72 protein-coding genes are annotated in these 81,765 nt (G+C 72.0%); 41 read left to right on the top strand and 31 right to left on the bottom strand.

Going from position 1 to position 81,765, the window contains the following annotated elements:
• The 13 genes from GQR16_RS20105 to GQR16_RS18880 form a co-directional block, all read left to right on the top strand.
• On the top strand, positions 1-1,015 hold a 1,015-nt coding region (locus tag GQR16_RS20105), incomplete at its 5' end, for an FHA domain-containing protein (RefSeq protein WP_157416726.1).
• Positions 1,012-1,845 (top strand): PP2C family protein-serine/threonine phosphatase, encoded by an 834-nt coding sequence (locus tag GQR16_RS18935; RefSeq protein WP_157416725.1) that lies wholly within the window; start codon positions 1,012-1,014, stop codon positions 1,843-1,845. The genes GQR16_RS20105 and GQR16_RS18935, both read left to right, overlap by 4 nt.
• The gene (locus GQR16_RS18930; protein ID WP_157416724.1) at positions 1,842-2,570 is read left to right on the top strand and encodes a hypothetical protein; all 729 of its coding nucleotides are present in this window, start codon (positions 1,842-1,844) and stop codon (positions 2,568-2,570) included. Before GQR16_RS18935 ends, GQR16_RS18930 begins: the two co-directional genes overlap by 4 nt.
• A 224-nt stretch (positions 2,571-2,794) precedes the next feature.
• Positions 2,795-7,537 carry a DUF4082 domain-containing protein gene (locus GQR16_RS18925; protein ID WP_157416723.1) on the top strand — a complete coding sequence of 1,581 codons (4,743 nt, stop codon included), beginning with the start codon at positions 2,795-2,797 and terminating at the stop codon, positions 7,535-7,537.
• A gap of 43 nt (positions 7,538-7,580) precedes the next feature.
• Positions 7,581-8,648: a Gfo/Idh/MocA family protein gene (locus GQR16_RS18920; protein WP_157416722.1), complete on the top strand. Its 1,068-nt coding sequence runs from the start codon at positions 7,581-7,583 to the stop codon at positions 8,646-8,648.
• Positions 8,645-9,637, top strand: coding sequence for an NAD-dependent epimerase/dehydratase family protein (locus GQR16_RS18915; RefSeq protein ID WP_157416721.1), 993 nt, complete (start codon positions 8,645-8,647; stop codon positions 9,635-9,637). The genes GQR16_RS18920 and GQR16_RS18915 overlap by 4 nt, the downstream gene beginning before the upstream one ends.
• Complete coding sequence (locus GQR16_RS18910) at positions 9,634-10,785, top strand: DegT/DnrJ/EryC1/StrS family aminotransferase (protein ID WP_157416720.1); 1,152 nt, start codon at positions 9,634-9,636, stop codon at positions 10,783-10,785. Before GQR16_RS18915 ends, GQR16_RS18910 begins: the two co-directional genes overlap by 4 nt.
• Entirely contained in the window at positions 10,785-11,432 is a 648-nt protein-coding gene (locus GQR16_RS18905) for an acetyltransferase (RefSeq protein ID WP_157416719.1), read from the top strand. Before GQR16_RS18910 ends, GQR16_RS18905 begins: the two co-directional genes overlap by 1 nt.
• 5 nt (positions 11,433-11,437) lie before the next feature.
• Positions 11,438-12,508, top strand: coding sequence for a glycosyltransferase family 2 protein (locus tag GQR16_RS18900; protein WP_170298576.1), 1,071 nt, complete (start codon positions 11,438-11,440; stop codon positions 12,506-12,508).
• On the top strand, positions 12,505-13,998 hold the full coding sequence (locus tag GQR16_RS18895) for an oligosaccharide flippase family protein (RefSeq protein WP_157416717.1): 1,494 nt from the start codon (positions 12,505-12,507) through the stop codon (positions 13,996-13,998). Before GQR16_RS18900 ends, GQR16_RS18895 begins: the two co-directional genes overlap by 4 nt.
• On the top strand, positions 13,995-15,158 hold the full coding sequence (locus GQR16_RS18890) for a DegT/DnrJ/EryC1/StrS family aminotransferase (protein ID WP_157416716.1): 1,164 nt from the start codon (positions 13,995-13,997) through the stop codon (positions 15,156-15,158). Before GQR16_RS18895 ends, GQR16_RS18890 begins: the two co-directional genes overlap by 4 nt.
• Positions 15,155-16,417 (top strand): glycosyltransferase family protein, encoded by a 1,263-nt coding sequence (locus tag GQR16_RS18885; protein WP_157416715.1) that lies wholly within the window; start codon positions 15,155-15,157, stop codon positions 16,415-16,417. The genes GQR16_RS18890 and GQR16_RS18885 overlap by 4 nt, the downstream gene beginning before the upstream one ends.
• Positions 16,417-17,298, top strand: coding sequence for a DUF6492 family protein (locus GQR16_RS18880; protein ID WP_157416714.1), 882 nt, complete (start codon positions 16,417-16,419; stop codon positions 17,296-17,298). Before GQR16_RS18885 ends, GQR16_RS18880 begins: the two co-directional genes overlap by 1 nt.
• Before the next feature lie 75 nt (positions 17,299-17,373).
• Here GQR16_RS18880 and GQR16_RS18875 read toward each other — a convergent pair whose 3' ends face one another.
• The 16 genes from GQR16_RS18875 to GQR16_RS18805 all read right to left on the bottom strand — a co-directional run bounded on the left by GQR16_RS18875 (position 17,374) and on the right by GQR16_RS18805 (position 36,728).
• A complete protein-coding gene (locus tag GQR16_RS18875; RefSeq protein WP_157416713.1) occupies positions 17,374-18,393 on the bottom strand; it encodes a YveK family protein in 1,020 nt (339 codons plus the stop codon).
• Positions 18,394-18,396: 3 nt separating this feature from the next.
• Positions 18,397-19,830 carry an O-antigen ligase family protein gene (locus GQR16_RS18870; protein WP_246200938.1) on the bottom strand — a complete coding sequence of 478 codons (1,434 nt, stop codon included), beginning with the start codon at positions 19,828-19,830 and terminating at the stop codon, positions 18,397-18,399.
• Positions 19,820-21,157 (bottom strand): hypothetical protein, encoded by a 1,338-nt coding sequence (locus GQR16_RS18865; RefSeq protein WP_246200937.1) that lies wholly within the window; start codon positions 21,155-21,157, stop codon positions 19,820-19,822. The genes GQR16_RS18870 and GQR16_RS18865 overlap by 11 nt, the downstream gene beginning before the upstream one ends.
• On the bottom strand, positions 21,154-24,384 hold the full coding sequence (epsE, locus tag GQR16_RS18860; RefSeq protein WP_157416712.1) for an exopolysaccharide biosynthesis GT4 family glycosyltransferase EpsE: 3,231 nt from the start codon (positions 24,382-24,384) through the stop codon (positions 21,154-21,156). The genes GQR16_RS18865 and epsE overlap by 4 nt, the downstream gene beginning before the upstream one ends.
• The gene (locus GQR16_RS18855) at positions 24,381-25,196 is read right to left on the bottom strand and encodes a WecB/TagA/CpsF family glycosyltransferase (protein ID WP_170298575.1); all 816 of its coding nucleotides are present in this window, start codon (positions 25,194-25,196) and stop codon (positions 24,381-24,383) included. Before GQR16_RS18855 ends, epsE begins: the two co-directional genes overlap by 4 nt.
• On the bottom strand, positions 25,193-26,194 hold the full coding sequence (locus GQR16_RS19695; RefSeq protein WP_170298574.1) for a TolB-like translocation protein: 1,002 nt from the start codon (positions 26,192-26,194) through the stop codon (positions 25,193-25,195). Before GQR16_RS19695 ends, GQR16_RS18855 begins: the two co-directional genes overlap by 4 nt.
• Positions 26,185-27,456, bottom strand: a complete 1,272-nt coding sequence (locus GQR16_RS18850; protein ID WP_157416710.1) for an MFS transporter — start codon at positions 27,454-27,456, stop codon at positions 26,185-26,187. The genes GQR16_RS19695 and GQR16_RS18850 overlap by 10 nt, the downstream gene beginning before the upstream one ends.
• 2 nt (positions 27,457-27,458) lie before the next feature.
• Positions 27,459-28,079, bottom strand: coding sequence for a hypothetical protein (locus GQR16_RS18845; RefSeq protein ID WP_157416709.1), 621 nt, complete (start codon positions 28,077-28,079; stop codon positions 27,459-27,461).
• A gap of 13 nt (positions 28,080-28,092) precedes the next feature.
• Complete coding sequence (locus GQR16_RS18840; RefSeq protein ID WP_246200936.1) at positions 28,093-29,451, bottom strand: sugar transferase; 1,359 nt, start codon at positions 29,449-29,451, stop codon at positions 28,093-28,095.
• A gap of 548 nt (positions 29,452-29,999) precedes the next feature.
• On the bottom strand, positions 30,000-30,605 hold the full coding sequence (locus tag GQR16_RS18835) for an acyltransferase (protein ID WP_157416707.1): 606 nt from the start codon (positions 30,603-30,605) through the stop codon (positions 30,000-30,002).
• 84 nt (positions 30,606-30,689) lie between these two features.
• Positions 30,690-31,070, bottom strand: a complete 381-nt coding sequence (locus GQR16_RS18830; RefSeq protein ID WP_157416706.1) for a DUF1304 domain-containing protein — start codon at positions 31,068-31,070, stop codon at positions 30,690-30,692.
• Between the two features lie 109 nt (positions 31,071-31,179).
• Positions 31,180-32,298: a winged helix DNA-binding domain-containing protein gene (locus GQR16_RS18825; RefSeq protein WP_170298573.1), complete on the bottom strand. Its 1,119-nt coding sequence runs from the start codon at positions 32,296-32,298 to the stop codon at positions 31,180-31,182.
• Between the two features lie 2 nt (positions 32,299-32,300).
• Positions 32,301-33,119, bottom strand: a complete 819-nt coding sequence (locus tag GQR16_RS18820; protein ID WP_246200935.1) for an ABC transporter permease — start codon at positions 33,117-33,119, stop codon at positions 32,301-32,303.
• 5 nt (positions 33,120-33,124) lie between these two features.
• Positions 33,125-34,225: an ATP-binding cassette domain-containing protein gene (locus GQR16_RS18815; RefSeq protein WP_170298572.1), complete on the bottom strand. Its 1,101-nt coding sequence runs from the start codon at positions 34,223-34,225 to the stop codon at positions 33,125-33,127.
• A 281-nt stretch (positions 34,226-34,506) separates the two neighbouring features.
• Positions 34,507-35,283, bottom strand: a complete 777-nt coding sequence (locus GQR16_RS18810) for an isocitrate lyase/PEP mutase family protein (RefSeq protein WP_157416703.1) — start codon at positions 35,281-35,283, stop codon at positions 34,507-34,509.
• A gap of 209 nt (positions 35,284-35,492) precedes the next feature.
• Positions 35,493-36,728 carry a cysteine desulfurase-like protein gene (locus tag GQR16_RS18805; protein WP_157416702.1) on the bottom strand — a complete coding sequence of 412 codons (1,236 nt, stop codon included), beginning with the start codon at positions 36,726-36,728 and terminating at the stop codon, positions 35,493-35,495.
• Positions 36,729-36,766: 38 nt separating this feature from the next.
• Here GQR16_RS18805 and GQR16_RS18800 point away from each other — a divergent pair, with 38 nt between their 5' ends.
• From GQR16_RS18800 to GQR16_RS18790, 3 genes are read left to right on the top strand one after another with little or no spacing between them, the layout of a single operon-like run.
• Positions 36,767-37,657 (top strand): LssY C-terminal domain-containing protein, encoded by an 891-nt coding sequence (locus GQR16_RS18800; RefSeq protein WP_157416701.1) that lies wholly within the window; start codon positions 36,767-36,769, stop codon positions 37,655-37,657.
• Positions 37,654-38,205, top strand: coding sequence for a hypothetical protein (locus GQR16_RS18795; RefSeq protein WP_157416700.1), 552 nt, complete (start codon positions 37,654-37,656; stop codon positions 38,203-38,205). Before GQR16_RS18800 ends, GQR16_RS18795 begins: the two co-directional genes overlap by 4 nt.
• A gap of 9 nt (positions 38,206-38,214) precedes the next feature.
• Complete coding sequence (locus GQR16_RS18790; protein WP_157416699.1) at positions 38,215-39,342, top strand: serine hydrolase domain-containing protein; 1,128 nt, start codon at positions 38,215-38,217, stop codon at positions 39,340-39,342.
• Here GQR16_RS18790 and GQR16_RS18785 read toward each other — a convergent pair.
• Positions 39,339-40,325, bottom strand: coding sequence for an SIS domain-containing protein (locus tag GQR16_RS18785; protein ID WP_157416698.1), 987 nt, complete (start codon positions 40,323-40,325; stop codon positions 39,339-39,341). The genes GQR16_RS18790 and GQR16_RS18785 overlap by 4 nt on opposite strands.
• Positions 40,289-41,515, bottom strand: a complete 1,227-nt coding sequence (locus tag GQR16_RS18780) for a hypothetical protein (protein ID WP_157416697.1) — start codon at positions 41,513-41,515, stop codon at positions 40,289-40,291. The genes GQR16_RS18785 and GQR16_RS18780 overlap by 37 nt, the downstream gene beginning before the upstream one ends.
• A 117-nt stretch (positions 41,516-41,632) precedes the next feature.
• On the opposite strand from GQR16_RS18780, the gene GQR16_RS18775 reads away from it, so the two are divergent.
• Genes GQR16_RS18775 through GQR16_RS18760 form a run of 4 tightly spaced genes read left to right on the top strand, consistent with a single transcriptional unit; the run spans position 41,633 to position 45,590 of the window.
• Positions 41,633-42,724 carry a polyamine ABC transporter substrate-binding protein gene (locus GQR16_RS18775; protein WP_157416696.1) on the top strand — a complete coding sequence of 364 codons (1,092 nt, stop codon included), beginning with the start codon at positions 41,633-41,635 and terminating at the stop codon, positions 42,722-42,724.
• Positions 42,725-42,743: 19 nt separating this feature from the next.
• Positions 42,744-43,646: an ABC transporter permease gene (locus GQR16_RS18770; protein WP_211373585.1), complete on the top strand. Its 903-nt coding sequence runs from the start codon at positions 42,744-42,746 to the stop codon at positions 43,644-43,646.
• A complete protein-coding gene (locus GQR16_RS18765; protein ID WP_211373584.1) occupies positions 43,639-44,508 on the top strand; it encodes an ABC transporter permease in 870 nt (289 codons plus the stop codon). Before GQR16_RS18770 ends, GQR16_RS18765 begins: the two co-directional genes overlap by 8 nt.
• On the top strand, positions 44,505-45,590 hold the full coding sequence (locus GQR16_RS18760) for an ABC transporter ATP-binding protein (RefSeq protein ID WP_157416695.1): 1,086 nt from the start codon (positions 44,505-44,507) through the stop codon (positions 45,588-45,590). The genes GQR16_RS18765 and GQR16_RS18760 overlap by 4 nt, the downstream gene beginning before the upstream one ends.
• On the opposite strand, the gene GQR16_RS18755 is transcribed toward GQR16_RS18760, so the two are convergent.
• Positions 45,569-46,180: a TetR/AcrR family transcriptional regulator gene (locus GQR16_RS18755; RefSeq protein ID WP_157416694.1), complete on the bottom strand. Its 612-nt coding sequence runs from the start codon at positions 46,178-46,180 to the stop codon at positions 45,569-45,571. The two genes, GQR16_RS18760 and GQR16_RS18755, sit on opposite strands and share 22 nt — an antisense overlap.
• A 134-nt stretch (positions 46,181-46,314) precedes the next feature.
• On the opposite strand from GQR16_RS18755, the gene GQR16_RS18750 reads away from it, so the two are divergent.
• From GQR16_RS18750 to GQR16_RS18740, 3 genes are all read left to right on the top strand, one after another.
• Positions 46,315-47,685 (top strand): nucleotide disphospho-sugar-binding domain-containing protein, encoded by a 1,371-nt coding sequence (locus GQR16_RS18750; RefSeq protein ID WP_157416693.1) that lies wholly within the window; start codon positions 46,315-46,317, stop codon positions 47,683-47,685.
• Positions 47,682-49,100 (top strand): NAD(P)/FAD-dependent oxidoreductase, encoded by a 1,419-nt coding sequence (locus GQR16_RS18745; protein ID WP_157416692.1) that lies wholly within the window; start codon positions 47,682-47,684, stop codon positions 49,098-49,100. The genes GQR16_RS18750 and GQR16_RS18745 overlap by 4 nt, the downstream gene beginning before the upstream one ends.
• A 107-nt stretch (positions 49,101-49,207) precedes the next feature.
• A complete protein-coding gene (locus GQR16_RS18740) occupies positions 49,208-50,662 on the top strand; it encodes an aminobutyraldehyde dehydrogenase (RefSeq protein ID WP_157416691.1) in 1,455 nt (484 codons plus the stop codon).
• Positions 50,663-50,783: 121 nt separating this feature from the next.
• Here the strand turns inward: GQR16_RS18740 and GQR16_RS18735 are convergent, their stop codons facing one another.
• Positions 50,784-52,142 carry an FAD-dependent monooxygenase gene (locus tag GQR16_RS18735; protein ID WP_157416690.1) on the bottom strand — a complete coding sequence of 453 codons (1,359 nt, stop codon included), beginning with the start codon at positions 52,140-52,142 and terminating at the stop codon, positions 50,784-50,786.
• 129 nt (positions 52,143-52,271) lie between these two features.
• Here GQR16_RS18735 and GQR16_RS18730 point away from each other — a divergent pair, with 129 nt between their 5' ends.
• Both GQR16_RS18730 and GQR16_RS18725 read left to right on the top strand, forming a co-directional pair.
• Positions 52,272-52,850, top strand: a complete 579-nt coding sequence (locus GQR16_RS18730; RefSeq protein ID WP_157416689.1) for a TetR/AcrR family transcriptional regulator — start codon at positions 52,272-52,274, stop codon at positions 52,848-52,850.
• Between the two features lie 91 nt (positions 52,851-52,941).
• The gene (locus GQR16_RS18725; protein WP_157416688.1) at positions 52,942-54,036 is read left to right on the top strand and encodes a serine hydrolase domain-containing protein; all 1,095 of its coding nucleotides are present in this window, start codon (positions 52,942-52,944) and stop codon (positions 54,034-54,036) included.
• Positions 54,037-54,178: 142 nt separating this feature from the next.
• Here the strand turns inward: GQR16_RS18725 and trhO are convergent, their stop codons facing one another.
• The gene (gene trhO, locus GQR16_RS18720) at positions 54,179-55,090 is read right to left on the bottom strand and encodes an oxygen-dependent tRNA uridine(34) hydroxylase TrhO (protein ID WP_157416687.1); all 912 of its coding nucleotides are present in this window, start codon (positions 55,088-55,090) and stop codon (positions 54,179-54,181) included.
• A gap of 113 nt (positions 55,091-55,203) precedes the next feature.
• Between trhO and GQR16_RS18715 the strand changes: the two genes are divergently transcribed.
• The 4 genes from GQR16_RS18715 to GQR16_RS18700 all read left to right on the top strand — a co-directional run bounded on the left by GQR16_RS18715 (position 55,204) and on the right by GQR16_RS18700 (position 60,304).
• Complete coding sequence (locus tag GQR16_RS18715; RefSeq protein ID WP_157416686.1) at positions 55,204-55,782, top strand: helix-turn-helix domain-containing protein; 579 nt, start codon at positions 55,204-55,206, stop codon at positions 55,780-55,782.
• 175 nt (positions 55,783-55,957) lie between these two features.
• Positions 55,958-56,953, top strand: a complete 996-nt coding sequence (gene speB, locus GQR16_RS18710; protein ID WP_157416685.1) for an agmatinase — start codon at positions 55,958-55,960, stop codon at positions 56,951-56,953.
• Positions 56,913-58,646 (top strand): thiamine pyrophosphate-binding protein, encoded by a 1,734-nt coding sequence (locus GQR16_RS18705; RefSeq protein WP_157416684.1) that lies wholly within the window; start codon positions 56,913-56,915, stop codon positions 58,644-58,646. The genes speB and GQR16_RS18705 overlap by 41 nt, the downstream gene beginning before the upstream one ends.
• A 35-nt stretch (positions 58,647-58,681) precedes the next feature.
• Positions 58,682-60,304, top strand: a complete 1,623-nt coding sequence (locus GQR16_RS18700; protein WP_157416683.1) for a sodium:solute symporter family protein — start codon at positions 58,682-58,684, stop codon at positions 60,302-60,304.
• Positions 60,305-60,765: 461 nt separating this feature from the next.
• Here the strand turns inward: GQR16_RS18700 and GQR16_RS18695 are convergent, their stop codons facing one another.
• From GQR16_RS18695 to GQR16_RS18685, 3 genes are all read right to left on the bottom strand, one after another.
• Positions 60,766-60,912: a hypothetical protein gene (locus GQR16_RS18695; protein ID WP_157416682.1), complete on the bottom strand. Its 147-nt coding sequence runs from the start codon at positions 60,910-60,912 to the stop codon at positions 60,766-60,768.
• Positions 60,913-60,959: 47 nt separating this feature from the next.
• The gene (locus GQR16_RS18690; RefSeq protein WP_170298571.1) at positions 60,960-61,391 is read right to left on the bottom strand and encodes an ArsR/SmtB family transcription factor; all 432 of its coding nucleotides are present in this window, start codon (positions 61,389-61,391) and stop codon (positions 60,960-60,962) included.
• 138 nt (positions 61,392-61,529) lie between these two features.
• A complete protein-coding gene (locus tag GQR16_RS18685) occupies positions 61,530-62,168 on the bottom strand; it encodes a LysE family translocator (RefSeq protein ID WP_157416681.1) in 639 nt (212 codons plus the stop codon).
• A gap of 36 nt (positions 62,169-62,204) precedes the next feature.
• On the opposite strand from GQR16_RS18685, the gene GQR16_RS18680 reads away from it, so the two are divergent.
• The 5 genes from GQR16_RS18680 to GQR16_RS18660 all read left to right on the top strand — a co-directional run bounded on the left by GQR16_RS18680 (position 62,205) and on the right by GQR16_RS18660 (position 67,606).
• Positions 62,205-63,308: an enoyl-CoA hydratase/isomerase family protein gene (locus GQR16_RS18680; protein ID WP_425482632.1), complete on the top strand. Its 1,104-nt coding sequence runs from the start codon at positions 62,205-62,207 to the stop codon at positions 63,306-63,308.
• A gap of 106 nt (positions 63,309-63,414) precedes the next feature.
• Positions 63,415-64,065: a GntR family transcriptional regulator gene (locus tag GQR16_RS18675; RefSeq protein ID WP_157416679.1), complete on the top strand. Its 651-nt coding sequence runs from the start codon at positions 63,415-63,417 to the stop codon at positions 64,063-64,065.
• 28 nt (positions 64,066-64,093) lie between these two features.
• A complete protein-coding gene (locus GQR16_RS18670; RefSeq protein WP_157416678.1) occupies positions 64,094-65,632 on the top strand; it encodes an MmgE/PrpD family protein in 1,539 nt (512 codons plus the stop codon).
• A 103-nt stretch (positions 65,633-65,735) separates the two neighbouring features.
• Positions 65,736-66,881, top strand: coding sequence for a bifunctional 2-methylcitrate synthase/citrate synthase (locus GQR16_RS18665; protein WP_157416677.1), 1,146 nt, complete (start codon positions 65,736-65,738; stop codon positions 66,879-66,881).
• A 104-nt stretch (positions 66,882-66,985) separates the two neighbouring features.
• Positions 66,986-67,606, top strand: coding sequence for an acyl-CoA thioesterase (locus GQR16_RS18660; protein WP_157416676.1), 621 nt, complete (start codon positions 66,986-66,988; stop codon positions 67,604-67,606).
• 55 nt (positions 67,607-67,661) lie between these two features.
• Here GQR16_RS18660 and GQR16_RS18655 read toward each other — a convergent pair whose 3' ends face one another.
• A complete protein-coding gene (locus GQR16_RS18655; protein ID WP_157416675.1) occupies positions 67,662-68,756 on the bottom strand; it encodes an AI-2E family transporter in 1,095 nt (364 codons plus the stop codon).
• A 58-nt stretch (positions 68,757-68,814) separates the two neighbouring features.
• Entirely contained in the window at positions 68,815-69,456 is a 642-nt protein-coding gene (locus GQR16_RS18650; protein ID WP_157416674.1) for an SRPBCC domain-containing protein, read from the bottom strand.
• Positions 69,457-69,519: 63 nt separating this feature from the next.
• Here GQR16_RS18650 and GQR16_RS18645 point away from each other — a divergent pair, with 63 nt between their 5' ends.
• The gene (locus tag GQR16_RS18645) at positions 69,520-69,888 is read left to right on the top strand and encodes a hypothetical protein (RefSeq protein WP_157416673.1); all 369 of its coding nucleotides are present in this window, start codon (positions 69,520-69,522) and stop codon (positions 69,886-69,888) included.
• 108 nt (positions 69,889-69,996) lie between these two features.
• Here the strand turns inward: GQR16_RS18645 and GQR16_RS18640 are convergent, their stop codons facing one another.
• Positions 69,997-70,446 carry a winged helix-turn-helix transcriptional regulator gene (locus GQR16_RS18640; protein ID WP_157416672.1) on the bottom strand — a complete coding sequence of 150 codons (450 nt, stop codon included), beginning with the start codon at positions 70,444-70,446 and terminating at the stop codon, positions 69,997-69,999.
• 188 nt (positions 70,447-70,634) lie between these two features.
• On the opposite strand from GQR16_RS18640, the gene GQR16_RS18635 reads away from it, so the two are divergent.
• Complete coding sequence (locus GQR16_RS18635; RefSeq protein ID WP_157416671.1) at positions 70,635-70,994, top strand: DoxX family protein; 360 nt, start codon at positions 70,635-70,637, stop codon at positions 70,992-70,994.
• Positions 70,995-71,010: 16 nt separating this feature from the next.
• Here GQR16_RS18635 and GQR16_RS18630 read toward each other — a convergent pair whose 3' ends face one another.
• Positions 71,011-72,732, bottom strand: a complete 1,722-nt coding sequence (locus tag GQR16_RS18630) for a phytoene desaturase family protein (RefSeq protein WP_157416670.1) — start codon at positions 72,730-72,732, stop codon at positions 71,011-71,013.
• A gap of 187 nt (positions 72,733-72,919) precedes the next feature.
• On the opposite strand from GQR16_RS18630, the gene GQR16_RS18625 reads away from it, so the two are divergent.
• Positions 72,920-75,319 (top strand): adenylyl cyclase, encoded by a 2,400-nt coding sequence (locus GQR16_RS18625; protein ID WP_170298570.1) that lies wholly within the window; start codon positions 72,920-72,922, stop codon positions 75,317-75,319.
• A gap of 124 nt (positions 75,320-75,443) precedes the next feature.
• Positions 75,444-76,676, top strand: a complete 1,233-nt coding sequence (locus GQR16_RS18620; RefSeq protein ID WP_157416669.1) for a WxL protein peptidoglycan domain-containing protein — start codon at positions 75,444-75,446, stop codon at positions 76,674-76,676.
• Positions 76,677-76,754: 78 nt separating this feature from the next.
• Here the strand turns inward: GQR16_RS18620 and GQR16_RS18615 are convergent, their stop codons facing one another.
• Positions 76,755-77,537, bottom strand: coding sequence for an ABC transporter permease (locus tag GQR16_RS18615; RefSeq protein WP_157416668.1), 783 nt, complete (start codon positions 77,535-77,537; stop codon positions 76,755-76,757).
• 28 nt (positions 77,538-77,565) lie between these two features.
• Positions 77,566-78,603, bottom strand: coding sequence for an ATP-binding cassette domain-containing protein (locus GQR16_RS18610; protein WP_211373583.1), 1,038 nt, complete (start codon positions 78,601-78,603; stop codon positions 77,566-77,568).
• Between the two features lie 60 nt (positions 78,604-78,663).
• Between GQR16_RS18610 and GQR16_RS18605 the strand changes: the two genes are divergently transcribed.
• Together GQR16_RS18605 and GQR16_RS18600 are read left to right on the top strand one after the other, a co-directional pair.
• Positions 78,664-79,695: a helix-turn-helix transcriptional regulator gene (locus GQR16_RS18605; RefSeq protein WP_157416667.1), complete on the top strand. Its 1,032-nt coding sequence runs from the start codon at positions 78,664-78,666 to the stop codon at positions 79,693-79,695.
• 37 nt (positions 79,696-79,732) lie between these two features.
• On the top strand, positions 79,733-80,167 hold the full coding sequence (locus GQR16_RS18600; RefSeq protein ID WP_157416666.1) for a VOC family protein: 435 nt from the start codon (positions 79,733-79,735) through the stop codon (positions 80,165-80,167).
• A 24-nt stretch (positions 80,168-80,191) separates the two neighbouring features.
• Here the strand turns inward: GQR16_RS18600 and GQR16_RS18595 are convergent, their stop codons facing one another.
• Entirely contained in the window at positions 80,192-80,584 is a 393-nt protein-coding gene (locus GQR16_RS18595; protein ID WP_157416665.1) for an META domain-containing protein, read from the bottom strand.
• A gap of 90 nt (positions 80,585-80,674) precedes the next feature.
• Between GQR16_RS18595 and GQR16_RS18590 the strand changes: the two genes are divergently transcribed.
• Positions 80,675-81,607: a methyltransferase family protein gene (locus GQR16_RS18590; protein WP_157416664.1), complete on the top strand. Its 933-nt coding sequence runs from the start codon at positions 80,675-80,677 to the stop codon at positions 81,605-81,607.
• Positions 81,608-81,765: the final 158 nt, after the last annotated feature.

Raw genomic sequence — 81,765 nt, 5'->3', positions numbered from 1 at the left:
GGCTGGGTGGCCGGCTCCCGGCGGCCCTGCCGGCCCTGGCGCGCCCGGATCGTCGGATCTCGGCGCGCTCGCCGCCCCGGCGTTCGCCGTCGCCGCGCCGGTGGCACCCGTGGCACCCGCACCGACCCAGGCCGGATGGCCTGCGGGCGACTCCGCCCCGATCCTGCCGCCGTGGGCCGACCTGCACCCGCGCGGCGCGGCTCCGCTGCCGCCCATGCCGGCGGCCGCTCCTGCGGCTCCGGCGTTCCTCCCCGCCCAGCCGCCGGTTGCCGCTGCTGCGGGGCCCGCGCCGGCGCCCCTCGCAACGCCGATCGCCGACCCGATCTCTCGGATTCCCGGTCGCATCGAGCCGATCCAGGCCATGCCGGCGGCATCCGCGGCTCCGCTGGAGGCCGCACCGGCCGCCCCGGTCTCGCCGGCCCTGCCGACGCTGCCGCCGGTCGGGGCGCTCTCCGGTGGCGCGCCGTACGTCACCGCGCCGGCGGAGCCGATCACGGTCGGTGCGCCGGTCGTCGCAGCCCCGCCCGTCGCCGACCCGTTCGCCGTCGCGGCTCCGGCGCCGTTCACCGAGCCGCTCGCGCCCGGAACGGTCGTCACGGGAGACGACGACCTCGACGACGACCTGCTCGATCGCACCGTCGTCGTCGCCCGCAAGCCGGCCGTGACCTGGCACCTGGTGCCCGAGGGCGGCGAGCCCCTTCGACTCGCGGGCCGGGTCGTGCTGCTCGGCCGGAACCCGCGCGCCGCGGATCCCGGTGCGGGCGAACAGCGTCTCGTCGTGCCCGATCCGAGCCGCACGCTCTCGAAGACGCACGCCGTGCTCAGCCTCGACGGCGAGCAGTGGAGCATCACCGACCTGCACTCGACGAACGGCGTGCTCGTGCCCGACGGCTTCGGCGACGACGTGCTGCTCGACCCCGACGTGCCGACGCCCGTGCCCGACCGGTTCGTGCTCGGAACGCTGAGCGTGCGCATCGAACGTGACCCGCCGATCGCCGGGGTGCCCGGCCGATGACCGTGCATCAGGTGCAGCTCGCCGCCGCTGCCGCGACCGACGTGGGGCTCGTGCGTCGCGCGAACGAGGACTCCGCGCTCGCCCAGTGGCCCGTGTACGCCGTCGCCGACGGCATGGGCGGGTACGAGGCGGGCGATCGGGCGAGCGCCGCCGTGATCGACGCGTTCCGCGCGCACGTGGCCGGCAACGAGGTCGCGAGCATCGCCCAGGTGCGTGCCGCGCTCGCGGATGCCACGCTCGCCGTCGCCGCGGTCGCCGACACCACCGAACGCGGCGCGGGCAGCACGATCGCCGGCGTCGCCCTGGTCGACGACGAGGGCGAGCCCGCGTGGCTGGTCTTCAACGTGGGCGACTCGCGCGTCTACCGTCACCACGGCACCGAGCTCGAGCAGCTCACCGTCGACCACTCGCTCGCGCAGGAACTCGTCGACGCGGGAGAGCTCCGCCCCGAGGATCGCGAGCAGTTCGCCCAGCGCAACGTCATCACGCGTGCGATCGGCGGCCCCGACAGCACGGCCGACAGCTGGCTGCTGCCCGTCGTGAACGGCGAACGCCTGCTGATCTGCAGCGACGGGCTGACCGGCGAGGTCAGCGACGAGAGCATCAGGGCGACGCTCACCATGGGCGGCCGTGCGGAGTCCGTCGCCACCGCCCTCGTGCAGCGGGCCCGCCAGGCCGGGGGCCGCGACAACATCACGGTCGTGGTCGTCGACGTGATCTCGGGCGGCGTCGACGAGCTGTCGGATGCCACGACGGGGGTCGTCAGGGGTGCGGATGCCGCGGCATCCGATGACGACCACACCACCATTCCGGTGCGGAGCTGCTCGTGACCGCGGCGAACCCCGGCGAGGTGCTCGACGCCGGCCTCGAGGCCGACGAGACGATCGTCGTGGATCGGCGAGCCCGCATCACGGAGCCGCCCGTCGGAGACGCGCCCGAACCCGGCCGCGAGCCCGTCGACGGGGCGTTCGACGAGACGATCGTGGTGAGCCGGGTGCCGGCTCCCGTTCCGCCGGTTCCCGCCGGCCCTGCAGCCGTGACGCCGTTCGACCTCGACGAGACGATCGTCGTCGAGCGCACCGGGACCGGGCCGGTCGCGACCGGCCCCGCGGTCGACGGCCCCGCAGGGACCGTCCCCGCGGTGGCCGGCCAGGCCGCCGTCGACGACACGATCGTGCTCGAGCGCACGGTCGTGCGAGCGACGCCGCTGCCGACCGACGAGCCCGACGCGGTCATGCACGCGCCGACGCGTCGCGGTCGACGGGTGACGCCCGCCCCCGTGTCGGACGACGTGCTGAGCACGGCCGAGGTCGGTGCGGGTCCGGGGCTCCTCGAGCACTACGCCGCCCGCCCGATCGAGCCTGCCGCACCGCGACTCGCCCCGCTCTCGTATGCCGGCGGGCCGGAGCCGACCCGCGACCCGGCCCAGGCGCTGCCGTCGGTGGCGCGGAGCTCGCGGAGATCCGCGCGCGTCGTGCTCGCGGTCTTCGCCGGCTCGTGCGCGATCGCCGTCGTCGGCCTCGTGGTCGTCGTGGTGCTCGCGTTCGGCGTCTGAGAGCGGCGCGCCGAACGCTGTCAACCGAACTGGGGACAGCGGATGAGACGGCATGGGGGTACAACTGTGTTCACCCCGAGAAACATGAGGCTCGCTCGATGTTGAGTTCGTCCCGTGTTTTCACCCAGACCGTAATGGCCTGAGCACCAACCTGATTGCGCGCCGACGAGCACCTCGTGCCCACCCGGCGTGGCGTCGAGACTCGCTTACCCGAGGGTCTGCTCGTGTCCCACCTTGCCTTGCCCCGCCCTGCCCGCACGCACGCCGGGAGAATCCGACTCCTGGCCGCTGCGACCGGCGCGACCATCGCGCTCGCGCTCGTCGCCGCCGCGTTCGTCGGCGCCGCTGAGCCCGCCGCCGCGGCCTGCGCCAACCCCGTCGCGTGCGAGAACGCGAACCCGGGTGCCAGCCCATCGGAGTGGGACATCGACGGCGCCGGGTCCGACGACATCCAGGGCTTCGCGACCGACATCAGTGTCAACGCCGGCGGCAAGCTCGATCTCAAGGTCAAGACGACGGCTCGCGCCTACACGATCACGATCTACCGCACGGGCTGGTACCAAGGACTCGGCGCGCGCCGCATCGCGACCGTCACGCCGAGCGCGACGCTCCCGCAGACCCAGCCGCAGTGCATCACCGACGTCGCCACCGAACTCGTCGACTGCGGCAACTGGAAGGTCTCGGCGTCCTGGAACGTCCCGTCCACCGCGGTCTCGGGCGTCTACGTCGCGTTGCTGAGCCGCTCCGACACCGGAGGCCGCAGCCACATCACGTTCGTGGTGCGCAACGACGCCAGCCGTTCCGACATCGTCTTCCAGACCTCCGATCCCACCTGGCAGGCCTACAACGGCTACGGCGGATCGAACTTCTACACCGGAGGCGAGAACGGTCGCGCGTACAAGCTCAGCTACAACCGGCCCTTCGCGACGAGGGACGACAACAGCGGCCGCGACTTCTACTTCTCGGGCGAGTACGCCCAGGTGCGCTTCCTCGAGCGCAACGGCTACGACGTGACCTACCTCGCCGGTGTCGACAGCGACCGGAACGGCGCGCTCCTGCGCAACCACAAGGTCTTCCTCTCCGTCGGCCACGACGAGTACTGGTCGGGTGCGCAACGCGCGAACATCGAGGCCGCCCGCGACGCGGGGGTCAACCTGCAGTTCCTCGGCGGCAACGACGGGTACTGGCGCACCCGGTACGCGCCGTCCGCCGACGCGAGCGCCACGCCGTACCGGACCCTCGTCAGCTACAAGGAGACCTGGGCGAACCAGAAGATCGACCCCACGACGCAGTGGACCGGCACCTGGCGCGACCCGCGGTTCGCGCCGACATCCGCGGGTGCCAACCGACCCGAGAACGCGCTCATCGGCACGCTCTACATGGCGAACCACAACGACCTCCCCGTGACGGTCTCGGCGGCGGAGGGCAAGCTCCGCCTCTGGCGCGGCACCTCGCTCGCGAACCTCGCCACGGGAACCAGCGCCGCGCTGGCACCGCACACCATCGGCTACGAGTCCGACGAGGACCTCGACAACGGCTCGCGACCCCCTGGACTCGTCCGACTCTCGACGACGACCGGGCCGACCCCCCAGTACCTGCAGGACTACGGCAACACCGTGCTGCCGGGCACGACCACGCACCACCTCACGCTGTACCGGGCGCCGAGCGGGGCCCTCGTGTTCTCGGCCGGATCGATCCAGTGGGCGTGGGGGCTCGACCAGGAGCACGACGGAGCCGGGGCGCCGGCGGATCAGCGCATGCAGCAGGCGCAGGTCAACCTGCTCGCGGACATGCGCGCGTTCGCGACGACGCTGCAGTCCGGCCTCGTCGCCGCCACGGCGAGCACCGACACGACGGCGGCGACCGCGAGCATCTCCGCGCCGGTCGCCGGCGCCCAGATCGCCAACGGCAGCTCGGTCGTCGTCACCGGCACGGCCGCCGACGTCGGCGGGCGCGTCGCCGGCGTTGAGGTCTCCACCGACGGCGGTGCGTCGTGGCATCCGGCGAACGGCACGACCACCTGGAGCTACACGTTCGTGCAGCACGGCCGCGGCGCAGCCCAGATCCGTGCACGGGCGATCGACGACAGCGCGAACATCCCGTCGACCGCCGCCACCGTCGCGACCTCGGTCGTCGGTCCGTACTCCGTCTTCGGCGCGCAGGCGCCCACCGTCGTGGACTCCGGCGACGCCTCGGCCGTCGAACTCGGCCTGCGGTTCACGCCGACCGACGCCGGCTTCGTCTCGGGCGTGCGCTTCTACAAGGCGGCGGCCAACACGGGGGTGCACGTCGGTTCGCTGTGGTCGCCGCTCGGCGAACGGCTGGCCACCGTCACGTTCACCGGGGAGACCGCGTCGGGCTGGCAGAAGGCCACGTTCTCGCCCTCGGTGCCGGTGACGGCAGGCACCCGGTACACCGTCTCGTACACGGCACCGCGCGGACACTACTCGGTGCAGCCCGACGCGTTCTGGGCCGCGGGCATCACGAGCGAGCCGCTGCTCGTCGACGGCGGCTACGGGGTCCCGGCCGCGGCCGTCTACGGCGCGCCCGGCGAGCATCCGACGAACTCCTTCGAGTCCAGCAACTACTTTGTCGACGCCGTCTACGAATCGTCGGACTCGACGCCGCTCGCGGCCTCCAACCTCTGGCCGCTTCCGGGCTCGACGAGCGTTCCGGCATCGACCACCCTGAGCGCCAAGTTCCTGAAGGCCGTCGTCTCGGGTTCCGTCGGCTTCACCGTGACCGACCAGCTCGGCAACGCGGTCACGGGAGCCACCGCGTACGACGCCGCAGCCCGCGTCGCGACGTTCACCCCGTCGACGCCGCTGAACGGCTTCGTCGCCTACACCGTCGTGCTCAAGGCGACGCCGTCCGGCGCGAGCACCCCGCCCGCCGAGGTCTCCCGCTGGACGTTCACGACCGTGAAGCCCACGCCGGCGGCGGGCATCTGCCCGTGCCGCCTGTTCAACGACTCGACCACGCCGGGCGTGCTCGAGGTCGCCGACTCCGCGGCGGTCACGCTGGGCGTGAAGTTCACGCCCGCCGTCGACGGCACCGTGACCGGCGTCGCGTTCTACAAGGGTGCGGGCAACACCGGTCAGCACGTCGGGAGCCTCTGGTCGACCGCCGGCGACCAGCTCGCCACGGCGACCTTCGCCGGCGAGAGCACGAGCGGATGGCAGACGGTCTCGTTCGCGGCACCCGTGAGCGTGAAGGCCGGAACCCAGTACGTGGCCGCCTATCGCACCCCGGTCGGGCGGTACTCCGCCACGCTCGGCGCGTTCAACGGCAGCGGGGTCGCCTACGGACCGCTCAGCGCCGCCGCGAACGCGGGCGCCTACACCTACGGCTCCGGCTACCCGGGCAGTGCGAGCACCAGCAACTACCTCGTCGACGTGGTGTTCGAGAAGGGCGTCGATCCCATCGCGCTCGTCTCGACCACGCCGGCGGCGGGAGCGCTCGACGTCGACCGGGCGAGCACCGTCTCGGCGAAGCTCTCGATGCCCGTCGCGCCCGGATTCTCCCTGACGGTCGCGAGCGGGGGCAGCCCGGTCGCGGGGACGGCGGCGCTCTCGGACGACCGCACCACGATCACGTTCACCGCGTCGGCGCCGCTGCCGAATGCCGCGACCGTGACCGCGACGCTCACGGGCGTGCGCTCGGACGCCGGCTCGCTGCTCCCGCCGCGCACCTGGTCGTTCACGACCGCCGACTCGGGCGGAACGACCACGAGCTACTCGCTGTTCGGCAGCACGACGCCCGCGTCCACCTCGATCGACGACGGCTCCGGCGTCGAGCTCGGGATGTCCTTCTCCACGACGAGTCCGGGCAGCGTCACGGCCATCCGCTTCTACAAGGGCGCCGGCAACGGCGGAACGCACACCGGATCCCTCTGGTCGGCGAGCGGGGCACGACTCGCGGCGGTCACGTTCGCCGACGAGACGGCCACGGGCTGGCAGACCGCCCTGCTCGACACGCCGGTCGCCCTGCAGCCCGGCACGGAGTACGTCGTCTCGTACTACGCGCCGCAGGGCCACTACGCCGCGACGGGCGGCTTCTTCCAGAACGCGGCGTCCTCCGGGCCCCTGCTCGCGCCGTCGGCCGGCAACGGTCGGTACCGCTACGGCACCGGCGGTGCGGTGCCGACGTTCACCTGGAACCAGACGAACTACTTCGTCGACGTGATCTTCCGGACGGCCGTCGTCGCGCCGGTGACCGTCGTCTCGACCAGCCCCGCCGCGGGGCTCACAGATGTCGCGGTGGGGGAGCGGATATCAGCCCAGTTGTCCGCCTCTCCCACCGTGGCAGCCACCATGACCCTCACCGGTCCGAACGGCGCGGTCGCCGGACACAGCGAATGGGATGCCGCGTCGAACACCGTCTCGTTCGTGCCGGACCAGCCGCTCGCGTGGACGACGTCGTTCACCGCGGCGGTGTCGATCGGCGGGCAGAGTCCCCAGGGCGGCAGCTGGAGCTTCACGACGCGCGCCCAGCCGGTCACGACCACGTCGTTCTTCCCGGCGTCGGCCGTGCCGAACCGGACCGACTTCGACGACGCGACCCTCATCCAGCTCGGCGTGCGCTTCACCTCGACGCAGCCCGGCACCGTGAGCGGCATCCGGTTCTACAAGGTCGCCGGCGACGCGAACACGCACGTCGTGCGGCTCTGGGCCGCGGACGGCACGGCGCTCGCCTCCGCGACCTCGCTCGGGGAGACCGTCAGCGGCTGGCAGACCGTCTACTTCGCCTCGCCCGTGCAGATCGCGGCATCGATCGAGTACCGCGCCACCTATTCCACCCCGCGCGGCCGGTATGCCGCCGACCTCGGCGCGCTGGCCGAGGCGGTCGTCGCCGCACCGCTCTCGACGGTCCCCGTCGGCGGGGTCTACGTGTACGGCGCCGGGTACCCGAGCGCCGTGAGCTCGCACAACTACTGGGCGGACGTCTTGTTCACGCCCGGAGGGTGATCCGGTACGCCGGATCCAGCTTCACGGGCGGAAGGCGGAGAACATGGAACGACTGGGCATCGCCGTCATCGGCGCGGGCTACTGGGGGCCGAACCTGGTGCGCAACCTCCGGGCGAGCGACGACTGGCAGCTGCGGTACGTCTGCGATCTCGACCTCGACCGCGCCGGCCGGGTGGCCGGGCCGGCAGGCGACGTGCGCGTGACGGACTCGCTCGACGAGGTGCTCGCCGACCCGGCCGTCGACGCGGTCGCGATCGCCACGCCGGCGGCGACCCACCACGGACTCGCCCTCGCCGCGCTCGGGAGCGGTCGGCACGTGCTCGTCGAGAAGCCGCTCGCCGACAGCACCGACCACGGCGGCGCGATGATCCGCTCGGCGGCGCAGGCCGGGCTCGTGCTGATGGCCGACCACACCTACTGCTACACGCCGGCGGTGCAGAAGATCCGGGAACTCATCGAGGAGGGTGCTCTCGGGGACCTGCTCTACATCGACTCGGTGCGCATCAACCTCGGGCTCATCCAGCCCGACGTCGACGTCTTCTGGGACCTCGCCCCGCACGACCTCTCGATCATGGACTTCATCCTCCCCGGCGGCCTCAGCGCGGAAGCCGTCGCAGCCCAGGGCTCGGACCCGCTCGGCGCCGGCCGCTCCTGCGTCGGCTACCTGTCGATGCCCCTCGCCCGTGGCGCCATGGCCCACGTGCACGTCAACTGGCTGAGCCCGACCAAGATCCGCAGGATGGTGATCGGCGGAACCCGCCGCACGCTCGTCTGGGACGACCTGAACCCCCAGCAGCGCGTGAGCGTGTACGACCGGGGCGTCGATCTCGCCGCGGCATCCGACGATCCCGCCGACCGCGCCGCGGCGACCGTCTCCTACCGGCTCGGGGACACCTGGTCGCCGGCGCTGTCCGAGCGCGAGGCGCTCGCGTCGATGGTCGCCGAGTTCGCCGCGAGCATCCGCGAGGGAAGACCCGCGCGGACCGACGGGCGGGCCGCGATCCGGGTGCTGCGCGTGCTCGAGGCCGCCACGCGCAGCCTCGCGGAGGGCGGAGGCCTCTCGGCGGTCGAGCGCGACGATCTCCCGAGCGAGATGGCGGTCGCGCGATGACCGCCGTCGCCGGGGCCCGGGTGCTCGTGACGGGCGGGGCGGGCATGATCGGATCCACGATCGTCGATCGGCTGCTCGATGCCGGTGCGGCATCCGTCGACGTGCTCGACAACCTCGTGCGGGGCCGCCTCGAGAACCTCGACCACGCCATGGCCCGCGGGCCGGTCTCGGTCGTGGAGGGCGACATCCGCGATGCCGCCCTCGTCGATCGGCTCACGCGAGGCAAGGACCTCGTGTTCCACGAGGCGGCGATCAGGATCACCCAGTGCGCCGAGGAGCCGCGGCTGGCCCTCGAGGTGCTCGTCGACGGCACGTTCAACGTCGTCGAGGCCGCGGCGAGGCACGGAGTCGGCAAGCTGGTGGTCGCCTCGAGCGCGTCGGTCTACGGCATGGCGGAGGAGTTCCCGACGGGCGAACGGCACCACCACCACAACAACGACACGATCTACGGGGCGGCGAAGTCGTTCGGCGAGGGGCTGGTGCGCAGCTTCCGGGCGATGGAGGGGCTGCGGTACGTCGTGCTGCGCTACTTCAACGTGTACGGCCCGCGCATGGACGTGCACGGGTACTACACCGAGGTGCTCGTGCGGTGGATGGAGCGCATCGCCGACGAGCTCCCTCCGCTCGTGCTCGGCGACGGCGCCCAGACGATGGACTTCGTGAACGTGCACGACGTCGCCAGGGCGAACCTCCTGGCCGCCTCCGCCGATCTCGACGAGGGCGTCTACAACGTCGCGAGCGGGCGGGAGACGAGCCTGCTCGGACTCGCGAACGCCCTGCTCTCGGCCATGGGGTCCGATCTGAGCGTCGAGCACGGACCTGCTCGGGGCGTGAACGGGGTCGTGCGCCGGCTCGCCGACACCGGGGCTGCCCGCCGCGACCTGGGCTTCGAGGCGCAGGTCGACCTCGAGGCGGGGCTCCGAGAACTCGTGGACTGGTGGAGCCCGCTGCGGGCGGACATCGCCGCGTCGAGGGCGGTGCACTCATGAGCGCATCGCAGGCGACCCGGATCGACGTCATGCGTCCGTGGCTCGGCCGTGAGGAGGCCGACGCCGTGGCCGACGTGATCGCGTCGGGCTGGATCGCCCAGGGGCCGAGGGTCGCCGCGTTCGAGGCGGCCTTCGCCGAACGCATGGGCGCGCAGCATGCGGTCGCGACCTCGAGCTGCACGACCGCGCTCGACCTCGCCCTCCTCGTCGCGGGCATCGGCCCGGGCGACGACGTCGTCGTGCCGTCGTTCTCGTTCATCGCGACGGCGAACGCGGTCGTGCACGTGGGCGCGCGGCCCGTCTTCGCCGACGTCGAGGCGGTCACGGGCAACGTCAGCGCGGCGACGATCGCGGCAGCGGCGACGCCTGCCACGCGGGCGGTGATCGCGGTCGACCAGGGCGGGATGCCCGTCGACCTCGAACCGATCCGGTCGTTCTGCGACATCAGGGGCATCGTCGTCGTCGAGGATGCCGCGTGCGGGGCGGGATCCAGGTCGCGCGGCGCGCCCGTCGGCATCGCCGCCGACGTCACCGCCTGGTCGTTCCACCCCCGCAAGCTCCTCACGACCGGGGAGGGCGGCATGATCACGACGGCGCGCGGCGACTGGGCCGCGCGGGCCCGCCGCCTGCGGGAGCACGCGATGAGCATCTCGGCCGCCGAGCGCCATGCGAGCGTCCTCTCGCCGGCCGAGGAGTACCTCGAGGTGGGCTACAACCATCGGATGACCGACGTGCAGGCGGCCATCGGCCTGGTGCAGCTCGGCAGGCTCGACGAGATGGTGGCCCGTCGGCGCGAGCTCGCCCGGCACTACGCCGCCGGGCTCTCCGGGCTCGACGGCATCCGCGCGGTCGAGGACCCGCCGATGGGCGAGAGCAACTTCCAGTCCTACTGGATCGAGGTCTCCGAGCCGTTCCCGCTCGAGCGCGACGAGCTGCTCGCCGCGCTGGCCGACGCGGGGGTCTCCGCCAGGCGCGGCATCATGGCAGCCCACCGCCAACCCGCGTACGCGTTCCGCGACACCGGCGGCGCGCCGCTCGAGACGACCGAGCGGCTGACCGACCGGACGCTCATCCTCCCGCTCCACCACGGGCTCGACCGCGACGACCTCGACCGCGTCGTCGCCGTGATCGCCGAGGCGGCGCGCTGATGCATCCGCTCCTCGTCATCGGCGCGAGCGGCCTCGCCCGCGAAGTGATCGCCGTCGCCCCCGAGGCGGGTCTCGACCCCGTGGGGATCGTCGACGACGACGCGTCGCGGCTGCCGTACCCGGTCGGCGGGGTGCGGGTGGTCGGCACGATCGACGACGTGCTCGCCTTCCCGGACGCGCTCCTGCTCGTCTGCATCGGCTCCGGCGCCGCCCGGGAACGGGTCGTCGCCCGGCTCGCCCGCCGCGGCATCGACCGATTGCGCTACGCGACCCTCGTCGACCCGAGTGCGCGGAACGCCGGTGCCAGTCCGATCGGCGCGGGATCGATCCTCCTCGCCGGAGCCGTCGTCACGACGGACGCCCTGATCGGGGAGCACGTCGTCGTGATGCCGAACGCGACGATCACGCACGACTGCCTCGTCGGCGACTTCGCGACGCTCACGGCCGGGGTCAGCCTGGGCGGCGGGGTCACCGTCGGACGACGCGCGACGGTGGGCATGAACGCCTCGGTGCGCCAGCACGTCTCGATCGGCTCCGACGCCACGATCGGCATGGGCGCGGCGGTGCTGCACGACGTGCCCGCCGGGGAGACCTGGGTCGGCGTGCCCGCCGCGCCCATGAGGTACGCCCGGGTCGGCGGTGCCTGATGCGGGTGCGGTGGCCCCGCTCCGGTGACGCCCGCCCCGGCGTCACCGTCGTGATCCCGTGCTACAACTACGGGCGGTACCTGGATGCCGCGACCGGCGCGGTGCTCGCGCAGCCCGACGTCGAGCCCCGCGTGATCATCGTCGACGACGCCTCCACCGACGGGTCGCTCGACACCGCCCTCCGGATCGCCGAGCGCGACGAACGCGTCACGGTCATCTCGCACACCGTGAACGCCGGGCACATCGCGACGTACAACGACGGGCTCGCCGCGGTGTCGACCGAGTTCGTGTCGCTCGTCTCGGCCGACGACCTCGTCGCGCCCGGCGCCCTCGCCCGCGCGTCGCGGCTCATGCTCGCCGAGCCGAGCGTCGGCATGGTCTACGGCAGGCCGCTCGAGTTCGGGGACGACGGCCCGCCGCCCGTTCCCGAGCGCCGCCGCGCGAACTGGACCGTCTGGCGCGGGCGGGAGTGGATCGCGATCGCCTGCTGGCGCGGGCGGAGCTTCATCCTCTCGCCCGAGGTGGTCATGCGCACCGAGGCGATGCGCGAGGTCGGCCCGTACAACCCCGCCCTCCCGCACTCCGGCGACCTCGAGTACTGGCTGCGCACCGCGGCGCGATGGGATGTCGCACGCGTGAACGGGCCGGTGCAGGCCGAGTACCGCGTGCACGACGCGAACATGCACCTCACGACGTTCGCGGGCATGGCCGAGGACCTGCGACACCGCGCCCTCGCGTTCCGCGGCCTCTCCGAACCCGGCACGTGCGACGAGCTGCCGCGGCATGCGGCCCTCGTCGCCCGCGCGGAGCGCTCGATCGCGCGGGAGGCACTGCTCCTCGCGCAGCGCGAGCTCGATCGCGGCGGCGACGTCGACGCCGCCTCCGAGTTGTTCCGGGTCGCCGGCGAGGTGCGCCGGTCGTCGCTGCGCGGGCGCCGTGGCCGTGCGGTCGTTCGGCGCCTGCGTCGGGCCCACGGCGGTGCCTCGCCCGATGCGGTCCACCGCGGCCTCGAAGCGGCCCGTCGGCAGCTCGACCGCGTGCGGTGGACCGTGTGGCGGCACCTGGGGGTGTCGTGACCGAGACGATGCAGCCCGTGCTCGCACGCCGCGTCCGCCGCGGTGCGATGTGGGGTGCGGTCAACGTCGGCGCCTCCCGGGTGCTCGGCTTCGTCTCGACGATCATCGTCGCGCGGCTCATCGCACCCGAGCACTTCGGTGCGCTCGCCGTGGCGCTCGTCGTGCAGACGATCGCGCTCAACATCGCCGAACTCGGCGCCACGGCGGCCCTCGGCCGTGGCGACCGCGACCCCGACGAGATCGCGCCGACGGTGTTCACCATCTCGATCGCGACGAGCGCGGTGCTGACCGGGGCGATGGTCGTGGGTGCACCGTGGCTCGCGGCCACGCTCGGCGACCCCGCGGCGGCCGACGTGATCCGGGTGCTCGCCCTCACCGTCGCGCTCGCCGGGGCGTGCTCGGTGCCGACGGCGATGGTGTGGCGCGACTTCCTGCAGGGGCGCCGGATCGCCGTCGACCTCGCCGGCATCGTCGTCTCGCTCGTGCTCGTCGTGCCGATGGCCGGGTGGGGGTGGGGCGCACTGGCGCTCGCCTGGTCGCGGGTCGGCGGACAGCTCGTCTCCGCGGTCGGCTACTGGATCATCACCCCTCGCCGATACGCCCCCGGCTGGAACCGGAGAGAAGCCGGAGGGGTCCTGCGTCTCGGTCTCCCGCTGGCGGCCGCGAACCTCGTCGTCTTCGCCACGTTGAACCTCGACTACGTCGTCGTCGGTCGGCTGCTCGATCCGGTCGCGCTCGGCCTCTACCTGATGGCGTTCAACCTCGCGAGCCTGCCGTCGAGCGTCGTGACGGCCGTCGTCCGCACCGTCGCCGTTCCGGCGTTCGGCCGGTTGCACGCGGCGGGCACGCTGCCCGGCGAGGCGGTGCGCGTGGCACGCGGCCTCTCCTTCGCGGCCTTCCCGCTGTCGGCCCTGCTCGTCGGCGTGGCCGGGCCGCTCATCGTGACCCTGTTCGGTGAGCGGTGGGCTCCCGCGGCCGCGGCCATGCTCGGGCTCGGGGTCTTCGGGATGGCGCGCATCCTCACCGAGCTCTTCGCCGACCTCTGCGTCGGCGCCGGTCGCACGCTCGGGCTGTTCTGGGTGCAGGTCGTCTGGCTCGCCGCCCTCGCGCCGGCACTCTGGTTCGGCGTCTCGCAGTGGGGCATCGCCGGTGCCGGGTACGCGCACGCGGCGGTCGCGTGGCTCGTCGTCGTGCCGGTCTACCTCGTGCTCGTGCAACGGGGCGTGGGCGCCTCGGCCGGGCGGATGCTTCGGGCCTGCCTCGGCCCGGCCGTGGGCGCCGTGCTGTGCGCGGCATCGGCGGCGCTCGTCGCGTCGGCGACGGGTGCGACGGATGCGCCAGTGCTCGCGGTGCTCGCAGGTGGGTCGGTCGGCCTCATCGTCTACCTCGTCGCCACGCTGCCGATCGGACTCCGCTACCTCGCGGCGTTCCGCGCGCGGGGCGGGGCCACTGCGCCGGAGGGCGCCCGAACCGAGGAGATCCCGACATGAGCGTGCCGTTCACCGATCTCGCCGCCCAGCAGCACGAGGTCGACGAGGAGGTGATGCCGAGGCTGCGCGCCGCGCTCGCGTCGGGCGCGTTCATCGGCGGGCCGGAGGTCGAGGCGTTCGAACGCGAGTACGCCGCATACGCGGGGTCCGACCACTGCGTGGGCATGGGCAACGGCACCGACGCGCTCGAGGGTGCGTTGCGCGCGATCGGCGTCGGACCCGGAGCTGAGGTGATCCTGCCGGCGAACACCTTCATCGCGACGGCCGAGGCCGTGGTCCGCGCCGGGGCGACGCCCGTGCTCGTGGACGTGGACGAACGCACGCTCCTCATCGATCCTGCCGCCGTCGAGGCCGCCGCAGGTCCGCTGACCCGTGCCGTCATCGCGGTGCACCTCTACGGACAGCTCGCCCCCGTCGAGCTCCTCACGCCGATCGCACGACGATTCGGCGCCGTCGTCGTCGAAGACGCCGCGCAGTCGCACGGCGCCCGTCGCCTCGGCGGCGTCTCCGGCAGCCTCGGGCGGATCGCGGCCACGAGCTTCTACCCGGGCAAGAACCTGGGGGCGGCGGGCGACGGCGGCGCGGTCACGACCGACGACCCGGAGCTGGCCCGACGGGTCCGCATGATCGGCTCGCACGGCAGCGAGCGCAAGTACGAGCACGAGGTGCTGGGCTTCAATTCGCGGCTCGACGCCGTGCAGGCGATCGTGCTCTCCGCCAAGCTCAAGCGGCTCGAGGACTGGAACGCCCGGCGGCGGGCCGTCGCCTCGGTCTACGACGCCCTGCTCCACGACCTCGAGGACGTCGTGCTGCCCGTCACGGCCGAGGGCAACGAGCACGTCTGGCACCTCTACGTCGTGCGCGTGCCCGACCGCGAACGCGTCGCCGCCGACCTGGCGGCCGCCGGAATCTCGACGGGCATCCACTACCCGGTTCCGCTGCACCGTTCGCCGGCGCTCGCCGGCAGCCTGATGAGGGTCTCCGACTGCCCCGTGACGGATGCCGCGGCATCCGAGATCCTCAGCCTGCCGGTCTTCCCGCACATGACCGCGCACCAGATCGTCCTGGTCGTCGAGGCGCTCCGCATGGCGTTCGGGCGACCGCTCGGAGCCGACTCTCTGGACCGGGCGCGCGCGCTCGAGGGGACGGGTCGGCCATGACCGGGCGCGTGAGTCTCGCCGAGCTCGCGACGCGCCTCCGCCGCGACGGCGTGCGCGGCGTCGGGCGACGACTCGCCTTCGAGCTCTATCGCCGTACGGGCGCGGAGCAGCTCGAATCCGCGATCGACGAGGCGGACCTCGCGGATCCGCTCGACGCCCTGAACCTGCCAGGACCGTCGGAGCATGGCCGAGCGGGAGGCCCGATCGAGGTCGGCTGGATCTGCACCGCGCCGGGGCCGGGCTCGGGCGGCCACACGACGCTCTTCCGCATGATCGCGGGAGCCGAGGCGCGCGGCATGGCCTCGACCGTGTACCTGCACGACGCGAGGGGCGGCGACCTCCGCCGTCATGAGCGGGTGATCCGAACGCACTGGCCGTGGCTGAGGGCCGAGATCAGGGATGCGGCCGAGTCGCCCGCCTTCGCCGGCATGGACGCAGTCGTCGCGAGTTCGTGGGAGACGGCGCATGTGCTCGCGACCCGCGGCACGTCGCCGATGGCGCGCCTCTACTTCGTGCAGGACTTCGAGCCGCTCTTCCACCCGCACGGATCCGTCCGTGCGCTCGCCGAGGACACGTACCGGTTCGGATTCCGGACGATCGCCCTCGGCGAGATGGTGCAGGCGGAGCTCGCGGCGATCGGCGTGCCCTCGGTGCTCGCGCCGTTCGGCAGGGACGGCGACGCCTATCGCCTCCTGTCGGGCGGCCCGCCCCGTTCGGGACTCGTCTTCTATGCGAAGCGGGGCAACGACCGTCGCGGGTACCTGCTCGGCAAGCTCGCACTGCATGCCTTCCACGGCATGCATCCCGAGCAGGAGATCCACATCGTCGGCGATCGCGTCTCCGACTGGGACATCCCCCTGACGCAGCACGGCGTGCTCGCACCCGAGCAGCTCAACGGGCTCTACAACCGGGTGCTCGGCGGGCCCGCCCTCTCGTTCACGAACATCACGCTCGTGGTCGACGAGATGCTCGCATCGGGCGCCATCCCCGTCGTGAACGACACCGTGCATTCGCGGGCGGTGCTGCGTCATCCGGATGCGGTGTGGGCGCCGTCGAGCCCGGGCCGGATCGCCCTCGCGCTCGCCGAGCTCGTCGAGCATGGCGACCGTGTCGAGCGGGCGACGCGGGCTGCGGAGTTCAGCGCACGCAACGGGGTGGGATGGGACCTCGCGGAGGACGTCGTCGCATCCGCCATCCGCGATGCGATCGACGGTGCCCGGTCGCCGTCGGCGGAGGCCGGAACGGAACGGCGGGCCTGATGGTCGGCCCTCCGACGCTCACGATCATCACGCCGAGCTACGCCCCGGACCTCGAGCTGTGCCGCGACCTGCGCGCCTCGCTCGTCCGCCACGCCGCGCCCACGACGGCTCATCGCATCATCGTGCCTCGTCGTGACCTGCACCGCTTCGCCCCGTTGGCCGAGCTCGGTGCGACGGTCGTCGACGTGGACTCGGTCATGCCGTCCCAACTGCGGAAGGCGCCGCGGATGAACATGTGGGTCAACGTCGAGTCGCCGTTCCCGCCCATCCGAGGCTGGATCGCGCAGCAGCTCGTCAAGCTCGCGGCCGCGGCGTCGGCCGAGACCGACATCGCACTGCTCGTCGACTCCGACGTCGAGTTCATCCGCGCCGTCGACGGGCTGACCTTCGCTCCATGCGGCCGGCTCCCGCTCTACCGCCTGGCCGACGCCGTCAGCGACGCCCTGCCCCGTCATCGGCTCTGGCACGACACGGCCCGTCGCCTGCTGGGGCTGGCTCCCACGACGGCCTCCCGCCTGCCCGACTACATCTGCTGGCCCTGCGCATGGGACCCGGCCATCGTGCGCGCCATGCTGCGCCGCATCGAGTACGCGACCGGTCGCTCGTGGGCGACGTCCATCGGACGCGAGCTGCACTTCTCCGAGATGATCCTCTACGGCGTCTACGTCGAGGAGATGCTCGGCACGGCGCTCAGCGGCACCGTCGACGGCATGCGGTGCAGGGTGCACCCCGACGAGATCCCGCTCGACGGCGACGGGCTCGATCAGTTCCTCTCCGAGGTCGCCGAGACGGATGTCGCGGTCATGGTCTCGGCGAAGTCGGGCACGGGGCTCGAGCAACGCCGTGCCGCGATGCGGCGCCTCACCGCTCGGCTCGGCTGACCCCGCAGCCCCCGCAGCCCCCGCAGCCCCCGCAGCCCCCGCAGCGCCGTGGGGGCCGTGGCACGGAGGCTGCCGTCAGCGCCGCGCGTGGGGCAGTTCGAGTTCGCGGGCGGCGTCGGTATCGGCGTCGATCCCGTCGTGGCCGTCCGCGGCGGAGTCCGGCTCGTCGGTCGGATCGTTCGGCGCATCCCCGGCGGAGCGCGCCGTCTTGGCGGCCCGCTTCTTCCGGGCGGGACGCTTCCCCCGACCGACTCGCTCCGCTCCGCCTCGTTCCACGGACTCCGCCGTCACGAGGCGCTGCTCGGCCTCGGAGGCCTCGAGTGCCGGCGCATCCGCGGCGTCCGTCGCAGCGGGTTCGCCCGCGGCATCCGGAGGGTCGGGTTCGTCGCCCTCCTCTTCTTCATCTTCTTCGAGCGCTGCGGCTTCTTCGAGCGCTGCGGCCGCCGCGGCCGCTCGTCGTCGAACCCGCACGGCGTCGATCGACCGGCCGAGGGACACCGCGCCGAACACGAGCACGACGCCGCCGACGAGCACGATGACGACCGCGCGGAGCCGGCTCGAGAACTGCTCCGTCGCCTCGTCGGCCTGGGCCACCATGAGCGAGGTGAACAGGAAGCGGTCGTCGGCGCCGTTCACTTTCTGGATCGTCCGGAGTTCGCGTTCGAACATCGCGCCGAGCGCCGCCGACGTGCCGACCGACTGCGTCGGCGTGGCCCCGACGCCCGTGATCTCGACGATGAAGCCGCTGCCGCCCACGCCCGGCGCGACCGAGAAGTCGCGACTCAACCCGACGTCCTCGAGGTACGCGGCAGTGGCCGGCGACTGGAGGCGGGTGATGACCACGTTCGCGACGAGGTTCGGGTCGGTCGAACGGAGGTAGGGATTGTCGCCGTTCAGCTTCGCCAGCGCGGGATCGCGTTCGATGTCCGCCTCGGTCGGGACATCCGGATTGACGAGGGCGTAGCTCGTGGTCGACTCGTAGCTGCGCGGGCCGAGCGCGTAGACGTACGCGGCGACGCCGAGGGTGATCAGCAGCGCCGGCAGGACGAACCAGCGGTACTTCCACAGCGATCGGAGGACTCCGGTGGGATCCATGGCTCAGACTCCTTCGCCATCGGGTGGGATTCGGGTCGGGTGCGTCCCGGTCGTTCGGACCGGGACGAGGTCGGGCCGGTGCTCCGACGATGCCGTCGCCTCGGCCTGCACGAGGCGCCAGACGCCGCCTGCGAGCCCGACGAGGGCGGGGTAGAGCAGGGCGAACACCGGGAACGAGAGCGAGTCGAAGGTCATCGAGCATGCCGCAGCGACGAGCGTTCCGGCGGCGACCGCACCTGCGAGGCCCTTCAGCACGGGAGCTCTCGCGGCCCTCGCCGCGAGGACGCTCGCGACCCCTGGCAGCACGAGGTAGGCGATCGTCGCGACCAGGCCCACGAGCCCGAGCGTGACGATCGCGCCCAGGTACTGGTTGTCGAGGATCTTCAGCGCATCGGGCGGCGAGTAGTTGCCGGGCCCGGCCCCGAGCAACGGGCGCGTGTCGAGCATCTGGGCGACGCGGGGGTAGTTGTTGACCCGGGTCGCGATCGACGGGTCTGAGGTGTCGGCGCCGAGCGCCGCCCCGATCGTGCCCACGAAGCCCGGCACGAAGACGAACATGGCGGCGACGACGAACGGCGAGGCCAGCAGCACCCATCGGCGGATCGACCGGGTCAGGAACGGCAGGAAGACGACGAGGGAGACCAGGAGGGCGAGGATGCCGGATCGCGAGACCGTGGTCGCCACCGCGAAGACGAGGAGTGCGGTCTGCGCCCAGTGGAACCACCGACGCCCGGACGGGTCGTTCAGCGCGCGCCAGATCGACAACGGGATGAGCATCGACGAGACCACGCCGAACTCGATCGAGTGGAAGGTCGTGCCCGCGACGCGCATGAGCGCACCGCGGATCTGGAAGGGCGTGTCCCCGCCGTTGTAGGTGAATCCGGGCATCGCCGCCTGGATCCACTCGACGGGGTTCACCCGGAACGCGAACTGCACGACGCCGACCAGGCAGCAGAAGAACGCGCCGGTGAGGAGCGCCCGCACCACCTGCATCGCGTCGGCGATGCTCCGGATGGACTCCGCGACGACGAGCACGAGCGCGGAGCTCGCCGCGAGGAGCAGCAGCCACCGGTCGGCCGAGGCGCGTGTGACCTCCGTGCTGCCGCCGGTCCATCCGGCGTACAGGGCCGCGTACGACGCGAACGAGGCGAGGAGCAGCAGCGACATCGCGAGTCGGCCGGGATGCCGAACGGGCACCGGGTCGTGCAGGCCCCACAGCCAGGAGGCCAGCCAGAAGAGCAGCAGCAGGAGGCAGAGCAGGATCGGCACGGTTCCCGACGCCCCGATCGGCTCGATGACCATCGAGGCCGGGAAGACGAAGATCGCCATGAGCGTGAACCGGATCAGCAGCGGCACGCCGCCCCGCTCGCGCGCGGCTCCGCCGCTCCGGCCGACGGGGGTCGACGTGATCGCGCGGACGTCCGGGTCAGAGGCCACAGGTGCCCCCTTCCAGCCGGTACACGTGCACCGCGTCCCCGTCGGCGAATCGATCGCTGAACCTGCCATCGACGATCGGGATGCTGCGATCCTCGCCGACGACGAGGGCCGACGTCGCGCTGCGGCATCCGATCGTGAACGAGACGTCGCCGTCGTTCGCACGCGTCGCCCCGGCGAACACGGTGAACCCGTCGTCGACGAGCTTCACGGCGGCCTCGGCACCGCCGTCGATCCGGAGCAGGCCGTCGACGAACGGGGCGTTCAACGCGGGTGCGAGGTCGAGGAGCTGCCGGTTCAGCGCCGTGACCTCCTCCCGCACCGCGTCGCCGCACGCATCCCGCAGCACGTTCTCGGTGCTGCAGAGGTCGCCGAAGCCGTGGTTGAAGTACACGACGCCGCGAGCGCCGTGGATGATGCCGCTCCACACGGCCGCGCGGATCTGCGCACCGGTCACGGAGGGACCATCGCCGAACGGCTGGCCGACCTCGACGAACTGCCACACCGGCTTCGAGCCGGCCGGCGACACGAGCGAACGCACGTGCTCGACGGTCCAGCCGTAGTTCTCGGCGACGCGGCACTCCGCATCCGGCAGGGTCTCCCCGTCGCCCGGCCCCCATCCGCCCTCGGTCGCTCCGCAGATGTTCGGGTCGGTGAACCAGTACGTGTCGGCCGACACGACGTCGGTGAACTCGAGGAAGCGCTGCGCCTCGGCATCCGACTCCCAGAATGCGACGCCCTTGCCGAAGTTCGCGACCGTCATGAGCCCGGCCGGCAGGTCGCCGGTCAGCTTCGCCATGATCGAGTACCCGCAAGCGACGTCGTCGGTGCACACCTGGCCGTCGCCCGGGTACGAACCGGTCCACGTGCCGTCGCCGGGCCCAGCCCACATGTCGACCTCGTCGGCGACGAGCACACCGGCGGCGCCGTCGAGCGGCACGCTCGGAATGGCGTGCATGCCGCTGTCGGCGATGAGCTCGAGCGAGGAGTTCGCGGTGAGCTCGACGTAGGTGTTGAGGCCCATCTCGCGGTCCGCCGTGGCATCCGACATCGAGGTCACGCTCGCGAACCACACGGCGATCGGGAAGAAGCCGTCGTCGTCGGGGAGCCCCCCGTCGAAGCGCCCGTAGTAGTCGGCACCGCCGTCGACCGCGCGCACCGTGGCGGCGGCCGAGGTCGTCGGGGCCGGCGACGCGGAGGTGCGACCGGTCGTCGCGTCAGACGGCGGGGATCGCGTCTCGGCACCCGAGGCGACGGCCACCGCGACGGCCGCGATCACGGCGACGCCGACCGTCGACAGCGCCCCGACGAGGACCGCACGCCGGCTCACGGGCCGCCCCGTCCGTCGGCAGCCGCCTTCCGGTCGCTCATCTCGACGTGCCGGAGCAGCGTGGCCGCACTCGACGCGCTCGTGAAGCTCCGGGTGACGCGGTCGTGCCCGGCAGCCCCGAGTCGCGTCGCCAGGTCGGGCCGGTCGAGCAGCCGGGCGATGTCGGCCGCGATCATCCATGGTGCGTGCGCCGTGGCGAGCAGGCCCGTCACGCCGTCCTCGACGAGCTCGGTCACGCCGCCGCCGCCCGTCACGACGACCGGCACGCCCATGGCCATGGCCTCCATGGTCGCGACGCCGAGGGGTTCGTCGTGGCTCGCGAGCGCGAACACGTCGGCCCGTTCGAGCTCGGCCCGGACACCTGCCTCCGGCACCGACCCCAGCAGTCGCACACGGCCCGACAGCCCGGAGGCCTCGATCAGTCGTTCGAGCCGATTGCGGTGGCCCGAATCGCTGTCGTCGTCACCGGCGATGACCAGTTCGACGTCGCGGCCGCCGGCGACGAGCAGCGCTGCGGCGCGGATGAGGTCGTCGTGGCCCTTGCTCGGATTGAGTCGGCCGCAGCTGAAGATCCGGGCGGTGCTGCCCGGGATCGCGGGCCGGTACGGGGTCGTGCGCGAGAACCGGGCCGGATCGATGCCCATGGGGGCGACGGCGAACTCGGCCGGGAGCGCACCGTCGAGCTCGGCCGTGATCTCGTCGCGGAGACGATTCGTGATGGCGAACCCGAAGGAGGCCCGCGCCCACTTCGCCGCCTGACCGTCGCCGTAGTCGCGGAGGGGCCCGTGGGCGGTGAGGCTGTAGTGCACCCCGGTCAGCAGGTTGGCGAAGAGCGCGACCCACGCCGAGTCCGCGCACGAGTGCACGTGGACGTGGCGCAAACCCTCCCGGCGTGCCAGCCGGGCGAGTTCGGCACCGGTGATGACGAGGCCGAGGAGCCGGGAACGGCTGACCCCGAACTCGGCATGGGCCCTGGCCGACTCCCTGAGCACCGGCCCGAGCCGGGCCTGCACGGCTGTGGAGAGGAGGAGCCACACGGCGCCGACCAGACTGATCGGCGACCCGGGGAACAGGTACCTCGCCTCGGCCGTGGCCCGTTCGGCCCAGTCGTGCGTGCCGCGCGCATGTCGCGGCTTGCGGGTCGAGATGATCCGGGGGCGGCCGCCGAGCCGGCGCAGCGCTTCGATCTCGCGCCAGAAGAAGGTGTGGGTCTGGCCGGGGAACTCGGGCACGAGGTAGCCGAACGAGACGCCGGCGACCGGCTGCTCGTCGGGCGCGGGCGCAGGCTCGGGGGCATGCGGGACCTCCGACCAGCGGTTCGCGTTCAGCACGACGGCCAGTGCGCCTGCGCTCTGCGGCCGACCGACCCTGAGCACCTCGGCGAGCACGGCGATGCTGCGGAAGGCGGCTGCGTAGGTGCGCGACCGGAACTTCCGCGCGTACCGGATGCGGTTCACGGCCGAGAGCGCGTTCAGGGCGGGGGAGCGTCCGGAGCCGCCCTCGGCGTGCGTGACCACGGCGCGGGGTTCGAACCAGACCGTGCCGCCCGCCTCGCGCAGGCGGCGGAAGTAGTCGGTCTCCTCCGAGAACAGGAAGTACCGCTCGTCCCACGGGCCGACGCGCTGCGCGAGTCCGGCGTCGAAGAGCACGGCCGCGCCGGTCGCCCAGTCGATCGGATGCGCCGTGGCGTACGCGCGCGCATCGAAGACCGTCTCCGAGAGCCACCCCGGCCTTCCCCTGAGCCTGCCGCCGAACAGCGAGTCGCCGAGGGTGCCGAGCAGGCTCGGCTCGCGTCGGATCGAGCGGGCCGTCCGGCCGTCCGCCTCCCGGATGCCGGGCACGACGGCACCGGCGCCGCTCGAGTCGAGTCGCGCGAGCAGCGCCTGCACGCAGCCCGGCTCGACGACGGCGTCGGGGTTCAGCACGAGCACGGCGCGTGCATCGCCCACCATCGGCGCGCATCGGTTGATCGCGGCGGCGTAGCCGAGGTTCGCACCGGTGCCGAAGGAGATCGCGTCGGGATGCCGGGACCTGACGTGCTCGAGGGTGCCGTCGCCCGAGGCGTTGTCCGCGACGACGACGCGGATCGCGCGCTCCGCCGCCTCGACCCGCAGCGAGTCGATCAGGGCGTCGATGCAGGAGCGGCTCTCGTAGGTCACGACGACGGCGACCACCTCGGCTGCGTCGTCCATGCCCGCGAACATCGGCGTGACGGGCGCGCGACGCGGCGAGATGTCGTCGCGCACCGGTTCCGCGACCGTCGTCGGCGTCGCGGCCGTCGTCGGCGTCGCGACCCGCATCCGCGCCGCGGCCGGCGTCGCGACCCGCGTCGAGTCGTCGCGTTCCCACACCGTGCTCGCTCGGCGACGCGACGAGGGTCGCCGGGCGGCGATGCTCAGCAGCGCGTAGACCATGGCGTCGGCGGCCGAGCGTGGGCCGCGGACGGAGGCGAGGAGCTGACGCACGGTCGACGGTGTGGTGCTCGTCGTTGTTCTGATGGCGGGCTGGCCGGCGCCCCGAGCTTGCCGGCGCAGCACCGCCATCAGGTTCCGGACGCGTTGCGGAACGCGCACCGGAACGGGGTTCGTCGGCACGATGCGCTTCTCGGAGGCCGAGAAGTGCCGGTCGACGAAGACATCGTCGGCGATCACCATGGGGAACTCGCCGAATCGTGCATGGCCCTCGGGGCCGAGCGCGAACGCGCCAGCACCCCAGAGCCCGCCACGGGTGATGGGCAGCCGATCGCGTGCGCGGTAGTACGCGCGCACCGGCGCCGAGGCCGATCCCATGACGTATCGGTACTCGGGGCGTGCGGCCATCGCCTCGCCGCACGAGACGCTGTCGAGCACCGCGAGGGCCGCATCGGCGGTGATCGCGATGTCCGCATCGAGGTAGAGCCTCGGCCAGTGGGTCGCTGCACCGTCGGCGGCGTTCATCGCCGCCGTCTTCAGCGGCTTCGGCGTCTGCAGCACGGTCACACCGGCGACGGATGCCGCGAGCGCCGCCGTGCGGTCGGAGCATCCGTTGCACGCCACGACGACCTCGACGAGTCGTTGCTCGAGCAGGGGGCGCAGCCCGTCCAGCGTGCGCAGGATCACCGCCTCCTCGTCGTGGGCCGGGATCACGATGGATCCGCGCACGGCGGGCGCCGGCATCGGCGGTGCGGGCGCGGCGGGCGCGGCGGGCGCGGGCGCCGTGCGGGGAGCGGTCGGATCGGCGATGGTCATCCGGCGGCCCTCCTCCCGGATGCGGCGCCGTCGAGCGGGCGGCTCGAGCGCCTGATGGCGAGGTAGGCGGGCGGCCCGTCGACGAGGTACCGGTGGGCGAGCCTGCGGGGTTCGAGCGCCAGGCGCCAGGCCCACTCCATGCCGTGGTCGGCGACCCAGCGGGGTGCCCGCTCCACCGTTCCGGCGAGGAAGTCGACGGCCGCCCCGAAGGCGAGCAGCACGTGGCATCCGGTCCGCCGCCCGTAGCGCTCGATCCAGACCTCCTGGCGCGGCTTGCCGAGGCAGACGAGGAGCACCGCGATCTCGTGCCCCGCGATGTCGTCGGCCAGGGCGTCGCACGCCTCCTCGTCGGCCAGTTCGGGCCGGCTCGGCGCCCAGCATCCGGCGAGGCTGAGTGCCGGATGGGTCACGGCGAGCCGCCGTTCGAGCTGCGAGTGGGTGTCGGCGCTGCCGCCGAGGACGCCGACCCTGGCGTGGTCGAGCTCGGCGCGCTCGAGCAGGGCATCGATGAGGTCGCTGCCGGCCAGGCGGGGCCATTCGACATGCGTGATGCGCCGTGCAGCAGTGGCGAGCGGGGTGCCGTCGATGAGGTTCAGCCATTCGACCGGGGCGCCGGGGCCGTCGTGCAGTGCGCGGTGATCCGGGGCCGTCGAGCCGAAATGGTGCACGTGGTCGAGGTTGACCGAGGCGACCGCGAGCGGGCGTCCGACCTCGACCCCGAATCGCGACGCTATGGTCTCGATCGCGCCCGCTCGGTCGAGGAGGTCGACGGGCACCCCGCCGAGCCGCACCTGCGTCGCCGTCCCGCTCATGGCCGCACCACCGCCGGAGACCAGGCGTGCGAGATGAACAGCTCCGGGCCCGCGGATCCGTCGGCCCGGATGGCGTACACGTCGGTGTCGCCGGGCGAATCGTCGCGTGCCCGCCCGTAGAGGAGGGTCTCGTCGTCCAGCCACTCGGGTTGATCGTCGATCGATGCGGGCTCGGGCAGGACCGTGACCCGGTCGTCCGCAGGCTCGTAGACGGCGATGGCCCAGTCGGGCCGGTCGGCGCTGCCCCGGTTCTGCTTGAACGCGAGGCGCGAGCCGTCCGGCGAGAGCGAGGGGCATTCCACACCGTCCCTCACCGCCCGCAACGTCCGTTCGTCGAGATCGCCGGCGACGAGCCACCGGTGCTCGCCCGACGCCGCCGTGGCGAAGAACCGGCGATCGTCGGCGAAGGTGACGCCCCAGACGTTCACGTCGGCCGCCGTCACCTCCGCCCCGTCGACGATGAGGGTGAAGTCCTCCAGCTCTCCGGAGTCGGTCCCGTCGCGCCGGAAGATCACCGTCGAGGTCGAGAAGTCGGTGCCCGCATAGGCGTGTCCGGCGACGAACGAGGTCGTCGCGAAGAGCTCGCCGTCGGGCGAGAGCCTGGTGCGGCTCGGGATCCCCGCGAGCGGCCTGCTGCTGGTCGGGTGGAGCGTCTCGTCGAGCACGAGGGTCTCGAAGGTCGTGGTCAGCCCGAGATCGGAGTGCAGGCACACGATCCCGTCCACGTTCGCGTCGAGGCGGTCGCAGGGCCGTGCCGAGACCTCGCGCGGGCCGCCGGGATCGTCGAGGTCGACGGCGGCGACCAGCCCGTGCAGCGCACCGCCGCCGGTCTGCCGGAAGAGCACGGTGCCCGGCCGGATCCCGGTCATGGGCGTGGACGCCGTGCCCTCCGGGATCGAGCGCGAGGCCGCGAACGCGACCGCGCCGTAGGCCGCCGCACCGCCGAGGAGGAGGACGGCGGAGATGCCGACGAACAGGCGTCGCCTCGTCAGGTCCATGCCGATGCACCGCCCTCCGACGCGCGAGGTCGCAGCAGGATCGCCGCGACCGGGATCACCACGGCCAGGGCGGATGCCGCCACGACCAGGGCGGCCGAGGAGCCGACCGCGAACCACAGCAGTCCGAACCCCGCCGCCGCGGCGAAGCGCGTCGCGGCGACCACCGTCTGCGCCGCAGCGATGCCGCTCGCCCGCGCCTCCAGGGGCACGAAGGCCGACGCGAGGGCGGCGAGGATCCCGTCGGTCGATGCGTAGAACAGCCCGAGGAGCAGGAGGCATCCCGCGCTCGCGGCCACCGCTCCGACGCCGGCGACCGGGAGCGCCGCGAGCACGTAGGCGCAGAGGAGCGCGATTTGGCCGCCGATGAACACGCGTCGACCGCCGATGCGGTCGCCGAGTCGGCCGATCGGCACGGCGAGCGCGAGATACGCGAGGTTCGTGCCGACGAACAGCAGCGGGAACCACATCGGGGCGAATCCGAGGCGATCGTGGAGGGCGAGGTAGAGGAAGCCGTCGCCGATCGTGACCAGGCCGAGCAGGCCTGCGGCGACGAGCAGTCGGATGAGTCGTGGCGCGGCCAGCAGGCGCCAGCGGAACGGCGACGGAGGGGTGCCGGTCGTCGCCTGCTCGGCTCGCGGCCGGCGGTCGGGCACGAGGGCGCCGAGCACGACGACGCCGAGGACGGCGAAGGCGAGCGAGACGACGAACACGGTGCGGTACCCGTCGGGCACGAGCAGGAGCACGACGAACGCGATGACCGGGCCCGTGGCCGCGCCCACCGTGTCGAGCATCCGGTGCACGCCGAACGAGCGGCCGAGCTCCGCGGGGTCGGAGGATGCGGCGATGAGCGCGTCGCGCGGTGCGGTGCGGATGCCCTTGCCGATCCGGTCGCCGACGACGACGGCCGTGATCGCGCCGAACCCGGTGGCGAAGAGCAGGCCGACACGGGCGATCGCGGAGAGTCCGTACCCGAGGAGTGCGACCGGCTTCGGGCGGTCGCCGCGATCCGCCGCCCACCCGGCGGCGATCCGCACGGCCGAGCTGACGCCCTGGTAGAGGCCGTCGATCACCCCGTACGCGACGATCGAGAGCCCGAGCGCCGTCGTCAGGTACAGGGGGAGCACGGCCGCCGTGGCCTCCGACGAGATGTCGGTCAGCAGGCTCACCACGCCCAGCGCGATGACGGTCGACGACACCCGGCCGGTGCGTGCGCCGGTCGTCGCGCCGTCGTCGGCGCCGCGGTCGGAGAGGGTGATGTACACGGTCAGCCCTCCTTCCCGGCCGTGAAGATGCCGATGACCGAGTAGTCGGTTCCCCCGGTCACGGAGTCCGAGACCGTCACGAGCACCGTGTCGACGCCGTTCGTGAAGGTGATCGCGGTGCTGCCGCCCACCGAAGGGGACTCGACCGGGGCGAAGGCGAGTGCGGTGAACGCGTCGACGTAGCCCGCGAGCACCTCTCGCGGCGTTGCGGGCGACTCCGCCTCGAGCGTCGCCTGCACCCGATCGCCGTCGGCCGTCACCGCGCTCGACACGATCCGGGATCCGTCGGCGAGCGGGATGAGCTCGGGGAATCCGTCGACCCGTCCGCCGAGCTCGGCGACCGGTTCCGCCGGCGGCACCACCGGTGGCGGAGGCGTGGCCTCGGTCTCGACGAGGGGTCCCCGGCCCGGGTCGTCGGCGGCATCGTCCGGAGGCGTCGTGGCTTCGCCCGCGTCATCCGGTCGCTCCGGCGTCGTCGTCGTTCCGAGCGCGCCCGTCGAGCCGGACGTGTCGGACGCGAGCGGGGGTCGGCCCGACGGCGCGACCGTGCCCGCGACGCCGGCCACGCCGACGGCGAGTGCGATCGTCGCGATCACGATGATCAGGATGCGGCGCCCAGTCATGTCATCCGTCCCGTCAATAGGCTCCGACGTGGTGCACGACGACGTGCATCGTGCGCCAGAGGAGCATCACGTCGCCGATGAGCGACCAGTTCTCGATGTAGTGGAGGTCGAGCCGGACGCTCTCCTCCCAGGTGAGATCGCTGCGCCCGCTCACCTGCCAGGGGCCGGTCAGCCCGGGCTTGAGGTAGAGCCGCCGCCGTACGTGGGCCTCGTACCCCTCGACCTCGCTCACGAGCGGCGGGCGCGGGCCGACGAGGCTCATCTCCCCGACGAGCACGTTCCAGAACTGCGGCAGCTCGTCGAGCGAGTACTTGCGCAGCACCCGCCCGACGCGCGTGATGCGCGGGTCGTCGTGCAGCTTGAAGAGCATGCCGTTGCCCTCGTCGCGGTCGAGCAGTGCGGCGAGGTCCTGCTCGGCGGTGGCCGACATCGAACGGAACTTCAGCAGCGTGAAGGTGCGGCCGCCGCGCCCGACGCGTTCCTGCCGGAAGAGCGGGGCGCCGGGGGTGTCGAGCCGCACGGCGATCGCGATGGCGACGAACAGCGGAGCGAGCACGAGGAGGGCGGCCGAGGCGCCGACGATATCGAGCGCTCGTTTCGCGACGTGCTTGCCGCCCTCGAACCGGGGGATGTCCACGTGCATGAGCGGGAGGTCGTCGATCATCTGGAAGTGGATGCGCGGCCCGGCGACCTCGATCAGACGCGTCGCGAGCACGAGATCGATGGAGGTGCCCTCGAGCTCCCAGGCGAGGCGCTTGACGAAGGCCGGCCCGACGGATGCCCCGCCGGCCACGACGATCGTCTGCACCTCGTGGCGTCGGGCGGTGCTCGCCACGGCCGCCGGCGAGGAGAGCACGGGGAGCGCGCGCTCGCCGACGGGAAGGCTCGTCCTCGAGGTGAGGCCGTCGACCGCGACGCCGACGACCGCGTACCCGGAGGGGCACCGGCTCATCTGCGCGATGACCTGCGTCACGTCGTCGACCCCTCCGACGACGATCGCGCGGGAGAGGGCCCGGCCTGCTTGACGCTGCCGGGTCAGCCATCGGCGCCAGCTCCACCGTTCGAGCAGCAGCAGGGGCACGCCGATGATCCACGTGACGAGCAGGTACGAACCGGGGGCATTCGTCCCCAGGCTGAGGAAGGCGACGGCGAGCACGCCGATCGCGACGGTGCTGGCCCCCATGACGCGCTTGTACTCCTCCGCGCCGACGGCGAAGAGCCGTTCGTCTCGGGTGTGGAGCATCGCGAGCGCGGAGATCCAGACTGCGGCGGCGACGGCGTACGGCATCGTCATCGACCAGATCGGCGCCGTGCGTTCGGTCGCGAGCAGGACCGCCTGCAGGGCTCCGACCACGGTGAGCACGATCGTCACGGCGTCGCAGACGATGAGGCGCGTGCGATAGCCCGATGCCCACGGGCGAGGGTGCGCCCCGCCGCCTCCGGCCACGAGATGCAGGTGGGTCCTCGGCCGCCGCGGCGGTGGGGGCACGGATGCGAGCTGGCGGGCGTCAACCACCGTGCTCACCGCCTGGGGGCGCGGCGGTGAGCACGGTGCATCCGGGAGCCGACCGCAGGCAGGAGCCACCGCGGAGCGGGCTGGGGGACGTGCGCGGCCGGGGGATGGGTGGGATCGCGGTCGCGACGCGCAAGAAGAGCGCAGTCACTGGAATCGCCTCGGGTGGGCGCCCTTGCGGGCGGGCGGATGTACGCGATACGGGACCGGTGGGTAGCCGGCCTCGTCAGTAGCCCAGTCGCGACGCCGGAACGTCGCGCCGTCGCACGCTGACACGTGCGACCAACAAACATATGACCCGCGGAGTCACGAAGCCCAGAAGTCGTGCCCGGAACGGGAAGTGCTCCGAAGCTACGCCGGGCCCATCGAGGCCCCCAGTCCCAGTTCGGGGGGATGGGTGCCCGACGTCATTCGGGCGCGAGCACGCCCTCGGTCTCGCGGAACAGGGCCCCGCTCGACGGGCAGCGGAACCGCCCGTCGCCGAGGGGCTCGAGCGGCACGCCGAGCGGCCCGACCCACCCGATCCGTCGCGCCGGCACCCCGGCCACGAGGCCGTAGTCGGGCACGTCGCGCGTGACGACCGCGCCGGCGGCCACGAGCGACCAGCGGCCGATCTCGATGGGCGCGACGCAGACGCTCCGAGCGCCGATGGCCGCGCCGTCATGCACGACCACGCCGACCTTGGTCCAGTCGTCGGCGCCCTTGAGCGAACCGTCGGGGTTCACCGCGCGCGGGTGCGTGTCGTTGGTGAAGACGACCGCCGGTCCGACGAAGACGCCGTCGCCGAGCACGGTCGGCTCGTACACGAGGGCGTGGTTCTGCAGCTTGCACCGCTCGCCGATGCGCACGCCCGGGCCGACATAGGCGCCGCGCCCGATCGTCGTGCCCGCGCCGATCTCGGCGTGCTCGCGAATCTGGGCGAGATGCCACACGCGTACCCCGCGTCCGAGTCGCGCCCGCGCGTCGACATCGGCGCTCGGCTCGATCGATGCGGCGTCCTCGGCCCCGGCCATGTGCCGATCGTAGCGCCGGAGCGCTGCACGGGGCTGCTCGGATCAGGAGAAGGGGCCGCCCCGATCAGGAAGGGGCCGCGCCGGTCAGGAGAACAGGAAGAGCACGAACCCGATGAGGGGCAGCGTGCCCTGCACGAGCGCCGGTCGGAGGTAGCCCCGCCCGGTGGTCGTCAGCACCGCCGCCGCGAGCGCCATGCAGGCCGTCGAGAACAGCACCAGCGCGCGGCCGGCCTCGTCGACGCCCGACCACACGAGGATCAGGCCGAGCGCCGCGCCGATGCCGAGGAACAGGTTGTAGAAGCCCTGGTTGTAGGCCATGGGCTTCGTGATGTCGGCGGCGGCCTGATCGGCGACGCCGAAGGTCTTCCACGTCTTGGGCCGGGTCCACAGCACGCTCTCGAGCAGGAAGATGTAGCCGTGCAGCAGCGCGGCGAGGGCGACGAAGACGCTGGCGATGACGAGCATGTCGCGATCGTACCGAGGGGCGGGGTCGCGGTCGCCGGGGCGCGCCCATCGGCGGCGGAGGCGCGGCGGAGGCCCCTCGGGTCCCGCCCGCGACGAGGTCGGCCGGGGCCTACGCCTCGCGCCCGATGCGCAGCTCCGTGCCGAGGAACACGCCGAGTTCGGCGACGGATGCCGCGAGCGAGCGCTCCTCGTCGGCGTCGAGCCCGCGCCACGGCACGAGGCGCACGGTCGTCGTGGCCGACGCCGTCGGCGGCGCCCACCGCCCGATCATGACGCCGCCGCTCATGAGGGCGTGGAGCGGGAACTCGGCGTGCACGACGGCGTCGCCCTCGGGGTGCAGGAACGCCCGGGGCGACGCGTAGCCCATGATGTACTCGTCGTAGGCCTGCAGCAGGTCGACGCGGGGGTCGGGCACGGCCCGGGCCGCACCGCCGCCCTCGAGCTGCGCCGCGCGCACGTGATGGGCGACCCCGTCGACATCGAGCGTCTCGATCGGGTCGCCCGCGGCATCCGCTCGCTCGATGACGGCGGTGAGCGCCCGCCGCGCATCGGTCAGCGTGAAGCCCGACCACGACGCGAAGTCGCGATCGGTCACGGGGCCGCGGGCGTCGAGGAACCGCTCGGCCAGGTCGGCGAGCGCCTCGTCGCGGGGTCTGGGGGCCGATGGCGGCACGCGCTCGTCGAAGGCCGCGTAGGTGCGCTGCTTCCCGGCGTTCGCCCCGCTGATGACGACGCGCTCGAGCTCCGCCCGCATGAGCACGTACGAGAGGGGCACGCCCGTCGCCGGCAGCGACGCGTCGGCCAGTGCGGTCGCGATGTCGGTGCGCGTGCGGTGCCCGTCGGCGACGCAGGCCGCGACGACGTCGACGGCCCGAACGGCGTCCTCGCCGTCGACGCCCGTCGAGCGGTAGTACGTGCCGTTCGCGCGGTGCACGCGCTCGGCCGAGAGCTCGAGCACCCATCGGGCGTCGTCGGGGTGCAGGAAGTGCCACGTCGGCCGCAGCACGTGCGTGCGGAGGATGCGACCCGCGTCGAGGTCGGCCGCGAGCGCCGCGGCATCCGGCCTCGCCTCGACCGGCACACGTTGCGCGAGGCCCCACTGCGCGGGCACGAACTCCTGCGCCTGCACCGCGCCGAAGCGCCGCACGACCTCGGGTGCCGAGGCGTCGAACGGATGCCGCAGCCCCTGCACGTGCAGACGCAGGTCTCGGAGCGCGGCGAGGTCCACGCCTACGACACGTCCCTCCGCCAGGTCGTCAGGCCGCCGATCAGCGTGGTGACGAGGCCGATGCCGAACAGCACGAGACCGCCCTGCCACCACTCGAGCGTCTGGGCCGAGCCGATCGCGGCCACGCTGTAGAACGAGGCGCCGACGAGCGCGTCGCTCGCCGCGCCAGGCAGGAACTTGCCGATGCTCGCGGTCACGTCGTTGAGCGAGGCCGCGAGTCGCACGATCGGCTCGACGAACTGCGTGAACGCGATCACGATGACGATGGCCGCCACCTGGTTCGTCACGAGCGAGCCGAGGCCGACGCCGATCGTGCCCCAGAGCGCCATCGCGAGCACGCCGCGGCCGATGAGCGCCCACGTGTCGGGCTGGTCGAGCGCGGTGTCGATGCCGAAGGCCGCGAGCGCACCGGCGCCCGCGCCGACCGTCGCCGCGAACGCGAGCACGCCGAGCGCCGCGCCGATGAACAGCTGCGACACGTACTTCGCCCACAGCACGGTCGCGCGATGCGGCTGCACGAGGAACGAGGGCGTCAGCGTCTTGTGCCGGAACTCGGTCGTGACCGCGAGCGCGCCGAAGAGCACCGGGAACACGTAGCCGATCGACGACGCGAAGCTGTACACGAGCACGGCGATGCCGTCGGTCGGCAGCGGCGTCGAGCTCGCGCCGGCCGCCGCTGCGGGGTTGTCGGTCGCCCAGCCGAGGAACGCGCCGAAGCCGCCGGCCGACAGGGCCACGTACCCGACGAGCAGGAGTGTGAGCAGCCACCACATGCGCGTGGTGAAGAACTTCTGGAACTCGGAGCCGAGTGCGCGCAGCATGCCCATCACCCCTTGGCCCCGTCGGCGGCGCCGGGTTCGTCGGGCGTATCCGGTTCGGCGGGCGCGTCGGCGGCCCCGCCGGCCCCGCCGGCCTCCGAGCGAGCGGATGCCGCGTCGGACGGCTCGTCGCCGATCGCGGGCTCGTCGTGGTCGGGCACGTCGGCTGCGGCATCCGCCCCGTCGTCGTCCGACCCGTTCGTGACGCTCGGGGCCGCGACCTCACCGCTCACGAGTGCGAGGAACGACTCCTCGAGGCCCGACTTCAGGCGGTAGAGCGACTTGAGCTCGACGCCGCCGACGAAGGCCGCGTGCCCGACGAGTCCGGGGTCGGGCTCGGCCACGATGAAGCCGTTGCGCCCCTCGGTGAACTCCAGGCCGGCCTGCGTGAGCGCCGCCGAGAGCCGCGGACGATCGGGGGAGTCGGCGATGGTGCGCGGTGCCGACTCGAGCTCGAGGCTCGACAGGGTGCCGGTCTTCGCGAGGCGCCCGCGCGAGATGATGACGACGTCGTCGACGCTCTGCTGCACCTCGCTCAGCAGGTGCGAGCTCACGAGCACCGTTCGGCCGTCCTGCGCGAGCCGCTGCAGGAACATGCGGATCCACTTGATGCCCTCGGGGTCGAGCCCGTTGATCGGCTCGTCGAGCACGAACACCGACGGATCGCCGAGCAGCGTGAACGCGAGCGCGAGGCGCTGGCGCATGCCGAGCGAGTAGCCGCCGACGCGACGGTCGGCGAACTCGGTGAGTCCGACCTGCTCGAGCACGATCGGCACGCGCGAGGACGGGATGCCGGCGGCCGTCGCCGTGACCTTGAGGTGGTTGCGCGCCGTTCGGCCCGGGTGGAAGCTCGCGTCGAGCGCGGCGCCGACGGTCTCGAGCGGGCGCTTGAGCGCGTGATACGGGGTTCCGCCGAACGTGGCCGTGCCGCTCGAGGCCTTCACGAGGCCGAGCAGCACGCGCAACGTGGTCGTCTTGCCGGCGCCGTTCGGGCCGAGGAATCCCGTGACCCGACCGGGCTGCACCGTGAAGCTGAGGTCCTCCACCGCGGTGACGCTGCCGAAGTGCTTGCTGAGCCCCGAGATCTCGATGGGGATGCCGCTGTTCATGCGCTCTCCTCGTAGCCGGGGGCGAGCGGGCCGCACATGACCGCGCCCCCGCACGGCCCGGCGACCACTCGCCTCCCGCTCACCCTAGCGAGCGAGGCCCCCGCGTGGCATCCGTCACGCGGGGGATTCGCGAGATCAGGCGGCACTTCGCCGCCCCGCCGGACCTCGCCGCCCGTCCGCCGGTCGAGGAGCGAAGCGTCACGGGACCCCCGCCCCCGGGAGACCCCGCCGGTCGAGTAGGCGCGCCAGCGCCGTATCGAGACCAGCGGATGCCGCGGGCCTCAGTTCAGCGGCCGGATCCCGTCGGGCAGCACGCCGCCGAGGTAGAGGTCGGTCGCGAGGTCCTGGAGGGCGCCGAGCGCGACGCGCTGGGTGGTCGGACCGTACGAGACGCGCGCGACGCCGAGCTCCTGCAGGCGTTCGGGTGCGGGTACGCCCGGCAGGCCGATGAGCGTGACCTTGAGCTCGCCGATGCCCGACACGAGCTCGCGCACGACGTCCTCGCCGAAGATGCCGGGCACGAACACGCTCGTCGCGCCGGCATCGAGGTAGGCACGGCCGCGCTCGATCGCGTCGGCAACGTTGACCTCGAGCGTGCGCTCGCGGCCTCGGAGGAATGCGTCGGTGCGGGCATTCAGTGCGAACGGCACGCCCTCGGCGTCGGCCGCGGCGACCGACGCGCGCACGGCGGCGACCGACTCGTCGAGCGGCTTCAGCTGGTCCTCGAGGTTCGCACCGACGATGCCCTCGCCGATCGCGCGGCGGATCGTCTCTCCGGCGTCGCCGTAGCCGGCCTCGAGGTCGGCGCTCACGGGCACGTCGACGGCGCGGGCGATGCGGCCGACCATGTCGAGCATGAGCTCGACGGGGATGTGCTCGCCGTCCTCGTAGCCGAACGTCGCGGCGATCGAGTGGCTCGCGGTCGCGAGGGCCTTCGTGCCGGGCAGGGCGGCGACGGCGCGCGCCGAGACGACGTCCCAGACGTTCACCACCTGGAGGAGTTCGGGGTCGGTGTGCAGGCGGCGGAGTTCGGTGGCGCGTTCGGCGATGCTGGTCATGCCTCCAGCGTATGTTCGCCCGCGAGGCGCATCGCCGCTCGACGCCGCATTGGCCGCATGAGGTCCGGAACCCGCCGATTCCGCCGCTGGCGGTCCTCGACTGGCGGGCTCAGCCGGTCGAGGAGCGACGAAGGAGCGTATCGAGACCGGCAGCCGTCGTTCGGGCCAGGTCTCGGTACGGCGCCGGCGCGCCTCCTCGACCGGCGGGCTCAGTCGAGGGTCGCCCGAAGCCCCGCAACGAGCCGGTCGATGTCGGCGTCGTCGGTGTACGGCGCGAGGCCGACCCGCAGGCCGCCGTCGTCGCCGAGTCCGAGTCGGCGCGAGGCCTCGAGCGCGTAGAAGTTGCTGCTCGGTGCGAGCACCTGCCCCGCGGCGAGCTGCTCCGTGACGACGGATGCCTCGTGGCCGGCGAACGTGAGCAGCAGCGTCGGGGTACGGCGGGCCGCCCGAGAGTGCACGGTCACGCCGGGCAGTTCGGCGAGGGCGGCCTCGAGGCGTGCCAGCAGGCGCGACTCGTGCTCGTGGAGGGCGGCGTACGAGGCCTGCAACCGCGCGCGGCGCGAGGCCGCGGCATCCGTCACGGCATCGTCGTCTCTGTCGGGGCCGGACGCGGCGAGCCCTGCCAGCACGTCGACCGCGGCCGTGACCCCGGCGAGCAGTTCGTAGGGCAGCGTGCCGAACTCGAAGCGCTCGGGCACGACATCCGTCGCCGGAAGCAGCTTGTCGGGCGTGATCGTCTCGAGCAGCTCGGGCCGGGAGACGAGCACGCCGCAGTGCGGGCCGAGGAACTTGTACGGCGAGCACGTGAAGAAGTCCGCCCCGAGTGCGTCGAGGTCGGGCAGCTCGTGGGCGCTGAAGTGCACGCCGTCGACCCAGACCAGTGCTCCGACGGCGTGCGCGGCCGAGGCGATGGCCGCGACATCCGGCATCGTGCCGATGAGGTTCGACGCGCCCGTGACCGCGACGAGCCGCGTGCGATCGCCGAGGAGCGAGGTGACGGCCTCGACCGGGAGCTCGCCCGTCGCCGGGTCGAACTCGGCCCAGCGCACGGTCGCGCCCACGCGCTCGGCGGCCTGCACCCACGGGCGCACGTTCGAGTCGTGGTCGAGGCTCGTGACGATCACCTCGTCGCCCGGGCCCCAGCCCTTCGGCAGGTGCCGCGAGAAGTCGTACGTCAGCTGCGTGGCGCTGCGCCCCTGCACGATGCCGCGCGGGTGCGCGTTCGCGAAGTCGGCCATCGCGAGCCGGAACCCGTGCACCGCGGCCTCGGCCCGCTCCTCGGAGACGCCGATCGTGCCCCGGTTCGAGAGCGGCCCGGTGAGCACGGATGCCACGGCCTCGCCGACGGCGCGCGGCGTCTGCGTGCCGCCAGGGCCGTCGAACTGCGCCCACCCGCTCTCGAGCGACGGGAATCCGGATCTGATGCGCGCGACGTCGTAGGCCATGCCGTGAGCATAGGGGCGGGCACGGATAGCATGCACTCATGAGCGGGGAGGGGACCGCGGCTTCCGACGCATCGGTGCAGGCGCCGGCGTCGGCGGGTCCGGCACGGGCGGGCGAGAAGCGCAGGCGGCGCTTCTCGGTGAACGCCGTGCTCGACGAGTTCTTCTTCGTGTACGCCGGGCTCGCGTCGCTGTGGCTGGCCTACGTGCTCTTCAGCGAGTCGTTCACGCTCGGGTGGTGGGGCATCCTCGTGATGGTCGCGTTCTGGGTGCTGCTCGCCTACCTCGTGCTGCCGCGCCTGCACCGCGTGCTCACGACGATCTACGTGCCCGACTACTTCATGGGCCGCACACGCACGAGCGACGGGCTCTTCGGCGACCCGGTCAACCTGGCCGTGCTGGGTGACGAGAAGCGGCTGCTCCAGGCCATGCAGGATGCCGGGTGGACCCGTGCCGACGAGGTGACCGCGGCCTCGAGCTGGCGCATCATCACGTCGACGATCACCCGACGCAGCTACGACGAGGCCCCGGTCAGCCCGCTGTTCCTGTTCGGCCGCAAGCAGGACTTCGCCTTCCAGCAGGAGGTCGAGGGCAACCCGGCGAAACGGCACCACGTGCGGTTCTGGCGAACGCCCGAGGGGTGGCTGCTTCCGGGCGGCGCGCGGGTCGACTGGCTCGCGGCCGGAACGTTCGACCGCGCTGTGGGCTTCTCGATGTTCACGCTGCAGGTCACGCACAAGATCGACGCCGACACCGACGTCGAGCGGGACCACATCGTGCGCACCCTGCGAGACGCCGACACGGCCATCGGGGTCAGCGTGCTCGCCGACTTCTCCACGGGGTACCACTCGCGCAACGGCGGCGGCGACACCATCCGCACCGACGGCGACCTGCCGGTGATCGACGTGAGCGGCGTCGCGGTGACGACGTGAGCGGCCTCGAGGAGCGCAAACGGTCGTCGACCGAACCGTTCGAACGGCTCGTCGGGCGAACGGATGCCGCGCCGCCCATGAAACGCCCGGCCGCGGTGACCATGGGTGCGGTGCTCGTCGTGCTGCGAGTCGTCGGCGGCGCGATCTGGCTGATCGAGCTCGCGGTGAGCTGGCGCAGCCTCCTCGGCGAGGAGTTCGACGGTGTGGAGGTCGATGCCGAGACGGTGAACGTGCTGCTCCTCGTCGTGGTGGTGCCCGGCGCGGTCATCCTCCTCGTCGAGCTGGTGCTCGCCTGGCTCATCTTCCTCGGCGTGAACTGGGCGCGCATCGTCGTGATGCTCTTCGCAACCCTCAGCATCAGCGTGTCGTTCGTCACCTGGTGGGTCGGCGACCAGGAGCTCCACCTCGACTTCACGCTCGTGACGCTCTCGCTCGACATCCTCGTGATGCTCGCGCTGTCGAGCCGCGCGGCGCGCGCCTACGCGCGGCGTCCGAAACCCCGCACGATCAGGGGTGCCACTGGTTCGACCGAGCTCGACGGTTCCTAGTCTGGCGTGATGCCCGTGACATCCGCCCCGTCCCGAACCGTGCTCCGATCGGTGCTCGCCGTCGCCGCGGCGGTCGCGAGCGGATGCCTCGTGCTGACCCTCGCCGCGTGCGCGCCCCCGGCCGCATCAGGGCAGGCCGCCTCGACCGCGGCCCTGCCGGGCGGGTACACGGGCGACGTCGAGCTGGCCGAGCTCCTGCGCCCGAGCTTCGCGTCGGCCGGCACGGCCCCGGCTGTGGCGGCGGCCGTCATCGAGGCCGACGGCACCGTGCGCACCGCGTTCCACGGTGCCGACGACACGTCGGTGTTCGAGATCGGCTCCGTCACGAAGACGTTCACGGGCGAGCTCGTCGCCGAGGCGATCGCACGCGGAGAGGTCGAGCTCGACGACACGCTCGACGAGCATCTCGACCTTGCGGGCACGCCGGTCGGTGCGCTGACGCTCGCCGACCTCGTGACCCACAGTTCGGGCCTGCCGACGTTTCCCGATCACGACGAGGCATGGCTCGACCGCCTGCGCGCCGCCTACGAGGCGGGGGCAGACGGCATCGACGAGACGCTCGACGAGCTCCTCGACGAAGCCCGCTCGGTGCCGGCGTCGTCGATCGCCCCCGAGCGGCAGTACTCGAACCTCGGGGCCGCCCTCGTCGGGCAGGCGCTGGCGGCGGCCGCGGGCACCGACTACCGCACCCTGCTCGAGGACCGGCTGTTCGGACCGCTGGGCATGGACACCGCCAGCCTTCCGCTCGTCGATGCCGAGGTGCCGACCGGGCACCTCGCCGGTGCCGGCGAGGCGGGCGACCCCGCCGAGCCGACGACGCTCGCCGCGTACGCGCCCGCGGGCGGCATCCACGCGACCATCGGCGACCTCGTCGCGTACGCGGAAGCGGTGATCGACGGACCGCTCACCGGCAGCGCCGCCCAGCAGGCGCACGGCGAGGTCGCAGACACCGGCTACTTCTGGGGCCTGCAGCAGGTGGGCGGCCACGCCGTCGTCGAGCACGGCGGCATGACGAACGGCTTCGCGAGCATGCTCTTCGTCGACACCACGGCGGGCACCGCCTCGATCGTGCTCGTGAACCGCAACATGGGGCTCGAGGGAGTCGCCGAGACCTTGATCGCCGTCGCGGGGCGTTAGGGCGTGCCCTCGCCGGAGGTGCGGAGCCAGTGGTCGGCGACGAGCTCGGCGACGAGGAGCTCGGTGAGTGCTGCGACGGAGTCGTCGGTGTCGCCCGGGAACCTCAGCACGAGTTCGGCGCCCGGCAGCTCGCGTCCGATCGAGGCGAAGCGAGAGCCGCGCTGCGCCATCCAGTCGAGCGCCTGCGCATCCCACGTGGAGCCGGCGAACACGAGCGCGCGGTAGTCCTGCGTCTTCGTGAGGTACACGTCGACGTGCGACCAGTCGCCGGTCTCCGACGCGAAGGCGCTGCGGCGCGGCACCTCCCGGATCATCAGTGCGGACTGCTGCGCGCTCGACGCACGCTCGGCCGGGGCGAGAGACCACGTGCCCATGGGCCCGGCGAGCAGGTCGGCGAGCGGCGGCATCCAGTCGTCGGCCATGGCCAGCAGCACGGCGTTCGCGGTCGCCGCGCCGCGCACGGCTGCGGCGTCGAAGCGTTGGGCGGGAGCCGTGCCGAGCAGTTCCTCGAGCACCGCGTCGAGCACGGCGAACGTCGCGCGGAACGTGCGGCTGGCCACCCCCGAGGCCTCGACCCCGGCGAGCAGCGGCACGACGATGTCGGCGAGGCGCCCGAGCTCGGAGTCGGGCCGGTTCGTGACGGCGACGAGCCGCCCGGTGCCGCGGTAGCGCTCGACCGCGCGCAGCACCTCGACGCTGCCCCCGGTCGCCGAGACGGCGACGACGGCGAGGTCGGGTGCGGCGGGCGGCAGAAGTTCGGCGCTCGCGAGCTCGACGACCACGTTCGCGCCGACGCTGCGGTAGCGCCGGGCGACGACGTCGGCGGCGTAGCGGCTCGAGCCCATGCCGAGCACGAGCACGCGCGCGGCGCCGAGCATCGCGAGGCGTTCGAGTCCGGGCAGTCCGTCGTCGAGGGCGTCGGCGAGCCGCTCGAGCGTCGAGGGGATCAGGTCGAGGTCGGCTCGAAAGGCGGCGGTGTCCATGGGCTCTCCGGAGTCTCGTTCGTCGAAGCGTAGCGGTGCGTGATCGCGGCGTCGGGCGCGTAGCGCCACGGCGGCAGGAAGCGGTCGGCGTAGTGCAGCTCGGCGGCGAGCTGCTCGGCCTCGAAGCCGGGCAGCAGCGCGGGGTCGAAGAGGTCGGTGCGCGTCAGCTCGGCGCGGTAGGCCGCGAGCAGGTCGGCGCGTGCGCGGTCGGCCCAGCTCCACGCCCGGTCGTCGGCGCGGCGCAGACGCTTCTGCGCGACCGCGGCGACGAGGTCGAGCGAGACGAGCAGGTGGGCGACGTCGCGAGCCGCGGCATCCGCTCGCTCGCGATCGGCGGCGTCGAGCTGCGGGTCGCCGTCGAAGTCGATGACGGTGTAGCGCCGTCCGTCGGGCGCGTCGGCGTCGGGCGACACGAGCACCTGCCCGAGGTGCAGGTCGCCGTGGATGGGGAACTCGATCCCCGGCGAGGTGGCTTCGAGCGAGCGGATGTCGCGCGCGAGCGCCTCGCGGCGGTTGCGCAGCCGCACCCCGGTCGGCCCGTCGCCCGCGGCCACGGCTCGGGCCAGCGCATCGGCGGCGCGGTCGCGGCGTGCGGATGCGGCATCCGCCCCGCTGGGTGTCGATTCGGCGCCGAGCACGTCGTGGATGCGCGCGACCTTCGTGCCGAGCGTCGCAGGCCAGGTCGGGTCGGCGCTGCCCGCGGGCCCGCCGTCCGCCGCAGACCCGGCCTCTGCCTCGACCGCCGCGACCACGTCGTCGACCGCCCACGTCCAGCCGTCTTCAGCACCGGGCAGGTACTCGGTGACGATCGCGAGCGTCGACTCGCCGAGCTCGGGGTGCCGCCAGCCGACGCGGCCGTGCAGGCGGGCCACGTCGTCGGAGCCGGCCTCGGCGAGCCGTTCGAGCAGGTGGCCGGCGCGATCGGCCGCGGCCCAGCGCCCGACGATCTTCACGACGAACCGGTCGTCGACGATGACCGACGTGTTCGTCTGGTCGACGGCGATGCCTCGCTCGGGCGCATCGACGGCGAGCCCGTCGGTCGCGAGCCCGTCGAGCACGAGCGCGGCGATCGCGCGCGCCACCCCGTCGCCGGCCTGCGGGCGTCGCCCGTCGACGAGCACGCGGCCGTCGCCATCGACGGACAGCACGTGTCCGTCGACGACCGGTCGGGGGCCCTCGAACGAGTTCATTGAATTCGGATTGTAACTATTGTGCAAACTCCTCGCCAGTGTGTCCCGGCATCCATTGCGGTTTCTTCAGTGCCGGTGCAACAATCGCACAACCTTTTCAGCCCCCAAGGAGGACTCATGCCCACCACACGACGCATCGTCGCCGTCGCGGCCGGCACCATCGCCGTCGCGCTCGCCGCAACCTCGTGCTCCACCGGTGGCGGCGAGGTCGACCCGTCCGCCGACATCACCGAGCAGACCCTCACCGTCTCGATCTGGGCGGACTACTACCCCGAAGACCTCGCCGAGCAGTTCGAGGAGGCGACCGGCGTCAAGACGACGATCGTGAACCACACCACGAACGAGGACATCGTCGCCAAGCTCACCGCGAGCGCCGACTCCGGCATCGACGTGGCCTTCGTCTCGGGCCAGTACGCGCAGGCGCTCGGCGAGCAGGGCCTGCTGGCCGAGCTCGACAAGTCGCTCATCCCGAACGAGTCGAACCTCTACCCCGAGGCGCTCGAGCTCGACTACGACGAGGGCAACGTCTACTCCGAGCCGTACGCGTGGGGCACGACGGGCCTCTGCTACCGCCCCGACCTCACGGGCTACGACCCCACGTCGTGGAACGACCTGCTGAACCCGAAGCCCGAGCTCGAGGGCAAGACCACGATGCTCTCGACCGACCGCTGGCTCGCGATGCCCGCGCTCAAGGCGGCCGGCCACTCGCTGAACACGACCGACGACGGCGAGCTCGCCGAGGCGAAGGACCAGCTCCTGAAGACCAAGCCGACGCTGCTCGCCTACGACGACACGACCTTCTACTCGAAGCTCGTCTCGGGCGAGGCCGCCATGGTCGAGGCGTGGGACGGCTGGTGCAACTACGGCATCGCCGAAGACCCGACGATCAAGTTCGTCGTGCCCGACGAGGGCGCCGACCTCTGGGTCGACACCATGACGGTGCTCGAGTCGTCGAAGAACAAGGAGGCCGCGATGGCCTTCATCAACTACATCCTCGACCCGAAGGTGCAGAGCTGGGTCGCCGAGAACATCCTCTACAAGGTGCCCAACCAGGCGGCCATGGAGGCGCTCGACCCGGCCCTCATCGAGTCGTACCCCACGCTCGGCATCACGGTCGACGAGCTCTTCGACCAGGAGGTCATCGTCGACCTCGGCGAGGACTCGCTGAAGTACGTCGACCTCAACTCCGAAGTCCTGGCGACGAACTGACGCGAGCGACCCTGAGACCGTGACCTCGACGCCCCACCAGACGACCCCCGGCGTGCGCGCGAACCGCGTGCGCCGGGGGCTCGCCCCCGTTCCGTTCCTCGCACCCGGGATGCTCTTCCTCATCGTCTTCATGGCGATCCCGGTGGGGCTGCTCGCGTTCTACACCTTCTTCAAGCGGGGTCGCTTCGGCGGCCTCGTGTTCGAGTTCACGTTCGACAACTGGATCAAGCTGCTCGAGCCGCTCTACCTCGGCGTCATCGTGCAGTCGATCGGCATGGCGCTCGTCGTCACGCTGCTCGCGCTCGCCATCGGCTACCCGATGGCCTACGCGATCGCCGGGCTCTCGCCGAAGTGGCGCACGATCGCGCTCATCGCCGTGGTGCTCCCGTTCTGGACGAACTTCCTCGTGCGCACCTACGCGTGGATCCTGCTGCTGAACAACGCCGGCTGGCTGAACCAGGCCCTGCAGGGTCTCGGCCTCACCGACGAGCCGATCAGCATGCTCTACACGCCGCAGGCGATCGTCGTCGGCCTGCTCTACATGTACCTGCCGCTCATGGTGCTGCCGCTCTACGCGTCGCTGCAGCAGCTCGACCCGTCGCTCCGCGAGGCGGCCACGAACCTCGGTGCGAACCCGTGGCGCGCGTTCCGCACGGTCACCCTGCCGCTCTCACTGCCCGGCGCGCTGACGGGCTGCGTCTTCGTCTTCGTTCCGGCGATGTCGAACTTCGTCATCCCGGAGCTCATCGGCGGCGGCAAGACGGTCATGGTCGGCAACCTCGTGCGCGACCAGTTCTTCGAGGCGCGCGACTGGCCCTTCGGGGCGACGCTCGCGCTGCTGCTGACGATCATCCTCGTGCTCGTCATCGTGCTGCAGTCCGCGGTCTCGCGCCGTGTCACGGAAGGACCCCGCCGTGGCTGAACCGATCGCCCGAACGGATGTCGCGGCATCCGCGAATCCCACCACGACCGCCATGCGCGAGCTCGAGCCCTCGGCGAAGCCGCGTGCGGTGCGCAGGCCCCGCGGCATCCTCGTTCCGCTCTGGCTCGGCTACGTGTTCCTCTACCTGCCGATCCTCATCGTCGTGATCATGAGCTTCAACGACTCCGAGAACCTGTTCGTCTGGCGGGGCTTCTCGCTGCGCTGGTACCCCGAGGTGTTCGCCGACGGCGCGCTCATGCAGGGCCTCGGCAACACGCTCATCGTCGCGACGGGGGCGACCGCGATCGCGACCGTGCTCGGCACGCTGCTGGCGTACGGCATCCAGCACTACACGCGCGGCGGGTTCGTGCGGGCGTTCGCGATCGCCCCGGCGATCCTGCCCGACCTGCTCCTCGGCATCGGACTGCTGACGCTGTTCTCGCTGCTCGGCATCACGCTCGGGCTGCACTCGGTGATCCTCGCGCACGGGGTGTTCGCGACGGCGTTCGTGACCGCGATCGTGCTCGCGCGCATGGCGAGCCTCGACCCGAGCCTCGAGGAGGCCTCGCGGGACCTCGGCGCCGGGCCGGTGCGCACGTTCGTGCGGGTCACGCTGCCGCAGCTCGCGCCGGGCATCGTCGCGGGCGCGCTGCTCGCGTTCACGCTCTCGCTCGACGAGTTCGTCATCGCGTTCTTCACGACGGCGCCCACCCAGCCGACGCTGCCGATCGTCATCTACTCGATGGTGCGCTTCGGGGTGACCCCCGAGGTCAACGCCCTCGCCACCCTGCTCCTGTTCGTGAGCGTCGTGACCGTGATCGCGGCGCAGCGCCTGACCCGACTGACTGGATCCTCGAAATGACCTCTGCCCCTCTGCTCAGGGTCGACGGCGTGCGCGCCGTCTACGGCGACACGGTCGCGCTGCACGACGTCTCGCTCGACATCGGCGACAACGAGTTCTTCGCCCTGCTCGGCCCGTCGGGCTGCGGCAAGACGACGCTGCTCCGCTCGATCGCCGGCTTCGAGACGCCGGCCTCTGGCCGCATCGAGGTCGACGGCGAAGACCTGCTCCGGATGCCGGCGCACAAGCGCCCGGTGAACATGATGTTCCAGAGCTACGCACTCTTCCCGCACATGAGCGTCGAGAAGAACATCGCCTACGGACTCGAGTCCGAGGGGCTCGGCCGCGCCGAGATCGCGCGCCGCGTGGCCGAGGTCGTCGACGTCGTGGGGCTCGGCCAGCTCGCCAAGCGTCGCCCGGCGCAGCTGTCCGGCGGCCAGCGGCAGCGCGTCGCGCTCGCCCGCGCGATCGTGAAGCGCCCGCGCCTGCTGCTGCTCGACGAGCCGCTCTCGGCGCTCGACCGCCAGGTGCGGGCCTCGATGCAGCTCGAGCTGAAGCGCCTGCAGCACGAGGTGGGCCTGACGTTCGTGGTCGTCACGCACGACCAGGAGGAGGCCATGTCGATGGCCGACCGCATCGCGGTGCTCCGCGACGGCCGGCTCGAGCAGCTCGCGACCCCTCAGGAGCTCTACGCGAACCCCGCATCGCGGTTCGTCGCCTCGTTCATCGGCTCGGCGAACCTGCTCGACGGCACGACCACGGTCGGCGGCGTCGACGTGCCGGGGCTCGGCGTCGTCGAGGCGGCGCACGCCCTGCCCGTCGGCGAACCGGCGACCGCGGTCGTCCGGCCTGAAGACCTCGAGCTGACGGATGCCGCGACGACCGGCCTGCGCGGCACGGTCATCGACACGTACTTCCTGGGCGGGGCCTCCACCATCTCGGTCGAGGTGCCCGGCCTCGAGGCGCCGTTGCTCGCGACGGTGCACGGGGCGAGCCGGCTCGCGCGAGGCGACGCCGTCGGGGTGCGCTTCGGTCGCACGTCGGCGGTCGCGCGCGACGACGCCGGCGCCGCGGCATCCGCTCAGGAGGCGGTCAGCGCATGACCCGTCGCGAGCCTCGCGTTGGCCACGATCAGCTCGAGGGCTGCCGCGTGGTCGATCGTCGGGTGCTCGGCGATGATGCGGTAGCCGTACGCGTCTTCGAGTGCCACGAGGTTGCGGGCGATCACGAGCGAGGGCTGCGCGAGCGCGAAGATGCCGCGCGCGGCGCCCTGCTCGAGCACGACCTGGTACATGCCGACCTGGCGGTCGAAGAGGGTCGTCAGCAGCGACGCCATGAGCGGGTTGCGGCCGGCCGAGCCACCGAGCTCGCAGAGCAGGCGCACCTCGGTGTCGCCCGGGCCGCTCGGCAGGCCCGACTTCGCGAGCGCGAGCAGCCGCACCACCGGGTCGTCGGGCAGGCCCTCGAGCATGCGCACGCGGCCCTCGTAGAAGCGCTCCATGCCGGCGCGGTTGGCCTCGAACATGAGCTCGTCGATGTCGGGGTAGTAGTACAGCACCGCGCCGGAGGTGAGGCCCGCCTCTTCGGCCACGCGGTTCAGCCGCGCACCGTCGGGTCCGTGCGCCGCGATCGCACGCTGGGCGGCCGCGACCAGCTGGCTGCGACGTTCCTCCTGACGCTTCGGCCTGGCCATGCGGTTCCTCCCCGGGGCGGACGAATTGTCTGCATCCCCGCGCAAGTTTAGGGTGTGCAGCCCAGTTTTCACACAACTCTTGACCGACCAGATTCTTTAGAGCAACATTCAAGAAATTCACGAACGGAGACCCGATGACCGAGGAACGCCGCACCTACCTCTTCATGCCCGAGAGCGCGTACGGCCCGACGAACAACTGCATCGGAATCGGCAACGAACTGCTCAAGCGCGGTCACCGCGTCGTCTTCGCCGCCGAGCGTTCGTGGCAGGGCAAGCTCGTCGCGCTGGGCTTCGAGGAGGACCTCGTCGACCTCGCACCGGTCGCGGAGCCGGCCGAGCCCGCCGAGGGAGCCGAGGGGACCGCCGACGCCGACGCCGAGCAGGACGCCGGCTCGTTCTGGAAGGAGTACATCCAGTCCATCTCGCCCGAGTTCCGCAAGAGCACGGCCGAGCAGCTCGAGACCGTGACGCTGCCCATCTGGGAGGAGCTCGCGAACGGCGCGAAGTTCTGCGAGCCGCAGCTGAAGGCGATCATCGGGCGCGTGCGGCCCGACGTCATCATCGAGGACAACGTCATCGCGTTCCCGGCGCTCGTCACCGCGGGCGTGCCCTTCGTGCGCATCACGAGCTGCAACCCGCTCGAGGTTCCGGGCGACGGCATCGCGCCGGTCTTCTCGGGCCTCGGCAAGGACGATCGCGAGGGCTGGGCGGAGTTCCGCGCGGAGTACGAGCGCACCCACCGCCCCCTCTGGGAGTCGTACAACGCCTGGGTGCAGGAGCAGGGCGCGCCCGCGCTGCCCGACCTCGAGTTCATCCACACGGGCGACGCGAACCTCTACGTGTACCCCGAGGTGCTCGACTACACCGCCGAACGCCCGCTCGACGAGAGCTGGACCCGCCTCGACTCCTCGGTGCGCGAGACCGAGCAGGCGCCGGCCGACCTGCCCGCATCGTTCACCGACGGCAGCCGCCCGCTCGTCTACTTCAGCCTCGGCTCGCTCGGCTCGGCCGACGTCGACCTCATGAAGCGCGTCATCTCGGTGCTCGCCGACCTGCCCGTCAACGTCATCGTCTCGAAGGGGCCGCTGCACGACGAGTTCGAGCTCGCCGACAACATGTGGGGCGCCGAGTTCCTGCCGCAGACGAAGATCCTCCCGCTCGTCGACCTCGTCATCACGCACGGCGGCAACAACACCACGACCGAGGCGCTGCACTTCGGCAAGCCGATGATCCTCCTGCCCCTCTTCTGGGACCAGTACGACAACGCGCAGCGCGTGCACGAGCAGGGCTACGGCATCCGCCTCAGCACCTACGGCTTCACCGCCGAAGAACTGCAGGGCGCCGTGACCGGGCTGCTCGCCGACACCGACCTGCGCGAGCGCATCGCCGCCGTCGGCGCCGACATCCGCTCGAAGGACGGGGTCTCGGCCGCCGCCGACGCCATCGAGCGCGTGGGTGCTCGAGTCGGTGCCGGGGTCGGCACCGACGCACGGGAGCGAGTGTGACCACCACGCAGTCGGCGACGGATGCCGCGGCCGAGGCGCTGCGCGATGCATCGCCCACCGCCTACTGGCTCGACCGCGCAGCAGCCCCGCCCGGGCGCCCGCGTGTCGAGGGCCCCCTCGAGGCCGATCTCGTCATCGTCGGCGGAGGCTTCACCGGACTCTGGACCGCGTGGCAGGCGACCGAGCGCGAGCCGGGTCGATCGGTCGTGATCCTCGAGGCCGAGCGCATCGCGCACGGCGCGACGGGGCGCAACGGCGGGTTCGTCGCCGCGTCGCTCACGCACGGCCTCACCCACGGCGAGGCGATCTGGCCGAAGCAGGTCGCCGCGATGCACGAGGAGGGCGACCGCAACCTCGCCGGGCTCATCGCCGCGATCGAGGGCGCCGGCATCGACTGCGACCTGCGACGTGCCGGCAAGACCACGCTCGCGATCGAGCCGTGGCAGGTCGAGGGGCTCCGCGACGCGCAGGCCCTCGGCGCGAAGTACGGCGTCGACCTCGAACTGCTGACGCGCGACGAGGTGCAGGCCGACGTGCACTCGCCGACCTACCTCGGCGGGCTCCGCGACCGCACCGGCACCGTGCTCGTCGACCCCGCGAAGCTCGCCTGGGGCATGGCCGCCGAACTCGAGCGCCGGGGGGTGCGGGTGTTCGAGGCATCCGCCGCCACCTCGCTCGCGCGCAACGGCGTCGGGGTGCGCGTGTCGACGGCGAACGGCCGGGTCGACGCGCGCGAGGCCGTGATCGCGACCGCGGCCTACCCCGCTCCGCTCAAGCGGCTCGGGAACTACATCATGCCGCTCTACGACCACGTGCTCATGACCGAGCCGCTCACCGACGCGCAGCGCGCATCGATCGGCTGGGGCGAGGGCCAGGGGCTCACCGACGCGGGCAACCAGTTCCACTACTACCGGCCCACCGCCGACGGGCGCATCCTCTTCGGCGGATGGGACGCCGTCTACTACTTCGGCGGCAGGGTCGACGCGAGCCTGGAGCAGCGCGACAGCTCGCACGAGCTGCTCGCCCGGCACTTCTTCGAGACCTTCCCGCAGCTCGCGGGCCTGCGCTTCACGAACCGCTGGGCCGGCCCGATCGACTCGACCACGAGGTTCACGGCCGCCTACGGCACGGCGCTCGGCGGACGGGTGGCCTACGCGGTCGGGCACACGGGCCTCGGGGTCGGCGCGTCGAGGTTCTCGGCGGATGTCGCACTCGACCTGCTGGCCGGCGAACCCACGTCGCGGCTGCGGTACGACATCGTGCGCAAGCGGCCGTTCCCCGTGCCGCCCGAACCGTTCCGCAACCCCATCATCCAGTTCACCCGCCACTCGATCCTCAGCGCCGACGCGCACGAGGGCCGACGCAACCTGTGGTTGCGCACCCTCGACCGCTTCGGCCTCGGCTTCAACTCGTAGCCCGCGCCACCGATCCCGGCTCGCACCCCGACCCCGCCGACCCGGCGAACGCCCCTCGACCCAGCAACACCGTGACGCGGCATCCGTCACCTGAAAGGACGCACCTCATGACCACCGGCACCTTCATCGGCGAGTACCGCGCCGGCTCGGGCGGCGACGCCGTCATCACGAACCCGGCGACCGAGCAGGAGGTCGCGGCCTTCACGACCTCGGGCGTCGCCGACGTCGACGAGGCGGCCGCGGCCGCGCGTGCGGCGCAGCCCGAGTGGGCCGCGAAGACGCCGGGGGAGCGCTCGCTCGCGCTGCTCAAGCTCGCGGACGCGCTCGAGGCCGACGCCGAGAACCTCGCGCGCCTCGAGGTCGAGGACTCCGGCAAGCCATGGACCACCGCGTTCGACGGCGAGCTGCCCTTCGGCGTCGACAACCTGCGCTTCTTCGCCGGCGCCGCCCGCTCGCTCGACGGCACGGGCGCCGGCTCGTTCTCGAACGGCTACACGTCGATCCTCACGCGCCGCCCGGTCGGTGTCGTGGCCGGCATCACGCCGTGGAACTTCCCACTCATCATGGCGATCTGGAAGGCCGGACCCGCGCTCGCCGCGGGCAACGCCGTCATCGTGAAGCCCGCCCCCGCGACGCCGCGCACCACGCTGCGGTTCGCCGAGCTCGCACTCGAGGCCGGACTGCCCGCGGGCCTCTTCAACGTGGTGACGGGCGACGCCGAGGTCGGTCAGGCGCTCGTGACCCACAAGGAGGTCGACATGGTGAGCGTCACCGGGTCGACCCAGACCGGCAAGGCCGTCATGCGCGGCGCCGTCGAGGGCGTCAAGCGCGTGCACCTCGAGCTCGGCGGCAAGGCGCCCGTCATCGTCTTCAGAGATGCCGACCTCGGCGCCATGGCGCACGCCGTCGCGCTCGGCGCGACCTACAACACCGGCCAGGACTGCACCGCGGCGACCCGCGTCTACCTCGAGCGCTCGGTCTACGACGACGGCGTCGCCGCCCTCCGCCACGCCATCTCGCAGATCAAGGCCGGCGACCCCATGGACGCCGAGACGCACATCGGCCCGCTCATCTCGCGCGGCCACCGCGAGCGCGTCGAGGGCTTCGTCGCCCGCGCCGTGGCCGAGGGCGCCGAGGCGCTCGTCGGCGGCCACGCCATCGACCGCGTCGGCTCGTACTTCGCGCCGACCCTGCTCGTCGGGGCCGCGCAGTCGTCCGAGATCGTGCAGGGCGAGGTCTTCGGGCCCGTGCTCGTCGTGCTGCCCTTCGACGGCGAGGCCGAGGGCATCGCCCTCGCGAACGACAACGCCTACGGCCTCGCGTCGTCGGTCTGGACCTCGGATGTCTCGCGCGCACTTCGCGTGAGCCAGTCGCTCGACGTCGGGGTCACCTGGGTCAACGACCACCTGCCGATCGCCTCCGAGGCACCGCACGGCGGAGTGAAGGGGTCCGGCTTCGGCAAGGACATGTCGATGGAGCCGCTGCTCGACTACTCGGTCACCCGGCACCTCATGATCCGGCACGCGGCGCCGCCCGAGACCACGGGGTTCCGCCCGGCCTGAGCCTCCGGCACGCATCCTCGGGCGCGCGGGAGGAGTTCGCCGCGCGGGGAGGAGGAATCCACTCGGATCCTCCTCCCCAGGGGGGTCATCTCCTCCCGCGGAGATCACTTGATCTGCGAGGTCACTCGATCGGGGCCGGAACGGCGACTCGCGGCGTCGCCTCCGCGGGCAGCGGCAGGTCCTCGGCGTCGCCGGCGAAGAGCTTCTTCGCGAGCGGACGCATGGGCCGCGAGAGCATGAGCTTCACATTCACGCGGGCGAACGCCGTCATGATCCTCGTGCGCGGCAGCATGATCGCGAGGCTGCCTCCGGGGATCTGCCGCGACTTCTCGGCGTGCGGAGCGAGCTCCTCCTCGAACCGGGCGAGGGCGGCCGCGAGGGCGAGCGGGTCGCCGAGACCTGCGCCCGCGGTCGCGCCGGAGCCGCCCGCGGATGCCGCTGCGGCGGCCGCGGCATCCGCGAGCCCGACGACCTCGCGGCCGAGCAGGTACGCGCCGAGGATCGCCATCGCCGTGCCCATGCCGGTCAGTGGCGAGCCACAGGTCGCGGCGTCTCCGATGAGCGCCACGCGGCCGTTCGAGAGGCTCGGCATGTCGACGCGGGCGAGCTCGTCGAAGTAGAAGTCGTCGGCGTGCTCCATGGCGTCGAGGATGCGCGAGGCGTGCCATCCGCCGCCCGAGATCGCCGTGCGGATGAGCGCCTCCTGCGCTGCGCGGTCGCCGCGGAGTGCGGGGTCGCGGTCGGTGCGCACGTTGATGATGGCCTTCGAGGTCGACCGGTCGCCGTCGGGGCGGATGCCGAACATCGCGCCGGGCACGAGCCGCATCGCGAACCAGCCCGGCTCGATGTCGGCGGGCGTCGGCATGGTGAAGAACGCCGCGTACCCGCCGAGGTTCGTGACGAATCGGTCTTCAGGGCCGAAGGCGAGCCGCCGCGTCGCGGAGTGCACGCCGTCGGCGCCGACGACGAGGTCGTAGCGCTCGCGACAACCGGAGGCGAAGGTCGCGTCGACCCCGTCGGCGTCCTGCTCGAGGGCGGTCAGGTGGTCGCCGTAGCGCTGGTCGAGCACGGGGCTCGCGTGGTCCGGATCTGCGATGCCCGTCGCGGTTCCGGATGCCGCGGCCTCCCGCAGCGCGTCGAGCAGCACGTCGTTCAGGTCGCCGCGCGTGATCTCGATCTCGGCGATCGCCCCCTTGCCGTCGAAGTCCTCCATCGACATGCGGCCGTAGACCCGGCCGTGGCCGTCGACGTAGCTCATGCCGCGCTCGTCGAGCCGACGGCGTCGGATGCCGGGCATGAGGCCAAGGCGCTCGGCGGCCTCGCGGCTGGCGCCGCGCAGGTCGACGGCCTGGCCGCCGGGGCGGGGTGACGCTGCGCGTTCGACGATCGTGGTCGCGATGCCGGCTCGCACGAGCTGCAGGGCGAGGGCGTTGCCGGCGATGCCGCCGCCGGAGATCAGGATGCGGGGTGCGGTGCTCATGGTTCATGCCCTTCGACGTGTGCGGTCTGGAGTCGTCCGGAGTAGTACATATGTCTTACACGAATGTCTAACATCGTGTGGAACGAATGTCTAGTACATATGTCTGAGACGTTCGACTATCGTGTGGGCATGGGAAATCGCGAGGACCTCCTGGCCGGCGCACGCAAGGTGATCGAGGAGCAGGGCGTGGCCAAGGCCACCGCCCGCGACATCGCCGGCGCCGCGGGGGTCAGCCTCGCCGCGATCGGCTACCACTTCGGGTCGAAGGAGCAGCTGATCACCGAGGCGCTGCTCGACGCGCTCGGCACGGCCATCGGCGACGGCATGGGCGAGCTCATCCGCGAGGGCGCCGCAGACGCGCCGATCGACGGCTTCGCCCGCCTCTGGAACGGCATGCCGGCCGTCTTCGCCGACAACAGGGAGGCCCTGCTCGCGAGTCTCGAGAACACCCTGCGCATCGTGCGCAACCCCGTCGGACGCGAGCAGATGCAGGCCGCGGTCGAGGGGGCCTACGAGGGCATCGCCGAGGAGTTCGCCGCAGCGCACCCCGACCTCGGCGACGAGCGGGCGCGTGCCCTCTCGGAGTTCAGCTTCGCGCTCGTGCAGGGCCTCGCGATCCTCTGGCTGCTGAACCCAGAGGGCACCCCCTCGGGCGATCGGCTCGCCTCCGCGGTCCGGACCCTCGCGCCCGCCCCGCCGGTCGAGTAGCGGAGCGCATCGAGACGCGCGCGCGATGGCGCAGTCCGGCTGCCGTCCGGAACCACTGTCGGCCACGGCACCATCGGCGTAGCATGCGGCCATGCCCCCGCGGCAGGTGTCGTCCCGAGGCGCCCGGAAGGCCATCGCAGCCCTCCTCGCGGGCCTGATCGCGGTCTCGTTCAGCGCATGCGTCGCGGAGGACGCCCCGACGCCCGTCGACGCGACGCCGAACGCGACCGAGACGGCCCTCGAACGCGACGTGCGGAACGCCTTCTACAACGACTACGAGCGCGCCGCAGTCGCCGTGATCGAGGACGGCGAGGTGACGACCGTCTACCAACGCGCCGACGAGCACACCGTCTACGAGATCGGCTCGATCACGAAGGTGCTGACCGGCGAGCTCCTCGCCATCGCGATCGAGCGGGGCGAGGTCGGGCTCGACGATCCGCTCGGCGCCTATCTGCCGCTCGGCGACGCGCCCGCGGCATCCGTCACGCTCCGGTCTCTGGCGACGCATCGGAGCGGCCTGCCGTTCGAGCCGACCGGTCCCGCCTTCGCGGCCGAGTACGAGGCGGGTGGCAACCCGTACGACGCGACGCTCGACGAGTTGCTCGCCTTCGCGCGCGCCGAACCCGTCGCGCCGTCGCCGGACTTCGAGTACAGCAATCTCGGAGCTGCTCTGCTCGGCCACGCGCTGGCGGCCGCGGCAGGCACCGACTACGCCACGTTGCTCGAGGGGCGCGTCCTCGAGCCCCTCGGCATGGTCGGCACCGTGGTCGTGGAGACCCCGGAACAGGTTCCCGCCGGGCACGCCGGAGGGTACGACGTGCCAGGGGATCCGGTCGATCCGTGGTGGGGCGAGGGGTTCGCGCCGGCCGGGATGGCGCAGGCGACGCTGCCCGACCTCATCGCGCTGGCCGAGGCCGTGCTCGACGGGCCGCTCAGCGACAGCGCCGCACTGGTGCCGATCGCGCCCGGCACCAACCGCTTCGAGCAGCTCGGCTACTTCTGGTGGATCCTCGAGAAGCGCCCTCGCACCCTCACCGAGCACGCCGGAACGACCGAGGGATTCCGCAGCGATCTGCTGATCGACCGCGACGCCGGCATCGCGTCGATCGTGCTCGTCAACTCGCGGCGCGACGTCTCCCCGCTCGCGCTGCGGTACCTCGTCGAGGCCGACAACCACGGCGACTGAGGTCTTCGCGGGCGCTGGTCTCGAGCCGCTCCGCTTCTCGGCCGGCTGGCGCCTGGCTCCGCCGGTCGAGTAGCGACGAAGGAGCGTATCGAGGCCAGCGTTTCGGACGGTGGGCGCTGGTCTCGATACGGCGCCGGCGCGCCTACTCGACCGGCGAGGCCGCGGCCGCCGCGTGCACCGCGCACTCGGCGGTGTCGCACGACTCGCACACGACGAGCTGGGTGCGGCACGAGACATCCGTGCAGTTGACGGTTCTCTTGGTGGCCGAACCGCACACGGCGCACGAGCCGATGACGGCCGTGTGATCGCTGAAGTCGATCGAGCCGCGCCCGTCGAACACGTAGAGCGAGCCGTTCCAGAGGCCGTCGTCGCCGTAGCGCTCGCCGTAGCGCACGATGCCGCCCTCGAGCTGGTAGACCTCGCCGAAGCCACGGCTCGTCATGAGGCTCGAGAGCACCTCGCAGCGGATGCCGCCGGTGCAGTACGTGACGACCGGGCGGCCCTTGAGCTCGTCGTACTTTCCGGAGTCGAGCTCCTCGACGAAGTCGCGCGTCGTCTCGACGTCGGGCACGATCGCGCCCGCGAACCGGCCGATCGCGGCCTCGAGCGCGTTGCGGCCGTCGAAGAAGACGACGTCGTCGCCGCGTTCGGCCACGAGCTCGTGCAGCGCGTCGGGGCTCAGGCGCGTGCCGCCGCCGACCACGCCCTCGCCGTCGACCCGCAGCTCGCCCGGTGCGCCGAACGAGACGATCTCGTCGCGCACCTTGACGCTGAGCTTCGGGAAGTCGAGCGTCGTGCCCTGCTCGTCGAGCCCGGTGCCCTCGCTCCACTTGAAGTCGATGTGCTTGAACGCGGGATACTCGCGCGTCTTGCGCACGTAGCGCTTGAGCGCGCGCATCTCGCCGCCGAGCGTGCCGTTGATGCCGTCCTTCGAGAGCAGGATGCGCCCGCGCAGCCCGAGCGACTCGGCGAGGTCGCGCTGCCAGAGGCGCACGGCATCGGGGTCGGCGAGGGGCGCGAAGGCGTAGTAGAGGAGGATCTTGGCGAGGGCCACCCCGAGATTCTACGAGCGGATGCCGGGAGCAGGCCGAGTGCGCATCGCGCCCGGCAGGCGGCACGCCCGGCCCACGGCGACCGCCGAAGCCGATCGGGTAGCGTGTGAGCATCATGCGCCCGATGCCGCTCGAGCCCAACAGTCGCCGTGTCGCGATCGGCTCCCGCCTGCGCGCGGCGCGGCAGGCGCAGCAGCTCACGATCGAGGAGGTCGCGGGGGTCACGGGCCTCACGAAGGGCTTCCTCTCGCGGGTCGAGCGCGACATGACGTCGCCGAGCGTCTCGTCGCTCATCACGCTGTGCGACGTGCTGTCGATCTCGGTCGGCTCGCTGTTCGAGGCGCCCGACGTGCAGCTGGTCCCGGCCGGCACCGGTCCGGTCGTGAACCTCGGCGGCGTCCACACCGAGGAGCGGCTGCTCTCGGCGCGCGGCGAGTCGAAGGTGCAGGTCATCCGCTCGGTGATCCAGCCGGGCGGGCACGGCGGCGACGCGCTCTACGCCGTGGCGGCCGACGTCGACGTGCTGCACGTGCTCTCGGGGGCGATCCTCGTGCGCTTCTCCGACCAGGACTGGGAGCTCGGCGCGGGCGACAGCCTGACGTTCAACGGCCACGAGCCGCACAGTTGGCGGGCCCTCGGCGACGTCGGCGCCGAGGTCATCTGGGTGCTCGTGCCCGCGCTCTGGAGCGCCTGAGCCCGTCACGGCACCGGCCCGCCCATGAGGTGACGGCCGTCGCCCGGCCGTGACATCCGCTCACGATTCGCTTGACGCGCTCGCTCGGCGCGGCTATCTTGGCTCCAGTCGCAGATGCCTGTGGCGAAACAAAAGATTCCCAAGAAGCAACAACAAGCAACAAGGAGGTTGCGAGATGACGCAGCCGATCGGTCCCGTCGACAGCTCCAAGACGCCGCGCTACGCCGGCCCCGCGGGGTTCGCACGCCTGCCCCGCCTCGACCAGGTCGAGCACGCGGACATCGTCGTCGCGGGCGTTCCGTTCGACAGCGGCGTCTCGTACCGCTCCGGTGCGCGCTTCGGCCCGAACCACATCCGCGAGGCCTCGCGCCTGCTGCGCCCCTACAACCCCGCGCTCGACGTGTCGCCCTTCGAGGTCGCCCAGGTCGCCGACGCCGGCGACATCGCGGTGAACCCGTTCAACATCGGCGAGGCGATCGACACGATCGAGGAGGCCGCGCTCGAGCTCACCGCGAACGGCACGCGCCTCGTCACGCTCGGCGGCGACCACACGATCGCCCTCCCGCTGCTGCGCGCCGCAGCCGAGCGCCACGGCCCGGTCGCGCTGCTGCACTTCGACGCGCACCTCGACACGTGGGACACCTACTTCGGCGCCGAGTACACGCACGGCACGCCGTTCCGCCGGGCGTTCGAAGAGGGCATCATCGACACCGAGGCGCTCAGCCACGTCGGCACGCGCGGCCCGCTCTACGGCAAGAAGGACCTCGAAGACGACCGCCGCTTCGGCTTCGGCATCGTCACGAGCTCCGACGTCTACCGCCAGGGCGTCGACGAGGTCGTCGCAAAGCTCCGCGACCGCATCGGCGACCGCCCCCTCTACATCTCCATCGACGTCGACGTCATGGACCCCGCGCACGCGCCCGGCACGGGCACCCCCGAGGCCGGCGGCATCACGAGCCGCGAACTGCTCGAGATCCTGCGCGGCTTCGTCGGACTGAACCTCATCGGCGCCGACGTCGTCGAGGTCGCCCCGGCCTACGACCACGCCGAGATCACCGGCGTCGCGGCCTCCCACCTCGGCTACGACCTCGTCTCGCTCCTCGCGCTCCGGCACGAGGCAGGGCGGGCGGATGTCGCAGCCGACCTCGCCCGCGAGGCCTCCGTTGTCTGAGACGGCCGGGGCTGCCGGGGCGCCCGACGCCGCGCTCGAGCACGTCCGCAACGGCGGAGACGTGGTCGTCGAGACGCTCGAGGCGCTCGGCGTCGACCACGTCTTCGGCATTCCGGGCCAGCACGCGCTGGGCCTCTTCGACGCGATCCGTCGCAGCGACCTCGAGTTCGTCAGCTCGCGCGTCGAGAACAACTCGGCGTTCGGCGCCGACGGGTACGCGCGGGCGACCGGCGAGGTCGGCGTGCTGTTCCTCTCCACCGGGCCCGGCGCCCTCACCGCGCTCGGCGCCCTCCAGGAGGCGTACGCCACTGGCGTGCCCCTGCTCGTCATCACGAGCCAGGTGCCGCGCCGCGGGCTCGGCGGCACGCGCAAGGGCCTGCTGCACCAGCTCGACGACCAGCAGCAGAGCGCGCGCAACGTCACGAAGTCGACCGCGGTCATCCGCGAGGCCGTGCAGATCCCGTCGGCCCTCGCCGACGCGTGGGCGCTCGCGCAGGCGGCTCCGGCCGGCCCGACGTGGGTCGAGATCCCCGAAGACGTGCTGCTCGAGGCGACCGACGTGCCGCCCGTGTCGTCGGCCGTGGTGTCGATCGCCGAGCGGATGCCGCGGGCCGAGCTCGTCGACGAGGCGGCCGCGCTGCTGGCGGGCGCGCACAACCCCGTGATCCTCGCGGGCGGCGGCGTGCGGCGCTCCCAGGGCGGACGCGCGGCGCTCCGCCGCCTGGCAGAGGCGCTCGACGCCCCGGTCGTGTCGACGGTCGGCGGCAAGGGCGCGATCGCGTTCGACCACCCGCTCTCCGCGGCATCCTGGATCGAGGACCGCCACACGACCGAGCTGCTCGAGCAGGCCGACGTGCTGCTCGCCGTCGGCACCGCCATCGGCGAGGTCACGAGCAACTACTTCACGTTCGCGCCCGAGGGCCGGCTGATCCAGGTCGACGCGGAGCCGCGCGTGCTCGGCTCCAACTACCCGGGTCTCGGCATCCATGCGGATGCCGCGCTCGCACTTTCGGCGATCGCGGACCGGCTGCCCGCGCGGCCCACCCGGCCGGCTGTCTCCGGGCAGCCCTCCGCGGATGCTCCGAGCCGTGGCGCCGAGATCGCCGCCCGCCTCCGCGCCGCCGTCGAGGCACGGCTCGCCGCACAGGACCTCGCACCCGAGCTCGGACTCATGGCCGACCTTCGGACCGCGGTGCCCGCCGACGTGCACACGTTCTGGGACATGACGATCTCGGGCTACTGGGCCTGGTCGGCGTGGGATCCGCAGCAGGGCGAGTTCCACTCCGCGCAGGGATCGGGCGGACTCGGCTTCGCGTTCCCGGCAGCACTCGCTGCGGCGATCGGCTCCGGCCGGCGCACGCTCGCGGTCTCGGGCGACGGCGGCGCGATGTACTCCATCGCCGAGCTCGCCACCGCCCGCCAGCACGATGCCGACGTGACCTGGCTGATCATCGACGACGGAGGCTACGGCATCCTCCGCGAGTACATGACCGGCGCGTTCGGGCAGGCCACCGCCACCGAACTCGCCCGTCCCGACTTCGTCGCCCTCGCACGCTCCTTCGGCGTGACGGCGCACGAGTCGACCCTCGAAGACGTGGGCGAGACCGTCGCCCGCACCTTCGCAGAGCCCGGCCCCGCCGTCGTGGTCGTGCCCGCCGTGTTGCGCATGTTCGCGCCGACACACCAGCAGTAACCGTTCCCGAAACCCCTGACGCAAAGGATCCAACGATGGATATCGCGATCATCATCATCTACCTGGCAGCGATGCTGCTGTTCGGCTGGTGGGGCAAGAGCCGTACCAAGAACTCCGCCGACTTCCTCGTCGCCGGCCGCCGACTCGGCCCCGCCCTGTACACGGGCACCATGGCCGCGGTCGTGCTCGGCGGCGCCTCGACGGTGGGCGGCGTCGGCCTCGGCTACAAGTACGGCATCTCGGGCATGTGGCTGGTCGTCTCGATCGCCGTCGGCCTGTTCCTGCTCAGCATCCTGTTCGCCTCGCGCATCCAGAAGCTGAAGGTCTACACGGTCGCCCAGATGCTGAAGCTCCGCTACGGCGTGAACGCCACGAGTGCGTCGGGCATCGTCATGATGGCGTACACCCTCATGCTCTCGGTGACCTCGACGATCGCGTACGCGACGATCTTCAACGTGCTGTTCGGCACCGAGCGCACGCTCTCGGTCATCATCGGCGGCGCGATCGTGATGCTGTACTCGTCGATCGGCGGCATGTGGTCGATCACGCTCACCGACATGGTGCAGTTCGTGCTGAAGACGATCGGCGTGTTCTTCCTGCTGCTGCCGTTCGCGTGGTTCAACGCCGGCGGCTACGAGGGCATCGTCGAGCGTCTCGGCGACGCCGCCTTCGACTTCACGGCGATCGGCGTCGACACGATCATCACCTTCTTCGTCATCTACTCGTTCGGCATGCTGATCGGCCAGGACATCTGGCAGCGCGTCTTCACGGCGCGCTCGCCGAAGGTCGCGAAGTGGGGCGGCACGGCGGCTGCCGTCTACTGCCTGCTCTACGGCGTCGCCGGTGCGCTCATCGGAATGTCCGCGGCCGCGTTCCTGCCCGGCATCGAGGCGAGCGACGACGTGTACGCCGCGATCACCCAGCAGATCCTGCCGGTCGGCCTCAGCGGCATCGTGCTCGCCGCAGCCGTCGCCGCGATGATGTCGACCGCCTCGGGCGCGCTCATCGCGACCGCCACGGTCGCCCGCGCCGACGTCATGCCGCTCGTGAAGCGCCTCTTCGGTCGCAGCGAATCGGATGCCGCGGCGAAGTCGAACCCCGAGCACGACGTCCGCTCGAACCGCCTCTACGTGGTGGTGCTCGGCATCGTCGTGATCGTCGTGGCCGCGCTGCTCAACGACGTGGTCGCCGCGCTGACGGTGGCGTACGACATCCTGGTCGGCGGCCTGCTCGTGGCGATCCTCGGTGGATTCGTCTGGAAGCGCGCGACCGGCGCGGGCGCCATGTGGTCGATGGCCGTCGGCACGGTCGTGACGCTCGGCACGATGGCGATCATGGGCAACGTGCTGGCGAACGAGCCGATCTACTTCGGCCTCGGCTCGAGCCTGCTCGTCTACATCGTGGTCAGCCTGGTGACCCCGCGCACGCCGGCCTCGGTGCTCAAGATCTGGACCGACCGCCTCGCCGGCCGCTACGACGACGAGGAGGCCGAGGTCGACGCTGATGCTCGGGCCACTGCCGCCTCAGCCGAGACGGCCCCGTCGACGGATGCCGCAGCCGCCGCCTCCGCGACGCCCACCGCGTCGGCAGGCTCGCCGCTCGAGCGGACCGTCGCCCCGGCCGTGGCCGCCACGGCCGCCCGCCCCAGCACCGAGTAGCGCGGAGCGGAACGAACGAACGCCGGCGGGCGCCCGCCCGTCGGCACGCGTGGGCCGCGAGGTGGCCGTATCGGGGACCCGTGGGGGCGGGCCCGGTACGGCACCCTCGCGGCCCACGCCGTTGGCTGCCTCCGTCGTCCGTCGGTCGCCCACGTCGTCCGTCGGTCGCCCGCGCTGTCCGTCGGTCGCCCGCGCCCGGACCGTTACCCGCCCTGCGCCGGCGCGCGATCCCGAGCGGTGATCGGGCCCGGACGCGTCCCTCGCGAAACGCGGTACCGCCGCATCCGTCGCCGCCGAATATGCCGCCGCCGAACCGGCCGCATCCGAACCGGCCGCCGCCGAACCGGACACATCCGAACCGGCCGCATCCGAACCGGCCGCCGCCGAACCGGACACATCCGAACCGGCCGCATCCGAACCGGCCGCCGCCGCTCCCGCCTCCCGCTTCCGCCTTCACTGATTCACGCCGCCTGCCGACTCGTTCCCCCGATCCCGATCCTGATCCCAATCCCGATCCCGATCCCGATCCCGATCCCGATCCCGTATGCCAGTTCCGCCTCAACGATGAGGCGGAACTGGCATATCCAGGTGGAGAGGAGGTCGGCCATGTGCGGAGGCGGTCGGCGGCGTCGTCGTTCGAACGTGGCGGCGGGGGTCAGTCCGGCGCGTCGACGGCCCAGGCGTCGAGTGACGATCGACCACGGGTGCCCCGTCGGCCCTTTCCGCCGGCGCGATGGAGCCGTTCGGCTTGGGGAACGCGTGAGCCTTCCACGCGGCCGATCGGCACGTTGCGCGACTCGAAGCCGTAGCGGTGATCCCACAGCAGGAACAGCTCGCCGACCGCATCGTCGAGGCGATGGAGGAACTGCTCATCGAGTCGGTAGTGGCGCACCGTGAGATCCGGCACCACCGAGACGACCCCGGCGTCGCGCAGGATGCGCAGGTGGTGCGACACCGCCGACCGCGAGATGCCGAACTCTGCCGTCACGGCGTCGCCGAGCATTCCCGCCGGGTGCGACCCGCCGGCGAGGATCTCGATGATCCGACGGCGCACCGGCTCGGCGACGATCTCGAACGGATGCAGCATCGCCGCAGCGTATCCACGCCGGTGCGGCCGTTCGCACCCGCCCGAGCGGCCGGGCGAAGGCCTCGCCGCCGGGTCGCGGGGGAGGAGCGGTCGATGGTCCGAACGGTCGGGGCGCCGGGCGGTCGGTGCGTCGGACGGTCAGTGCTTGTTGCCCGAGAGGGCGAGCACGCCGCCGAGGCCGATCATCATCACGCCGCCCGTGGCGGAGAGGTGCGCGATGCGCTTCGGCGACCGCGCGAACCAGCCGCGGGCGGCGCTCGCCGCGAGCGCCCACACCGAGTCGCAGAGCAGCGCCAGCACGATGAACACGAGGCCGAGCTCGAACAGCTGCAGAGGGATCGATCCGGCGCCGAACGACACGAACTGCGGCAGCACCGCCACGAAGAACGCGATCGTCTTGGGGTTCGTGACGCCCACCACGAAGCCCTCGCCCAGCTGGCGCCAGTGCGAGCGCGGTGCGGCCTTGCCGTCGACGGATGCCGCGGCATCCGCTCGATGCCTGATGGCCTGGATGCCGAGATAGACGAGGTAGGCCGCACCCGCGAACTTGATGATCGTGAAGAGCACGACCGACTGGGCGACGATCGCGCCGACGCCGAGCGCCACGGCCGCGACGAGCGGCACCATGCCGAGCGCGTTGCCGACGACGCTCAGCAGTCCGCCGAGGCGGCCGAGCGCGAGCGAGCGGCCGATCACGAACAGCACGCTCGGTCCGGGGATCACGATCAGCACGACCGACGCGACGACGAACGCGCCGAGAGACTCGAGGGGGACCATCCGGCGATGCTACTCCGCCCGGCGAGCGGCGATACGGTGGCAGACGTGAGCGAGCACATCACCGCGAGCGTCGCCGACGGAGTCGGCCACGTCACGCTCAACCGTCCGCAGGCGCTCAACGCCCTGAGCTACGACATGATCGTCGCGCTCGCCGAGGTGTTCGAGGCCTGGCGGAACGACAGCGAGGTCGCGGTCGTCGTGCTCGACGGCGCCGGCGACCGGGGATTCTGCGCCGGAGGCGACATCCGCGAGCTGCACGGGTTCGCGACGAGCGGCCGCATCGCCGAGGCGCAGACGTTCTTCCGGGCCGAGTACCGGCTGAACGCCGCGATCGCCCGGTACCCGAAGCCCGTCGTCGCGATCATGGACGGCATCACGATGGGCGGCGGCGTCGGCCTCGCCGGGCACGCCTCGGTGCGCGTCGTGACCGAGCGCTCGCGCGTGGCCATGCCCGAGACGCGCATCGGCTTCACGCCCGACGTCGGCGGAACCTGGCTGCTCGCGAAGGCGCCGGGCGAGCTCGGCGTGCACCTCGCGCTCAACTCCCGCACCATGGACGCCGCAGACGCGATCCACGCCGGATTCGCCGACGCCCTCGTGCCCTCCGAGACCCTGCCGCACCTGCTGCAGGCCCTCGCCGAACGCGCCGACCCCGGCAGCCCGGCCGAGATCGTCATGCTCTTCGACGAGACGCCGGGCCCGTCGGCGCTCGCCGCCAGCCGCGACTGGGTCGACGCCTGCTATTCCGCGCCGACGGTCGCCGAGATCCTCGAGCGGTTGCGCACGTTCGCCGCCTCACCGGTCTCCGACACCTCGACGACGGATGCCGCGGCAGCCGCCCGCGCGAACGCCGCCGCGGCGGCCGACGAGCTCGAGACCCTCTCGCCGACGGCGCTCGCCGTGACCCTCGACGCCGTGCGGCGCGCCCGCACCCTGCCGCGACTCGAGGATGCGCTCGAGCAGGAGTTCCGGCTCGTCTCGTGGTTCCTGCAGCAGCCCGACCTGCACGAGGGCATCCGCGCGCAGGTCATCGACAAGGACCGCAGCCCCGCCTGGCGACCGGCGACCGCGGCGGAGCTGCCCCACGACCTGTTCTCGCGCGCCCTCGCCGAGCCGGTCGGCGAATCCGTCTTCGGCTGAATCGGCACCGCCACGTGTATGCATAAACGCTCGCATGCGGCATCCGTTGCGCTTTCGCGCCCCTGTCTGTATACATAAGAGACGACTCGGGCGAGGGGAGCGGGCGATGCGAGCCAGTGAACGCACGTACGCGACCCTGCGCGAGGAGATCCTCGACGGCACGCTCGCAGCCGGCACCGTGCTCGCCGAGGTCGAGCAGGCCGAGCGACTCGGCGTCTCCCGCACGCCCGTTCGCGAAGCGCTCGCCCGCCTCGTCTCCGACGGCCTCGTCGCCGCCCAGTCGGCGCGCGTGCTCGTCGTCGCCGAACTCTCGGGCGGCTCCGTCGTCGACCTCTACGAGCTGCGCGAAGCCCTCGAGGAGCAGGCCGCCCGCCTCGCCGCGCGCCGCGGCCTACCCGGCCGCTTCACGGCCCTCGCCGAGCGCTTCCGCGCCGCGGGTGCACTCGTCGACACCGGCGAGGCCGGCCTGGCCGAGTACTACGGCGTCATCGCCGACTTCGATCGGGCCATCGACGAGGCGGCGGGCAACGCCCACCTCAGCACCGCGCTGCGGAGCGTGCGCCTGCACTCCACGCGCATCCGGCGCATCGCCAGGCACGACCCCGACCGGCTGCGCGCCGCGGCCTCCGAGCACCTGCTCATCGTCGAGGCGATCATCGCGCGCGACCAGTCGCTGGCCGCCCACGCCACGCATGTGCACCTGCACATGAGTCTTCGCCACGCGCTCGCGTCGATCGAGGCGCGACGCGTAGCCTGAGCAACAGGCACTCCACGAAAGGGAACCGATGCTGACCCACCACCTGCGCACGCACCGCAGTGACGAGAACCTCGCACGTGAGGGCCAACTCGCATGGCAGCTCGCCGGAATCGCCGTCGACCCCGTCGAGCTCGACGACGACGTCGTGGAGATGGTCGTGAACCGCGTCATCGACAACGCCGCGGTCGCCGCGGCATCCCTCGCGCGCAGGCCCGTCGTCTCGGCGCGCAGCCAGGCGCTCGCCCACCCGGTCTCGATCGGCGGCGACGGCGCGACCGTCTTCGGTGCGGATGCCGCACGACGCACGAGCCCCGAATGGGCGGCGTGGGCCAACGGCGTCGCCGTGCGCGAACTCGACTTCCACGACACGTTCCTCGCGGCGGAGTACTCGCACCCCGGCGACAACATCCCCCCGATCGTCGCCGTCGCGCAGCACCTCGCCGCGAGCCGCGGCCTCACGGGTCGCGACGTCGTGCGCGGCATCGCCACGGGCTACGAGATCCAGATCGACCTCGCGAAGGCGATCAGCCTGCACCAGCACAAGATCGACCACGTCGCGCACCTCGGCCCGTCGGCCGCGGCCGGCATCGGCACCCTGCTCGGCCTCGACCAGGAGACGATCTTCCAGGCCATCGGCCAGGCGCTGCACACGACCACGGCCACCCGGCAGTCGCGCAAGGGCGAGATCTCGACCTGGAAGGCGCACGCCCCGGCGTTCGCGGGCAAGATGGCCGTCGAGGCGGTCGACCGCGCGATGCGCGGCGAGACCAGCCCCGTGCCGATCTACGAGGGCGAAGACGGCGTCATCGCCTGGCTCCTCGGCGGTCCGGACGCCACGTACGAGGTGCCGCTGCCCGAGCCGGGCGAGGCCAAGCGCGCGATCCTCGACTCGTACACGAAGGAGCACTCGGCCGAGTACCAGGCGCAGGCGTGGATCGACCTGGCCCGCAAGCTCCACGAGGAGTACCCGCTGATCCTCGACGACCCGTCGCGCATCGAGTCGATCACGCTGCACACGAGCCACCACACGCACTACGTCATCGGCTCCGGTGCGAACGACCCGCAGAAGTACGACCCCGACGCCTCGCGCGAGACGCTCGACCACTCGATCCCGTACATCTTCACGGTCGCCCTCCAGGACGGCACGTTCAACCACGAGACCTCGTACGACCCCGAGCGCGCGCACCGCGCCGACACCGTCGAGCTCTGGAAGAAGGTCTCGACCGTCGAAGACGCCGAGTGGACGCGTCGCTACCACTCGAACGACATCGCCGAGAAGGCGTTCGGCGGCCGCGTGGTCATCCGCCTCGCCGACGGCGGCGAGATCGTCGACGAGATCGCCGTGGCCGACGCGCACCCGCTGGGCGCCAGGCCGTTCGCGCGCGAGCAGTACGTGACGAAGTTCCGCACGCTCGCCGAGTGGGTGCTCGAGGAGGCCGAGATCGAGCGGTTCCTCGACCTCGCGCAGCGCCTGCCCGAGCTCGGGCCCGACGAGCTCGGCGGTCTCACGATCACGGCGGCGCCGGGCGCCCTCGTCGGCGTCGAGATCCCGACCGGACTGTTCTGAGGCCTCCCGTCCCGGCCGATGCCGCATCGGCAGGGACGGTCCGACCACCTGATCGGGCGGACGCACCAGCGGCACACCGCAACCGCACTCAACGAGGAGCAAGATGAGCGACCAGCAGCAGGCACCCGAGATCTTCAAGGGACTCGCCGGAGTCCCCGTCGACTACACGGCCGTGTCGAAGGTGAACCCCGACACCAACTCGCTGCTGTACCGCGGGTACCCCGTGCAGGAGCTCGCGGCATCGGCGACCTTCGAGGAGGTCGCCTACCTGCTCTGGTACGGCGAGCTGCCCGACGAGCGTCAGCTCGCCGAGTTCGAGCAGCTCGAGCGTTCGCTGCGCGGCCTCGACCACGAGATCAAGCGCATCATCGACGAGCTCCCGCTCACGGCGCATCCGATGGATGTCGTGCGCACGGCCGTGAGCGTCATCGGCGCCTCCGACCCGCAGACGCCCGACGACTCGCACGAGGCGAACCTGGCGAAGTCGATCCGCCTGTTCGCGAAGCTGCCGTCGATCGTGTCGTACGACCAGCGTCGCCGCCACGACCTCGAGTTCGTCGAGCCCCGCGAAGACCTCGGCTACTCGGCGAACTTCCTCTGGCAGAGCTTCGGCGAGCTGCCCGAGCTGCCGGTCGTCAGTGCGTTCGACGTGTCGATGATCCTCTACGCCGAGCACTCGTTCAACGCGTCGACGTTCACGGCGCGCGTCATCGCCTCGACCCTCGCCGACCTCTATTCCGCCGTCACCGGTGCGATCGGCGCGCTCAAGGGCCCACTGCACGGTGGGGCGAACGAGGCCGTGATGCACGCGTTCGAGGAGATCGGCCCCGGCGAGGGCGGCCCCGAGCGCGCCGTCGAGTGGCTCGACGCGGCGCTCGCCGAGAAGCGCAAGATCATGGGCTTCGGGCATCGCGTCTACAAGCACGGCGACTCGCGCGTGCCCACGATGCGCGACGCCCTCGAGCGCATGGTCGAGTACTACGACCGCCCCGACCTGCTCGAGCTGTACGTCGCGCTCGAGACCGCGATGGGCGAGCGCAAGAACATCAAGCCGAACCTCGACTATCCGGCCGGCCCGACGTACCACCTCATGGGCTTCGACACCGAGACCTTCACGCCGCTGTTCGTGGCGAGCCGCGTGACCGGCTGGACCGCGCACATCATGGAGCAGCTCGCCTCGAACGCGCTGATCCGCCCCCTGTCGGTCTACAACGGCGTCGACGAACGGCACGTGTCCGAAGGGCGCTGACCTCTCGGTTCCGCACAACGGCGTGCCGCGGCATCCGCTCGCGCGATGTGGCGACCCGCCAATGTTGGGGATTCGACCAAGGAACGGTCGTACAGTCGTCGACTATGCACATGTTCTTCCGCACGCTGCTGCACGTGTTGTTCCTCTCGCGCCGCAGGCCCGACCTCGCGCACGACGATGTCGCGCGCACGAACTTCATCACCCTGCCGACCGATCTCGACATCAACCGGCACATGAACAACGGCGTGTACTTCTCGATCATGGATGTCGCGCGCTTCGACATGCTCGTGCGCAACGGCGTCTGGCGCACGATGCGCGAGAAGAACTGGTACCCGGTCGTCGCGAGCGAGACGATCACGTTCCGCAAGTCGCTGCAGCTCTGGCAGCGGTTCACGATCGAGTCGCGCATCACGGGGTACGACGACAAGGCGGTCTACCTCGAGCAGCGCTATGTGCGCCCTGGCGCCGACGGCACTCCCGAGATCTACGCGCAGGGCTTCATCCGCGCGCGGTTCCTGCGCAAGACGGGCGGCATCGTTCCGGTGTCCGAGCTCATCGAGGTGTTCGGGGCCCCCGCGACCGGTGGACTCCCCGAATGGATCGAACGCTGGGGTGCGGATGTCGCGCTCCCGCCCACGCGCGCAGAGGCGCCGTCGGTCTGGCCGGCCGAGGCCGGGGGAGCGGTCGCGAGCACGGCCGAGACCGCCGCCGAACGGCGCGCCTGACGGCCGACGCCGCCACGCGGCATCCGGAGTCCGTCGGCGGAGGCGGAGCCCGAGGCTAGAGCTTCGCCTGCTTCGGGATCGTGACCTCGCGGATGATGAGCAGGATGCCCGCCGAGATCGGGATCGCGACCAGCGCGCCGAGCAGGCCGAGCAGCGTGCCGCCGGCCAGCGCCGAGATGAGCACGATCGTGCCGGGGACCTGCACGGCCTTGCCCATGACCTTGGGCGTCAGGATGTAGGCCTCGACCTGCATGTAGACGAGCATGAAGATCAGCACGATGATGCCAGCGGTGGGCGAGACGAGCAGCGAGATGATCGTCATGAGGATCGTGGTGAGCACGGTACCGATGAGCGGGATCAGCGTGACGAAGAACGCCACGACGCCGATGACGAGCGCGTAGGGCACGCCGACCACGACGAGCAGGATGGTCGAGTACACCGCGTTCATGAACGCGAGGACCACCATGCCGCTGAGGTACTTGCCGACCGAGAGCATGATGCGCTCGGCGAGGTCGCTCACCCGGGCCCGCTCCGACGCGCGGATCAGCGTGTAGCAGGCGCGCTTCGTGGCGTCGAGCGTGGCGATGAAGTAGATCGAGAGCACGAACACGAAGAAGCCGGTCGAGATCGCGGAGATGACCGAGGCGCCGAACGCGAGTGCCCCGCCGCCGACCGTGGCCCAGAAGTTCGGGTCGGTGAGGATGCCCTGCACGGCGTCGACGACGCCCGCGAGCAGGCCGTTCGTGGCGTCGTTGACGTTGTCGTACCAGCCCGACGCCTCGGCGTTCGCGACCATCTTGGGGATGTTGCTGATGAGGCTCGTCGCCTGCTCGATGACGGGCGGGAGCACGATCCAGACGATCGCGACGACGACGCCGATGAAGAGCAGCATCACGACCACGATGGCCGAGGCGCGCTTGAGCCCCCGTCGCTCGAACCAGCGGATGAGCGGATCGAGCCCGAGCGCGACGAACGCCGCGATGAAGACCGACAGGATCACGCTCTGCAGGTTGACCACCGCGACGCCGAGCAGCGCGGCGAGCATCACGCCGAGTGAGACGATGAAGCCCCAGCGCAACGGATGGTTCGCGAAGAAGGTGCCGTTGCTCTGAGCGGGCTCGCGTCGCCGCATGCGGTCTGCCGTGTTCACGGCGTCAGCCTAGGGGCGGGGTGTCCCGCCCGACCGACTGCCGCGCCGTACTCCCCGTCTACCGCGGCGGGGCGGCGGGCCAGCCGAGGTCCGCGTCGTGCGCCGGATCGAACCCGTCCTCGGGGCCGTGTCCGGGCTCGCCGCGACCGTCGGGGTCGACCACCTCGATCGATTCGGTCGTCGGCCGGGGCCGCACGGGCACCGGCAGGTCGTCGTAGTACCGGGTGAACGCGGGGAAGTACGACTCCCAGGCCGGCATGGGCGAACCGCTGCGCGCGGCGATGAGCCGGTCGAGGTAGTAGTCCCAGCCGCAGCCCCACTCCGCGACGTTCGTGCCGGGGTAGAGGCGCTGGCCGAACGTCAGGGCCGTCATGCCGCCCCGCTCGGTGAGGTTGGCGAACACGCGCATGTGCTCGGGCGAGCTGCCGTCTGCGACGAAGTGGTGCGGTGCGTCGCAGAAGAGGATGCTGACGGCCTGCCATCCCTCGTCGTCGGCGTAGTCGCCCTCGGCGTTCATGCGGAAGCGCACGGCGCCCGTCGAGGGGGAGCCCGTGTAGGTGCCGATCCACGCCTTCATCGCGTTGCGGTTCGTGAGGCTGTACCAGACGTCTTCGATCGGAGCATGGAACAGCCGATCGAACTCGATATAGAGCCCATCGCCCCTCAGCTGATAGTGGCCAGTCGGTTTCACGGTCATCATCGCCCCCGATCGTCGGTGTTTTCAGGCTAATCCCGCGAGCCCCCTACTACTAGAGTTGGCCGCATGAGTTCGAAGGCGCAGCAGAAGCAGCACGAAGAGGCGATCAACGTCACCGACGGCAAGTCCGGCCTGTGGGGCTTCCTCGCGGGCCTCATCGTCGCGGCGTTCATCGCGATCCCGCTCTCGGCGGCGTTCTCGTTCGCCACGCACCCCAACACGCAGCAGCTCTTCTCGGGCCGTCTCGACGAGGCGAGCCAGGGCGGCTACACGGCGTTCTGGTGGCTCGCCACGATCTTCCTCGCAGCGCTGCCGTTCCTCGTCGGCTACGCGGTCGCGAACCTGACGCGCAAGTCGCTCGCCATCGTCGGCGCGATCATCGCGCTGTTCATCATCGCGGCGCTGGTGCTCGGCCAGCTCTTCCTCGTCGTCTGACCGACGACCCGACTCGTCTCCGAAGGCCGATCCGCACTGCGCGGGTCGGCCTTCGTCGTGCTGCGCGGCCGAGCGGATGCCGCGGGTCGGCCTTCGTCGTGCTGCGCGTCAGTCGCGCGCGGCGTCGAACGCGTCGCGGGCGTTCGTGATGCTCGCGTGGTTCGCCGAGGCCCACTCGACGAGGCCGAGCACGGGCAGCGCGAGCGAACGCCCGAGGTCGGTCGCCGCGTACTCGACGCGCGGCGGGATCTCGGGGTAGCTCGTGCGCGACACGAGCCCGTCGCGCTCGAGGTTGCGCAGGGTCTGCGTGAGCATGCGGTGCGAGATGCCGTCGATGCTGCGCTGGAGCTCGGTGAACCGCATGGCGTGCTCGTGCAGCATCCGGATGACGAGCAGGCTCCACTTGTCGCCGACGCGCGAGAGCAGGTCGCGGACGATCCGGGCCTCGGACGTCTCGGCGTCGCAGACGGGCGGCGCATCGCACACGCCGGGGTCGGCGGGGTCGGCGAGCTCGGCGGGGTCGTCGAGACGGCGTGCCGCGGCATCCGTGATGGTCATGTCGTCCTTCGGGTCGAGCGTTCGAGCTGGTGCAGAGGTGCTGCCCGAGCGTGTCACGCGGGGGTCACGCACCTCGAGGTGCGTGACGCACGGTGAAGTGCGGGGGATCGTTCGGTTAGAGTAACCGATCGTGCGTCACGCACTCATCGTAACCGACACCTCTGGGTGAATCGAAATTGGAGAACCTCATGACCATCGCCCTCTGGATCGCCACCGGACTGCTCGCCCTCGTCTTCCTCGCCGCGGGCACCGTGAAGAGCCTCACCCCGCGCGAGAAGCTCGTCGAGAAGATGGGCTACATGGAGGACCTCTCCGACGGCCAGGCCCGCGCGGTCGGCATCCTCGAGTTCCTCGGCGCGCTCGGCCTGATCCTGCCCGCTGCGACGGGCATCCTGCCGTGGCTCACGCCCGTCGCCGCCTTCGCGCTGGCACTGACCATGGGCGTCGGCACCGCGCTGCACATCAAGCGCCGCGAGACCGCCGTTCCGAGCATCGTGCTCGGCGTCTTCGCGCTCGTCGTGGGCTTCGGCTGGGTCTTCTTCGGCTGAGGAGCCGGCGGTCTGGTCAGGCGCCGGATGCCTCGAGCACGGCCATCGCCGCGTTGTGACCGCCGATGCCGCTCACCGCACCGCCGCGCACCGCGCCCGATCCGCAGAGGAGCACGCGCGGATGCCGCGTCGCGACGCCCCATCGTTCGGCGGGCGTCGTGAGCGGCGCACCCGGCTCCGCCCACGGCCACGACAGCGGTCCGTGGAAGATGTTGCCGCCCGGCATCGCGAGGGCGTGCTCGAGGTCGAGCGTCGTCTTCACCTCGATGCACGGCCGGCCCGCGGCATCCGTCGCGATGACGTCTTCGATGGGTTCGGCCAGCACGGAGTTCAGTGATGCGAGCACCTCGGCCTTCAGCCGCTCGCGCAGGGCGTCGTTGCCGAGCCGCTCGACGAGCCGGTGCGGCGCGTGCAGCCCGAAGACGGTGAGCGTCTGCCATCCGGCCCCGACGAGCTCGGGCGCGAGGATCGACGGGTCGCTCAGCGTGTGGCAGTAGATCTCGCACGGCAGCGGTGACGGCACCTCGCCGCGCGCGGCCGTGCGGTACGCCGTCGCGAGCTGCGACTCGAGCTCGTTGATGTGGAACGTGCCCGCGAACGCCGTCTCGGGCGCGACCGACGTGTCGCGCAGGCGCGGCAGGCGGGTGAGCAGCAGGTTGACCTTCACCTGCGCGCCCTCGGGCTCGGCGAGGTGCCGCAGCCGCTCGCGCACGACGGGCGGCAGGCCGACCCGCAGGTCGGGCACGAACGGCGACTGCACCGCAGGTGCGATCGCCGAGTCGGCCAGGGCCTCGGCGAACCGCTCGGACGCGGCCGCGGCATCGGACGCGGTGTCGAGCAGGCGGTCGAGCACCGCCGGGGCGACGTTCGAGAGCACGGTCGTCGCCGTCGCCACGTGCTCGCCGCCGTCGTGCAGGTAGACCACCTGGCCGGATGGGTCGACCGAGAGCACCTCGGCGCCCGTCACGAGCTCGGCGCCGGCCTCGCGGGCAGCCCGTGCGAGCTCGCCCGTGACGGCGCCCATGCCGCCCACGGGCACGTCCCAGTCGCCGGTTCCGCCACCGATGACGTGGTACAGGAAGCACCGGTTGGCGTCGAGCGACGGGTCGTCGAGCTCGGTGAACGTGCCGATCAGGCCGTCAGTCGCGACGACGCCGCGCACGAGGTCGCTGGCGAAGCGCGCGTCGATGACCTCGCCGAGGGGGCGCTCCACGAACTCCGACCAGGCGCGGTCGTCGCCCACGAGCGCGCGCGCCTCGTCGCGCGTCGGCAGCGGCTCGGTGAGCGTCGGGAAGAGGCGTTCGGCCAGCCGCGCGGTGTCGGCGTAGAACGAACCCCAGGCCGCGGCATCCGCCTCGGCATCGACCTTCGCGAACGCGGCGACGGATGCCTCGGGCGTGGCGTCGGCGTCGACGAGCAGGCCGCGCGACGGGTCACGGGGGTCGGGCGTGTACGACGAGAAGCGCCGGCGCACGAGCCGGATGTCGAGCCCGAGGTCGTCGATGATGCGCTGCGGCAGCAGGCTCACGAGGTACGAGTAGCGCGAGAGGCGGGCGTCGACGCCGTCGAACGCCTGCGCCGAGACGGCCGCGCCGCCCAGGTGGTCGTCGCGTTCGAGGAGCAGCACGCGGCGTCCGGCTCGGGCGAGGTAGGCGGCCGCGGTGAGGCCGTTGTGGCCGCCGCCGACGATCACGACGTCGTGGTCGTGGCGGGTGCGCTCGGGGTGGGGGAGTGGCATCCCATGAGCGTATGCGACGCGATGCTTCGTCATCTGGAAAAGAAATTACTGACAAGTCAGTAAGTCTTCCCATATGCTGACGTCGCGACCGCGCCGAGGAAGGCGTCGGCCGTGCACCACCTCGCACTGACCCGGTACAACGGCGGCGCGATCTGCCGCCGGCCGACGTTCAAAGGAGAACCTTGTGATGCACCGCAACAGGGCGGACCATCCGCCCACCCGCCCCGGCCGGCTCATCGGCGCCGGCGCGACGATCGCCGCGCTGGCCCTCGCCGGCAGCGCGCTCGGAGCCGCGCCCGCCTACGCCGCCGAGCCCGACTTCGGGCCCAACGTGACGATCTTCGACGACACCTGGACGGCCGACCAGATCAGCGCGGCCCTCATGGCCGCGTCGACCGAGGAGGAGTTCAGCCTCGACCGGCACCAGTTCTTCTTCAAGCCCGGCACCTACGGCTCCGCCGCGGGCCAGAACAACCCCGCCACCGCGACCGGCATCGTGAACTCCGAGCTCGGCTACTACCAGGCCGTCGCGGGCCTCGGCGCCTCACCCGAGGACGTGCGCATCAACGGCGCGATCCACGTCGAGCCCGTGCGCGCGTGCGAGGCCAACCCGTGGGACTGCCAGCAGCCCGGCTCGCTCACGCGCTTCTGGCGCTCGATGTCGAACCTCACGTTCAACCCGATCCAGCGTGCGATCGGTGCGGATGCGAACCGACCGTTCCCGAGCGGCACCGCCGACGCGCACCAGCTGCGCTTCGCGGTCTCGCAGGCCGCACCGCTGCGCCGCATCAACATCGAGGGCAAGCTCACCCTCATGGGCCGCGTCGGCGAGTACGCCTCCGGTGGCTACCTCGCGAACTCGAAGGTCTCCGGTGAGGTCCTGAGCGGCTCGCAGCAGCAGTGGTTCACGCGCAACTCGAGCGTCGGCACCTGGAACGGCGGCGTCTGGAACATGGTGTTCTCGGGCGTCTCCGGCGCCCCGGCCACCGACTTCGCGCAGCCCGTGGGCAACGGCCTCGGCAACAAGACGAACGTCGCGCAGACGCCGATCAACCGTGAGGCGCCGTTCCTCTACCTCGACGGCTCCGACTACAAGGTGTTCGTGCCGAAGGCGAAGCAGAGCACGAGCGGCGTCGACTGGTCGACGAGTGCCGCCTCGGGCCAGTCGATCCCGATCGGCGACTTCTTCATCGCGCACGAGGGTGCGACGGCCGCGCAGCTGAACGCCGCGCTCGCCGCGGGCAAGCACCTGCTCATCACGCCGGGCGTCTACTACCTCGACGCGCCGCTCGACGTCGACCGCGCCGGCACCGTCGTGCTCGGGCTCGGCTATGCGTCGCTCGTGCCCACCGCGGGCAATGCGGCGATCGAGGTCGGCGACGTCGCCGGCGTCAAGATCGCGGGCCTCACGGTCGACGCCGGCGAGGTGCTCTCCGACGTGCTCGTGAAGGTCGGACCCGACGGCGCGAGCACGTCGGACCCCGCAGACCCGACCACGCTCAGCGACGTGTTCATCCGCGTCGGCGGTCCGTGGGCCGGCAAGGCCACGACGAGCATCGAGGTCAACAGCCCCGACACGCTCCTCGACCACATCTGGGCCTGGCGCGCCGACCACGGCGAGGGCGTCGGCTGGACCTCGAACGTCGGCGACCACGGCGTGGTCGTGAACGGCGACGACGTCACGGCGCTCGGACTCTTCGTCGAGCACTACCAGAAGAACCAGGTCATCTGGAACGGCGAACGCGGACGCACGATCTTCTTCCAGAGCGAGATCCCGTACGACGCACCCACCCAGGGCGCGTACAAGGACGGCAACCGCCTCGGATACGCGGCCTACCGGGTCGGCGACCACGTGCGGCACCACCTCGCACAGGGTCTCGGCGTGTACTCGTTCTTCGACAACCAGTACAACCAGAGCCAGGACATCTTCGTCGAGAGCGGCGTCCAGGTGCCGCAGCGGCCGGGTGTGCGCGTCGAGTCGGCGGTCTCCGTCAAGCTCAACGGCACGGGCGGCATCAAGCACATCGTCAACGACCAGGGCGATGCCGCCCAGGGCGCCGGCGGCGGCGTCTCGAAGTTCCTCGCGGTCTACGAGAGCGCGACCGACCCGAACGCGCAGAACCTGCAGGTGACCGTGCCAGAGGGTGCGCCCGGCGAGTTCGTGTGGAGCATCGACGGCACGAACGACATCGTCGACCTCGGCACGGCCGTCGAGAACGGCGACCACTTCGCCGCAGCCGGCACGATCAACCCGGTGCGCGTCACCGACACGCGCCGGGGCGCCACGCCCTGGTCGGTCTCGGCGCAGGTCGGCGACTTCGACTCGCCCGGCGGCTCGTTCGGGGGCAAGTACCTCGGCTGGGCTCCGAAGATCGTCGAAGCGGGCGGCGGTGCCGTCGCCGGCGCGGCCGTGCAGTCGGGCTTCGTGAGCGGCAACGGCCTCGCCCACTCGTCGGCCCTCGGCAGCGCGCCGGCCGGTCACGAGCGCGGATCAGCCAAGCTCGGCGCGGACCTCGATCTGCGGATCCCGGTCTCGGCCACCGACGGCACCTACCGAGCCACCCTCACGATCACCGGACTGGGTTGATCGGGCTCGGCTGATGGGTTCGGGCCGGCTCCGGCCGGCCCGAACCTCCCCGGCCGGGGCGAGCGCGTGTGCGGCGCCCGCCCCGGCCACCCTCCGTTCCACCCTCGACGACGAGGAGCACCACATGCGCACCGCGCCCGCCACCGACATCCGCTCGCCCCGATCCCGAAGGGCGGCTCGCACCGCGCTGCTCGGGCCTGCGTTGCTCGGACCCGCGTTCGCCGCGGCGTTCGTCGCCGCCCTGACGGCGGCCCTCGTGGTCGGTGCATCCGTCGCACCCGCCGCTGCCGAGGAGGCCGACGGCCCCGAGGTCACGTGGGGCGTGCGCACCGCCGACACCACGTGGGGCGACGGCCGCGAGAACTACGCGTACGAGGTCGAGGCCGGCGAGACGATCGACGACGCGCTCGTCATCGCCAACCACGACGTCGTGCCCGTCGAGCTCGACGTCTACGCCGCCGACGCGTTCACGACCTCCGACGGGCAACTGGATGTCGCGACCCGCGACGTGCGCCCCCGAGAACTCGGCGCCTGGGCCGTTCCCGCCGCCGACCGGGTGACTGTGCAGCCCGGCGAGGCGGTCGAGGTGCCCTTCACCATCACCGTGCCCGACAACGCGACCCCCGGTGACCACGCCGGCGGCATCCTGACCGCACTGGCCACGCCCGAGGCCGACGAAGGACTGACCGTCGACCGTCGACTCGGCATCCGCATCCATCTGCGCGTCGGCGGCGAACTCGCGCCCGGGCTCGCGGTCGACGACCTGCACGTCGACTACTCCGGAACCCTGAACCCGTTCGGCACGGGCGCGGCGACCGTGTCGTACACCGTGCGCAACGCGGGCAACACGCGGCTCGCTGCAACGCAGGGTGTCGCGCTGACCGGTCCGTTCGGCATGCTGCCGGTGTCCGCATCGGGCGTCGCCGACGTTCCCGAGCTGCTGCCCGGCGAGACCTGGCCCGTCGAAGTGCGGGTCGAGGGGGTCGTGCCGGCGTTCGTGCTCACGGCCGGCGTGACGCTCGACCCCGCGTCACCTGCGTCGTCAGCCGATGCCGCTCCTCCCACCCCGAAGACGGTCGAGGAGACCGCCTCGACCGCGGCCGTGCCCTGGACGCTGCTCGTGCTCGTGCTGCTCCTCGTCGCGGCGATCGTCGTCTGGGCGCGGCTCGCACGTCGGCGCCGAGCGCAGCGCAAGGTCCGCGAGGACGCGCGCGTGCAGGAGGCCGTCGACCGTGCGCTGCGCGAGCGCGAGGCGCAGGCCGGTGCCACGCCCGCACCCGCGCCCGCCGCCGAGTCGGAGCCCGAAGTCGAGCGCGCCCCCGAGACCGAGCCCGAATCCGAGCCCGCGCGGTCGTGACCCTCGTACGCCGGCCCGCACATGCAGAGGGCGAGCGGATGTCGCATCCGCTCGCCCCTGGTGCAGTGCACCCGCCGGTCAGCGGGCCTTGCGCATCGACCGCACGCCCACGAAGACGCCGATGGCGCACGTGGCGACGGCCGCGATGAGTCCGCCGAGCACGTTCGGATCGGTGAAGTCGCCGGCGAGCAGCGCGCGCTCGGCGTCGACGAGGTAGCTCAGCGGGTTCACGGCGGCGGCGACCTGCATCCAGGCCGGGCCGTCCTCGAGGGGCAGCAGCATGCCCGACAGGATCATGAGCGGGAACAGCAGCGTCTGGTGCACCATCCAGAACATCCAGTCGCGGTTGCGGCAGGCGAGGGCGAGCGCGTAGCTCAGGGCACCGAAGCCGATGCCGAAGATCGCCAGCACGCCGAGGCCCGCGATGAGCCCCGGAACGTCGATGCTGAAGCCGAACGGCACGGCGACGAGCACGACGATCGTGCCCTGGATCACGAGCGGCACGACCTCCTTGAGCGCGCGGCCGACGAGCAGCGCGCTGCGCGAGAGCGGGGCGACGAGCGTGCGCTCGTGCGATCCGGTCTGCATCTCGAACAGGAGGTTCGCGCCCGTGCTCGCGGTGCCGAACAACGCGACCATCACGAGGATGCCCGGCACGAACCACTGCAGCGTTCCCGCGACGTCGCCGCCCGAGGCGCCGACCAGCAGCGGCCCGAACAGGCCGAGGAACACGAGCGGCTGCACGAGCGAGAAGATGACGCTGAACGGGTCGCGTACGAGCGGGCGGGTCTCGCGCACGTACACCGCGGCGGTGTCGCGCACGAACCCGGTGGGGCGGGCGGTGGTGTCGGTGGTGGTCATGATCGGTCCTTTCAGAGATGGTGGGGGGTCAGGCGGCGACGGATGCCGCGTGCTCGCCCGCGCGGTCGGCATCGGCGTCGGCGGGGCCGGCGTGCGCGGCCTCCTCGCGGAGGCTCCGGCCCGTGAGGGCGAGGAACACGTCGTCGAGCGTGGGCTGCCGGTGGGTCGCGGCGACGACCCGGAGGCCGGCGTCGCCGAGCTCGCGGATCCACGTCGGCAGCGCACGGTCGCCGCCCTGCGCCGTGACGGCGACCACGTGCGGATCGCCCGCCACGACGGCGCCGCCGATGCGCGAGGCGGCTGCCGCGGCATCCGTCGACGAATCGAACGACAGGGTGACCCGGTCGCCCGCGAGCGAGGCCTTGAGCGCGTTGGCCGTGTCGTCGGCGATGACCGTGCCGTGGTCCATGACCATGACGCGCTCGGCGAGCTGGTCGGCCTCATCCAGGTAGTGCGTGGTCAGGAAGATCGTCGTGCCGGTCGCGCGCCGGAGCTCGACGATGTGCTGCCAGAGGTTCGCCCGGCTGTGCGGGTCGAGGCCGGTCGAGGGCTCGTCGAGGAACAGGAGCTCGGGGCGGTGGATGAGCCCGAGCGCGATGTCGAGCCGGCGCTTCTGGCCGCCCGAGAGCGCCTGCACGGTGCGCGTCGCGACCTGCTCGAGCTCGAGCGACTCGATGAGCTCGGCGGCCCGCGCTCTGGTCTCGCGGCGGCCCATGCCGTAGAACGCGCCCTGCGCGAGCAGTTCGTCGCGCACCCGCTGGGTGTGGCCGCCCGAGTTGCCCTGGCCGACGTAGCCGATGCGACGTCGCACGCCCGCGGCATCCGATCGGATGTCGCAGCCGGCGACGATCGCCTCGCCCGCGGTCGGCGGCAGCAGGGTCGTGAGCATGCGGAGCGTCGTCGACTTGCCGGCGCCGTTCGGGCCGAGGAATGCGACGAGCTCGCCCTCGCCGACCGAGAGGTCGAGGGGGCGGACGGCCTCGACGGTCTGCCCCTTGGCGCGGAACGTCTTCGTCAGGCCTCGTGCGGTGATCATCTGGTTCGAGGTGTTCGGCTGGTTCGTCATACCTGCACTCTCCTCGGCAATGCGGACAACTTCTGTCCGGTTTCACGAGAGAATTCAGGTATGGCCGCAACCACCTCCAGAACCCTCGAACTGCTCTCGCTGCTGCAGAGCCACCGGCACTGGACCGCCCGCGAACTGGTCGACCGGCTCGACGTCAGCGACCGCACGCTGCGCCGCGACGTCGAGCGGCTGCGAGAGCTCGGCTACGGCATCGAGTCGCTGCGGGGGAGCGCCGGCGGCTACCGTCTCGAGGCCGGCACCGGGCTGCCTCCACTGCTGCTCACCGACGACGAGGGCGTCGCGATCGCCGTCGGCCTCCGTTCGCAGGCGACCGCCGGGCTGCGCGGCGCCGAGCACACGACGCTCAGTGCGCTCGCGAAGATCGAGCAGGTGCTGCCCGCGACCCTGCGTCGCCGCATCGAGGCGTTGCAGTCGCACGCGTCCATCGGCCCTGGCGTCGGCGGCGGGCGATCGGGCGGGTCGGGCGGCTCGGGCGGTGGTGCGGGCGGCGCCGGCGCTCCGGCACCCGAGGTCGACTCCGAGCTGCTCGGCCTGCTGGCCCTCGCCTGCCGCGACTCCGAACGGCTGCGGTTCCGGTACACGGATGCCGCGGGCGAGGCGTCCGCCCGCGTGGTCGAGCCGCACCGGCTCGTGCCCGTCGCCCGCCGCTGGTACCTGCTCGCGTTCGACCGCGACCGCGACGACTGGCGCACGTTCCGCCTCGACCGCATGAGCGATCCGTTCCAGACCCGGGTGAACTTCGAGCCCCGGCCGATGACCGACGAGGAGGCGCGCTCGCGCGTCGAGAAGGCGCTGCGGTGGCGCGAGCGCACCGTGTCGATGCGGGTCGTGGCGGCGGTCCCGCGCGAGGCGCTCGTCGCGCACCTCGGCTGGTGGGGCCGCGATGTCGTCGCGATCGACGCCGAGCACTGCGCCTGGCCGATCGAGGCCGACCTCGTCGAGAACCTCGTCATGGCCCTGATGTGGATGCCGCGCGGCGTCGAGTACCGTGTCGAGGGGCCGCCAGAGGTGCACGCGTTCCTCGCCGAGCAGGCGTCGCGCTTCGCGGCCGCAGCCCCCGACGCGGCCTGAGATGGCGGATGTCGGTGGGCAGGCGTTGCATGGGCCCATGGACATCGCCTTCATCGCCGGGTTCGGCCCGATCGGCACGGCCGACTCGGCATCGCACGACTTCTGGGCCGGAGCCCTCGGCATCCCCTTCCACGAGAACGCGCCCGGGTACTTCCACACCGAAGACGTCGCGGGCGCCAAGGCCTTCGCCATCTGGCCGCTGAGCCAGGCCGCCGAGGCGACCTTCGGCACGACCGAGTGGCCCGGTGATCGTCCCCGCCCGCAGGCCTGGATCGAGTTCGACGTCGTCTCGCCCGCAGCCGTGGCCGACGCGGTCGAAGAATTGCGCGCAGCAGGGCACGAGATCCTCGTCGGTGCGCACGACGAACCGTGGGGGCAGACGACCTCGCGCCTGATGAGCCCCGAGGGGCTGCTCGTCGGCGTCAGCTACACGCCCTGGATGCACGAGCAGGCTGACCCGACAGCCGGCTGATCGGCCGGCCGCTTCGCCGGTGCGTCAGTCGGCGCGCTCAAGCGTGCCGATCTCGGACCCGTCCTGGTCGAGCACGGTCATCGTGTCGTCCGCGACGGTCGCCTGGCTCAGCCCTTCGAGCCACGTGTCGACGCCTTCGCACGCCATGCGCGTCGAGGCGACGTCGTGGAACTCGACATGGTCGGACTCGTCGACCGTCCAGGTGCCGGTCAGCCGGTTGCAGCCGTCGGTGCCGGTGAGACCGCCGCCGTCGGCGAGCACGAGCGACGGCGCGCTCGTGTCGGACGTGTCGCCCCACGTTCCGACGGGGTCGACCGAGCCGCCCCGATCGTCGCCCTCCTCGCCGAGGCATCCTGAGAGCAGGAGCACGGCCGTGATGGCGGTTGCAGTGATCGCGATCCCCCGAAGCGCATTCATGGTCGCAGGGTAGCCCGGTTCGGAGCGTCGGCGCCAGAGGCCCGACCGCCCCGCCTTCGGGGGCTGGAGCTCGCCGGTAATGTGGCGGCCATGCAGTGGGGTCGTCGGTACCTCGCGGTGCAGGCGGTCGCCGGCGCCGCATGGTGGATCGCCGTGTGGATCTCGCCCACGCTCGGCGGCCTCGATCCGGTCGCCGTGGCGATCCTCGACGTGCCGCTGTTCGTCGTCGCCTCGGCGATCGCCGCGTCCGGGGTGCGAGCTGCAGCGGTCGTGGCCACGGTCTGGACGATGCTCGTCACGATCGGGCTGGCGGGGTATGCGACGGTCACCGGCGAAGCCGGATGGGGCGTGGTCTTCATGATCGCGGCCTCCTGCGGGTCGGCCGTCGCCCTGTGCCTGGTGCTCCTCGGACGCGTGCCGACCGAGTGGATCATCGCCGGCCCGTTCGCGTTCCGGCCCGCTGGCACGCGCACCTCGCCGACCGCGCACGTCTGGGCGACCGCGGCGCAGATCGTCGTGTTCTGGGGCCTGTTCCTCTGGGTGTTCCCGGTGCTGATCGCGGCGCTCGAACAGCGGTGGGGGCTCTCGGCGACCGTCCCGTGGCTGGTCGATGCGGCCCGGCCCGTCGGCGTGGTCGTGTTCGTGCTCGCGAGCGCCCTCGGCATCTGGGCGGCGGCCACGATGTCGACGCGGGGCGACGGCACGCCCCTTCCCGCGGCGATGCCGAACCGGCTCGTCATCGCCGGGCCGTACCGCCACGTGCGCAATCCGATGGCGCTCGCGGGCATCGTGCAGGGTGCCGCGGTCGGCCTCGTGCTCGGGTCGTGGCTCGTCGTCGCGTACGCGATCGCCGGTTCGCTGCTGTGGAACTTCGCGATCCGGCCGCTCGAGGAGGCGGATCTCGAGGCGCGCTTCGGCGACGATTTCCGCAGGTACCGGGCTGCGGTGCGCTGCTGGCGCCCGCGTCTGACCGCCGTCTCGGCGGCAGAACTCGGCCGCGAGGCGAGCCCGCTGACCCGCTGACCAGCCGCGACGATCGGGCCGCGACGATCGGGTCGCGACGCCGTCGGCCCGTCGGCCCGTGGGCCCGCGGTCGCCGGCTACGGCAGCCCGTCGCCCGCGGGCGTCGCGGTCGCGGCCGCCGCACGGGCGAGCGCATCGCGACAGGCGACGACCGCGGG

The organism is Agromyces allii (assembly GCF_009749385.1).
GTDB lineage: Bacteria > Actinomycetota > Actinomycetes > Actinomycetales > Microbacteriaceae > Agromyces > Agromyces allii.
This window is presented reverse-complemented; position numbering and strand designations above follow the sequence as displayed.

Excerpts from the sequence above, each read along its gene's own strand:
- GQR16_RS18935 (WP_157416725.1), top strand. The coding sequence starts at position 1,012 with ATGACCGTGCATCAGGTGCAGCTCGCCGCCGCTGCCGCGACCGACGTG.
- GQR16_RS18920 (WP_157416722.1), top strand. The coding sequence starts at position 7,581 with ATGGAACGACTGGGCATCGCCGTCATCGGCGCGGGCTACTGGGGGCCG.
- GQR16_RS18915 (WP_157416721.1), top strand. The coding sequence starts at position 8,645 with ATGACCGCCGTCGCCGGGGCCCGGGTGCTCGTGACGGGCGGGGCGGGC.
- GQR16_RS18910 (WP_157416720.1), top strand. The coding sequence starts at position 9,634 with ATGAGCGCATCGCAGGCGACCCGGATCGACGTCATGCGTCCGTGGCTC.
- GQR16_RS18905 (WP_157416719.1), top strand. The coding sequence starts at position 10,785 with ATGCATCCGCTCCTCGTCATCGGCGCGAGCGGCCTCGCCCGCGAAGTG.
- GQR16_RS18890 (WP_157416716.1), top strand. The coding sequence starts at position 13,995 with ATGAGCGTGCCGTTCACCGATCTCGCCGCCCAGCAGCACGAGGTCGAC.
- GQR16_RS18885 (WP_157416715.1), top strand. The coding sequence starts at position 15,155 with ATGACCGGGCGCGTGAGTCTCGCCGAGCTCGCGACGCGCCTCCGCCGC.
- GQR16_RS18880 (WP_157416714.1), top strand. The coding sequence starts at position 16,417 with ATGGTCGGCCCTCCGACGCTCACGATCATCACGCCGAGCTACGCCCCG.
- GQR16_RS18875 (WP_157416713.1), bottom strand. The coding sequence starts at position 18,393 with ATGGATCCCACCGGAGTCCTCCGATCGCTGTGGAAGTACCGCTGGTTC.
- epsE (WP_157416712.1), bottom strand. The coding sequence starts at position 24,384 with ATGACCATCGCCGATCCGACCGCTCCCCGCACGGCGCCCGCGCCCGCC.
- GQR16_RS18855 (WP_170298575.1), bottom strand. The coding sequence starts at position 25,196 with ATGAGCGGGACGGCGACGCAGGTGCGGCTCGGCGGGGTGCCCGTCGAC.
- GQR16_RS19695 (WP_170298574.1), bottom strand. The coding sequence starts at position 26,194 with ATGGACCTGACGAGGCGACGCCTGTTCGTCGGCATCTCCGCCGTCCTC.
- GQR16_RS18845 (WP_157416709.1), bottom strand. The coding sequence starts at position 28,079 with ATGACTGGGCGCCGCATCCTGATCATCGTGATCGCGACGATCGCACTC.
- GQR16_RS18835 (WP_157416707.1), bottom strand. The coding sequence starts at position 30,605 with ATGGCCGGGGCCGAGGACGCCGCATCGATCGAGCCGAGCGCCGATGTC.
- GQR16_RS18830 (WP_157416706.1), bottom strand. The coding sequence starts at position 31,070 with ATGCTCGTCATCGCCAGCGTCTTCGTCGCCCTCGCCGCGCTGCTGCAC.
- GQR16_RS18820 (WP_246200935.1), bottom strand. The coding sequence starts at position 33,119 with ATGCTGCGCGCACTCGGCTCCGAGTTCCAGAAGTTCTTCACCACGCGC.
- GQR16_RS18815 (WP_170298572.1), bottom strand. The coding sequence starts at position 34,225 with ATGAACAGCGGCATCCCCATCGAGATCTCGGGGCTCAGCAAGCACTTC.
- GQR16_RS18810 (WP_157416703.1), bottom strand. The coding sequence starts at position 35,283 with ATGACCAGCATCGCCGAACGCGCCACCGAACTCCGCCGCCTGCACACC.
- GQR16_RS18805 (WP_157416702.1), bottom strand. The coding sequence starts at position 36,728 with ATGGCCTACGACGTCGCGCGCATCAGATCCGGATTCCCGTCGCTCGAG.
- GQR16_RS18800 (WP_157416701.1), top strand. The coding sequence starts at position 36,767 with ATGAGCGGGGAGGGGACCGCGGCTTCCGACGCATCGGTGCAGGCGCCG.
- GQR16_RS18790 (WP_157416699.1), top strand. The coding sequence starts at position 38,215 with ATGCCCGTGACATCCGCCCCGTCCCGAACCGTGCTCCGATCGGTGCTC.
- GQR16_RS18785 (WP_157416698.1), bottom strand. The coding sequence starts at position 40,325 with ATGGACACCGCCGCCTTTCGAGCCGACCTCGACCTGATCCCCTCGACG.
- GQR16_RS18780 (WP_157416697.1), bottom strand. The coding sequence starts at position 41,515 with ATGAACTCGTTCGAGGGCCCCCGACCGGTCGTCGACGGACACGTGCTG.
- GQR16_RS18775 (WP_157416696.1), top strand. The coding sequence starts at position 41,633 with ATGCCCACCACACGACGCATCGTCGCCGTCGCGGCCGGCACCATCGCC.
- GQR16_RS18760 (WP_157416695.1), top strand. The coding sequence starts at position 44,505 with ATGACCTCTGCCCCTCTGCTCAGGGTCGACGGCGTGCGCGCCGTCTAC.
- GQR16_RS18755 (WP_157416694.1), bottom strand. The coding sequence starts at position 46,180 with ATGGCCAGGCCGAAGCGTCAGGAGGAACGTCGCAGCCAGCTGGTCGCG.
- GQR16_RS18750 (WP_157416693.1), top strand. The coding sequence starts at position 46,315 with ATGACCGAGGAACGCCGCACCTACCTCTTCATGCCCGAGAGCGCGTAC.
- GQR16_RS18740 (WP_157416691.1), top strand. The coding sequence starts at position 49,208 with ATGACCACCGGCACCTTCATCGGCGAGTACCGCGCCGGCTCGGGCGGC.
- GQR16_RS18735 (WP_157416690.1), bottom strand. The coding sequence starts at position 52,142 with ATGAGCACCGCACCCCGCATCCTGATCTCCGGCGGCGGCATCGCCGGC.
- GQR16_RS18730 (WP_157416689.1), top strand. The coding sequence starts at position 52,272 with ATGGGAAATCGCGAGGACCTCCTGGCCGGCGCACGCAAGGTGATCGAG.
- GQR16_RS18725 (WP_157416688.1), top strand. The coding sequence starts at position 52,942 with ATGCCCCCGCGGCAGGTGTCGTCCCGAGGCGCCCGGAAGGCCATCGCA.
- GQR16_RS18715 (WP_157416686.1), top strand. The coding sequence starts at position 55,204 with ATGCGCCCGATGCCGCTCGAGCCCAACAGTCGCCGTGTCGCGATCGGC.
- speB (WP_157416685.1), top strand. The coding sequence starts at position 55,958 with ATGACGCAGCCGATCGGTCCCGTCGACAGCTCCAAGACGCCGCGCTAC.
- GQR16_RS18705 (WP_157416684.1), top strand. The coding sequence starts at position 56,913 with ATGTCGCAGCCGACCTCGCCCGCGAGGCCTCCGTTGTCTGAGACGGCC.
- GQR16_RS18700 (WP_157416683.1), top strand. The coding sequence starts at position 58,682 with ATGGATATCGCGATCATCATCATCTACCTGGCAGCGATGCTGCTGTTC.
- GQR16_RS18695 (WP_157416682.1), bottom strand. The coding sequence starts at position 60,912 with ATGGCCGACCTCCTCTCCACCTGGATATGCCAGTTCCGCCTCATCGTT.
- GQR16_RS18690 (WP_170298571.1), bottom strand. The coding sequence starts at position 61,391 with ATGCTGCATCCGTTCGAGATCGTCGCCGAGCCGGTGCGCCGTCGGATC.
- GQR16_RS18685 (WP_157416681.1), bottom strand. The coding sequence starts at position 62,168 with ATGGTCCCCCTCGAGTCTCTCGGCGCGTTCGTCGTCGCGTCGGTCGTG.
- GQR16_RS18675 (WP_157416679.1), top strand. The coding sequence starts at position 63,415 with ATGCGAGCCAGTGAACGCACGTACGCGACCCTGCGCGAGGAGATCCTC.
- GQR16_RS18670 (WP_157416678.1), top strand. The coding sequence starts at position 64,094 with ATGCTGACCCACCACCTGCGCACGCACCGCAGTGACGAGAACCTCGCA.
- GQR16_RS18665 (WP_157416677.1), top strand. The coding sequence starts at position 65,736 with ATGAGCGACCAGCAGCAGGCACCCGAGATCTTCAAGGGACTCGCCGGA.
- GQR16_RS18660 (WP_157416676.1), top strand. The coding sequence starts at position 66,986 with ATGCACATGTTCTTCCGCACGCTGCTGCACGTGTTGTTCCTCTCGCGC.
- GQR16_RS18650 (WP_157416674.1), bottom strand. The coding sequence starts at position 69,456 with ATGATGACCGTGAAACCGACTGGCCACTATCAGCTGAGGGGCGATGGG.
- GQR16_RS18645 (WP_157416673.1), top strand. The coding sequence starts at position 69,520 with ATGAGTTCGAAGGCGCAGCAGAAGCAGCACGAAGAGGCGATCAACGTC.
- GQR16_RS18640 (WP_157416672.1), bottom strand. The coding sequence starts at position 70,446 with ATGACCATCACGGATGCCGCGGCACGCCGTCTCGACGACCCCGCCGAG.
- GQR16_RS18635 (WP_157416671.1), top strand. The coding sequence starts at position 70,635 with ATGACCATCGCCCTCTGGATCGCCACCGGACTGCTCGCCCTCGTCTTC.
- GQR16_RS18630 (WP_157416670.1), bottom strand. The coding sequence starts at position 72,732 with ATGCCACTCCCCCACCCCGAGCGCACCCGCCACGACCACGACGTCGTG.
- GQR16_RS18625 (WP_170298570.1), top strand. The coding sequence starts at position 72,920 with ATGCACCGCAACAGGGCGGACCATCCGCCCACCCGCCCCGGCCGGCTC.
- GQR16_RS18620 (WP_157416669.1), top strand. The coding sequence starts at position 75,444 with ATGCGCACCGCGCCCGCCACCGACATCCGCTCGCCCCGATCCCGAAGG.
- GQR16_RS18615 (WP_157416668.1), bottom strand. The coding sequence starts at position 77,537 with ATGACCACCACCGACACCACCGCCCGCCCCACCGGGTTCGTGCGCGAC.
- GQR16_RS18610 (WP_211373583.1), bottom strand. The coding sequence starts at position 78,603 with ATGACGAACCAGCCGAACACCTCGAACCAGATGATCACCGCACGAGGC.
- GQR16_RS18605 (WP_157416667.1), top strand. The coding sequence starts at position 78,664 with ATGGCCGCAACCACCTCCAGAACCCTCGAACTGCTCTCGCTGCTGCAG.
- GQR16_RS18600 (WP_157416666.1), top strand. The coding sequence starts at position 79,733 with ATGGACATCGCCTTCATCGCCGGGTTCGGCCCGATCGGCACGGCCGAC.
- GQR16_RS18595 (WP_157416665.1), bottom strand. The coding sequence starts at position 80,584 with ATGAATGCGCTTCGGGGGATCGCGATCACTGCAACCGCCATCACGGCC.
- GQR16_RS18590 (WP_157416664.1), top strand. The coding sequence starts at position 80,675 with ATGCAGTGGGGTCGTCGGTACCTCGCGGTGCAGGCGGTCGCCGGCGCC.